Source organism: Sphingomonas sp. NFR15, assembly GCF_900103265.1.
GTDB lineage: Bacteria > Pseudomonadota > Alphaproteobacteria > Sphingomonadales > Sphingomonadaceae > Sphingomonas > Sphingomonas pollutisoli.
In genome coordinates, this window is sequence record NZ_FMWX01000002.1 from 285,311 (window position 1) to 395,197 (window position 109,887).

The window sequence follows — 109,887 nt, forward strand, 5'->3', positions numbered from 1 at the left end:
GAAACGCGCCGAACACGGTGCCGGGCGCGACCTTGCGGTGGTCGATCGCGAAGCCCGTCACCTGGACGTCGGGCGCGCCGGGGATCAACGCCGCGAGTCTCATTGCTCTTCTTCTCCGGTTGGCGCCTGAGCCCCCGCGACAAGAGTCAGCATCGGGCGAAGGTCGGCGAGGTCGATCTCACGCCGGGCGTCCGGCATCACGCCGAGCATCGCGCCGGTGCGGGCGATGACGCGGCCCACGACCGGCGCCGCGTTCCAGGCCGCGGTCTTCCAGCCGAACGTCTCCTTGGTGCCCAAGGGTGAATCGAGCATTGCGAGCACAACGTAGCGCGGTGCGTCCATCGGGAATGCGGCAACGAAGGTCGCGACGTTGCGATGATGATCGTAGCCGCCGTTGGAGGCGGCCTCGGCGGTGCCGGTCTTGCCGCCGACGCGGTAGCCGGGCGCGTCGCCCTTGCGGCCCGTGCCGTACAGACAGACGAGGCGCAGGAGCTGCCGCATCCGCGCGCTGGTTTCCTCGGACAGCACGCGCCGCCCCGCCACCGCATGGCCCGGCGCGACCTTCAGCAGTGTCGATGGCCGCCAGATGCCGCCGTTCACCAGCGCGGCGTACGCGCTGGCGAGCTGCAGCGGGGTGATGGCGATGCCGTGCCCATATGCCGTCGTCATCGTGGTGGTTCGCGCCCAATAGCGCGGCCAGAGCGGATGCGCTTTCTCGCGCACCTCGATCTGCGGCTTGGAATCGAAGCCGAGCAGGCGGAACATCGCCTGCATCCGCTCCGCGCCGACCTCATCGGCGATCCGCGCGGTGGCGACATTGGACGAATAGATCAGCGTCTCAGGGATGTTGAGCCAGCGCTTCGGATCGCCGCGCTCGTCATGGATGGTGAAGCCGCCGACCTTGAGCGGCGCGGTCGCGTCGAACCGGCGCGCCATCGAGGTGACGGTGCCGCTCTGGATCGCGGTCGCCATCGTGATCGGCTTGAAGGTCGAGCCAAGCTCGTACACGCTCTGCGTGACGTTGTTGCGCAGCGCGTCGCCGGGGGTGCCGCCGATTTTGTTGGGGTTGTACACCGGCAGCGAGGCCATCGCGATCACCTCGCCGGTATGCACGTCGAGCACGATGCCGGTCGCGTTGCGGGCGCTGAACGTCGCCATCGCGCGGCCGAGTTCGCTCTCCATCGCCGCCTGCACGCGCGCGTCGAGCGACAGCGACATGGGCACCCCGCGCTCGGCCGGGCTGCTCAGCCGATCGTCGAAAGCGCGTTCGATGCCGGCGCGGCCGGCGATGTTGGGATCGTCACCGCTCGGCCCGATATAGCCGAGCGCGTGCGCGGCGAGCGTCGATTGCGGGTAGAGCCGCTCGGGCTCCTGCGCAAAGACGATGCCGGGCTCGCCGAGATCGTGAATCGCGTTGACCAGCGCCGGCGTTGCGCGCCGCTCCAGATAGGTGAAATTCACGTTCATGCCGAGCTTGGCGTAATACCAGTCCGCATCATGCCCCGGCATGATCTTGACCAGCGCCTCGGCGAGCGCGCGCTTGTCGCCGAGGATCTCGTGCGGACGAACGCCCACCGTCCAGGCGTCGATCGTGCGGGCGAGCGGCTCGCCATTACGATCGAGGATATCGCTCCGCACAACGGGGTTGACCGCGACGCCGCGCGCGTCCGCCGCCGATCCAAGCAGGCCGAGCAGCGCGATCTTGCCGATCACCACCAGAAATCCCGCGCCGAGGAACAGCATCAGGATCATCAGCCGAACATGCGCGGTCGCGATCAGCGCATGGCGCTGACCGCTCGACCGGCGCTGCGGCAGGGGGCGGGCAAGAAAGGTGCTCATCGCGCCGAGCGCGATTCCGCGCGGGCGGACGAGAGCAGATCGCCGACCGTTGAGTCGCTCAGCAGCTTGCGGTCGAGCATCGCCACCGCCTGCGCCTTGGCGCGTTTCACGGCGGGTTGCTTGACCGCCGCGACCGCTACGACCGGCGCCGGCTTCGCCGGCGCGGCCGCAGGCGCCGCCACCGGTTTCGGCGCGACGGTTTCCGCCTGCGCCGGCGCGGCGGCGGCAAGCGATTCACTCACCGGCGGCGAGGGCACGAACGAGGCGGTCTGGATGCCCGCCGTACCCGGCTGACGGACGTCGATCGCGGCGAGCGCGGCCTCGTCGGCGACGAACTGCCCGGCCCCCGGGGCGACCAGCCGCAGCGTGTCGTTATTCCACTGATCGAGCTGGGCGAGGTTGGCGCGCGTCTCGAACTCGGTCTCCAGCGCACGGATGTCGCGGCGCGCCTGGGCGATGTCGGCAACCGTTCGGTCGAGCTTCTTGCGCTCGGCCGCGACCTGAAGCGGAACGAGCAGAAAGCCGAGCGCCACCGCGACGCCGGCCAGAAACCAGCCAAGGGTCTTCCACGCAAGCCCAAGCATTACAACGCTCCCTCATTCACCCAAGCCGCAGCCGCCGTCCGCTGCGCGACCCGTAACGTCGCCGAACGCGCGCGCGGATTGCGCGCGAGCTCGGCCTCACCCGCGCGCACCGCGCGCGCGACATTTTCGAAACTCGGCGCCGCCTTGGCCGCGACTTGCGGCAAGTGGCGCGATCCGCCGGGCAGACCGCCGCTGCGTTCGCGGAAGAACCGCTTCACCAACCGGTCCTCGAGGCTGTGAAAGGTCACCACCGCGAGCGTGCCGCCGGGGCGGAGCGCGCGCTCCGCCGCCGCGAGGCCATCGGCGAGTTCGCCGAGTTCGCGGTTGATGTGAATCCGAACGGCCTGGAAGGTCCGTGTCGATGGATCCTTCTTGTCGTGCGGCTTGTACCCCAACGCCTTTCTGACCACGTTCGCGAGATCGGTGGTGCGCGTGAGCGGGCGCGCCGCGACGATCGCGCGCGCGACACGCCGCGCGCGCGGTTCCTCGCCATATTCGTACAACACGTCGGCGATGACCGCCTCGTCGGCGGTGTTGAGGAAATCGGCGGCGCTCTCGCCTTCCTGGCTCATCCGCATGTCGAGCGGGCCGTCCTGCTGGAAACTGAAGCCGCGTTCGGGCTGGTCGAGCATCATCGAGCTGACGCCGATATCCATGACGATGCCATCGACCGGGAGCGCGCCGCGCGCCGCGAGTTCGGCCTCGAGCGCGGAGAAGGTCGCCGCGATCAGCGTCAGCGCGCCGTCCGACGCGGCGACCAGCGCCTGGCCGGCGGCGATCGCATCGGGATCGCGATCGAAGGCGAACACCCGCCCGCCCGCGGCGAGCATGGCGCGCGTGTAGCCGCCGGCACCGAAGGTCGCATCGACCTGCACCGAACCCGGACGGATCGCGAGCGCTTCGAGTACCTCGTCCAGCAGCACGGGAATGTGCGGAGCATCGCTCACAGCGCGATCCCCTTCTCGGCGCATTGAAATTCGACCGCTTCCTTGAGGAACGGGTCGATCCCGTCGGTCTCGATCATCACGCGCGGCGACCAGATGGTGATCCACTTGAAGGTGCCGTGAAAGAACGCGACATCCTCGATCCGCGCATAGCGGCGCTCGAACGCGGGCATGATGAAGCGGCCGCTGCCATCGAACGGCAAAGTTTCGGCGGCGCCGGCGCGGGCGAGGATGTTGTAGTCCGACGCGCCGGTCGCCGCGACATGCGCCTCGTCGCGCGCCTCACACTCACGCTTCAGCGTTTCGATGAAACCGGGATCGTACGCGATCAGGCAGCGATAGGTCGGGTGCGGCGCGATGATGACAGTGCCGCCATCCTTGCCGTCGTCACGTGGGGCGTTCTTGGCGAGGGTGGTGCGGAGTGCGCTGGGAATAGCGACGCGACCCTTGTCATCGACAAGGCCAAGCCCCTTTCCCTGATACTCCTGCCGGTCCCCCACTTGCCACGCTCCACAAAGCGACAGGCACGCCGGCCCCGGCCCGAAAAGCGGCTGTTTTCAACCGCTCCGGTGAGGATCGCGCAGGCGAGATAAAGCTACCCCTGTCGAAGACGGAGGTATCATAGGGCTGTTCGGGGATTCAAGGGGAAATCCGGGGATTTGGCGGGATAGAAGCTATCCGCTTCGAGATTCCTGCAAATTCTTCGGCACCTTTCCGTTATGTTCCTGTGATGTTCGCGCGCGCAGCCATAGGCACCCGGATATTCCCGGCGCCGAGGCTGATCGTGGTGTGATTTCCCGGCTTCTCCCCGGGACAGGCAGACGGTGCGCGGTCACTGCCCGCGCGCTGCATCCGACGCGTTATCGGCGCTCGATGAACTCGGCGCGACACCGAGTTCGGCGAGCGGCTCGTTGGTGGCCTTGTCGCTGGGCGTGGCGGCCTGGTCCGACGCGCGCTGCGCCACATGCGTCCGCGCGTTCGCGGCGAGCAGCACGGGCCGCTCCTTGGTCGCGGTCGCGAAGACGGCGGCAGCGAGGCCGATTAGCAGCAATACCGCCGCGAGGCCGATCATGCCGACCTTGGCGCGGTGGCTCGCATGGCCCGGATCTGGTACGATCATTTTCATACTGTGGCAGAAATGTAACGCAAAAATATCCTGTTGTCGATGCCCTGCCTCAGTTCGTCGCAAGCCAAGGAAAAACCGGCAGGCGTTTGGCCTCCAGCCAGTCCTTATTGTAGAGCGATGACAGATACCTGAACCCGGTGTCGCACAGCATCGTCACCACCCGGCTGCCCGGCCCGAGCTGCCGCGCCAGCCGCACCGCGCCGGCGACGTTAATGCCCGAGGACAGGCCGAGGCATAGCCCTTCCTCGGACAAAAGCCGGCTGACCCATTCGAGCCCCTCTTCGTCCGAGATGCGGAACTGCGTGTCGATCGGCGCGCCTTCGAGGTTGCCGGTGATCCGCCCCTGCCCGATCCCCTCGGCGACCGACGACCCTTCCGAGCGCAGTTCGCCGTGCGCATAATATTCGTAGAGCGCGGCGCCGTGCGGATCGCTGAGCGCGATGCAGACGCGCTCATCCTTGGCTTTCAGCCCCATGCCCACGCCGGCGATCGTCCCGCCCGTTCCGGCCGCACAGGTGAAGCCGTCGATCCGCCCCTCCATCTGCGCCCATATTTCCTCGGCGGTGCCGGTGATGTGCGCCCGGCGGTTGGCGATATTGTCGAACTGGTTGGCCCAGACCGCGTTGGGCGTCTCCTCGGCGATCCGCCGCGAGGTGTGGACGAAATGGCCGGGGTTCGAATAGGGCGCGGCCGGCACCAGCACGAGCTCGGCGCCGAGCGCGCGCAGCGTGTCCATCTTTTCGCGGCTCTGCGTCTCGGGCATGACGATGATCGTCTTGTAGCCCTTGGCGTTGGCGACCAGCGCGAGACCGATGCCGGTGTTGCCCGCCGTGCCCTCGACGAAGGTGCCGCCGGGCTCGATCACGCCGCGCGCTTCGGCATCCTCGACGATGCCGAGCGCGGCACGATCCTTCACCGAGGCGCCGGGATTGGCGAACTCGCACTTGCCGTAGATCTCCGCTCCCGCAGCCTCGCTCGGACCTTTCAACAGGACGAGCGGCGTGTTGCCGATCAGGGCGAGCGTGTCGGGAGCGGTGTGCATGGCTCTCAAATAGCGACGACCGCGACGCCCGCAATCCATGCTTGCCTCGCTGGCACCAATATCTGCTTGTGGTATGAGAACCGTCAACAGAGGTATAGCATGCACGCGCGGTTCAACATCGAGGACGCCGAAGCCGTCAGGCTGGCGCGCGGCGCCATCGTAACCGCAGCGATTCGCGCGGCCCCACAGCGTCAGGCGTGCGAGCGGGACGCGATGATCCAGGGCGACGATTTCGCGCATAGCGATCCCGTCGCGGCGACCTGACCTGACGTTCAAACATTCCTTTCCGCCGGTCGTGGATGCGCACGTGCGCGTGCTGGTGCTGGGCAGCCTGCCGGGTGAGCAATCGCTGGCGGCACGGCGCTATTATGCCCATCCGCAGAACCAGTTCTGGCGGCTGATGTCGGGGGTGGTGGACGAGGATCTGGTCGCGCTCGACTATGAGGCGCGGCTGGCCCGCCTGCTCGCCAGCCGGGTCGGGCTGTGGGACGTGGTGGCGAGCGCACGACGAACCGGCAGCACCGATGCCGCCATGCGCGACATCAGCGCCAACGATCTCGCCGCCCTTGTCGCCACCCTGCCCGCACTGCGCGCGATCGGCTTCAACGGCGGCGCGTCCTACAAACACGGGCTGCGCCAGCTCGGGCCGGCGGCGGCGCGCTATGCGATTCACGCCCTCCCCTCCAGCAGCGGGATGCACACGATCGGACTCGGGGCGAAGCTGCCGGTGTGGCGCGAACTAACGGCCTATCTGACACCGTGATTCGCCGAAAATGCCGCGCCGCCGCATTCTGAACGAACGCCGTTCGGGCCGACGTCCTGCGACCGCACGAGACTTTTATCGGACAAATTCCATTGGTTACATGGTAGCTTTACAAAAACATTTTGTTGCGCATGCAAGAGAGTTGACGCGATGTTTCGCATAGGCGAAGCAACCGCACCATGAAGAAACTGCTCCTCCCCGCCGCCGCCCTCGCGCTGGTTTCGCTTGCCGCCTGCGAGAACAAACCCACCGAAGTCACCTCGACCTCGCCCGATCCCAACGCCGCCGAACTCGCCAAGCGCAAGCCGGTCGAGCTGCCGCCGATGATGACGTCGGAAGTGACGTTTCGCTGCAAGGACCAGAGCGTCGTGATCGTCGACTTCTTCCAGGGCGAGAAGCAGGTGCTCATCAAGCCGGAGAAGGAAGGCAGCATCACGAAGCTGACCGCCGAAAAGGCCGGCGACCCCTACAAGCTCGAAGGCTATGAGCTGAAGGGCGACAAGAGCGGCATCACGCTGACCCAGCCGGGCAAGCCCGCCCAGGCCTGCAAGGCGTAAAAACCCGCCGGTGGCGCGGTGCCGACGCCTAGCGTTCGGCACCGCCACGATATAGCGTCCCGCGCCAGGGAGGTTCTTTCGTGTCGACCATCGCAATCTACAGTCTCAAGGGGGGCGTCGGCAAAACCACGCTCACCGTCAATCTCGCCTGGTGCGCGGCGATGCTTTCGGCCCGGCGCACCTTGCTGTGGGATCTCGACGCGCAGGCGGCGAGTACCTTCATGCTCGCGACCGGCACGGCGCGCGAGGCCGCGCAATCGGTGTTCCTCAAGGATGCCGATGCCGGCGATCTGATCCGAAAGACCGCTGTTCCCCGCCTCGACATCATCGGCGCCGACGCATCGTTGCGCGGGCTGGACGTGCTTTTCCACGAACTCGACCGCAAGAAGCGGCTCCAGAAACTGCTGGGCGGCTTGCGCAAACAGTATGACCGCATCCTGCTCGATTGCCCGCCCGGCCTGACCGAGACGAGCGACCAGGTGATGCGCGCCGCCGACCTGATCGTGGTGCCGGTGATCCCCTCGCCGCTGTCCGAACGCGCCTTCGCCGAAGTCGTCAGGCATCTCGGCGCCAAGGCCAACGTGCTGCCGGTGCATTCGATGGTCGATCGTCGGCGCAAACTTCACGCCGCCGCACTCGAAGCGCACCCGGACTGGCCGGTGATCCCAATGGCGAGCGTGATCGAATCGATGACGACCCGGCGTGAGCCGGTCGGCGCGTTCGCGGGGAAATCGGCGAGCGGGCGGGCGTTCGCGCAACTCTGGCAGGCGATCGAGCGCCGTCTGGCCGGATGAGGGCGCCGCGGAGCGACATGTCGACCGGCACACCGCAGCTTGATCCGCAACTCGTGCTCGGCGCCTATTCGGTCGGCGTGTTTCCGATGGCCGATTCGCGCGACGCCGACAGCGTCTATTGGGTCGAGCCGCGCCAGCGCGCGATCCTGCCGCTCGACGGCTTCCACCTCTCGCATTCGCTGCGGAAGACGGTCGCAAGCGACCGCTACCGCGTCACCGCCGACCTCGCCTTCCCGCAGATGATCGCCTTGTGCGCGCAGAGCGTCGCCAACCGGCCCGACACCTGGATCAACGGACAGATCGAGCGCGTGTTCTGCGAGCTGCACGCGATGGGTTTCGCGCACTCGATCGAGGTGTGGGACGGGCCGACGCTGGTCGGCGGCCTCTACGGCCTCGCGCTCGGCCGCGCGTTCTTCGGCGAGAGCATGGTCAGCCGCGCGCGCGATGCCTCCAAAGTGGCGATCGCATGGCTGGTGGCGCGGCTGCGCCTCGGCGGCTTCACGTTGCTCGACTGCCAGTTCATGACCGAACACCTCGCCTCGCTCGGCGCGATCGAGGTGCCGCGCGCGCGTTACCTCGCGTTGCTGTCGTCCGCGTTGGACGGCTCGGTCGGCGCGGGGGGCGGAGCGCTGTCGCCTTCGGCCGGCGCCGATTTCTTCGCGCTCGACCGTGCCTCGCCCGAGTCATTGCCGATCGCGACCGTATCGGGGCCACCGGCCGGGAAGGTCATCGCGCAGCTCTTGGGCCAGACGTCGTAGATCGGGTTGAGGACGACGTTGAGCGACGGGCGTTCCTTGTAGAGCCAGCCCGAAAAGACGCGGTGCCACTTCGCGTCGTACTGCTTCACGTCGAGCTGCACGAACGCGCCGGTATAATGATCCGGCTCCCACGGCGCGGTCTGCTCACACGCGCGCAGGTGGATCACCGCATCGCCGACGCGCGCCGCCTGGCCGGGCTTGAGCGTGACCTCGCGGGTCGCGCCGTTGCGCTTGTTGAGCACGCCGAGCACGGCGACGCGCTGCGCCATCGGCGTCGCGCCGGCGGACGGATCGCTGTCGCGATCGACATCGACCGTGACGATATCGGACGGACCGCTTTGCTCATCGAGCGCGGTGCGTGGGGCGGTCTTCCCGGTGGTGGCCGTCTCCGAAGGCTGGTCCTTATCGCAGCCGCCGCAGGCGAGCAGCGCGACGAGCGCCACCCCGCCCAGCAGCCGCACGGTCACGCGTCCGGCGTCCAGGCTTCGTAATCGCCGGTCGCCGCCGCGCGATGGCCACCCTTTTCGAGCGCGCCGGGCGGACGATAGGCGAGCGCGGTGCCGGTCATGTTGGCGACGGCCGACTTCTGCCACGCGCGCGGCGCGGGCAGAGCACGTTCGGGAACGTCATCGACCTGATGGTGGAGCCAACTGAACCATTCGGGCGCGATGCGGCTCGCGTCGTTCGAGCCGTTGTAGATCACCCAGCGGCGCGGATTGCCCGCGGTATCCTTGCCGCCCTCGTAATAAACGTTGCCTAGCGCATCCTCGCCGACCCGCGCCTTGCCGCGCAGTCCGATGATGGTGCCGAGGGTGGCGCCGGTCCACCACGTAAACGGATTGAGGTTCAGTCCCATATGCGCCGCTTAGCCTGTGGCGCGGCCGCCTTCAACCGCGATTCAGCGCTTGGTGACGCCGTCCGGCCCACCATTCCAGCGCACCGTGTCGCCCGCGCTGATATCGAGATCGAGCGATCGGCCGCCGCGAAGCTCCAGCACCGCCGCGACCGGCTCGCCCGAGGGGATCGGCGCCTGCGAAAACGGCGGCGACTGTTCGGCGATGCGCGCGATCGTGCCGTCCGCCCGGATGAAGACGATGTCGAGCGGACTTGGCGTGTTCTTCATCCAGAAGGTGGCGGTGCGCGGCGCGGCGCCGTCGGGCGGATACGGATAGAAGAGCATTCCGCCGTCCGCCGGAATGTCGGTGCGGAACATCAGCCCCTGTTCCTGCGCCGCTGCGGTCTTGGCCTGTTCGACCGTGAAGACGTGGCGTCCGCCCGCGCCCGAGATGGTGACCTTCACCTTGGCCGGCGCGGCGCCATCGGCCGCGGGATCACCGCGCGCGCAGCTCGCCAACGGCAAGCCCGCCGCCACCAGCAAGCCGGCGATCATGCGGGGCCATGACGTCACGCGCGGGCTATTCGGCCGCCTGGACCAGCACCGCGAGCGGCCCCTTGGCGCCATCGACGATGCGCGCGCTGAGCGCCTGTTCGGGTTCGACCTCGGCCAGCCCGGCTCGGCGCAGCGTCTCCATATGGACGAACACGTCGGCGCTGTCGCTCGCCCGTACGAGGAAACCATAGCCCTTCAGCCGGTTGAACCATTTCACCGTCACCGGCTCGAACGGACCCGCCGAAGCGACCAGGGCGATCGGATCGACCCGGTCGCCGCTCGCCCGCACGCGCGCCGGCGGCTCGACCGCGTTGGTGAGGTCGATCGTCAGGATTTCGGTGGCTTGCAGCCCCCGGTCACGCGGCGCCGCCAGACACTCGATCCGCGCACCTTCCGGCAGGCTGCGTCGGCCGTGCAGCCGCAGCACCGAAAAGTGGATCAGGATATCGCCAGCGGCGGGATCATCCGCGACCATGAAGCCGAAGCCGCGCGTCACGTCGAACCATTTCACCACGCCGGAATAGGGCCGCCCCTGCGGGTCTCCCGTACCTCGGTCCGCATCCGACCAGCCGCTTTCGTCAGCGGCAGAAACAATTTCGTTACGCATGACTAACAATCCCCCGGAGAATGAGAATAGCATGCGAATTCAGGTTAAAAAAGATCAGTCCGCTGCCTCTAGACCTTCTCCGGGCGCCATTTTTGCGATTTTTCGCGCAATATCGATGTCGTGGCCGGCGCGAATCATCGCCGCGATCTGCTTTTCGCGCACCGCCCGGTCGGCGGGCTCGGCCGCGAACGGACCGATCCGGCGCCGCCGGGCGAAGGCGAACGCCGCCGCTGTCGCCCCGGCCGCAACCTTCGGCGCGATCGCGTCGGCATCCTCTCCGTCGATCCCCGCCGCGCGCAGCGCCCCCGCGACGCGGCGACGCCCGAGGCCACGGCGCAACATCGCCGCCGCCCGCGCCTCGCCGAACGCTCGATCGTCGATATAGCCAAGCCCGGCGAGATGCTCGGCCAGCCCCGCCGGATCGGCCGGATCGCCCACCCACCCGCGCTCGCGGATCTTGCGCGTCAGATAGGCGGAGAGGCGCCCTCGCGTGGTCGCGAAGCGCTCGACATAGCGCAACGCGAGCCGTTCCAGCCCGGCGGCATCGAGCGGCGGCGCGCCGCGGCGACGCTCCTCGGGGGTGGCACGAGACATTGCGCCATCATTGTGCCACAGTCGAACCCGATTTTGAACGCTTGGCGTAAGCAGGGGTGCTCGCTTAAATCCCGGCGGAGATGGATTAAATCCGCAACCAAGGGCGCAGACGATAATGACGACGACACTTGCGGGATCAGGCGACGCGCTGGAAAACCCGGCGCCGGCCGCCACCCCGACCGAAGATGCGCTGACGCGGCGCTTCGCCGATTTCGACACGCTGGGCGATGCACTCGACTATGCGGCGAGCGGCGTGCGCGGGCTGAACTTCCACGATGCGCGCGGCAATCTGGTGCTTCCTTATACTTTCGCCGAACTGCGCGCCGACGCGCTGGCGACCGCGCGGCGGCTGATCGCGGCAGGGGTGTCGCCACAGGACCGGATCGCGCTGGTCGCGGAAACCGGGCCTGAATTCGCCGCCTTGTTCTTCGGCGTGGTCTATGCCGGCGCGTGGCCGGTGCCGCTGCCGCTGCCGACCTCGTTCGGCGGACGCGAATCCTATATCGAGCAGCTCCGTGTCCAGCTTGCGAGCTGCGACCCCAAGATGCTGGTCTATCCGCCCGAACTCGCGCAGATGGCGGGCGAAGCCGCCCGGCTCGTGGATGTGGACGGCGTCGACTGGAGCGAGTTCGCCGCGCGTCCCGCCCCCGACGCGCCGCTGCCGCCGGCCGCGTCCGACGACATCGCCTATCTGCAATATTCGAGCGGCTCGACGCGCTTCCCGCACGGCGTCGCCATCACCCACCGCGCGCTGCTCAACAACCTTGCCGCGCATGCGCACGGCATGCAGCTCGAAATGCAGGACCGCTGCATTTCGTGGCTGCCCTGGTACCACGACATGGGGCTGGTCGGCTGCTTCCTGTCGCCGATCGCCAATCAGGTCTCGTGCGATTATCTCAAGACCGAGGATTTCGCACGGCGGCCGCTCGCCTGGCTCGACATGATCTCGCGCAATCCCGGCACCTCGATCAGCTATTCGCCGACGTTCGGCTATGACATCTGCGCGCGGCGCATCTCCAGCCAGACCCGCGCCGGCGAGCGATTCGATCTGTCGCGCTGGCGGCTGGCGGGCAACGGCGCCGACATGATCCGCCCTGACGTGATGCAGGGCTTCGTCGACGCCTTCACCGACGCCGGCTTCAAGGCGAGCGCGTTCCTGCCGAGCTACGGCCTCGCCGAAGCCACGCTCGCGGTGTCGATCATGCCGCCGGGCGAGGGCATCCGCGTCGAACTCGTCGAGGAGACTCAGCTCTCCGGCGTCGCCGCCGGACAGGACCGGCCGCAGCGCTACCGCGCGATCGTCAATTGCGGCAAGCCGGTGCGCGACATGAAGGTCGAGATCCGCGAGGAAGACGGTACCCCCCTGCCCGAACGCGCGATCGGCAAGGTGTGGTGTTCCGGCCCGTCGGTGATGGTCGGCTATTTCCGCGACGCCGAGGCGACCGACGCCTGCCTGATCGACGGCTGGCTCGACACCGGCGACATGGGCTATCTGTCGGACGGCTACATCTACATCGTCGGCCGCGCTAAGGACATGATCATCGTCAACGGTCGCAACCACTGGCCGCAGGATATCGAATGGGCGGTCGAGCAACTGCCCGGCTTCAAGGCCGGCGACATCGCCGCCTTCGCGATCACGACGCCCGGCGGCGAGGAGACCCCCGCCGTGCTCGTCCAGTGCCGCAGTTCGGACGATGCCGAGCGCGTGCGCCTGCGCGACGAGATTCGCGAGCGCGTCCGCTCGGTCACCGGCATGAACTGCGTGATCGAGCTGATCCCGCCGCGCACGCTGCCGCGCACCTCCTCGGGCAAGCTCAGCCGCGCCAAGGCGCGCAACCTGTATCTCAACGGCGAGATCAAGCCTTACGATATCGCCGCTTGAAGTACCGTGGAGGCGGCGCTAAAGACCGCCTCCGCACAGGGGTGTAGCTCAGTTGGTTAGAGCGTCGGTCTCCAAAACCGAAGGCCCTCGGTTCGAGTCCGAGCTCCCCTGCCACTTCCTTATCGCCACGCTTGATTTTCCGGATCGCCGGCGGTAACGTTTTTCCATTCCGAAATCGGGAACATTCGTCGTCGGCCCCTTGGCGGGACCGGGCGGCGGACCCATGTCCCCGGTTCCGGCGCCAACCAAAGCGAGTACAGACAGTGGCGAAGACGACCCCGATCGAATTCTACCGGCAGGTGCGCGCGGAAACCGCCAAGGTGGTTTGGCCGACCCGGCGCGAAACGATCATGACCGGCGTGATGGTGATGATCATGACGACGCTGCTGGCGGTGTTCTTCTTCGGGGTGGACACGATCTTCGAACTGATCGTCAAATATCTGCTCACCCTCGCGAACTGATTACGGGACGACACATGGCACGCTGGTACATCATTCACGCCTATTCGGGTTTCGAGGGCAAGGTTCGCGATTCGATCATGGCCGAGGCGACCCGCATGGGCCTCGACCAGCTCGTCGAGCAGATCGAAGTGCCGACCGAGACCGTTACCGAGGCGCGGCGTGGCAAGAAGATCGCGGTCGAGCGCAAGTTCATGCCCGGCTATGTGCTCGCCAAGCTCAACATGAACGATGACGTGTACCACCTCGTCAAGAACACCCCCAAGGTGACCGGCTTCCTCGGCTCGATGGGCAAACCCCAGCCGATCAGCGAGGCCGAGGCCGCGCGCATGCTCAATTCGAAGGAAGAAGCCGCCGCCGCGCCCAAGGCGAAGGTCAAGGTCGATTTCGAGATCGGCGATTCGGTCAAGGTGCTCGACGGCCCGTTCGCGAGCTTCAACGGTCTGGTCGAGGAACTCGATTTCGACCGCAGCCGCGTCAAGGTGTCGGTGTCGATCTTCGGCCGCGCCACGCCGGTGGAACTGGAGTTCGATCAGGTCGAGCGCAGCAAGTAAGGCGAAGCCTTACGCGCGACCGCACGCGAGCAGCGAAGCTGCTCGCGAGACGGCGCTCGACCGGCCGGCGGGTCGGCGCAGCCGAACCCGTCCGACGACGCGGCTTTGCCGCGGCGGGGTTTTATGCCCTGCTGGCCGGAGTGCGGGACAGGCCCCTAAGCGTGGCGTATTCGTACAGGCGAACGACGCTTATCGCCTGATCCCCCCAAACGGCGCCGACAGTTTGCTGAAATCGACTGTTTCTTTGAGCGCTGGGAAGGATGGCAATCCCACTTCCCCCCCAGCCGCCCCGGCGCACACTCCTCCCCCTCACGCGGCGCAATATTGCTCCAGAAACTCGTGATGGGTCGGCATGCGCGCCACGGTGCCCGCGATGCCATCGCGCACGTCGGCAAAGGCACGGCGCAGATGCTCTACGCTCAGCATATGCCCCATGCGGTGATAGCCGGTCGGCTCCAGCCGCTGGCCGAGCATCACCTGGAGCCAGCTATCGGCCTGGAACAGATCGTCGGCCGTCTGCGGGGTCATGGCGGACTCGCGGAACAGGGCAATGCGCTGCGCGAGCGTGTCGGGGATCGCCATCGTGCGGCACCGTTCCCAGAAGGGATCATCGCCGCGTTGGTTCAAGTGATAATGCAGGATGATGAAATCGCGGACGCGTTCGAGTTCGGCTTGGGCGAGATCGTTGTAATGTTTGACCAGCGACGGCTTGATCCCGCCGAACGGGAAGCTCTGGATCAACCGCGTCACGCCGATCATGATGAGGTGGATGCTGGTCGATTCGAGCGGCTCGACGAAGCCGCTGGCGAGGCCGAGCGCGACGCAATTATGGTCCCACACGCGCTTGCGGCGCCCGGTGACGAAGCGGATCAGGCGCGGCTCGGTGATCGGCTCGCCCTGGATTTGCGCGCGCAGCGTCGTCTCCGCCGCGTCGTCAGAAAGATACTCGCTGCAATAGACCAGCCCGTTGCCGACACGATGCTGCAAGGGAATCTGCCATTGCCAGCCCGCATCATGCGCGATCGCGCGGGTATAGGGCACCGCCGGCGCGACCGACGTGGTCTGCACCGCGAGCGCGCGGTTGGTGGGCAGCCAGTGGCTCCAATCCTCATAGCCGGCCTTGAGCGTCTGCTCGATCAGCATGCCGCGAAAGCCGGTGCAATCGACGAACAGATCGCCCGCCACCTCGCGGCCGTCGGCGAGATAGAGCGCTTCGATATCGCCGGTATCGGCGTTGCGCCGCACCCCGCCGATACGGCCTTCGAGGCGGGTGACGCCCCGCGCCTCGCTGAAGCGGCGCAGGAAGCCCGCGTAGAGCGAGGCGTCGAAATGATAGGCGTAGTTGATCCTACCCGTGTCCGAGGTCGCGAACTTGCCGGCTTCGGCGGCGGCGAGTTCGAGGCAATAGGCGCCGAGATCGTCGGCGATGCCGGCCTCGCGGCCGCGCAGCCACATATGCTGGAAGTCGCCCATCCAGATCGACTGGCCGACCCGGCCGAAGCCGTGAACATAGCGGTCGCCGCGCCGTGCCCAATTCTCGAAGGCGATGCCGAGTTTGAACGTCGCCTGCGTCGCGCGCATGAAGTCGCGCTCGTCGAGCTCGAGAAAACGATGAAAGGTGCGGATCGTCGGGATCGTCGCCTCGCCGACGCCGACCGTGCCGATCTCGTCGGATTCGACCAGCACAATATCGAGCAGCGCGCCGAGATGCTTGGAGAGCGCCGCCGCCGCGACCCAGCCGGCGGTGCCCCCGCCGGCGATCACGACGCGCCGGATCGTCTGTGCGTGGTTCATCGCTTTCCCTCGTTCACCGGTTGAGCCGTTGGAGCAGTTGCGCGCGCAACCGGCGCGCGCCGAGCGCGTCCAGCGGCGCGAGCGGCCCGCGTGCCGCTTCGGGCAGATGCGCGCCCGCGCGGTCGGCGGGGCCGAACACGTAATAATCGAACAGCGCGCGCCACGCCTGCTTCTCGCTGTCCGGTCGGTCGCGCAGGCTGAGCAAGCCGTGGAGCAATGTGTTCATCGGGGAGTCGAGGAACGGCGCCGCCGCGTTCCACCAATAGTTGATGAGGATGTTGAAGGCGTCGAGCGCCTCGACATTGTGCCACCACAGGGCCGGATAGACGAGCACGTCGCCGGGCTCCAGATCGAACACCTGCGCCACGCGCAACGCCTCGGCGAAGCGTGGATAGCGTGCGAGATCGGGCGCGCGTAGATCGACCATGCTGACCGCCTGCCCGCCCGGCGTCGGTTCGAGGGGACCGGGATACAGGTTGTCGATCTGTTCGGGCGGGAACAATGTGAACCGCCGCCGCCCGGCGATGCAGCAGGCGGCGTTGTTGGACATGTCGTAATGCGTCGCGGCGGTGGTGCGATTTCCGATCCAGATGCTCGCGCGCGGGGTCGCCCCGGCGAACGCGTCCTGGGGAAGATCGTTCTCGTCGCGCAGCCCCGGAAGATAAGTGTCGAGATCGGTCGAGCCGACATAGAGCGCATCGTCGTCCGCGTCGCTCAGCAGCCGATCGAGCCAGGCGTCGAGCTTCACCCGCGTCGCGGTGAAGTTCATCGCGGTCATGCCGTCATCGTAGAAAAATCGGCCACCGATCCGCGCTGGCCCGGCATAGCCGACCACCGGCGCACCCTGGTAGAAACGCTTGAGATAGTCCGCGGCGGCCTGCGCGCCGGTGCGGCCGGCGCGCACCAGCGGCCAATCGCAAACGAGGCCGCGCAGCACCACCGGCTGCTGGCGCGCGACCAGCGCCGCGGCGTCGAAATCGCGCACGGCGTCCGAGAGATCGGCGACCGTCACGCGGCGACCGGGGTGACGGGCACCGCTTCACCCGCCTCGGCGCGACGACGCCGGTTCTTGAGGTCGATCAGCCGGCCGACGTTCCCGAGCGAGGATGCGACGAGAAAGGCCTGGCGCAGAAAGCCGCTCCGGTTGAGCGCGGATAGCGCGGCGCCGTCGAGCCGCGCGAGTTGCTCGGTCGCGATCGTGAAACAGTCGGGTATCGTGTAGCGCGTCGACTCGTCGAGCGCGATGTCGAGCGCGATCGGCGCGATCAGGCCGGCTTGCGCGAACGCGGCGAACATGGTGCCCCGCTGGCGCTCGCCATCGTGGATGACCTGCAGCACCCGCACGATATGGTCGAGATACGGCGCCCGCCCGCCATGCGGCAAGAACACCGCCTGCCCGTCCGCCGCGCCTATGCGCGGGGATTCGAGATCGACATAGATCATCGGTTCCGGCTGCTGGTCGCGCTGTCCCATGCCGATCAGGAACGGCCCGCGCTGGCGCAGCGCCGGCACATGCCGCGCCTGCCAGCCGGACTCGTCGAGGAACAGATTCTCGTCGCGATCGAACCCGAGCAGTGCCACCGCCTGGAAGGCGCCGTCCGCATCCTTGCGGAACAGGATCGGATACTCGCGCTGGAGATCGTCGAATTCGTTCGGAAAGATCGCGCATTCGTTGACCGCGTCGCCGAACCGCGCCGCATACCCGATCGCGACACGCAGATCGGCATGCGCGATGGTGTCGAGAAGAACCGGTCCCGTCATGGAATACTCATATGCCTTTGCCGAGGCACCCGGCAATGCGGCGCTTCGTCCGGGGTGCGGGCACCCCGGACGTCGCCCCCTTATTCAGAACCGGTAGCGTGCGCCGAACAGGAAGCGCCGCTTGAGTTCCTGCGCGAACCACAGGTTGGTCTCCGATCGACCGTAGGTGCGCAGGCTCGAATTGGTCAGGTTGATGCCTTCGACCGACAGCGCGATATGCTGGTTGAGATCATAGCTGATGTTCGCGTCGAGCTGCCCGTACGGCTTGGTGTAGACAGGGTTCTTGTAGCTGTCGCGGTTGAGCGCCGACAGGAAGCTGTCGCGCCAATTGTAGCTCAGCCGTGCCGAGATGCCGTGCTTGTCGTAGATCAGCGTGGCGTTGGCGGTGTTGCTGAGACCGGTCAGCGCGAACTGGTCGATGCTCGGGTCGCCACCGTTGTTGAAGCCGACGTCGCCCTTCACATAGGTGAAGCTGCCCGACACGCCGAAGCCGGTCTCGCCAAGGAAATATTGCCCGGCGATTTCGAAGCCGTAGATCTCGGCATCCTTGTTGTTGATCGGCTTGGACAGCGTGAAGACGTAATAGGGGTCCGCAGCGTTGCCGTTGAGATCGACCGCCGACAGCACGGTGTTGATGAACGCCTGGTCGACCGACTTCTTTGTGGGATCGTAATGCGCCCCGAACTCGGTCGCCGCCGCTGCCGCACCGTCGCGCTGGATCAGCGCCGCATAGGTGAACAGGTTGACGTCGCTGATGTCCGCGCCGAGATTGGTGAGCGCGGTCTTGGCCTGGCCCGAGATCGTGCCCGCCGCGCCCGAACTCGGATCGCGCACGCTGAACAATGGCGCCTGCGACTGGCCGGTGCCGATGAAGTTATGCACGCGCTTGTCGAAAAAGCCGACCGAGAAATAGGTGTCGGGCTTGAAGTAATATTCGAACGACAGATCGATGTTGTCGGAGATCAGCGGCGCGAGATTGGGGTCGCCGGTCGATGCGGTGGCGACGCCGCCAAGCGCAGTCGGACGGGGTGGCGCGGAGATCGCATAAGACGTGAACAGATTGTCGTAGTTCGGCCGCGCGATCGTACGGCTCGCCGAGAAGCGACCGATCAGGTTTCGCTTCAACTCTATCTGGAAGTCGAATGAGGGCAGGATGTTGTCGTACGATCCGTGACCCGTGAGCGTCGATGGCGAGTTCGAGAGGTTGATCGTGAAGTCGTTATCCGAAACCCAGCTTATCGAGGTCGGCAGGTACTGGATGCCGACCGCCTCTTCCTTGGTATGTTCGTAGCGCGCGCCGGCGACGAGGCTGGTTTCGTGGCCGGCGAGCTGCCCCTTCCACGTAACCTGCGCATAGCCGGAGAAGATCGTTTCCTTGACCGTGTTGTTCTGGCGGGCGGTGAAGCCGACTGTATTACCCTGCCCGCCATAATAGCTGGAGAGCTTGTCATAGAGCGTGATCGGATTGCCGCGGAACGCGATGAGATTAACGCCGGTCGCCTTGGGATCATAGGCGCTGAACTTGCACAGCAGGCAGAACTGCTGGAGCACGCCGGGCGCGACCTGATCGACGTCGCCAGGGTGATCGACGCTCCAGTTGCCGAGCGTCTGCTGGGTCGAGATGAGCTGCTGGTTGGTCTTGGTATCGCGGTACAAGCCGCCGAAATCGAACCGGCTGCCTTCACCGAGATCCCAGCCGAAATCGATCCGCCCTTCCTTCACCGTCTGCCGCTGGCTGGTGGTGTAGGTGCGGCCAATCGATGAGCCGACGTCGCCCGAGTCGAGCACGCCGTTGCCGTTGCCCTTCAGCGCATCGTTGATGACCTCGTCCTGCACCGGGATCGACCCGCTGTAATCGACCGAATGCGCGGTGATGACGTTGGCGCCGAGACCGACGAGAGTGGAACTGGTGCCATTGGGGGCATCCGGCAGCACCGACGACTTGCCGTAATGGCCATCGATCGCGACGGTGAAGTTGCTGGCGGCGTCCCATTTCAGGTTGAGGCCGTAATCCTCGAGCGTGTTCTTCTGGGCGCGATATTGCTGCTCCCAGTCCTCGTCCTTCACGCCGGAAATCGTCTCATGGAGATAGGTGGTCGTGGCGACGGCCGGGTTGTTGTCGAAGGTCACGACGTCGAACGGACGGTTGAACCAGTTCGCTTCGTCGGAACGCACCTCCTTCTGCTTGGTGCGCGCGTACAGCGCGTCGGCGGTGACGGTGAGTGCGTCGGTCGGCTTGAACTGGATGATCGCCTGCCCGTTCAGCCGCTGATATTTGTCATCGGCGAAGTGGTAGCGGCTGTCGTTCGGCACCGAGACGAGATGGTTCGGATCGGTCGGCGCGTTGTTGATCTTGGTCGCCGCGTTGACGAAGCCGTTGGCGGGATCGAGGAAGTCCTTGAACGTCCGGATGTTCCAGTCGTTCGACGTGGCGGACACGGTCGAGAAGTGCCGCTCCTGATAGCTGCCGAACAGCGACACGCCGAAGGTCTGATCGGGATTGGACCAGCTTGCGAGGCCGGTGAATTCGGGCGTGACGACCGAGCCGCAATCGACGCAGTCGCTCGCGCTGGTGTCATAGTTGAGCTTGGCACCCACACTCCCGTTGAAGCCGGCTTCGCGCGAATCGAGCGGGCGGCGGGTCACGACGTTGATCGTCGCGCCGATGCCGCCTGACGGGACGGCGGCGCGGCCGGTCTTGTAGACTTCGAGCGTCTTGACGCCTTCCGACGCGAGGTTGGAGAAGTCGAACGACCGCGTCACGCCGACGGTGCCGTCGGCGCTCTCGTCGCCGCCGACGGTTTGCGCATAGGACGAGGCGAGCGTGCGGCCATTGAGGGTGACGAGGTTGAAGCTCGGCCCGAAGCCACGCACCGTCACCTGCGCACCCTGCCCGTTGACACGGTCGATCGACACGCCGGTGATGCGCTGGAGCGATTCCGCGAGGTTGGTGTCGGGGAACTTGCCGATGTCTTCCGCCGAGATCGCATCGACGATGCCGGTGGAGTTGCGCTTGATCGCGATCGAGCGTTCGAGGCTGGCGCGCACGCCGGTCACGACGATGTCGTCGGCAGCGGCGGTGTCGGGCACGCCGTTGGTGGCGGCGGCGCCGGTCTCACGCGCCGGTGTGGCGGCGGCGGTATCGGCCTGCGGCGTCCCCTGCTGCGCCGAAACGGATGAATCTTGTGCGGCCGCCGCTTGCGGCAGCGCCAGTCCCGTGGCGATCGCGACGACCGAGGCCGACCAGGCGAGTGCCGACGCGTGACTCAGGCTTTTCATAAATCCCCTCTCCCAAGGCGCGGCCCTGCCGGCCGCCTTTCACTTGCGATTCCCCCTGTTCGGGATCGACGCCGCCAGAGCTACTCTATTGTCCGACGTTGTCAACTGCCGATTGTTGCTCGGCTGTGTCCACCGCGCAGGTACGGGTAGCGTCGAAAAACCGGCAGGCGACCCGATGGCGGCGCAAATGCGCGCAATACTCGGACTTTTCCCGCGGCGTATGCGGCCCCGCCGCGATAGTGGGCAAACCGGCGCGGGATGCGAAACGGCGAAGTTGCGCTGCCGCGAAACTGTCAACGTTATCAGCATATCTGGCGTAAGCGAGACATTACCGCTACGTCACGTCCTCAACCAAACAGGACAGCAGCATGAAGCGAACGACGATCGTCGATGTTGGGCGCCTCGCCGGGGTTTCCGCAAAGACCGTCTCGCGCGTGCTCAACGGCGAACCGCACGTCAGCCAGGCCGTCAAGCAGCGCGTTCGCGAGGCGGCCGACGCGCTCGATTATCATCCCAACGTGTTCGCGCAGGCGCTCGTGCGGCGCAAATCGAACATGATCGGGCTGATCTACGAAAACCCCAGCCCCAGCTATGTCGTCGAGCTGCAGCGCGGCGTGCTCGATCGGTTGACGGGCGAACGCTATCAGCTCGTGGTGATCCCGATCCGGTCGGTGCAGGAACACGCCGGCGAGGTCGTCGGGATGCTGCGCTCGGCCGCGCTCGACGGCGTGGTGCTCGCCCCGCCCGCCTCGGATAATCCGATCATCCTCAACCAGTTGAAGGACGCGCGCATCCTGTGCGCGCGGATCGCGCCGACCCGGATGATCGACGCGGCGCCGAGCAACCTGATCGACGACGTCGCCGCCGCGCGCGAGATCGCCGAGCATATCATCGGGCTCGGCCACCGTGAGATCGCCATCATCCGCGGCGATCCCACCCACGCATCGACCGAGGCGCGGATGCTCGGCTACATGCAAGCCTTCTACAAGGCCGGAATCGAGCTGCGGCTCGAGCGGATCGAACCCGGACTGTTCACCTTCGACAGCGGCCTCTCCGCCGCGCGCGACATCTTCGGCCGCGGTGACCGGCCGACCGCGATCCTCGCGCAAAACGACGACATGGCGGTCGGCGCGATGATGGCCGCGCGCGAATTCGGCCTGTCGATACCCGACGATCTCTCGGTCGTCGGCTTCGACGATTCGGAAGTGTCGCGCATCACCTGGCCGCGCCTGACGACGGTGCGGCAGCCGGTGTTCGAAATGGCGATCGCGGCGACCGAGATGCTGATCGCCCAGCTCGAGGACCGCGCCGTCACGGCACGGATCACGCATCCGCACGAACTGCTGATCCGCGAATCCGCCGCCCCGCCCCGATCGCTCGAGTGATGCTTCGCCGGCGCGAAGTCTGGTCCTACGCTGCTGGAGATTTCGGTTTCAACACCGTCTGGCAATCGATCGAACTCTACCTGCTGTTCTATTACGTCCGCCAGCTCGGCATCGCGCCCGAGGTCGCGTCGCTGATTTTCCTGGCCGGCGCGGCGGCGGACTGGCTGATGGACGTGTTCGTCGGCGTCACCGCCGACCGGCTCGCGCCGCGCGTGCGGCTGGGCGCGTGGGTCGCGATCGGAGGCCCGCTATCGGTGCTGATCCTGTGCGCCGCCTTGGTGCCGCCGCCGGTGAACGGCGGCTATGTGCCCTATTATGCGCTCGCCACCTATCTCGCGCTGCGCTGCGCCTATGGCATCGGCAACATCCCTTATGGGGCACTGACGGCGCGGATTTCCGCCGATCCCCAGGATCACCTGCGGCTGACCGGCGCGCGGATGCAGGCTGCCGCGCTCGGCGGTCTCGTCGCGGCGCTGGTCTATGCCGTGCTGCCCGCGGGCGATGCGGGCGGCGGTTTCTCACTCGGGGCGCCGGTCCTCGCGGGGATCGCGGCACCGACCTTCTTCCTCACCGCGTTCGGCACGCGCGAACGGATCAAGCCTGCCGCCGCCGCGCTTCGCTCTGATCGGGCACTCCTGGCGATGTTCGGATTGCTGGCACGGTCATCGGCGTTGCGGCGCCTGATCGCAACGATCCTGGCGGTCGGGCTGGCGGTGTCACTGCTCAACGTTTCGCTGCTGTTCGTGTTCGATCGGCTCGGCGCGCGGCGCTGGGGCTATTATGCCGCGCTGCTGCCGGCATTGTCGCTGCTGGTGACCACACCGCTTTGGACCCATCTCGCCACGCGAATCGGCCAGGGCGCGACGTTGCGCTACGCCGCCATGCTGATGCTGGGCGCGGCGTTGTTTGGATGCTTCGGTGGCGGAGTCGTGATGGCGCTGGTCAGCGTGACCGGTGCGATCGTCGCCGGGCAAGGACTGTCGGTGATGTTCTGGTCGCTGGTTCCCGCGACCGTCAGCGCGTGCGAACAGGACGCGGCGGTCGTCGGCTATGCGGGGCGGGTCTATGCGGCGGCCACGATCGCGCGCAAGCTGGCACAGGCGCTTTCCACCCAAGCGCTTGCACTGGCACTGGTATTTCCGGCCCTACCGAGTCTCGGCGGCATCGCTATCGCGGCGCTGCTCGCGGTGCTGTGCGCGTTTTTCTACCGCCCGATCGAAGAGATGCGGCGTTCGCTTGCCCCTTGACACGGCCATGTCAACGTTGTCAGGAACGTGCCGTCGATAATGGGGATGCCGGTGGCCGCCTGAGCGCCGGCGATGGGAGCGGACATGATCTCGAAAACGGTGCTGGCGGGCCTTGCCTGCGCGACTGCGGCTGCCCTTCCCGCGCAAACCCGCCCCTCCGCCCCCGTAGGCCCCGTGCCGACGATCCACCCGGAAATCTGGCCGAGCGCGACGTGGCCAGTGGCCGCCAAGCCGGCGGACGAGGCGCGCATCGCCGCCTTGCTCAAACGGATGACGCTGGAGGAGAAGGTCGGGCAGATCCTGCAGGCCAACATCACCAACATCACGCCCGACGAAGTGCGGCAATATCATATCGGCTCGGTGCTCAACGGCGGGAACGCCGGACCCGGCGGTGACGATTTCGCGCCGGCGCCTAAGTGGCTCGAACTGGCCGACCAACTCTGGGCGGCCTCGGTCGATACCACAAAGGGCGGCGTCGGCATCCCGATGCTGTGGGGCACCGACGCGGTGCACGGCCACAGCAACATCGTCGGCGCGACGCTGTTCCCGCAGAACATCGGGCTCGGCGCGACGCGTGATCCCGGGCTGATCGAGCGGATCGGCGCCGCCACCGCCGCCGAAATCCGCACCACCGGGCAGGAATGGACCTTCGCGCCGACCATCACCGTGCCGCAGGATTATCGCTGGGGCCGCGCGTACGAGGGCTATTCGTCCGATCCCGATCTGGTCGCGAGCTATGTCCAGCACATGATCCTGGGGTTGCAGGGGCCGCCCGACGGCAGCCGCATCCTTGCCGGGCCGCATGTGCTGGCGAGCACCAAGCATTTCATCGGCGATGGCGGCACCTTCGAAGGCCATGACCAGGGCGACGCCAAGATCAGCGAGACGGTGCTGCGCGACATTCATGGCAAGCCCTATGTTCCGGCGGTCGAAGCCGGTGTCGGCACCGTCATGACGAGCTTCTCGAGCTGGCAGGGCCGCAAGATCGCCGGTGAGAAAGGGTTGGTCACCGGCGTCCTCAAGGACCGCATGCATTTCGGCGGGTTCGTCGTCACCGACTGGAACGCCCACGGCCAGATCGCCGGCTGCACCAACGAAAGCTGCCCGCAGGCGATCAATGCCGGCATCGACATGTATATGGCGCCCGATAGCTGGAAGCCGCTGTATGCCTCGCTGATCGCGCAGGTGAAGGACGGGACGGTGCCGATGGCGCGGCTCGATGACGCGGTGGCGCGAGTGCTGCGGGTCAAGCTGCGGCTCGGGCTGTTCGAGATGGGCAAACCCTCGTCGCGCCCGCTGGCGGGCGACTGGCGCCTGCTGGGCGCCCCAGCGCATCGCGCGATCGCACGCGAGGCGGTCGCCAAGTCGCTGGTGCTGCTCAAGAACACCGGCGTCCTGCCGCTGCGCGCCTCCGCCAGCATCCTGGTCGCGGGAGACGGCGCCGACGATGTCGGCCGGCAATCGGGCGGCTGGACGCTGAGCTGGCAAGGCACGGGGCTGGACGCCAGCATGTTCCCCGGCGCGACCAGCCTGTGGGGCGGCATAAAGGCGGCCGTCGGCGCGGCGGGCGGCCATGCCGAATATGCGCCCGACGGGCGTTTCACGAAGCGTCCCGACGCTGCGATCGTGGTGTTCGGCGAGACGCCCTATGCCGAATTCCAGGGCGATCTGCGCACGCTGCAATTGCGCCCCGAATTGCGCAAGCCGGTGGAGACGATGCGACGGCTGAAGGCCGCGGGCATCCCCGTCGTCGCGGTGATGCTGACCGGGCGCCCCCTGTTCGTCAGCCCCGAATTGAACGCGGCAGACGCCTTCGTGGTGGCGTGGCTGCCGGGCACCGAGGGTGAAGGTGTCGCCGACCGGCTGTTCGGGGCGGGTGGCACGCCGTTCACCGGCAAGCTGCCCGCCGCCTGGCCGCTTACCGCCAAGCCCGGCGGGCCGGTACTCTATCCGTTCGGCTACGGCCTGAGCGGGCGCGAGCCCAAGGTGGCGTGGAAGCCTTTGTCGGAAGACCCCGGCATCGTCGATGACGGTGACACCGGCGTGTATATGGGCGCCGGCGTGGCGACGCCCGGCTGGTCGCTTCAAGTCAGCGACGGCGTGGTCGGCGTGACGCGGATCACGACGGTGCCCGCCCAGGCGCTCGGCGGTCGCATCAAGATCACCGCGATCGACCATGAGGTGCAGGAAGGCGCGCGGCACTTCGCGCTCGCGGGCGGCGGGCCGCAGGTGATCGACCTCCACACCCAGACGCCGGTCGATCTCACCCGCGAGACCAACGGCGACGTGCTGCTGCTGGCGACGATGCGGTTCGACACCGCACCACCCGCCGATCTGACGATCGGCGTCGTCTGCGGCCCGACCTGCACCGCTTCGGTGCCGATCGCGCCGGCCAAGCTGCGTGTCGGCGCATGGCGGACGATCGGCATTCCGCTCAAATGCTTCGCCAGGACCGCTGACATGGCACGGATCGAGACGCCCTTCCAGTTGCGCACCGCGCAACCGTTCGAGACAAGCATCGCGCGCGTCGCGGTCGGCACCGTCGCCGACGACGTGGTGGCGTGCCCGCGCTGACGCGGGTTTGATCCAGATCGCAACAATCCACTGGCCGCACCGTTACGGATGGGCGACAGGGGTCGATTGACGATCAGGAGAGAGATGCGTGAGCGTGGCATTCCGGCGCGAAAGCGACGAGGAGCATAAGGAACCGCGGTTCGAACTGCCGATCCCGCCCGGCCCCAATTTCGTCACCCCGCGCGGGCTGACGCAGATCGCCGCGCGGATCGAGGATTTGCGCGCCGCCGTCGCCGCCGCCACCGACGAAGATGCGCGCGCGCTCGCCGAGCGTGACCTGCGCTATTGGTCGACGCGCGAAACCACCGCCGAACTCGCCCCGCCCGCCAGCGGCGAAGCCGTCGCGATCGGCACGCGCGTGACGTTCAGACTGAACGGGGCGGAACGCGAGATCGAGATCGTCGGCTTCGACGAGAGCGATCCGGCGGCCGGCCGCATCGCGTTCTCCGCTCCGCTCGCCCGCGCGATGATCGGCGCGGAGGAAGGCGAGACGGTGGAGTTCGGCGGGAAGGCGGACGCGATCGAGATTGTGGCGATCACCAGCGTGTGAGTTCGTCCCGTGGGTCTGGGCCGTAGCGGTTCGCCCCCTTCGTGCCTGGTCGACACAAGAAGAACAGCAGGATCAACGGCCCAAGATAGGGAATGAGACCAAGAAGGAGGAACCAGCCCGACATCGCCTGATCGTGAAAACGTCGGACTTGCATCGCGACAAGCGGTATGAGCGTGCCAATAACGAAGGCCACGAGGAGCGCCATCAGCATTTGAAAGGCGAGAACCGGCGTGCCCGTCCCCGCTCCCCATTCGAAACCAACGATCACGGCGAACAGCACATACACCGCTGCCACGACCATCAACTGGCCAAGCTGAAAGCTCCATATTTCCGCCGCGCGCGATCGGCCGGCGAAGTCTGCATAATGTCTGAGCGCGCGCAGGATCAGAGCCATTGCCTGTCCTTCAATTGCTCGGCGCCCGCCGCCGGTAGCTGAGCGCCTCGGCGACGTGCAGCCGCCCTACTCCCGCGCTTCCGGCCAGATCGGCGATGGTGCGCGCGACGCGTAGGACGCGGGTGTAGCCGCGCGCGGACAGCCGCATCGCTTCGGAGGCCTGTGCGAGCAACGTGCGCCCCGCGTCATCCGGCGTGGCGACGGCGTCGAGCAGCACGCCATCGACTTCGGCGTTGGTGCGGATCGCGTGATCGGCGTAGCGCTCCGTTTGCACGGCGCGCGCTGCCGCAACGCGCGCGCGCACCTCCGCCGAGCCTTCGGCCGGCGGCGGCAGGACGAGATCGGCGGCGGAGAGCGCCTGTACCTCGACATGCAGATCGATCCGGTCGAGCAGCGGCCCGGACACCTTGGCCTGATAGTCCGCCGCGCATTTCGGCGCGCGCGCGCAGGCGAGCGCCGCGTCGCCGAGATGGCCGCAGCGGCACGGGTTCATCGCCGCAACCAGTTGCACGCGCGCCGGAAAGGTGACGTGCGCGTTGGCGCGCGCGACGCTGACCGTGCCGGTTTCGAGCGGCTGGCGCAGCGAATCGAGCACCGCGCGCTGGAACTCGGGCAACTCATCGAGGAACAGCACGCCGAGATGCGCGAGGCTGACCTCGCCCGGCTTCACCTTCATCCCGCCGCCGGTAAGCGCCGCCATCGACGCGGAATGGTGGGGCGCGCGGTATGGCCGGGTTCGCGTCAGCCGCCCGCCGGTGAGCGTGCCCGCGACGCTCGCCACCATCGACACCTCCAGCGCCTCGGCGGCGTCGAGCGGTGGCAGGATGCCGGGCAGGCACGACGCCATCAGCGACTTGCCCGCGCCGGGCGGGCCGACCATCAGCAGATTGTGCCCGCCCGCCGCCGCGATTTCGAGCGCGCGCTTGGCGGTCTCCTGCCCCTTCACCTGGCGCAGATCGGGTCCGTGGACCGCGTCGATCGCTTCGCCCGGCGCGGGCGCGGCGATCAGCCCGTGCCCCTTGAAGTGGTTGACGAGCGTAAGGATGTCGGGGGCGGCGAGCACCCCGACAGAACCCGCCCAGGCCGCTTCGGCGCCCTGCGACGCCGGGCAAATCAGCCCCTTCCCCTCCGCCGCGGCGTGCAGCGCGGCGAGCAGCACGCCGGGCGACGGCGCGATCCGTGCGTCGAGCCCGAGTTCGCCGACGACGACGAAATCGCCGAGTTGCTCGGCATCGATCACCCCCATCGCGGCGAGCAGCGCGAGCGCGATCGGCAGATCGAAGTGCGAGCCTTCCTTGGGCAGATCGGCGGGGGACATGTTGACGACGATGCGCTTGGGCGGCAGCGCCAGCCCGATCGAGGCGATCGCACCGCGCACGCGCTCGCGGCTTTCCGCCACCGCCTTGTCGGCGAGGCCGACCACGTTGAACGCGGGCAGCCCGGGGATGAGCTGCACCTGCACCTCGACCGCGCGCGCCTCGAGCCCGAGATACGCCACCGTCGATACGCTCGCGACCATCTGTTAACCCCCCGGTTGGGCAAAGGCTTAGCGGCGGCGTGCTGTTTGGGAAAGCCCGCGTGAGGCCCGTCGCCAAGGTGTCTTGTATTTACAACACACCGCCGCCATCTTCGCGGCAGATGCTGCGCCTTCCGCCATCCCCGCGATTGACTTCGCACCGTCATCCGCTTAAGGGCACGCGCTAAGAGGCCGTCCCTGTGGCGGCCCTTTTCTATTCAGACGATCAGGGAATGACTCATGAAGCGGACCTTTCAGCCGAGCAATCTGGTGCGGGCGCGTCGTCACGGCTTCCGCGCGCGGATGGAGACTCCGGGCGGTCGCAACGTGATTCGCGCGCGCCGGGCGCGCGGTCGCAAGAAGCTGTCGGCGTAATTCACGTTCTGGCGCGCCGCGCGGATTTCCTCGCGGCGAACGCCGGCAAACGCGCGCCGATGCCGGGCTTCGTGCTGCTGGTTCGGCCGCGCGATGATGGCGATCCGGCGATGCGGATCGGCTATACCGTTACCAAGAAGATCGGCAACGCGGTGGTGCGCAACCGGATGAAACGCCGGCTGCGCGCCCTCGCGCGTGATGTGCTGCCCGAATCGGGCGTGCGCGGCGCCGATCACGTGCTGATCGGCCGCGCCGGCGGCGTGGAGCGCGATTTCGCGCAGCTCCGCGGCGAACTGGCCAAGGCGCTGGCGAAGGTGGCGCGGTGAGACCTGCTCTCCGCCGTTCTGCCGCGAAAGCGGGAGCCCAGAGCCGCACCCGCGGCGTTTGCTGCCCTGAACTCCCGCTTTCGCGGGAGAACAGTTCAGGCGAAGATCGATGCTGACCCGCCTCCTCATCCTGCTGGTGCGCGCGTGGCAGATCGGGCCATCGGTCGTGCTGCCCTCCTCCTGTCGCTACCAGCCCTCCTGTTCCGCCTATGCAATCACTGCGCTTCGCCGCTATGGCGCGGTGAAGGGCGGCTGGCTGGCAGCGAAGCGGATCGGGCGGTGCCATCCTTTCGGCGGCTACGGCCCCGATCCGGTGCCATAAGCGCCACGAAACTACGAACGGGATTTCCAGGTGAAAGACGAAGGCAGAAATTTCCTCCTGTTCGCGGTGTTCGCGGCGCTGATCCTGTTCGGCTGGCAGTTCTTCGCCTCCAAATACCTGCCTGCGGCCAACCCGCCCGCAACCAAGATCGAAGCCGGCAAGACCGTCGCGGTCGCCTCCTCGACCGGCCCGGCCGGGCCCGGCGCCGCCTCGCCCGAGAAGGTTCGCGATCGCGCGCAGGTGCTGCGCGAAGCCCCGCGCGTGCGCATCGAGACGCGCAGCCTGCAAGGCTCGATCAACCTCAAGGGCGGCCGCATCGACGATCTGGTGCTGAGCAAGTACAAGGAAACCGTCGCAAAGGATTCGCCGTCGATCCGGCTGTTCTCGCCGTCGGGCACCGAACACGCCTATTTCGCCGGTTTCGGCTGGTCCGGTGACGGCGTGACGACGCCGGGCGCCGACACGGTGTTCACCGCCAGCGCGCCGGTGCTCACCCCTGCGCAGCCGGTCACGCTCGCCTGGACCAATCCGCAGGGCCAGCGCTTCTCGATCCGCATCGCGGTCGACGATCGGTACATGTTCACCGTTCGGCAGACCGTCACCAACCCAACGGGCGCGCCGATCACCGTGCGGCCCTACGGCCTCGTCAGCCGCGCGGGCGTCTCGCCCGATCCCGATACCTGGACCGATCACGTCGGCCCGATCGGCGTGTTCGATCACGGCGCGACCTATGACATCACCTTCGCCAATCTGCAGGGCAAGGAAGCCAGCTTCATCGGCAAGAACCTGCTCGGCAACATCGGCAAGCCCGGCGACAATTATTTCGATTCGACCGGCGGCTGGTTCGGCTTCGGCGACAAATATTGGCTGGCCGCGCTGATCCCCGATTCGGGCGCGCAGATGCACGGCGGCTTCCGCGCGGCGGTCGGCGACAATTTCCAGGCCGATTTCGCGCTCCAGCCCAAGGTCGTGCCGGCCGGCAAGGCGCTGGTGACCACCGCCAAGCTGTTCGCGGGTGCCAAGGAGACCAACACGCTCGACGGCTATGAGGACAAGCTCAACGTCCGCCACTTCGGCAAGGCGATCGACTGGGGCTGGTTCGAGGTCGTCGAGAAGCCGATCTTCAAATATCTCGACTTCCTGTTCCGCGTGATCGGCAATTTCGGAGTGGCGATCATCGCGCTGACGTTGACGATCCGCGGCCTGCTGTTCCCGATCGCGCAGCGCCAGTTCGCCTCAATGGCGAAGATGCGCGCGATCCAGCCCAAGATGAAGGCGCTTCAGGAACGCTACAAGGACGACAAGGTCCGCGCGCAGCAGGAGGTGATGGCGCTCTACAAGTCGGAAGGCGTCAACCCGCTCGCGGGCTGTTTGCCGACCTTCCTCCAGATCCCGATCCTCTACGCGCTCTACAAGGTGCTGCTGCTGACGATCGAAATGCGCCACCAGCCGTTCGTGCTGTGGATTCGCGATCTGTCCGCGCCGGACCCCGCGACGATCCTCAACGCGTTCGGCTATCTGCCGTGGCATCTGCCCCCGATGCTCGCGATCGGCATCGTGCCGGTGCTGCTCGGCATCTCGATGTACTTCCAGTTCAAGCTCAACCCCGCGCCGATGGACGAGGCGCAGAAGCAGGTCTTCGCGATCATGCCGTGGGTGCTGATGTTCGTGATGGCGCCGTTCGCGGTCGGCCTGCAGATCTACTGGATCACCTCGAACACGCTGACCATCCTCCAGCAGCGGCTGCTGTACGCGCGGCACCCCGAATTGAAGGTCGCGGCGGCGAAATGAGCGAGGACGCCGCCTTCGGCCCCGAAGCGATCGAGGCCGCGCGAAAGGCTTTCGCCGGCCCGGTCAGCTTCCTGAAATCCGCGCCCGCGCTGGATTTCATCCCCGACGCGATCGCGCCGGAGGTGGCGTTCGCGGGGCGTTCGAACGTCGGCAAATCGTCGTTGCTCAACGCGCTCGCCGGGCGCAACGCGCTGGCGCGCACCTCGAACACGCCGGGGCGGACGCAGGAGCTCAACTTCTTCGACGTGGGCGATCCGGTCGCGTTCCGGCTGGTCGACATGCCCGGCTACGGCTTCGCCAAGGCGCCCAAGGATGTCGTCAAGAAGTGGCGGTTCCTGGTCAACGATTTCCTGCGCGGGCGCGACGTGCTCAAACGCGCGCTGGTGCTGATCGACGCGCGCCACGGCATCAAGGAGGTCGATCGCGAGATCCTCGACATGCTCGACAAGGCGGCGGTGAGCTACCGGCTCGTCATGACCAAGATCGACAAGATCAAGCCGACCGAACTCGCCGAGGTGATGGCCGCGACCGCGGCCGAAGCCCGCAAGCGCCCGGCCGCGCACCCCGAAATCCTGCCGACCTCGTCCGAGACCGGCCTCGGCATCCCCGAATTGCGCGCGGCGGTGATCGAGGCGATCGGCTGAATAAGCGTTTGCTCCTCCCCCGCCAAGGGGAGGTGGCGCCGCAGGCGACGGAGGGGGAGGACGCGAACTGCCGCGAGCTTCCCGCATCCTCCCCCTCCGTCACGCTATGCGTGACACCTCGCCCTGGCGGGGGAGGATTGGAAGGCGATCGGCTAGACCCCGCCGCCGCCGCCCGCTAAGCCGACCGCATGAAGCTCATCATCGGCAACAAAGCCTATTCCTCGTGGAGCCTGCGCGGCTGGCTCGCCGCCCGGCAATCAGGCCTCGTGTTCGAGGAGGTCGTCGTGCCGCTCTACGATGCCGAATGGGACAAGCGCCGCGAGGGGGACGAGTTCGCGCCGTCCTCGGGCAAGGTGCCGATCCTGTGGGATGGCGACGCGGTGGTTTGGGACAGTCTCGCCATCATCGAATATCTCGCCGAGCAGACCAGCCGCGACCTGTTCTGGCCGGCCGATCCCGCCGCGCGCGCGATGGCGCGATCGATGTCGGCGGAGATGCATTCGAGCTTCACCGCGCTGCGCAAGAAGCATAGCATGAACATCCGCCAGGTCTTCCCGCCCAAGCGGCCCGACGACGATGTGCTCGCCGATCTCGCGCGGATCATGGAACTATGGGCGCAGGCGCGCGCGCGCTTCGGCGGCGACGGCCAGTTCCTGTTCGGCGCGTTCGGCGCGGCCGACATCATGTACGCGCCGGTGGTGACTCGGATCGTCACCTACAGCCTGCCGATCGCGCGCTTCGCGGCGAGCTATATGGACGCGATCATCAACCATCCCTTCATGCAGGACTGGATCGCCGCCGCGCAGGAAGAGGAATGGGTGATCGAGAAGTTCGAACAGCCGGTGGGCTAGCCCACGCCGTTCGTCCCGAGCGAAGTCGAGGGACTGGACCGAAGCGCAAGTGCCTCGACTTCGCTCGGCACGAACGGTTGGGGCTGGGGATTATCGTGCCCGCACCGACGGATATTCCACCCCGTCCTTCGTCGTGTACCGCCCGTCGGCGGTGAACAGCATGTCGATATCCGAATAGCCGCCGCCGAGATCCGGCCCGGCGCCGATCGCGATGAACACGCAGTCGGCGTCGCTGCGGTTGACGAGCACATGCCCGTTGCGCTCGCCGCCGGGAAACGCCGCGCAGTCGCCGGCGCGCATCGGATATTCGCCGGTGTCGTCGATCAGCACCGCCTCGCCGGACAGCATCACGACGAACTCGTCTTCCCCGTCATGCCAGTGGCGCTGCGAGGATTGCGCGCCGGGCTTCAGCACGACGTGGCTCGCGCCCATGTGGGTGAGGCCACCAGCCGGCGCGAGCCGCCGATACCAGCGGCCGGCGACGACATCGGCGAACTGCGCGGGTAACCGGTTCTGTTGGTCTGCGGGATTGTATCGAGATCGAGCTTGGGCAATGTCCGCTCCCCATGACTGACACGCCCCATCTGCCCGATCCGATCGCGCTCACCAAGACCCTGCTCGCCTGCGAGAGCGTCACCCCCGCGCGCGGTGCGGTGTTCGACGTGATCGAGGCCGCACTGCTGCCGCTCGGCTTCACGGTGGCGCGGTTCGTCGAGGGCGACGCACCGGACGGGCCGGTCGAGAATCTGCTCGCCACGCGCGCCGGCACCGGCCCGCATTTCGCGTTCGCCGGGCACCTCGACGTGGTACCGCCCGGCGCCGGCTGGACCGGCGACGCGTTCGTGCCGGAGGAGCGTGGTGGTTTGCTCTACGGGCGCGGCGCGGTAGACATGAAGGGCGCGATCGCCGCGTTCATCGCCGCCATCCCGGTGGCGCCGGACATCCCGCTCACGCTCATCCTCACCGGCGACGAGGAAGGCCCCGCCACCTTTGGCACGCAGGCGCTGATGGCGCGGATGGCGGAGCGCGGCATCAAGCCCGATCTGTGCCTCGTCGGCGAGCCGACCTCGGCGGCGCGGCTCGGCGACACGATCAAGATCGGGCGGCGCGGCTCGGTCAATTTGTGGATCGACGTGCCCGGCCGGCAAGGCCATGTCGCCTATCCGCACCTCGCCGACAATCCGGTTCCCAAGCTGGTCGCGATCCTCGCCGAGATCGACGGCATCGTGCTCGATGAGGGCAACGCCTGGTTCCAGCCCTCGAACATCGAGCCGACCGATATTACCGTCGGCAACCCGGCGACCAACATCATCCCCGGCCATGCCTCGGCGCGGCTGTCGATCCGCTTCAACGACGGCCATCGCGGCGCCGAACTCGTCGAGCGGCTGCGTGCCATCGTCACCCGCCACGCGCCCGAGGCGACGCTGACCGCACGGATTTCGGGCGAGGCGTTCCTGACGCAGCCGGGCGCGTTCTCGACGCTGATCGGGGACGCGATCGAGGGGCGACTGGGCTTGCGGCCCGGACTGTCCACGACGGGCGGCACCTCGGACGCGCGCTTCCTGTCGGCGCTGTGTCCGGTCGTCGAGTTCGGGCTGTGCAATGCGACGATGCACAAGCTCGACGAGGCGGTCGCGGTGGACGACCTCGTCGCGCTGGCGGGGGTTTATGGGGATATCATCGCGCGGGTCGGGGCGATGACGATCTAAACTCCGTTCGTCCTGAGCTTGCGGTGGGGCTGCCCGCCTACCCCAACGTCCGCTTGAACAGCGCCAGCATCTCGCGCCAGCCACGCTCGGCTGCCGCCTCGTTGTAAACGGGGAAATCCGGCTTCATCCAGCCGTGGTGCGCGCCGGGGTAGATCTCGGCCTTGTAGGTCACACCGGCATCGTCGAACGCCTTGGTCAGCCGCTCGGCCATTTCGGGCGGGTAGCTATTGTCCTCGTCGGCGCCCGCCACATAGACTTCGGCCGTGATCTTGGGCGCGAGCCGATGCGGACTGGTCTCGGCATCGGTGGCGAGGTTGCCGCCGTGGAAGCTCACCGCCGCCGCGACCCGATCGGGGAAGGTGCCGGCCGCCGTGATCGCCATGCCGCCGCCCATGCAGAAGCCGACCGTGCCGATCTTCGTGCCCGCGACGTCCGTGCGCGTATCGAGATAGGCCAGGAACGCCTCGGTGTCGGCCGCGGCCTTGTCGTTGCCGGTGGTCGCCATCAGCGGGCCGATGATCTCGCGGAAGCCCTTGGCGAAGACCTCCTCGGGGTCGAACGGATCGTAGGGGCCGTAGCGATAGAGCAGATCGGGCACGAGCACGACATAGCCGTTAGCGGCGAGCCGCCGCGCCATTTCGACGACCGTAGGGCGCATCCCCAACGCGTCCATGTAGAAGATCACCGCCGGCCATGTGCCCTCACCCGCAGGCGTCAGCACGTGCGCCGGACAGGTACCGTCACGCGTCTGGATCGTGATCTGTTCGTCGCTCATCGAGATACCTCTCACCCAAATCGAATCGTTCCATCGCGCATCTGCCGGATTCCGGCGGGTGCCACCAGCATCCGCGCGATGAGATCAGCATATCACGCCAGCGTTTCGACCGGCGCGTCGGCGAAATCCTCCGCCAGTACCGTCTCGATCTGGCGCGCGATGCCGCGCGTCAGCGCGGCCGGCACGACCACCTCGAAGCCGCGATCGACCAGCCCCGCTACCGCCCAGCGTACGCAATAATCGGCGGCGACGCCGATCACCGTGACACGCCGCACGCCCGCATCCTTGAGCCGATCAAAGAAGCTGTCGCGCGGCACCGGCGGCATCGCGTCGCCGCGCGCATCCTCGATCAGCAAGCCGTCCTCGGCCCACATATCGAACACCCCCTTCTCGATCCGCCACGCCGGGATCGCGCGATCGACCAGCGCGGAATCGAGCATGTTGACCCAACCCGGCGTGCCCTTGATGCAATGCGCGGGGAATTCGCGCGCCTCTTCGGAGGCCGCGTAGATATCGGGCACGTGCGTGTCGAAGGTGAACAACACCCCGGCGTTGCGTTCGGATTCCAGCCCGGACAGCCACGCGCGCATCGGCGCGACCAGGGCGTCGGCGCCTGCGACGCTCAGCGCGCCATCGGTGGCCATGAAATCATACTGCGTATCAACGACGATCACGAAATCCTGCATCGGTCGATCTCCTTATGGGTGTTGACATATATCTGTTGTGATAATAAGTAAAGCGCGTATTGCATATTAGGTGCTGCGTGACCGAAGTTCGTGACTATGATCCCAACGCCTATCAGCGGCCTTCGGTCGCGGTCGATCTGGTGCTGCTCGGGATTCGCGACGGGCGGCTGGCGGTGCTGCTGGTGGAGCGTGACGCGCCGCCCTTCGCCGGCCGCCGTGCGCTACCCGGCGGGTTCGTCGGCATCGACGAGACGCTCGACGCCGCCGCGGCGCGTGTTCTGCGCGACAAGGCGGGGATCGCCACAGCGCATCTCGAACAACTCTACACGTTCGGCGCGGTCGCGCGCGATCCACGCATGCGGATCATCTCGGTCGCCTATCTCGCGTTGCTTGACGAAACCGCCTTCGCCGCCGCCCTCGATGCCATGCCGGGGCTGATCGCCGCGACGATCACCGTGCCGTGGGCGGGGGAAGCCGGCGGCGCGGTCGACATCGCCACGTCGAAGGGGCCGGTCCAGCTCGCCTTCGACCATGCCGACATCGTCGCGCTCGCGGTGCTGCGGTTGCGCGGCAAGCTCGATTATTCCGATGTCGGCTTCGCGTTTCTGCCCGAGCGCTTCACGCTGCGGCAGTTGCAGGACGTGCACGAAGCGGTTCTCGGCGTCGCGCTCAACAAGCCCGCCTTCCGCCGCCGCATGCTCGATCGCGGCTGGCTCACCGCCACCGGCGAGCGCGAGGGCGGCACCTCGTTCCGCCCCGCCGAACTCTATCGATTTCGCAGACCATAAGGAGAGTAACATGGCCACGATCCGCAACCTCCTGTTCTTCGCGCAGCTTCGCAGCGAGGCGAGCAGCCACATCATCCGCTATCGCAACGGCAAGGTCCGCCAGAGCGGGCGCGGTCTGGTCTTCTGGTTCCGCCCGGAAACCGCGAGCATCGCCGAAGTGCCGATGGACGACCGCGAGATGACCCTGTTCGTGCAGGGCCGCAGCCAGGACTTCCAGACGGTCTCGGTTCAGGGCACGGTCGGCTGGCACGTCGTCGATCCGGCATTGCTCGCCGACCGCGTCGATTTCACGATCAGCCCGTACAGCGGCAAGCCGCAAGGCGAGCCCGTGCCGAGCATCGAGGCGCGGATCACCGGCATCGCCAACCAGGCGGTGCTGCAATATCTCGGCACCGCGCCGGTGCGCGCCTTGCTCGACGCCGGGCCGGGGCCGCTGCGTGCGCAACTCGAGGCGGCGCTCGCCGCCGATCCGGCGCTGGCGGAGATCGGCGTCGCGGCGGTGTCGGTGCGGCTCACCAATCTCGCGCCGTCGAGCGAGCTCGAACGCGCGCTCCAGACCCCGACGTTCGAGGCGCTCCAGCAGAAGGCCGACGAGGCGACGTTCGAACGCCGCGCGCTCGCGGTCGAGAAGGAACGAGCGATCGCAGAGAACGAGCTGGCGACGCGGATCGAGCTGGCCCGGCGCGAGAAGTTGCTGATCGCGGAGGAGGCCGACAACGCCCGCAACCGCGCCGCCGGCAAGGCGGACGCGCAACAGGTGGAAGCCAAGGCCGAGGCCGACCGCATCCGCGTCGTCGAAGGCGCCAAGGCCGAGGCGGAACAGGCGCATATCGCGGTCTATCGCGATCTGCCGCCGGCGGTGCTGTTTGGCCTAGCCGCGCAGCAATTGGCGGGCAAGCTCGACACGATCGAGCATGTCAACATCACCCCCGATCTGCTCGCGACGGTGATGGGCGAATTCCGCAAGAGCCCGGTTCTGGCCGGCTGAAGCCCCGCGTTCGTGTCGAGTGACGTCGAGGCGCCTGCGCTGCGGGCTGCCGCTCGACTTCGCTCGAGGCGAACGGAGTGAAAGGACGCTTTGCATGTCCAGTATTCCACCCCGCGCGGTGTTCGTCATCCGCGAGACCGATCTCGAGCGGCTCATCGCGCGCCATGCGACACGCGATCAGGCGCGGTTCTTTCTCGAAACGCGCGGGCAGCGGATCGAGACGGTCGAGCAGCATCATCATCAGTTCCACGCCGCGCTGGCGGCGGCGCGCGCCGCGGTGCCGGCCGAGTGGCGGCAGGCGCTGGTACGCCGCGCCGAACTCGACCGCTTCCTGTTCGCGCGCGAGGATATCGTCATCGCGGTCGGGCAAGACGGCCTTGTCGCCAACGTCGCCAAATACGTCGCCGAGCAGCCCGTGATCGGGGTCAATCCCGCGCCCGATCTGTATGATGGCGTGCTCGCGCGGGTGCGGGTCGAGCGGCTGGCGCGATTGCTGCCGGGCGCGATACGATCCGATGCGCCGGTCGAGCGGCGCACGATGGTACAGGCGACGCTCGATGGCGGGGACGCGCTGGTCGCGCTCAACGAGATCTTCGTCGGGCACCGTAGCCACCAGTCGGCGCGGTACCGGATCGAACTGACCGGCGACGGCGAGGAACATTCGTCGTCGGGGCTGATCGTCGCCTCGGGCACCGGCGCGACCGGCTGGGCGCGCTCGATCGCCGAGGCGACGCACCTGCCGCTGCCGCTCGGCACCGAGGAACGCGCGGCCGGCTATTGGGTGCGCGAGCCGTTCCCGAGCGTCGCGACCGGAACACGGATGCGCGCCGGCAAACTCACCTCCGATCCGCTGGTCGTCACCTCGCGGATGAACGACGGCGGGGTGATCTTCGCCGACGGAATCGAACAGGATTTCCTCGCGTTCGACTGGGGCCGGCGCGCGACGATCGCGCCCGCGCCAAATTCCCTTCATCTCGTGATCGGGTAAGGATCGCACCCATGGCCGTTACCGACATCGCAACCCGCACCTACAACCACAATTTCCGGCTCGATCCGATCGTCCGGAGCCTGCTCGACACCGATTTCTACAAGCTGCTGATGTTGCAGATGATCCGCCACATCCACCCGGACGTGACCGCGACCTTCTCGGTCATCAACCGCAGCAAGAGCGTGCGGCTGGCCGAGATCATCGACGAGAGCGAGCTTCGCGCGCAGCTCGATCATGCCCGCACCGTGCGGTTCAGCCGCAAGGAGCTGATCTGGCTCGCCGGCAACAGCTTCTACGGCAAGCGCCAGATGTTCGCGCCAGACTTCATCGCGTGGCTCGCCGACTTCCAACTGCCCGAATATGAATTGCGCAAGGTCGATGGCCAGTATGAGCTACGGTTCGATGGGCCGTGGACCGGCACGACGATGTGGGAGATCCCGGCGCTCGCGATCCTCAACGAGCTGAAATCGCGCGCGGCGACCCGCGACATGGGCAAGTTCGCGCTCGACGTGCTGTACGCGCGCGCCAAGGCGCGGCTGTGGGAGAAGGTCGAGCGGCTGCGCGACCTGCCCGACCTCGTGCTGAGCGATTTTGGCACGCGGCGGCGGCACGGCTTCCTGTGGCAGCGCTGGTGCGTCGAGGCGCTCAAGGAAGGGCTCGGGGGCCGCTTCATCGGCACCTCGAACGTGCTGCTGGCGATGGACGCCGATCTCGAGGCGATCGGCACCAACGCGCACGAATTGCCGATGGTCGAAGCGGCGCTGTCGAACAGCGATGCCGAACTCGCCGGCGCGCCGTACCGCGTGCTCGAACAATGGCGCGCGCATTATGGCGGCAATCTGTTGATCGCCTTGCCCGACGCGTTCGGCACCACCGCCTTCCTCAAACAGGCACCGGCGTGGCTCGCCGACTGGACCGGCTTCCGCCCCGACAGCGCGCCGCCGATCGAAGGCGGCGAGCAGATCATCCGCTGGTGGCAGGACCAGGGCGTCGATCCGGCGAGCAAGCTGCTGATCTTCTCGGACGGCATGGACATCGACACGATCGAGCAGACCTACCGCCATTTCCGCGGCCGCGTGCGAATGAGCTACGGCTGGGGCACCAACCTCACCAACGATTTCCGCGGCTGCGATCCCCGCGGCGGCCATGCGCTTGAGCCGATTTCGCTGGTCTGCAAGGTGACGCGCGCCAACGGCCGGCCGGCGGTGAAACTGTCCGACAATCCGGCCAAGGCGACCGGCGAACCGGACGAGATCGCGCGCTATCTGCGCGTGTTCGGCGGCGATGGGCGCGCGGAGAGCGCGGTGAGCGTGTAGGAGGCGCTCGGTATGCTCAGGTTCAAAGGTGACGACTTTGATCCATACGCTGATGCAGGACGCGGATGATCGCGATCCCATAACGCGTCTGCTTGAAGTAGATCACATGCTGAGCCACGACCCGTCTGCGGAAACCCGGCCGGATTGCCGCACAGTCCTGCGACCTCTCAGGAGCGTTGGCTAGACTGGCGCACGCCGCTTCCAGCAGATCGGTGTAGTGGAGCGCTTGGGCCAAGCTCCATTGCTTGACCGTATACTCAAAAATGTCGTCTATATCCCTTTGAGCCTTTGGAGTGAGCCGAAACTCAGCCATGCTGCGCGGCTTTTCGTGTCTTAAAGGCCATGAAGTCGAAACGCTCCGGCTCTCCGCTCTGTTCGCCCTCGATAAGAGCCTGACGGATCGTCTCGATCTCCAAACCGCGTGCCTGCTCGCGCCGAATGAGATCGCGAATCGCTTCGCTGTCATTGGTGTAATGACCGGCAGCGATCTGAGACGCGATCCAGGCGTCTTGCTGCTCGGTAAGGGTGATGGTCTTGCGAACCGTTGCCATAGCCGGCTCCTCGACATTCATACTATTGGTGCAGTTTAGCGCCGCCGATACTCGAGCGCAAGACGCGGTGCCTACCTCACCGCACCCCCGCCTCAAACACGGTCAGCGCTCGCTCGACCTGCTCTTCCTTCGAAGCCTTGGGGTTCGCCGCAAGATACGCCTCGCACGCCGGCCCCGCCACCGCGCACACCGCCACCTTCGCCCTACCCGCGCGCCCGCGCCACAGGCTCGCGCCGGGCAGGAAGCTGTGGTGAATGCTGTCACGCACGATCTGCTTGAGGTCGGCATAGCGCAGCCCCTGCTCGATCACGGCGCGGACATATTCGTTGGTCATGTCGCTGCGCGAGACGCCCTCGTCGTCGGTCGAGAGCGTCACCGGCACGCCCGCCTCGCGGTACAGCGACAGCGGATGCGCCTTGCCCTTCACGCCGAGGATCACCGCGTTGCTGGTCAGGTTGATCTCGACGTCGATCTGCTTCGCCGCCATTTCCCTCAGCAACCCGGCGGCATCGTCCTCGTAGGAGATGTCGATGCCGTGGCCGATCCGCCGCGCGCCCGCCACCTCGACCGCCTCGCGGATATGGAAGGCGAGGTCGCGCGGCGGCACCAGCCCGAGCGTCAGTTCGCCCGCGTGGAGCGACAGCGCGACTTTGGGGTGGCGGGCCTTGAGATAGGCGATCATCCGCATGTGCAGATCATAATCGCGCACCGCGATCGGATCATGCTCGGGCGCGGCGATGTTGACCCCGACGAAGCGCGGGTCGGCCTCGGCCAGCGCGAAGCCGAGCGCGAGTTGCGCGAACGTGCCCGCCGGCGCGATCGTGCGGATCGCGGTGTAGAGATAGCGCATCTCGACCGCGCAGGCAGGCTTGGGCTTGGGCGTGCCACAGCCGTCGATCTGCGCCGACTCGGCTTCGAAGCGATCATATTCGGCGCGCGCGCGTGCCACCGCATCGGGCAGCAGCGGCGCGAGCTTCGCGGAGAGCGCGGCGAAGTCGGTCGGGTCGGTGTCCTTTACCGCCTCGATCAGCGCGCGGGCCTGGTGCGATCCGCTGCCGAGTTCGACATAGGAGACACGGTCCGCCGCCGCCTGCTCGCGAGTCAGCGCGAGTTCCTTGGCCTCGTTGCCGCGTGACGCGGTGCCGAACGCATCGAAGGTGGCGAAGAACCGGTCATAGCCCGACACGGTCGGCGCGTTGACGCCGGTCTCGAACCCACGCGTCGAGAGCGCGTCGAGCATCCGGCTATACAGCGCATAATTCTGCTCGAGCCCCGCCGCCGGCACACGGTTCGCGCGGTCGCACGGCGGCGGCACGATGCTGGCGGTGTCGGTGGCGATGCACAGTCCGCCCGCCGCTGCCCAGCGCAGCCAGTCCTCGGCGTAGATCGAGCCGCCGCCATGATTGTGGAGATCGCCGCCCTTGGGCATGGTCTGGAGGAACACGCGCAGCCGCGGCGGGCTGTCGGCGATCGCGTCGAGCCGGGCGGCGGCGCGCGCTTCGCTGGACAGCGGTTTCGTCTCGCGCGCACCGGCGGCGCCGCTCGCCAGTAACAGCGCGATGATGAGTGCGGCCGAACGCATGCTTCCCCCCGGATGACCTTGGGGGGCGCTAAGCGATTGGCGGTGTCTCGCCAATTGCAATGAAAAGCACGATCCGTTGCGGAAATGCGCGCGCAGGGTGCACGCATTTTTCGAACCCATCGTGCCGTTAACGGCGATGGACGCTCGCACGCACGCGCTTACTAGCTCCGCAATCGCCAAAAACCGGGTTGCGCCTTGAAAGTTCCCTGTCTTCGAAAGCGTGCGTGGTGACGCTGGCGCGGCCCTCGACCGGCGGGGCGCTGTTGCTGCTCAGCACCGCCGTCGCGGCGCTCGCGGCAGCGACGCATTCGGACGGCGTGCGCGCGCAGATCGCGCAACCGGCGGTCGCGCACGTCCAAAACGGTCCGCCCGAGTTGCTCGAACACTATTGCGCGCGCTGCCACAACGACGACGACAAGGTCGCGAACCTCTCGATCGCCGACCTGCGCGACAATGATCTGCTGATCGGCAAGCACGCCGACGAGTGGGAGAAGATCCTCCGGCGCACCAGCCTCGGCGAGATGCCGCCGCGGAACAAGCCGCAGCCCGATCCGGCGATGCGCGCCGCGTTCATCCAGTGGCTCAAGGGATCGCTCGATGCCTATGCCGCCGCGCATCCCGATCCCGGCCGCGCGACGCTCCGCCGCCTCAACCGGGTCGAATATGCCAACGCCGTGCGCGATCTGCTCGCGCTCGACGTCGATGTCAGCCGCGATCTGCCGCAGGACAATTCGGGCTATGGCTTCGACAATATCGCCGATGTGCTGACCGTCTCGCCGACGCTGATAGACCGGTACGTCAGCGTCGCCGGCAAGATCGCGCGGATCGCGACGGGAACGAGCTCGCCGCGCGCGTTCGTCACCAGCTACGAGGTGCCCAAGGACGGGTCGGTGCTCAACTCGGGCCGGCCTGCCTATAACGAGCGCGCCAGCGACATGCTGCCGCTCGGCTCGCGCGGCGGCGGCGCGTTCCGCTATTATGCGCGTCACGACGGCGTGTACGAGGTGAGCGGCTGGCTCAACGCCAACACCAACAATGAGACCGACCGGCTCAAGGAGGACAAGGTCAGCGTGCGCGTGCCGCTCACGGCGGGCGCGCACACCATCGGCATGGCCTTCCACCGCACGCTCGCGCCCGACGAGAGCGTGCAGACACTGCGCAACGATCTCGACAAGGTGCCGTTGCCGGTCGATGCGCCCAAGCCGCTGCCGCTCGACGTTCTCGTCGATGGCGTCCGGGTACAGCAGATCAGCGTGCCGTCGTACCGACTGTCACCGCGCTATTCGCAACGGAATTTCCCGCGCGACGTGCTCCAGATCGACGTCGCCGGGCCGTATGACGCGCGCGGCAAGGTCGATACACCGAGCCGCAAGCGCATCTTCCTGTGCCGCCCGCGCGCCGCCTCGGCGGAGACAGCCTGCGCGCAGAAGATCATCATCGCGCTCGCGCATCGCGCCTATCGCCGCCCGGTCGGCGAGGCCGATGTCGCGCCGCTGATGAAGCTCTATGCGAGCGAGCGCGCCGCATCCGATTTCGATCACGGCATCGCGGCTGCGGTGGAGGGCGTGCTGGTCGCGCCGCACTTCCTGTTCCTTGTCGAGAGCGATCCGGCGGGCAGCGTGCCGGGCAGCGTCCACCGCGTCACCGATCTGGAACTCGCCTCGCGGCTGTCGTTCTTCCTGTGGAGCAGTCTGCCCGACGACACGCTGTTGAAGGTGGCGGAGCAGGGCAAACTTGGCATGCCCGGCGCCATCGAGGCGCAGGTGACGCGGATGCTGGCCGATCCGCGCGCCGACGCGCTGACGAAAAACTTCGCCGGGCAATGGCTCTATCTGCGCAACCTCGACCAGCAGCGGCCCGACATCCGCGTCTATCCCGAGTTCGACACGCGGCTGCGCGCGGCGATGGCGCGCGAGACCGAGATGTTCTTCGGCTATGTGTTGCACACCAACCGCAGCCTGCTCGATTTCCTTGCGGCGGACTACACCTTCCTCAACCAGCGGCTCGCCGCGCATTACGGCATCGCCGGGGTCAGCGGCACCGCGTTCCGCAAGGTCGCGCTCGATCCGGCGTGGCATCGTGGCGGGCTGCTCGGGCAGGCGAGCATCCTTACCGTCACCTCCTACGGCAACCACACGTCGGTAGTGAAGCGCGGCAAATGGGTGCTGGAAAACATCCTCGCCGCCGCGCCGCCGCCACCCCCGCCCGACGTGCCGGCGCTTCAGGAAACGCATGACGGCCGCAAGCTCACCGCGCGCGAGCAACTCGAGCTGCACCGCGCGAACCCGGCCTGCGCCTCGTGCCACGTCAAGATGGACCCGATCGGCTTCGCGCTGGAGAATTTCGACGCGGTCGGCGGCTGGCGCACGCAGGACGCCGGGCAGATCATCGATGCGGCGGCGGTGCTGCCCGACGGCACCAAGTTCGCCGGCTTCGACGGGCTTCAGACAATCCTGCTCGCCCGCAAGGACGAATTCGCCGACGCTTTCACCCGCCGCCTGCTCACCTATGCGCTCGCGCGCGGGCTGGTCGCGCAGGACATGCCGACCGTGCGGAAGATCGCCGCGAGCGCGGCGGCGGATGATTACCGCATCCAGACGATCCTCAAGGGCATCGCCACCAGCGCACCGTTCACGCTCCGCAAGACGCCGGCAAAATGACACGCCGCCCCGCCCCGACCACCCGTTCCCCCGCGAAAGCGGGGGTCCAGAGCCACGAGCGCGGCGCTGCTTGGCTCTGGGCTCCCGCGTTCGCGGGAGAACAGCAAGGACCAACGCCATGATCCTCCCGCGCCCCGCGATCAGCCGCCGCACGATGCTGCGCGGCGCCGGCACGATGCTGGCGCTGCCCCTCCTCGAAGCGATGATGCCGAGCGCGCGCGCCGCCGATCTCGCGTCGCGACCCAAACGGTTGCAGGTGTTCTACTCGCCCAACGGCATGATGATGGACGCCTTCCGTCCGGCCACGCAAGGCAAGGGCTTCGCGCTGCCATCGACGCTGGAGCCGCTCGCGCCGCACCGCGCGCAGATCAGCGTGTTCAGCGGGCTCGGCCATCCGCAGGCGGCGGCGATGGGCGATATCGCCGCCGGGCATGGCCGCTCCTGCCCTGCCTTCCTTACCGGCACGCATGTCAAACAGACCGAGGGCACCGATATCCGCTGCGCGGTGTCGATCGATCAGGTCTATGCGCAGCATCTCGGCGACGCGACGATGCTCAGTTCGCTCGAACTCGGCATCGATCCGGCGAGCCTGCTCGGCAGTTGCGATATCGGCTATAGCTGCGCCTATACCAACGGCATTTCGTGGATGAACCCGAGCGTGCCGCTCCCCGTCAGCGCCAATCCGCGCGATGTGTTCGAGCGGCTGTTCGGCGACGGCGACGCGCTCGACGCGCAAAGCCGGCTCGCGCAGGCGCGCCGCCAGACCAGCATCCTCGATTTCGTCCGCGACGATACGCAGCGGCTGTCGGGGCGGCTCGGCAGCGAGGATCGCCGCAAGCTCGACGAATATCTGGCGGCGACGCGCGACATCGAAAAGCGCATCCAGCGCGCCGCAGCCTCGGGCGCGACCAGCCAGGCGACCGACATGGAGCGGCCGGCGGGCATCCCGGATTCGTTCGACGAGCATGTCCGCATGATGATCGATCTGCAGGTGCTGGCGATGCAGGCCGACATCACCCGCGTCGGCAGCTTCATGATCGGGCGCGAGCTGAGCAACCGCACCTATCCCGAGATCGGCGTACCCGATTCGCACCACATGCTCAGCCACCACGGCAACAGCCCCGAGAAGATGGCGAAGCTGGCCAAGATCAACCGGCACCACATGGAATATTTCGCCTACTATCTCGACCGGATGAAGGCGGTTAAGGACGGCGAGGGCACGTTGCTCGACCGCACGATGGTGATCCGCGGCTCTGCATTTGGGGACTCGAACCAGCACGACCACATGGACCTGCCGGTGATCGTCGCGGGCGGGCTGGTGCCGGGCGACCGCAGCATCGCGGTCCCCAAGGGCACGACCATGTCGAACCTGCTGCTTGCCGCGCTCAACGTGCTCGACGTGCCGACCAAATCCTTTGGTGACAGCACCGCGCCGCTCGCGGAGCTGGTGCATGCCTGATCGCGCGCGGATCGCGTTAGCGCTGGCAGCAGCGCTCGCACTGGCGAGCGGCACCGCGGAGGCACGCAAGCCTGCCGACGCGAGCGCGCTGGTCCGCGCGATCACGGCCGACGATCTCGCCGCGACGCAAGCCGCGCTCGCGGCGCATGCTGATCCCAACGTACCGCTCGATTACGGCGCGACCCCGCTCGCGCTCGCGGTCAACACGCAAGATCCCGCCCTGGTCGCGACGGTGCTTGCCGCGCATGCCAAGCCGAACACCGCCGACGCGGAGGGCGTCACGCCGCTCGCGCTCGCCTGCGAACTCGGCAACGCCGCGATCATCTCGCACCTGCTCGACGCGCACGCCGACCTCCGCATCGCCGCACCCGACGGGACCACGCCTCTGGCGATCTGCGCGCGCTTCGGGCCGGCGGAGGCGATAACACGGATCCTTGCTGAGGGCGCGGCACCCGATACGCCCGACGCGCGCGGCCAGACCCCGTTGATGTGGGCGGCCTCGGCCGGCCGCACCGAGGCGATCGCTGCGCTGCTCAAGGCCGGCGCGGACGTGAACCGGGTTTCGAAGGGCGGGTTTACCCCGCTGTTCTTCGCGATCAAAAGCAACGGGCCGGCCGCGACCGCCGCGCTGCTCGCCGCGGGCGCGAAGGCCGACTTTCGCGGTCCGGAGAATACCAGCGCGTTGCAACTCGCCCTGTACCAGCACAATTATTCCGCCGCCGCATTGCTCGTGCCCTATGGCTTCGATCTCGCCGCGCGCGATCGCGAGGGCAAGACCCCGCTCGATGCCGCCGCTGAAGGCGGTGATGCTACTCTGGTAAAGCTGCTGCTCGCGCGCGGCGCCGACGCCAATGCGCTGAGCGGCCCGTCCACGATCAAATGGGTGACAGAAGCCAATTTCGGCGTTGCGCCGCCACCCGTCCCGCCGACCCCGCCGCTGCTGTGGGCGGCGCAGGGCGGCCATGCCGAGGCGATGGCGGCGCTGCTCGCGGGCGGCGCCGACCCGCATTTCGTAGCAGCCGATGGCACTAACGTCGTGCTCGCGGCCGCGAGGGGCGGCAGTGACGCGGCGCTCCAGGTCGCTTTGCAGGCCGCGCCCGATGTCAATATCGCCAATGCGAACGGATTCACCGCGCTCCACATCCTGGTCAGCGGCCGCCCCTTCCCCGAGCTCGCGGCGATGCTGCGCACGCTCGCCGCGCATCACGCACGGACCGATCTCAAGAGCAAATACGGCACCGCCGCCGACATCGCGGACAAGGGGCTGAGCGACGTGAAGACGATTTTCCGCGAAACCTTCCCCGATGGGGCTGGCGCTATGCCGCCAAATCGGGGAGGACAGCACGTGGCCGCGCGGCCATGATCCACGTTACTTCAGGGCGAGACCGTTGATGATCGTACCAGCTTTCAAGACCCTCCGCGTTGCGGCGCTCGCCGCGATCCTGTCTGCGCCGGTGATGGCGGCGGCGCCTGCGCCGCAGGACGTCGTCAACGCGCGTGTCGCCGGCTTCAAGAAGATGGGCGGCGCGATGAAGGCGATCGGCGATCAGGTGAAGAGCGGTACGCCCGACAAGGCTGCCACGCTCGCCGCCGCGCAGACGCTCGCCACCACCGCCAAGGGCCAGGGCAAGCTGTTCCCCGCCGGCACCGGCCCCGCCGCCGGCGTCAAGACCGATGCTCTACCCGCCATCTGGACCAACCGCGCCACGTTCGACGCGGCGATGGCCAAGCTCGTGGGCGAATCGAACAAGCTGGTGGCGGTCGCCGGCAGCGGTGACGCTGCCGCGATCGGCGCGCAGATGAAGGCGGTCGGCGCGGCCTGCGGCGCCTGTCATCGCCAGTTCCGCTCGGACGATTGATCGCGCGGCATGACGCCTGACACCAGCACCGCGCGCGTGTGGGATCTGCCGGTTCGGCTGTTCCACTGGCTGCTCGTCGCGCTGCTCGGCTTCTCGTGGTGGAGCGGCGAGCATCATGACATGGATTGGCATCGGCTCTCGGGCTGCACGATCCTCGCGCTGCTGGTGTTCCGCATCTATTGGGGTTTCGCCGGCAGCCGCACCGCGCGCTTCAGTCAGTTCGTGCGCGGCCCACGCGCTGCTCTTGCCTATCTGCGCACGCTCGGCAAACGCCCCTATCAGGCGGCCGACGGGCATAATCCGGTCGGCGGGTGGAGCGTCATCGCGATGCTCGCCATGCTGGTGGTGATGGTGACGGCCGGGCTGTTCGCGGTCGACGTCGACGGGCTCGAATCGGGGCCGCTCGCAGATTACGTCAGCTTCGACACCGGTCGCGCCGCAGCGGAGGTACATCATCTCGTCTTCAACGTGCTGCTCGCGCTGGTCGTGCTGCATGTGCTGGCGGTGCTGTTCTATCTGGTCGGGCTGCGCCACAACCTCGTCGCGCCGATGATCCACGGCCGCCGCAAGACCGGCGCGGCCGCTGTTGCGGCGCGGCTCGGCGCGTCGCCGTGGAAGGCGGCGATCGGCGTGGCGATCGCGGCCGGCTTTGCGTATGCCGTGTCGAAGGGCTTCCGCTTCTAGGCGCACGGCATGGCGGGGGATGCTGTCACGCTGCACGGCGCGTTGCCGTTGTACGAGCGTATCGCGATCCTCGATGCGCGACGCCACGGGGACCGGGCGTTGCTGCCGGGCGAAGCCCGCTACCGCTTCGCTGGCGCCGCGCCGCTGATCGCAGTGACCACCGACGAGTTCGAACGCGCCGCGCTCGACTACCCGATCCTGTTCTTCGCGGCCGAGCGCGAGGCGGTGGTCGTCACCGGGCTGAGCGCTGGCCGCAACCTGTTCGTCGCCCCGGACGGACGCTATGCGCCCGGCGCCTATGTGCCGGCCTATCTGCGCCGCCACCCGTTCACGCTCGCGCGCCGCGAGCACGCAGATACCAACGTGATCTGCATCGACGAAGCCTCGGATCGCATCGTCCCGATCGGCACGCCGGGCGCTACGGCCTTGTTCGAGCGCGGGCGACCCACCGCGCTGGTCCAAACGGCGATCGGCATGTGCAACGCGGTCGATGCCGCAGAAGGCCGCACCCGCGCCTTCGTCGCGATGCTCGACGAGCTCGGGCTGCTGGAACCGCGCCGCGCCTATCACACGCCGCCCGGCGGCGAGCGGACGTTGGTGATCGAATATGACGCGGTCTCGCGCGCCAAGCTCGACGCGCTGGCGCCAGCCGCCTTCGTGAAGTTGCGCGACCAAGGCGCGCTCGCCTGGATCTATGCGCATATGCTCTCGGCCGGGAACTGGGACGTGCTGCCGCTATGGGCGGCCGGCTGAAGCGCCTTCCCCGGTTCATCCTGAACGCAGCCGAAAGCCGCGCCCCGCTGCCGTGCTTGTCGCAAGCGCTTCGACTTCGTTCAGCGCGAAGGGTTGGAAGCGGTTCGAGCAGTTCCAGCGGTTCGAGCAGTTCGCGTGGACCTTACCCCGTCGGCCACCCACCCCGTTCGTCCTGAGCGCAGTCGAAGGACGTACCACGCACGCCGCTTGACGCACGCGCGTCGATTTCGTCCAGCGTGGATGGGCAGGCACCCGATCAGCCGGTGTACGCCTTGACCAACCGGTACAGGAACACGCGCCCGTCCATCAACGACCTGACGCGGATGCGCTCGTTGAGGCCATGCACCCCCTGCCCGTCCGGGTCCGAGAACAGCCCCGACACACCGTAGGTCGGAATGCCCGCCGCGTTGGTGAAGCGGCCGTCGGTGGCGCCGGTCGACAGACGCGGGATCACCGGGACGCCCGGCCACATCTCCTTGGTCAGCGCTTCGATCGGCGCCATGATCTGTGGGGTCAGCGGCGGCGCCGACGATTTCGGCTGGGGCGGATCGGCGAGCGCGACGCTCACCTTCGGGTTGGCCGCCACTTTCGTCAGCGTGGCGAGGATCGCGTCGACGCTCTCGCCCGGAATGATCCGGCAATTGACGTTGGCGCTCACCGCCTGCGGCTGCGCGTTGGCGGCGTGCCCGCCCGAGATCAGCGTCGGGATGCAGGTGGTGCGGAGCGTCGCATTCCAGCTCGGGTTTTCGGCGGAGACGGCCGCATAATCGGCAGCGGTCGCCGTGCCCGCGCCGATCGCCGCCATCGCGGCGCGCGTCTTGGGATAGAGCGCCGCCGACGCGCCGAAATACGCCTTGGCGGCAGGCGTCAGATCGACCGGAAAGTCATAGGCGTTGATCCGCGCCAGCGCCTCGGCCATCCAGCCGATCGCGTTGACGTGCGGCGCCTGGCGCGAGCTGTGCCCGCCGGGCGCGGTCGCCGTCAGCGTGAAATCCTGATAGACCTTCTCTCCCGCCTGAACGCCCTGGCTGACCGGCTTGCCCGCGTCGTCGAGCGACCCGCCACCGCCCTCGTTGAGCGCCCAGCCCGCCCGCAGCGTCTCGGGCCGGGTCTTGAGCAGCCATTCGACGCCGTTGAGCGCCTTCTCGGTCTCCTCGCCACAGGTCAGCGCGAGCTTGATCGTGCGCTTGGGTTTGTAGCCCTCCTGCCGGAAGCGGATCATCGCATCGGTGAACGCCGCCGCCATCGCCTTGTCGTCCGAGGTGCCGCGCCCGTAGAGATAGCCGTTCTCCTCGATCAGCGTGAACGGATCGCGAGTCCAGTCGCTGCGCTTGGCGGCAACCACGTCGATATGCGCAAGCAGCAGCAGCGCCGGCAGCTTGGCATCGCTGCCGCGCAGGATCGCGGCGAGATTGCCCTCCTTGGGGTGCGCGGGATCGACGAGCACCTGCACGTCGGCGACCGGATAGCCGGCCGCGGTGAGGCGGGCGCCCATCCGCTCGGCAGCAAGCGTGCAACTGCCGTCGGGCCAGCTCGAATCGGTTTCGACCAGTTGCTTGTAGAGCGCGCGGAACGCCGGCTCACCGCCGCGCGGATCGACCGCGGCGGCGTGGAGCGGCGCGGCGCTGGCCAACACGGCCGCAAGCGCGACGAAACTGGAGCGACGAGCGGCCTTCATGACGATCCCCCTGTGACCCGAACCGGCCCAGCTTGGCCGAGCACGATCGCTTCGACAAGCCGCTTCGTTTTGCTACTGCCTCGCAATGGCTTTGCCGCTATGCAGGGGGCATGCTGGTCCACATCCCCGCCCTGTTCTCGCCCGACGAGGTTCGTGAGGCACGCGGGCTGCTCGAAGCCGCCGATTGGCACGACGGCCGGGCCACCGCCGGCCACCGCGCTGCGCTGGTCAAGCGCAACCTGCAACTGCCGCTAGACCATGCCATCAGTCGCCAGCTCGGCGCGCGCATCCTCGATCGGCTCGGGACCACGCCGCTGTTCATCGCCGCCACGCTGCCGCTGCGCGTACTGCCGCCGCGCTTCAACCGGTACGAAGGCGGGGGCGACTATGGCGCGCATGTCGATAGCGCGATCTTCCCGCTGCCCGGCTCGGCCGAGCGGGTCCGCAGCGACGTGTCGAGCACGCTCTTCTTCAGCGATCCGCAGGACTATGACGGCGGCGAACTCGTCATATCCGACACGTTCGGCGAGCGCCGCGTCAAGCTCGCCGCCGGGGACATGATCGTCTATCCCGGCACCAGCCTCCACCACGTCACCCCTGTGACGCGCGGCACACGCTATGCCGCGTTCTTCTGGACGCAGAGCCTGGTCCGCGCAGACGAGCGGCGCCGACTGCTGTTCGATCTCGACACCGCGATCCAGGTGCTCGGTAGCGATCATCCCGATCATGCGTCGCTCGACACGCTGACCGGGGTCTATCACAATTTGATGCGGCAATGGTCGGAGACGTGAGTCCGCTGCCGCCGCTGACGGCGATCCCGCCCGATCTCCAGACGCTCGCCGATTACGAGCGCCGCGCCGAGCACCACGTGCCCGCCGCGACCTGGGCGCACATCCAGGCGGGCAGCGCCCAGACGCTGGCGCGCAACCGCGCCGCGTTCGAGCGCCTCGCCCTGCTGCCGCGCATGCTGACCGATCTGCGCGGCGGGCATACGCGGCTGACGCTGTTCGGGCTTGAGCATCAGGCGCCGATCCTGTTCGCGCCGGTCGCCTATCACCGTCTCGTCCATCCCGAGGGCGAACTCGCCTGCGTGCGCGCGAGCGTCGCCATGGGTGTCGGCATGGTCGCCAGCACCTTGTCGAGCGTGCCGCTCGAGGCGATCGCCGCGGCCGCGCGCGACGCGGCGCGCGCGCTCGGCGTCGCGCTGCCGCCGCTCTGGTTCCAGCTTTATCTTCAGGAGGATCGCGCGGTCTCCGCCGAGTTGGTCGCGCGTGCGCAGGCTGCCGGATATGAGGCGATCGTGCTCACGGTCGATGCGTCGGTGAAGACCTCGGGCTTCGCGCTGCCGCCCGGCGTCACCGCGGCCAACCTGCGGGCCGGCGCCGATCGGCGTCAGACCAGCGTGCCCGGTTCGCGCATCCTGTTCGGCACGCCGCTCGCCGATGGCGCGCCGACGTGGGCCGATGTCGCGTGGCTGCGCGCGCAAACACGGCTGCCGGTGATCCTCAAGGGTCTGCTCGCCGCCGACGACGCGCGGATCGCGGTATCGCATGGCGCCGATGCGATCATCGTTTCGAACCACGGCGGGCGCACGCTCGACGGTGCGCCGTCGGCGCTCGACGTACTGCCGGCGATGCTCGCGGCCGCCGGCGCGGTGCCGCTGCTGGTCGACGGCGGCGTCCGCACCGGGCCCGATATCGTCAAGGCGCTCGCGCTCGGGGCGACGGCGGTGCTGGTCGGCCGGCCGCAACTGCACGGCCTCGCCGTCGCGGGCATGGCGGGCGCGGCGCACGTCGCCCATATTCTGCGCGCGGAGTTGGAACTGGCGATGGCGCAGCTCGGCTGCCCGACGCTGGACCGCATTGGCCCCGCCTGCCTGCTCCCCCGGTCTTCATAACGGTTCCGTCATATCTGTTGCGCCGCAGCAACAGCTTGCGACTTTCCGCACCGGGGGCGGATCGTCCGCGCCGGATGATGGTTAGGCACCCGCTGAATACAAAACACCAAAGGAACTTAGTATGCGTAAAGCCCTCCTCTCCGCCGTCGCCTTCGGCCTCGTCGCGTTTGGTGCGAACGCCGCGTCCGCGCAGGACACGACCGTGACGGACACCAGCGTCGCCGACAGCAACCCCACGTTCCGGGGCATCCGCATCGAAGGCGATATCGGCGGTGACCGCTTCCAGTCGCAGGGCCGCCACCGTGACAAGTTCGGTTACGGCGCGACCGTCGGCTTCGACGGCGTGATCGCAGACCGGATCGTCGTCGGCCCGGAAGCATCGTACTGGCGCGCCAATGACTGGAGCGAGAATTGCTCGCGCGGCGGCGGCAACAGCCAGATCTGCCAGAAGTCGTTCGAGGAATATGGCGCGGCCGTGCGCGCGGGCTACCTCGTCACCCCGAACTTCCTCGTCTATGGCAAGGGCGGCTATGTGAACAACCAGCAGCGCAAGCGCATCGACGCACCGACCGGCCAGAACATCGTGTATGATCGCTTCAGCACCGACGGCTATCAGGTCGGCGGCGGCGTGGAATATTCGGTCGGCCGCGACGTGATGCGGATGCCGCTCTTCGTCGGCGCGCAGTACGTTTATTCGCAGTATAACGACCACACCTCGCGTCAGCGCGTGATGGGCACCATCGGCTTCCACTTCAAGTAAGCGACGCTTCTTTCGGAAGCTCGGAAAAGGGCGGCTCGCGAGGGCCGCCCTTTTTTGCGTCTCGGCTCTGGGAGGGCCGCGCCCGCGCGTGGCGGCGCACACGCCTGCCGGACATACGGAAGCGCGCGGCGGAACAACGATATTACAAGTGAAAGACGGTAAGAGAGCGCCAGTAGGGCAGGCTTCTCGAGCCGGTATCGAAACCCCGAGATGAAGGGGTGGTGGACAGGGCTGGATTCGAACCAGCGTACGCTTGCACGGGCAGATTTACAGTCTGCTGCCTTTAACCACTCGGCCACCTGTCCAGATTGGGCCGCCAAAAAGCGAGGCGTGCCAATGCCGACCTCGAAGCCCGCTGTCAACGCCCAACAGCGGCAAATCGCGGGCGAGACTTGCATGCGAGCAGCGCGGCGCATACCGAACGGCAAGATTCATCGCGGCGGATGTCGATCCCCCGCTTACCGGACGCCCTTCATGATGACCCGTGTCGATCTCCCCCCCGTTCCCCGCGCGGCCGTGACCCGCCGAGTGCCGAACTGATGGCGCGGCGCGGACACCGCCCGTCGCAGGCGCCCGCCGGCCGGCCGCGCTTCTGGGGCCGCCACGCGGTGATCGCCGCGCTCGCCAACCCGGACCGCGTCGTCCGCAAGATCTGGGCGACGCGCGAAGCGCTCGCGAGCCTCGACATCCCGCCCGTGGTCCCGATCACCTATGCCGATGTCGCCGATCTGGCGCGGCTGGTGCCGTCCGACGCGCCGCATCAGGGGCTGGTCGCGGAAGTCGATCCGCTCGAGGATATCTGGCTCGGCGATCTGCTCGAACAGGGCGCCGACGATCGCCGTCCGCTGCTGGTGCTCGATCAGGTGACCGACCCGCACAATGTCGGCGCGATCCTGCGTTCGGCCGCCGCGTTCGATGCGCTCGGGATCATCACGCCCGATCGTCACGCGCCGCCCGAATCGGGCACGATCGCCCGCGCCGCCTCGGGCGCGCTCGAAATCGTGCCGTGGGTGCGGGTGGTGAACCTCGCGCGTGCATTGGAAGAAATCGCGGAAGCCGGCTTCTGGCGGGTCGGATTGACCGGCGAGGCGCCGCAGACGCTCGAGCAGGCGATGGGGCAGCAGCGCGTCGCGCTGGTGCTCGGCGCCGAAGGTGAAGGCATGCGGCAGAACACCGCCGCGCATTGCGACGAACTGGGCCGGCTGCCGATCTCGCCGCGGATGGAGAGCCTCAACGTCTCCAACGCCGCCGCGATCGCGCTTTACGCGGCCACGACCCGGGCTATGGCTTAACAACGACCGTTCGTGCCGGGCGAACGGCTGGCGTGGCCTCCGATGGGAGCGGCACCAGCCCGCCCCCTCACCCCTCCAGCGTGTGCAGCAGCGTCCTGACGGCGGTGTCCACATCGCGATCCTTGTCGCGCAGTTCCTCGATGCGGCGCACCGCGTGGATCACGGTCGAATGGTCACGGCCGCCGAACTTGCGCCCGATCTCGGGCAGCGACCGCGTGGTCAGCCGCTTGGCGAGATACATCGCGATCTGGCGTGGGCGCGCGATCACCACCGCGCGGCGCGCGGAGACCAGTTCCAGCGGCTTGAGATCGAAATGGGCCGACACCACCTTCTGAATCTCGTCGATCGTCACGCGCCGCTCGGCGCCGCGCAGCACCTCGCCCAACGTCGCCACCGCGAATTCGAGATCGATCGCGTCGCCGGTCAGTTGCGAATAGGCGACGACGCGGTTGAGCGCCCCCTCCAGATCGCGGATGCTCGCGGTGATCCGCGTCGCGAGCAGATCGAGCACCTCCTGCGGCACCGTCACGTTCGGCAGATCGGCGAGCTTGCGCGCGAGCACCGCGCGGCGCAGCGTGAGATCGGGCGCCTTGATGTCGGCGACGAGGCCGCACGACAGCCGCGAGGTGATCCGCGCCTCGACTCCATCGAGATCCTGCGGGCAGCGATCGGCGCTGATGACGAGCCGCTTGCCCGCGCCCATCACCTCGTTGATCGTGTGGAAGAACTCCTCCTGCGTCGAATCCTTGCCGGCGATGAACTGGAGGTCGTCGATCAGCAGCACGTCGGCCGAGCGCAGCCGCGCCTTGAAGCTGTGCGTGTCCCGCGCGCGCAGCGCCTGCACGAACTCGAACATGAACCGCTCGGCCGACATCAGGATCACATGCGCGCCGGGCACCGCGTCGAGATAAGCGGCGCCGATCGCGTGCATCAGGTGCGTCTTGCCCTGCCCGGTGCCGCTGTGGAGGAACAACGGGCTGAAGCGCGGCACGCCCGGCTCGGCGAGCGCACGCGCGGCGTTGAACGCGACGCGGTTCGAGGCGTCGACGACGAACCGGTCGAAGGTGAAGCGTGCGTCGAGCGGCGGACGCTCGGCGGTGGCGGCAGGCGCCGGCGCGGCCGGCACCGGGCGCAACACGGCGATCTCCGCCGATTCGGCCCGGAGCGTCGCGGGCTGCGGCGTCGTGGACCGGGTCTCGATCGACACGGTGCGCACGCTCGGCACCAGCGCGCGGAATTCCTGGAGCAGCCGGTCGGCATAATGGTTGCTGACCCAGTTGCTCATGAACGCGGAGGGCAGCGCCAGCCGCACCGCTTCCACGCCATCGTCCTCGATCAGCTCGATCGGCTTCAGCCACTGGTCGAACAGCCGCACTCCGGCGGACTCGCGCAGATGTGCGCGCACCACGCTCCAAGCCTTGGCGATCTCGCCGCGTCCGTCCCGAACGTCCGAACGTAACGCTCCCCTGGCCCCGATCCCGCTCACGCAACACCTTTCCGCCGGCCGCGCGCATGTCGCGGCCGCAAATTCAGACACACCCTCCCCCAGCCGGAATCACGGTCCCGCTGTTGGTGACGATCAATCAATTGAATAGCGCGGACGACCGTCTGCGCTTCGGAGGTCGATTATGAAGATCGCGACGAGTCGATCAAGAGCCGCAGCCGTCAGATATTTGAAATAATCCGGTTGACTCGTCTCGGGCCAAGGATTCCCGTCAAAAATCTTATAAGCTGCTGAAATACATATGTTTTCTGGATGCCCTCGGTTCAACACACATCGCGAATCGCGGGGAATCCTATGTTTGTTACTTGGCCCGACATTTGCGCGCGCCTATCGGTGCAGCGCGGAAATTCGCACCGCATCTATCGCGGACGCAGCAAAAGCCCGCTTGGGAAACCCCAAGCGGGCATCAGCATTCCGGTAGAGGGAAAAGCGTCAGGCGAGCGCGGCGAGGCGCTTGGTCAGCCGCGAGAATTTCCGGGAGGCGGTGTTCTTGTGCATCACGCCCTTGGCGACGCCACGTGCCAGCTCGGGCTGCACCTGCGCCATCGCCTCGGTCGCGGCGGTCTTGTCGCCCGATGCGAGCGCGGCTTCCGCACGCTTCACGAAGGTACGGATGCGACCGACCCGATTGCCGTTCACAATGGCGCGGTTCGCGTTGCGCCGGATTCGCTTTTTCGCCTGTGGCGTATTGGCCATGAAGCCCTCTGAGTCTGAAATCGGGTGACGCGCCGGGATCGCTCCCCGCGCTGGAAGGCAGGCCCCTTAGCCAGTCGGCCCGTGCAGGTCAACCTTTTAGCGTTGGCAGCGCGGACACCAGAAGGTCGATCGCCCACCATCGGCATAGCGCGAAACCGTCCCGCCACAGCCACACGCCTCACCCTCACGCCGATAGACAGCGAACTGCTTGGAAAAATAGCCGAGTTCGCCATCGGGCCGGGCGTAATCGCGCAACGTCGAGCCTCCCGCCGCGATCGCGGCGAGCAGCACCTCGCGAATCGCCGCGACCAACCGGGTGAGCTTCGCGCGAGACACCTGTCCGGCGGCGCGCCTGGGGCTGATGCCAGCGAGGAACAGCGCTTCGCACACATAGATGTTGCCGAGCCCCGCGACGATGCGCTGATCGAGCAGCATCGCTTTGATCGGCGCGATTCGCCCTTCGAGCATCCGCGCCAGATAGGCGGGGGTAAGATCGTCACCGAGCGGCTCCGGCCCCGTAGCGGTGAAAGCCGGATAGACGTCAAGCGACTCGGTCGGCACCAGATCGACCGAGCCGAACCGGCGCGCGTCGTTGAGCGCCAACCGCCGGCCCGTATCGGTTTCGAGGATCAGGTGGTCGTGCGGCAAGAGCTCGCCCGGATCGACTCGCCACCTCCCCGACATGCCGAGGTGGAAGATCATCGTGTCACCGCGATCGGTGCCGATCAGCCCGTATTTGGCGCGCCGGCCGAGCGCGGTCACGCGCGCACCGGTCAGCCGCTGGCGCAGATCCGCGGGGAACGGCCGGCGCAGATCGGGGCGACGCGTCTCGACCAAGGTCAGGCGCGCGCCCTCCAGCACGGGCGTGAGACCGCGCACGGTGGTTTCGACTTCGGGGAGTTCAGGCATCGCCATCCGATTCCGCCGTTCGTCCCGACGAACGGATGTGGGTTGAACCAAAGAGCTAGGTTGCGTTTGCCCGCGCCACAAGCGCCCGCTAGAGCGGCCCGATGACCGATACCGTATCCTTTGGCTATGAAGACATTCCCGCAGCCGAGAAGACCGCACGCGTCGGCGGCGTCTTCTCGAACGTCGCGGCGAAATACGACCTGATGAACGATGCCATGTCGGGCGGCATGCACCGGATCTGGAAAGATCGGTTCGTGCGCCGCGTCAAACCGCGCGCGGGCGAGCAGATCCTCGACATGGCCGGCGGCACCGGCGACATCGCGTTCCGGCTGGAGACGTCGGGCGCGTCGATCACCGTCGCCGACATCAACCCGGACATGCTCGCGGTCGGCATGGAGCGCGCCGCCAAGCGCGGCATCGACGGCCTCGTCTGGACCGAAGCCAACGCCGAGACGCTGCAATTCCCCGACCGGTTCTTCGACGCCTATACGATCGCCTTCGGCATCCGCAACGTGACCGACATCCCCAAGGCGCTGCGCGAGGCGCACCGCGTGTTGCGGCGGGGCGGACGTTTTTTCTGTCTCGAATTCTCGACCACGGTGTGGCCCGGTTTCGCCGAGGTCTATGATGCCTATTCGCACCGTATGGTGCCGCAGCTCGGCAAGCTGCTCGCGGGTGACGCCGACAGCTATCGCTATCTGATCGAATCGATCCGCCGCTTCCCCGACATGCCAACGTTCGAGGCGATGATCGGCGAAGCGGGATTCGTGAACACGAAGGTCGAGCCGATGCTCGGCGGGCTGGTGGCGATTCACAGCGGCTGGAAGATTTGATGTCGGCAAAGACTCTCCCCTCCCGCTTGCGGGAGGGGTCGGGGGAGGGCCTGTCGAGGACGCGTCGCCTGACACACGCCCTCCCCCAACCCCTCCCGCAAGCGGGAGGGGAGCTGTGACCACCCCCACCGTCCACCTCTGGCGACTGCTCAAATGGGGCCGCATCCTCGCGCGGCACGGCGCGCTCCAGGGGATCGAGCGCGATCCCAACACGCCCACCCCGATCCGCCGGCTGGTGCGGATCGCACGGTTCGGCGCGCGCGTGCCCGCCACGCCGCGCTATGCCGACGCCTTCCACGCGATCGGCCCGGCCGCGGTCAAGCTCGGGCAGACGCTCGCGACCCGGCCCGATATCGTCGGAGATGCCGCCGCGCACGATCTGCTGCGCTTGCAGGATGCGCTGCCGCCCCTCCCCTATGAGACCATCCACGCCGCGATGGCGAAGGCTTTCCAGCGCGATCCGGCGACGCTGTTCGCCTCGATCGATCCGGTGCCCGTCGGCGCCGCCTCGATCGCGCAGGTCCACCGCGCCGTCACCACCGACGGGCGCCGGGTCGCCGTGAAAGTGCTGCGTCCGGGCGTCGAGGAGGATTTCGCCCAGGCGATCGACACTTATGAATGGGCCGCCGCACAGATCGAGGCGATGGGCGGCGAGCTCGCCCGGCTGCGCCCGCGTCTCGTCATCGCCACGTTCAAGCGCTGGACCGCGCGCGAGCTCGATTTCCGCCGCGAAGCCGCCTCCGCCTCCGAACTCGCCGATGCGATGACGGCGGAACCCGATTTCGTCGTCCCCAAGATCGACTGGCAGCGCACCACGGGCAAGGTGCTGACGCTCGAATGGATCGACGGCATCAAGCTGTCCAACCGCGCCGCGCTGGTCGAGGCGGGGTATGATCTGCCCAAGCTCGCCAACACGCTCGTCCACGCCTTTCTCCGCCAGGCGATCGCGGAAGGCTTCTTCCATGCCGACATGCATCAGGGCAATCTGTTCGCGCTGCCGGGGGACCGGATCGCCGCGATCGACTTCGGCATCATGGGCCGGATCGACCGGCGCGCGCGCGTCTGGCTCGCCGAGATCCTCTACGGGCTGATCACCGGCAACTACAAACGCGTCGCCGAAATCCATTTCGAGGCGGGCTACGTGCCGCCGCACCACAATGTCGCCGAATTCGCGACCGCGCTGCGCGCGGTCGGCGAGCCGATGCGTGGCCTCGCGGTCAAGGACATGTCGATCGGGATGATGCTCGACAGCCTGTTCAACATCACCCGCGATTTCGACATGCGCACACAACCCCATCTGCTGTTGCTGCAAAAGACGATGGTGATGGTCGAAGGCGTCGCGACCAGCCTCGATCCCGACATCAACCTGTGGGATACGGCCGCCCCCTTCGTGCGCGAATGGATCCGCACCGAGCTCGGGCCGGAGGCCGCCGTCGCGGACCGGCTCATCACCGATCTGCGCACGCTGGCGCGCATCCCCGAGCTCGTGCGCAATATCGAGCGCCAATTCCCCAGCCCCGGCGGCGCGCCGCCGGAACCGCCGATGCGGCCGATCGCGGTGCTCGGGTCGGGGCGGCACATCGCGATGCGCTATGTTCTGGTCGCGGTGGTGAGCGCAAGCGCCAGCTTCGCCGCCGCCTGGCTGGCGCTGCACTGACGCGGTGCCGCGCGCGGTCGCCCCGCTCTGGCTCGCCGCGCCCAGCCGCTTCGCACGGCTGAGCCGGACGCAGGCGCGGCTGGTGCTGATCGGCCTCGCGCTGCTCATCGTGGCGAGCCTGTTCGCGCTGCCCGTGCCTGCGACGGACGCGCCCGCCGATGCCGCGCGAACCGATCTCAACCTCTATCAGACGATCATCGAGGGCGTGCGCGCCGGCGGCGATTATTACGGCGTCGCCGCGCGATCGCTGCGTGCGGGCGATTTCCCGCTCAAACCGTTCGTCACCTTCCGCCTGCCGACATTGGCGGTGATCGAGGCGGCGCTGCCGGACGGCGCGCTCGTGGCGTTGCTCGACGCGCTGGCGCTCGGCGTCTTCGTCGCGTGGTTCTTCCGGCTGCGAAACGCCTTCACGCGGCGCCTCCCGCTGGCGGTCGCGCTGCTGCTGCTCGCCGGCGGAATGCTCGGCTTCGTTCAGAGCGACCTGGCCGCGTTCCATGAGGTTTGGGCCGGCCTGCTGATCGCGCTGTCGCTCGCGCTGCGCCGTCCCGGTCATTGGGTCGAGGCGGTGGCGTTCGGGATGATGGCGATGCTGATCCGCGAGACGGCGGCGCTCTACGTCGCGATCATGGCGGTGCTCGCGCTGGTGCAGGGCCAACGGCGTGAGGGGCTGGTCTGGTGCGCCACACTCGGCGTGTTTGCGGTGGTGATCGCGCTGCACGCGCACGCCGTCTCGCAAGTCGTGCATGCGACCGATCCCGCGTCGCCAGGCTGGGCCGGGATGCTCGGCTTCGGCTTCTTCGCCGAGGCGATCGCGGTTTCGACCGTGCTCACGCTGTTTCCGTTGGCGGTGGCGGCGCCGTTAGTTGCGCTCGCGCTGGCGGGTTGGGCGGCCTGGGAGAGCGATCTCGGCCTGCGCGTGACGGTGACCTTGGCCGCTTATGCCGTGCTGATCGCGCTGTTCGGGCGCGCCGACACCTTCTATTGGGGGTTGATGATCGCGCCCACGCTCCTCGTCGGCCTCGCCTTCGCGCCCGATGGCGTGCGCGACCTGGTCCGCGCCGCTGCCGAACGGCGGCGAATCACGGTAACGCGGGTGGTGCGGTGAAGATTTTGCTCGTCATCGGCGGCGGGATCGCCGCCTATAAGGCGTGCGAGCTGATCCGGCTGTGCCGCAAGGCCGGCATTTCGGTGCGCTGCGTGCCCACCGCCGCCGCGCAGCAATTCGTCACCCCGATGACGCTGGCGGCGCTGAGCGAGAACCAAGTGTTTACCTCGCTCTGGGATCTCAAGGACGAGGCCGAGATGGGGCATATCCAGCTCAGCCGCGAGGCCGACCTGATCGTGGTCGCGCCGGCCACGGCCGATCTGATGGCGAAAATGGCCGCCGGCATGGCGGACGACCTCGCGACGACCGTGCTCCTCGCGACCGACAAGCCCGTGCTGGCCGCGCCGGCGATGAACGTGCGGATGTGGCACCATCCCGCGACCCGCCGCAACGTCGCGACGCTGCGCGGCGACGGTGTGACCGTGCTCGAGCCCGACGAAGGCCCGATGGCCTGCGGCGAGTTCGGCGCGGGGCGCTTGCCGGAACCGGAGGCGATCCTGGCGGCGATACGGACGGCGCTCGGCGCGTGATAGTCACCCTCACCCTTCCCGCCCGGCTGCGCCGGGCGGGCCCCTTCCCTCTCCCATTGGGAGAGGGAAGGAGGAGCGAAGCGACGGAAGGGTGAAGGTGACGAAAACGCCATACATCCTCGTCACCGCCGGCCCAACCCACGAGCCGATCGATCCGGTGCGCTACATCGCCAACCGCTCCTCGGGCAAACAGGGCTTCGCGATCGCCGGGGCGTTGGCGGCGCTCGGTGCGCGCGTGACCCTCGTCGCCGGGCCGGTGACGCTCGCCACACCGCCAGGCGTAGATCGCATCGATGTCGAGACCGCGCGCGAGATGGCCGACGCGGTCGAGGCGGCACTTCCGGCCGACGCCGCCGTGCTGGTCGCCGCCGTCGCCGACTGGCGGGTCGAGAGCATGCCGCAAAAGATCAAGAAAGGCGCGGGCACGCCCGTGCTTCACCTCGTCGAAAACCCCGACATCCTCGCCGGACTTGCCCGCAGCCCCCGTCGCCCGCGCCTGCTGATCGGCTTCGCCGCCGAGACCGAGCGCGTCATCGAACACGCCACCGCCAAGCGCGCGCGCAAGGCGGTCGACTGGATCGTCGCCAACGACGTATCGGGCGACGTGATGGGCGGCGCGGACAATGCGGTCCATATCGTCACCGGATCCGGTGTCGAAAGCTGGGCGCGCATGCCCAAGGACGAGGTCGCGAAGGCGCTCGCCGAGCGGATCCTGGCGACGCTCGCCGGGCGCGGATGAGCGCGCGCCCTTAGACAAATGCGTCAAAACCGCTAAGATGCGCGCCATGACTCCCCCGCCGATCACCATCAGCATCAAGCGCCTCGATCACGGCAAGGGCCTGCCCCTGCCCGCCTATGCGACCGATGGCGCCGCCGGCATGGACGTGGTCGCCGCCGAGGCGCTGACGCTCGCGCCCGGCGCGCGCGCGGCGGTGGCGACCGGCTTCGCGACCGCGATTCCGCATGGGTTCGAGGTTCAGGTCCGGCCCCGCTCGGGCCTCGCGCTCAAACATGGCGTCACCTGCCTCAACACGCCCGGCACGATCGACAGCGATTATCGCGGCGAGGTGAAGGTGATCCTCGCCAATCTCGGTCAGGAACCGTTCGAGATCGCGCGCGGCGACCGGATCGCGCAGCTCGTGCCCGCGCCCGTCCAGCGCGCGGTGCTCGACGAGGTCGATGATCTCGACGAGACCGTGCGCGGCGTCGGCGGGTTCGGATCGACCGGGCGGTGATGCTCGGGCTCGCCTTGTTGCTTCAGGCGACCGGTGACCTGCCGCCGCTGCCGACCGACTGGTCGACGCTCGCGCCGATCCCCTATGTCGATGCGCCGACGCTCACCGCGCCGCTCGTGAAGTTCGTCGCCGGCGAGATCGCCGCCGGGCGCTGCGCGGTGCCGAAGCCGGCCGATGGCCATTATGTCATCAAGGTCGATGTCGCGACGCTCATCGACCAGGACGGCACGCTGCGCCGCGCGGTGCCGCGCGCGATCGATTGCCCGACGGTCGAACAATATAGCGCGGGGCTTGTCAGCAGCTTCGCGCGCGCCAATCTCAACGCGGGCACGGTGACGATGTGGTATCGCGCCACCCTGGTCTATGATTGGCATGGATGACGCTGAGCGACGCTGAACTCGAACGCTACGCCCGGCACATCGTCCTGCGCGAAGTCGGTGGCGCCGGGCAGATGAAGCTGCGCGCCGCGCGCGTGGCGGTGGTCGGCGCGGGCGGGATAGGATCGCCCGCCATCCAGTATCTCGCGGCCGCCGGAGTCGGCGAGCTGATCCTGATCGACGACGATCGCGTCGATCTTTCCAACCTCCAGCGGCAGACGATCTTCGGCGGCGACGATGTCGGCACCCCCAAGGTCGCGGCGGCGGCGGCGGCGGTCATGCGGCTCAACCCGGCGGTGCGCGTAACGCGGCGCTCCGCGCGGCTCGATGCCGGCAATGCCGCCGATCTGATCGCGGGTGCGGACGTCGTGCTCGACGGGACGGACAGTTTCACCGTGCGGCTGGCGGTGGCCGATGCGGCGCTGACGGCGCGCGTACCGCTCGTCTCGGCGGCGGTCGCGCAATTCGAAGGGCAACTCGCGGTGTTCCGTGGCTGGGAGCCGGGCAAGCCCTGCTACCGCTGCTTCGTCGGCGACGATCCCGACCGCCCCGAGACGAGCTGCGCCGAGGCCGGGGTGCTCGGCGCGATGGCGGGGGTGATGGGCACCCTCGCCGCGCTCGAAGTCCTGCGCGCGATCACCGGTTTTGGAGAGGACAGCGCGGGCAAGCTGCTGCTGGTCGATGCGCTCGCCTTTCGCTTCCGCACGATCGGCCTGCCCAAAGACCCCGGCTGCCCCGAGTGCGGCGGCGCGGCGGATTAGGAGCCCGGCTTCGTCGCCGGCCGCTCCTCCTCGCCCAGTACGTGCCAGCCATGGAAATCCCGTACCATCGGCACACGACACCCCTTGCAAACGCTGCGGAACGCGGTGCCGTCATGCCAGACCGAGTGACGACTGCGGTGATGTCTTCCGAAGATGCAGGAAATCCGCTGCACGATATCCATTCAATTAAGCTCCGTCAGTAACGCCCCGGGCCGTGCGACCCAAGCTCCGGTGGCGATTTCAAAAACGAATGGCGGCCGCATACTCCCGGCCGCCTTGCCTTGGTCATGAATTCTTCGTCACGATGATCCGGTTAGTCGGACTTTAACGCTCCGACGGCAAAGGCTCCGACATGACAACCTCAGCCCCGCGCACCGTCCTCCTCATCTTCGGCACGCGCCCGGAGGCGATCAAGCTCTTCCCCGTCGTGGCGGCGCTGAAACGGGTGCCCGGCCTCGCCGTGCGAACCTGCGTCACCGCCCAGCATCGCGGCTTGCTCGACCAGGTTCTCGCGATCGCCGGCCTCACGCCGGACATCGACCTCGACCTGATGGAGCCGGGCCAGTCGCTCGACCGGCTCACCGCGCGCCTGTTGACCGGACTGGGCGGCGTTATGGACGCCGAAAAGCCCGATCGTGTCATCGTGCAGGGCGATACCGCGACCGCGATGGTCGGCGGGCTCGCCGCATATTACAGGAAAGTGCCCGTCAGCCATGTCGAGGCGGGCCTACGCTCGGGGGATATATACCAACCGTGGCCCGAGGAAGTAAACCGCCGCATCGTCGCACCGATCGCGGACCAGCATTTCGCGCCGACCCACACCGCCGCCGAGGCGCTGCGCCGCGAGAATATCGCGCCCGCGACGATCCACGTCACCGGCAACACCGTGATCGACGCGCTCCACGCCACCCGCGCGAAGCTCGATGCCGATCCGGCGCTCGCCGCCGGGCTCGACGAGATCGCCGAGCGTTTCCAGGGCAAGCGGCTGATCCTCGTCACCACGCATCGGCGCGAGAATTTCGGCGGCGGTATGGAGAACATCGCGCGCGCGATCGGCCGCATCGCCGACCGGCCCGACACGGCGGTGCTGTTCCCGGTCCACCCCAACCCCAACGTCGTCTCGGTGATGGACGCGGTGCTCGGCGAGCGCGCCAACGTCGCCCGAATCGCTCCGCTCGATTATCCGCATTTCATCCGAGCGCTGGGCATGTGCGAGATCGCGCTGACCGATTCGGGCGGCGTGCAGGAGGAGGCTCCCGCGCTCGCCAAGCCCGTTCTCGTCATGCGCGAGACGACCGAGCGCCCGGAAGGCGTGATCGCGGGCACGGCCAAGCTGATCGGCACGGATTCCGACCGCATCGTTTCCGAAATATCAACCCTCCTCGACGACAAGCACGCCTATTCGGTCATGGCCCGCGCCCACAACCCGTTCGGCGACGGTCATGCATCCGAGCGGATTGCAAGGATCGTCGCTGATGGTTTCGAACGCTGAACTCAAGGTCGTCGTCGTCGGCCTCGGCTATATCGGGCTGCCCACCGCCGCGGTGATCGCGCGCACCGGCGCCAAGGTGCTCGGCATCGACGTCAGCGAACACGTCGTCGAAACGGTCAATTCGGGCAAGGTCCATATCGAGGAAGTCGATCTCGACGGCCTGGTCTCGGGCGTGGTCGCGCGCGGCACGCTGCGCGCCGCCACCGAGGTCGAGCCAGCCGACGTGTTCGTCATCGCGGTGCCGACTCCCTTCGCGGACGATCATGCCCCCAACATCGGCTACGTCCTGCGCGCCGCCACCACGATCGCGACGGTGCTGAAAGCCGGTGACGTGGTGATCCTCGAATCGACCTCACCGGTCGGCACCACTGAGAAGGTGCGCGATCTGCTCGCGAAGGTCCGCCCCGATCTCAAGGTGCCGGGCAAGACCGGCGAGGCCGCCGACATCGCGATCGCATATTGCCCGGAGCGCGTGCTGCCCGGCCGCATCCTCGTCGAGCTGATCGACAACGACCGCGTGATCGGCGGCATCACGCCCCGCTGCGCGCGAAAGGCGCTCACTTTCTACCGCCGCTTCGTGCGCGGCGCGTGCGTGACGACGACGAGCCGCGCCGCCGAAATGACCAAACTCACCGAGAACGCGTTCCGCGACGTCAACATCGCCTTCGCCAACGAGCTGAGCCGGCTCGCCGACACGATGGACGTGGACGTATGGGAGGTGATCCGCCTCGCGAACCGCCACCCGCGCGTCAACATCCTGTCGCCCGGCCCCGGCGTCGGCGGGCATTGCATCGCGGTCGATCCCTGGTTCCTCGTCCATGCCGATCCCGCCAATTCGCCGCTGATCCGCACCGCGCGCGAAGTCAACGACGCCAAGATCGACTATGTCGTGGCGCGCGCCGCCGCGCTGATCGCGGCGCAGCCGGGCGTGCCGGTCGCGTGCCTGGGCCTCGCGTTCAAGGCGAACATCGACGACTTCCGCGAAAGTCCCGCCCTCAAGGTCGCGACCGAGCTGGCGCGCCGCTTCGGAAACCGCATCGCGGTGGTCGAACCCTATACCAACACGCTGCCCGACGCCTTCGCGGGCACCGGCGCAGGCCTGATCGATATCGACTCCGCGATCGAGCGGTGCGGTATCATGATCGTGCTGGTCGATCATGACATGTTCAAATCGGTCCCGCTCGACGAACGTATCGACAAGCAGGTCTATGACACGCGCGGCATCTGGCCGGACCAACCCGCGCCAAGGGCGTGGGGGGAGACGGAACCGCTCCGCCTCGCCGGCTGACCGCCCTGACCCGTCGCCGGACCGAGGCGGCGGAAATTCAACAGAAACATATCGCGTTCGCCGTGGATGATCGTCATTGCGTGATCGTGCCGCAATGTGCCATTGCGCGCACGTTTCCGATCGCTTGCGACCAGGGACCGATGCTGGCCGTTGCTGCAAGAAGGGGAGCGCGATGGAAAGTGCGTTGGGGAACGCAACGGACCGCGTCGGCTATCACGCCTTGCGCGCGCCATCACGTCGATCAGCACGGTGGCTGCGGGGAGCGGGCGATCGTGCTTCGATGCGGTCCTACCCCGCACATTGCTCGCTGCGATCGGGCGTTCGTCCCGGCGCGGTGAATGCGGATATCGCGAGCGTACAGCGCCGAGGTCCGCCTATTTCTTCGCGGTCTTTTCAGATCATCCTTCCGGTCCTTGCGTCACAGCGGTGCGGTAGTAAGGTCACGGTGCCGTCATTTTATGCTGCACTGCAAAAATACGCTTTATAACCAAGATGAATTCCTCTACTTTTATGGGTACGCAACGGTTGAATCACTGCGCGGGAAACCATCATGAACCTGGAATTCGGACGATCCGACTGGGCGCAAGAGCCTGGGTCTCGTGATTCGATGACCTCGGTCGGCAAACCTTCGTGGCGCCCCCGCGCCTCCGCGCTGCGCAGCCGCGCCTTTACCGGGCTCGTCGTGCTCGATCTTTCGTGCATCACGATCTCGTTCGTGGTCGCCGCGCTGCTCCAGGCGCGGTTCGGCAGCGACAAGAACTGGCTGGTCCTGCTCGCCGTGCTGCTCCCGATGTATCTGGTGATCGCGCTCAACGCGCACGCTTATGCCTCGACCAACCTTCAGGATCCGATCCGCTCCGTCGCCAAGGGCGCGCAGGCGCTCGTCATCGCGATCAGCGCGGTGATCTTCGTGGCCTTCTTCGTGCGCGCGTCCGAAGGCTTCCCGCGCATGCTGGTGACGATCGGGGCGATCTTCTCGCTCGGGTCGCTGATCGCGGCGCGTTATGGGTTCGTGAAGCACATGCCGGCGATCATCGGCGGCAACCCGTTCAGCGTGATCCTGATCTGCGAAGGGGGGCAGAGCGTTCCGCCGGGCAATTTCTCGGTGGTGATTTCGCCGGAAGCGTTTTTCGATCCCGAACAGCACGATCCGGTGATGTACGACCGGCTCGCCAAGTCGCTCGAAAGCGCCGATCGCGTCGTGGTTGCGTGCAGTCCCGAGCGCCGCACCGCCTGGGCGCACGCGCTGAAGGGCGCCAACATCCAGAGCGAGATCGTCGCGCCCGAATTGCGGGATCTGGCGCCGCTCGGCATGGGCAATCACGGTAGCGAGCCCACGATCGTGATCGCCAACGGCCCGCTCGGCCTGTTCGACCGGTTCATGAAGCGCGCCTTCGATTTCACGCTCGCGCTCGGCGCGCTGCTCGCGCTGCTGCCGATCCTCGCGGTCATCGCGGTGCTCGTAAAGCTCGACAGCGCCGGCCCGGTCTTCTTCAAACAGACCCGCATCGGGCGCGGCAACCAGATGTTCCAGATGCTCAAGTTCCGCAGCATGCGCGTACTCGAATCGGATGCCGCCGGCCATCGCTCGGCCTCGCGCGACGACGACCGGATCACGCGGGTCGGCAAGTTCATCCGCCGCACCAGTATGGACGAACTTCCTCAACTTATTAACGTGCTCAAAGGCGACATGAGCATCGTCGGCCCGCGCCCGCACGCGCTCGGTTCACGCGCCGCCGACAAATTGTTCTGGGAGGTCGATACCCGCTATTGGCATCGCCACGCCGCCAAGCCCGGTCTGACCGGACTGGCGCAGGTGCGCGGCTATCGCGGTGCGACCGTCTATGAATCGGATCTGCGCAACCGGCTCCAGGCCGATCTCGAATATCTCGATACCTGGTCGATCTGGCGCGACCTGCTCATCATCGCGATGACGTTCCGCGTATTGCTGCACCGGAACGCCTTCTGATCGCGTGGTGGCGCGCCGCCGCTGATGGGCGTATCGAAGGCTGATCATGTTCCGCTTACCGTTCCAGAAGCGCGTGCCGCCGCCACCACCGCCGATGATCCCGCCGGGCGTGCGCGCCTATGCGATCGGCGACGTGCATGGCCGCGCCGATCTCCTGGACGCGTTGCTCGACGATGTCTTCGCCGATCACGCCCGCCGCGCCCCCGCAAGGTTGCGGCTGGTTTTCCTCGGCGACCTGATCGATCGCGGCCCTGGTTCGCGCGACGTGGTGGAGCGCGTGCGCGGCCTCGTCCTGTCGGACGATCGCGTGTCCTGCATCATCGGCAACCATGAGGAAGTGTTTCTGCTCGCGCTCGACGGCGATGCCGATGCGCTCGGCATGTTCCTGCGGATCGGCGGCGATGCGACGCTCGCCAGCTACGGCATCGTCGACGAGATCTATGCCTCGGGCAGCGATGCCGAACTGATCGACGTGATGCGCGCGCGTGTCCCCGCCGAGCACGTCGCGTTTCTCTCCGGCCTCGACGACCGGGTCGAGATCGGCGGCTATCTCTGCGTCCATGCCGGCGTCCGTCCCGGCATTCCGCTCGACGCGCAGCAGCCCACCGATCTGCGCTGGATACGCCAGCCATTCCTCGATCATCGCGGCGATTTCGGCAAATTCATCATCCACGGCCACACGCCGATGGGCGAGGTCGATGTCCAGCCCAACCGCATCGGCATCGATACCGGCGCGGCCTATGGCGGCAAGCTCACCGCGATCGGGCTGGAGAGCATGCAGCGCTGGTTCCTCAGCGTCGGCTGAGCGAACCGCGTTTGCGCGATTGCCTTGCCGGGCGATATGCGCCAGATCGGCGCCGCATTCGTAAGGGAAGACAGCATGAACCGCGAAGAGATCACCGGCATCGTTACCGAGATCATGTGCGACGTGTTCGATCTCGATGACCTCGAATATTCCGACGATCTCTCCGCCGAGGTGATCGACGAGTGGGACAGCCTCAGCCACATCCGCTTCATCGTCGCGGTCGAGAAGCGTTTCGGCTTCCGCTTCTCCAGCGCCGAAATCGAAGGCTTCTCCAAGGTCGGCGATCTTGTCGACAGCATCGCCGCGCATATCGCGTAAGATCCGGCTGAGCGCGCGACCGTGAGCGATCCGTTCGCCCTCCCCTGGCTGCTGCCGCCCCCGGCCGATTTCCGCGCCCGCCTCAAGGCGATCCGCACCGCGGACGGCGTCGATGCGGCTGGTTTGCGGGCGCTCGTGCAGTTCGCGCTGGACGCGACCCAGCTCGAACAGGCTGGCCGCGTCGTTTCCGCGCGTGCCGCCGATTTGGCAGACGCGGGGCTGAGGCCGCTCAAGCTCGGCATCGTCGCGTCGCACACGGCCAAGACGATCGCCTACGCGCTTCCCGCCGCCGCCTTGCGCCACGGGCTGCTGCTGAGCGTCGATCTCGCCGATTACGGGCAAGCGGCGCAGGCGCTGCTCGATCCCAGATCGAGCCTCGTCCAGGCCGCGCCAGATGTCATCCTGCTCGCGCTCGACGCCCAGGCGCTCGGCCTCGCTCGCCCTTGCCTCGATGCGAGCGAAGCCGAAGCGACCGTGACCCGCGCGCTGGACTATGTCGCCGCATTACGCGCCGGCGGACGCGATCATGCCGGCGCGCCGGTGATCGTGCAGACGCTCGTCCCCCCGGTCGAAAGTCTGTTCGGCAGTTTCGACGGCCAGCTCGCCGGCACGGTGCGGTGGCTGGTCGCCGAGTTCAACGCGCGGCTGTTGCGGGACGTCACCGGAAGCGGCGATCTGGTGCTCGACGTCGCGTTTCTCGCCAGCACGGTCGGCTTGGCGCAATGGCATGACGCGCGGCTGTGGCACGACGCCAAACTGCCTTTCGCGGTCGAGGCGCTGCCGCTCTACGCCGACAAGCTCGGCGGGCTGCTCGCGGCGTTCCGCGGGCTGTCGCGCAAATGTCTGGTGCTCGATCTCGACAATACCTTGTGGGGCGGCATCATCGGCGACGACGGGGTCGACGGCATCCTGCTCGGCCAGGGTTCCGGCACCGGCGAGGCGCATCTGGCGGTGCAGGCGTTCGCGCTCGATCTTCGCGCGCGCGGCATCGTGCTGGCGGTCTGTTCGAAGAACGAGGATGCGGCGGCACGCCTGCCCTTCACCGGACATAGCGAGATGCTGCTGCGCGAGGAGCATATCGCGGTGTTCCTCGCCAACTGGACTGACAAGGCGACGAACCTGCGCACGATCGCCGCGACGCTCAACATCGGCACCGATGCGCTCGTCTTTCTCGACGACAATCCCGCCGAGCGCGCGCAGGTCCGCCAGGAACTGCCCGAGGTGGCGGTGCCCGAGGTCGGCGCCAATCCCGCCGACTTCGTCCGCATTCTCGGGCAGGCGGGCTATTTCGAAGCCATTTCGTTCGGCGACGAGGATCGCGGCCGCGCCGCGATGTACAGCGCCAATGCCGAGCGCGCGGCGGCGCTGACCAACATCAGCAACCTCGCCGACTATCACGCGTCGCTGGAGATGGTCTGCACGATCGCGCCGTTCGACGACGCCGGCCGCGCCCGCATCGCGCAGCTCGCCAACAAATCGAACCAGTTCAACCTGACGACGCGCCGCTACACCGAGGCCGATATCGCCGCGATCGCCGCCGATCCCGCGCGCTTCACGATGCAGGTGCGCCTCGCCGACCGTTTCGGCGACAACGGCATGATCTCGGTGCTGATCTTCGCGCGTGGCGCGGAGGAGTGGCGCTGCGAGACCTGGCTGATGAGCTGCCGCGTCCTCGGCCGCCGGGTCGAGGAAGCCGTGCTCGCGCATGTCGCCACGGCGGCGCGCGCGGCCGGCGCGGCGCGGCTCGTCGGCGAGTATATCCCGACCGCCAAGAACGCGATGGTGCGCGATCATTTCGCCAAGCTCGGCTTCGTCAAGACGGCGGAATGTGCGGATGGCGGCACCGAATGGGCGCTCGATCTGGCGACCTACGTCGCGCCAGCGTTGCCGATGAAACTGGAGTAAGCGGCGACATGGCCTCCCAATACAACCCCCTCGCCCGCATGTTCCCCGGCCGCCACCGCCAGGCGCTCGACCCCGAGGAGCGCAACGTCCTCGACAAGATCGAGTCGCGGCTGCCGATCGCGCGCGACGCCGCCGATGTCGCCGACGAACGTTCGACCTACGGCGAGCGGCTCGCCGACAAGGTCGCGGCGATCGGCGGTTCGTGGTCGTTCATCATCATCTTCACGATCATCCTGCTCGCCTGGATGCTGCTCAACAGCGACGTGCTGACGCGCTGGGGCCTCGCGTTCGATCCGTATCCGTTCATCTTCCTCAACCTGATGCTGTCGACCGTCGCCGCGATCCAGGCGCCGGTCATCATGATGAGCCAGAACCGACAGTCGCAAAAGGACCGGCTCGCCGCGAGCCTCGATTACGAGGTGAACCTGCGCACCGAACTGGAGATCCTGCGGCTGCACGAGAAGATCGACATGGCGATCGCCGAGCGGCTCGACCGGATCGAGGCGCGGCTCGGCCTCGTCGCGCAAAGCGGGGAATAGCCGCCGTAACGGGTTTTTAGCATCGCCTGCGATACACCGCCCGCGATGATACCGGCCCCCGCCCCGACGATCAGCGTGCTGATGGCGATCCACAATGGCGCGGCGCTGGTGCGCGAGACGATCGCGGCGCTACAGGCGCAGACGTTCGGCGATTTCGAACTGATCGCGGTCGATGATCGCTCGACCGACGACAGCGTCGCGGTGCTGAGGGCGATCGGCGATCCGCGCATCCGCGTGATCGAATCGGCCGCCAACCAGGGCGTCGTGCTGGCGCGCAACACCGCGTTTGCGCACGCGCGCGGGCGCTATCTCGCCGCGCTCGACCATGACGATCTCTGCCACCCCGAAAGGTTCGCCAGACAGGTCGCCTATCTCGACGCGCATCCCGACACGGTGCTGCTCGGCACCGCCGCCAACATCCTCGAAGACGGCGCGATCCTGCCCGCGACGCTCGCCGCCGCGACGACGCCCAGCGTGATCGAATGGCTGCTCAGGATCGAGAACCCGCTGGTCTGGTCGTCGGTGATGATACGCGCCGAGGCCGCGCGCAAGCTCGACATCTTCATGCGGCCCGAGCTGATCTGCGCCGAGGATTATGATCTCTATCATCGCATCGCGCGGCTCGGCACGATCGCGCGGCTCGACGCGGAACTGGTGACCTATCGCCGGCATGGCGGCGGCCTGTCGCAGCGCCGTGTCGAGGAACTGCGCGCCTGTTCGGTGTCGATCCTCGCCGACGCCCACCGCGACCACCTTGGCGACGAGGCGGAGGCGGTCGCGGCGCTGTTGGTGCGTCATGTGATGGGGCAAATTCCCGTACCCGACCGCGCGACGTTGCGGCGGCTGGGCGACGCGCTGGTGCGGTTGCAAACCCATTTCATCGAGACGCGGCGCCCCGATGCCGCCAGCCGCCGGCTGTTGCGCTGGGAGACGGCGCGGCGCTGGGCGCGGGTCGGGCGTATCGGCCTGCGCACGGGCGCGCTCGGCCTGATCGCGACCGCGAGCGTGCGGCCCGATCATCTCGGGCTGGGCTATGCCGGGTTCGACGAGTTGATCCTCTCGAGAATCGTCGGCGGCGCGCGCAATGTCGCGCGGCAGAGGCGGCGCCCAGCCTGATCGTCGCCTCGGCGCGGGCCGGGGCCGCTAGGTTGCTTGGCTAGGCGGTTGCCCCAAACTCAACGGCCCCGGCCTGCGCCGGGGCGACGATCTTGGCGGGCGAAGTGAGATGGTTGCGTTTGACACCATCTGCCTTCACGCATATCTAGTATCACATGATACAAGATGCCGCCCCCGCTTCGCCGCACAACCCGCTCGGCCTCAACGGCTTCGAGTTCGTCGAGTTCACCTCGCCCGATCCGGAGGGGATGGGCCGGCTGTTCGAACAACTCGGCTTCACGCCGACCCACCGCCACCCGAGCAAGAACGTCACCCGCTACAAGCAGGGGCGCATTAACCTGATGATAAACCGCGATGAGGCCGGCCGCGTCGCCGCGTTCCGCGGCGAGCATGGTCCCTCGGCCAGCGCGATGGCGTTCCGCGTCGCCGATCCGGCCAAGGCGATGGAATGGGCGCTCGCCAATGGCGCCAAGCCGACCGAGGAAGACGACACCGTCATCCAGGGGATCGGCGGCTCGTATCTGTATTTCATCCAGGACGGGATCGACCTCTACGCCGACTGGGCCGAGTTCCCCGGCTGGCGCGAGGCGGAAGCCGCGAACAGCGTCGGCCTCGACCTGCTCGATCACCTCACCCACAATGTCCGGCGCGGGCAGATGCGGGTGTGGAGCGAATTCTACCGCACGCTGTTCGGGTTCGAGGAACAGAAATTCTTCGACATCAAGGGTCAGGCGACCGGGCTGTTCAGCCAGGCGATGATCGCGCCCGATCACGCGATCCGCATCCCGCTCAACGAGAGCCAGGACGACAAGAGCCAGATCGAGGAGTTCATCCGCGAGTATAACGGCGAAGGCATCCAGCATCTCGCGCTGACCACCGACGACATTTACGCCACCGTCGAGGCGCTGCGCGCGCGCGGCGTGCGGTTGCAGGACACGATCGAGACCTATTACGAACTGGTCGATAAGCGCGTCCCCGGCCACGGCGAGGATCTCGAACGGCTGAAGAGGAATCGCATCCTGATCGACGGCGATGTCGAGACGGACGGGCTGCTGCTCCAGATCTTTACCGAGAACATGTTCGGCCCGATCTTCTTCGAGATCATCCAGCGCAAGGGCAATGAAGGGTTCGGCAACGGTAACTTCCAGGCGCTGTACGAGTCGATCGAACTCGATCAGATCCGGCGCGGCGTGGTGACGGTGGAGGGGTAAGTCCAACTCCCTCTGCGTCCACAGCCGTTCGTGTCGAGCGCAGTCGAGACACATGGCGTGGCGCGCGGGGCCGTCCCTCGACTTCGCTCGGGACGAACGGGGCGTTTGAAGGAGTCGCGAATTGACCGACTATCTCACCGGCTTCGGCAACCATTTCTCCACCGAAGCGGTGCCCGGCGCGCTGCCGATCGGGCGAAACTCGCCGCAGCGCCCCGCCTTCGGCCTCTATGCCGAGCAGCTCTCGGGCACCGCCTTCACCGCGCCGCGCCACGAGAACCGGCGGAGCTGGCTCTATCGGCTGCGCCCATCGGCCGAGCATCCGCCCTATACGCGTTACGCGGGCGCGCCCCGCTTCGCGCCGGGCACCAGCGACACGCCGCTGGCGCCCAACCGGCTCCGCTGGTCGCCGATCGCCGCGCCGGCCGAGCCGACCGACCTGATCGACGGCATCACCACGATGCTCGCCAACCGCGACCCCGCCGATCTGGAGGGCGTGGCGGTCCATCTCTACGCCGCCAACCGCGACATGACGCGCCGCGCGTTCGTGAATGCTGATGGCGAGCTGCTGTTCCTGCCGCAAGCCGGCCGCCTCACGTTGCTGACGGAACTCGGCCAAATCGACGTCGCGCCCGGCCAGATCGCGCTCGTGCCGCGCGGCGTGCGCTTCCGCGCATTGCTGCCGGATGGGGCTGCGCGCGGCTATATCGCCGAGAACCACGGCGCGCTGTTCCGCTTGCCCGATCTCGGCCCGATCGGCGCCAACGGCCTCGCCAATCCGCGCGATTTCGAGACGCCGGTGGCGTGGTTCGAGGATGTCGATGCACCGTGCGAGCTTGTGCAAAAGGCGTTGGGAACTCTGTGGATAACCGCGCTCGATCACAGCCCGCTCGACGTGGTGGCGTGGCATGGCAATCTCGCGCCGTGGCGTTATGACCTCGCTCGGTTCAACACGATCGGCAGCGTCAGCTTCGATCATCCCGATCCCTCGATCTTCACCCTGCTCACGTCGCCTTCGGATGTACCGGGCCGCGCCAACGCCGATATCGTGATCTTCCCGCCGCGCTGGATGGTCGCGGAGGATACGTTCCGGCCGCCCTGGTTCCACCGCAACGTGATGTCCGAAGCCATGGGCCTCATCACCGGCGCCTATGATGCCAAGGCCGAGGGCTTCGCGCCCGGCGGCTTGTCGCTGCACAATCTGATGGCCGGGCACGGCCCGGACGTGGCGAGCTGGCGCGCGGCGAGCGAGGCCGAACTGCAACCACGCAAGATCACCGACACGATGGCGTTCATGGTCGAAAGCTGCTGGCCCTATCGCCCGACGCGCTTCGCGCTCGAACATGCCCAGCCCGATTACGATGCGGCGTGGGCGGGCTTCCCCAAGGCGAGTTTGCCCGCCGGTTGAACCCGGCGGCGCGGCCGCTTAGGCTGATGCGATGCCTAACGCCGCCTTGAAGCTCGACGATTTCCTCCCGTTCCGGCTCTCCTTCACCTCCAACCTGGTGAGCGACCGGATCGCGCGCGCCTATCAGGCGCTGTTCGGGCTCACGATTCCCGAATGGCGACTGGTCGCGGTGATCGCGGAAAGCGACGGCATCACCCAGCAGGCGATCGGCGCGAATACCCGCATGGACAAGGTGACGGTGAGCCGCGCTGCCATTGCCTTGGTCGAACGCGGGCTTGTCGAGCGTGTCCCCAACGCCGGGGACCGCCGCTCGCATCTGCTGCGGCTGACCTCGGCCGGGCAGGCGCTCTACGAACAGGTCGCGCCCAAAGCCTTGGAGCTGGAGCGCCGCATTTTCGGCGGCTTCGATGCGGCACGGGTGGCGGACTTCGTCGCGATGCTGCGGGAGATCGATGCGGTGGCTTTGGGCGTGGACGCGGAAGGTAGCGATTAGGCGGGGATGAATGCCAGCGGGTGTGCAACCAACTGGCGGTCGCGCGTCAGCAGCCTGGCACCAACCCTTCGCGCATGCACAAGCAGCATCTCGTCGAAGGGATCGTTGTGTTCCAAGCCGGGATCGAGCGGTATCACGCAATCCGCGCCCGATAGCGGAACGAGCTCTAGGCCATGCCGCGCTACGTAAGCAAGTGCGTCATCCGGAGAAAGCACACCCTTTCGGACACCATTGCGATCGAACTTCTGCCACTTGATCCGGATTTCCCAGATAGAAATAACCGAAACGAGCAGCGAAACACCCTCATTGGCAAGGACGTCTCGCTCGCGTCGGTTCAGCCGCTCGGGGAATCGCGCCATCCAAAGCAGAATGTGGGTATCCAGCAACAGCCTCATTTACGACCAGGTTGCCAATCATCGCCAAGCCCGAACAACTCCCGACCCCAAGCCGCGTCGTTGAACTCTTCCAGCCACGCATCGTCGAGTGGCGGCCCGTCATATTTGTCGAGGCCAAGTTCCTTGCGGACGCGTTCGTTGAGCTCGAAGTCGAACCCGCCCTTCTTCTTGCGCGGCGGGCCGAGTTCGGCGATCGGTTCGCCGTTCTTGGTGATGATGACCTGCTCGCCCTTCGCCGCAGCGTCCAGCGCCGCGGCGAAATTCGCGCGAGCTTCCCGTACCGACATTTCCATCGCCAAACTCCTTGTGTACGCAGTGTACACCAAACGGACGGCCGGCGCAATCGAGTCGGCGTAACAGCGCCTGCGCTATTCGCGTGCGCCCTGCGCGCGACAGCGGTCAGAGCAGAACTTGACGTTGTCCCAATCGCGCTGCCACTTCTTGCGCCACGCGAACGACCGCGCGCACGCAGCGCAGATCTCGGTCGGGAGGTTGAGCTTTTTGTGCGCCATTCCACCTGAACGCACGGGACGCGCGTGCGTCTACAGCAATCCGAAGCCGGTGAGATCGGCGCGCAGCGTCGCGGCATCCTTGAACAGCACGCCGTGGATGCCGACCGCATTGGCCGCCGCGACATTGTCGGCACGGTCGTCGATGAACACGGCATCAGCCGCCGCGACTCCGAACCGGTCGAGCGCGAGATGATAGATGGCGGGATCAGGCTTGGTCAGCAGTTCGTCGCCTGAGACGACGATGTCGCGAAAACGATCGAAGATGTCCGCCTCACGATCGCGGAATGGGGGCCAGAACTCACCCGAGAAATTGGTGATCGCGTAAAGCGGCACGCCACGCGCATCGAGCTGCTCGACGATCTCGCGCATGCCCGGCAGCATATCGCCGAGTTGCTCGATGAAGCGCGGCCCCCAGGCGGCGATCAGAGCGCTATGCTGCGGATGCGCGGCGGCGAGCTCCGCCGAGGTCTCGGCGAAGGGACGGCCAGCGTCATGCTGGAAATGCCATTCCTTGGTCGCGACATCGCGCAGGAACGCATCGAGCGCCCGATCGTCGTCGATCAGGCGCTCGTAGAGGAACCGTGGGTTCCAGTCGAACAGGACATTGCCGACGTCGAAAATGACGACAGACGGCATCGCCGCCACGATCAGCCCTGGCGGGCCTTGAAGCGGCGGTTGGTCTTGTTGATGATATAGGTGCGGCCACGGCGACGGATCACGCGGTTGTCGCGATGCCGGTCCTTGAGCGACTTCAGGGAATTGCGGATCTTCATGATCGATTCGCTTCTTGGTTCAGGGGTTCGTGAAAAGAGGCGCTCGCCTATAGTCGCGCCCCCGCCAAGTCAAGGCGGCGCGCCCGGTAAAAATCTCATGCCGCCGACACATTGCTGACAAATCCTTGCGGCTCAAGCGGGATACGATAACGCCGCGTGAGCGTTCCACCAGGGTAACGAGCGCGTTCGTAAGGGTAAGGAATCACGATAATGAAAGCCTTGATTGCAGCGGCGATGGCCTTCCCCGCGCTGGCGCTCGCGGGTTGCGCGACGACGGGCGGAAGCCCCGTGCAGGTGACCCGCTTCAACATCGGCGAGCCGCTCGAGACCGGCACGCTCGCCGTCCAACCCATGCCGGGAGGCTCGCCCGCCAGCCTCGAATTCAAGACCTACGCCGCCGCGGTGCAGACCGAGGCGCTGAAATATGGCTATGGCGTGCCGGCGGCGGGCGAACCCGGCCAGTTCCTCGCCATCGTGGGCTTCGCCCGCACCACCGAGGAGGACGGCCCGGCGCAGCGCTCCGGCGTATCGCTGGGTCTCGGCGGCGGCGGCTTCACCGGCGGGCGGCGCAGCGGCGGCGGGGTCGGCCTCGGCGGCGGCATCTCGTTCCCGATCGGCAAGCCCAAACAGCGCTACGTGATCCTCACCGAACTGTCGGTGCAGATCAAACGCCGCAGCGATTCGACCGTGGTGTGGGAAGGCCGCGCGCGCACCGCCACCCCCGAGACGGCGGCGGCCGCGCAAGCGGACGTCACCGCGCACAAACTCGCCGATGCCCTGTTCCGGGGCTTCCCCGGCAAATCGGGCAGCACTATCACGGTACGATGAGCATCAGCATCAACGCCGCCTTCGACAGCGGCAACATTCGCGTGGTCGGGATCGACGGCGATGTCGTCACGCTGGAAATCGTCACCGACAAGGACAGCGATTTCTACCAGTGGTTCCACTTCCGGGTGGCGGGTGCGCGCGGCCGCGCGCTCACCTACCGGATCGTCAACGCCGCCGGATCGGCCTATCCGCCGGGCTGGCCGGGCTACAAGGTGCGGATGAGCACCGATCGCGAGACGTGGCGGCTCGCGCCGACCCGCTATGCCGATGGCGCGCTGGAGTTCGGCTCGGACGGGAGCAACGATCTCGTGTGGTTCGCCTATTTCGCGCCGTACACGATGGACCGGCATGACGCCCTGATCGCGCGGATGGCGCGGCAACCCGGCGTCACCCACCGCGAGCTCGGCCAGACGCTCGACGGGCGCGCGATCGACTGCCTGACGCTCGGCGACGGGCCGAAGCCGGTGTGGCTCTACGCGCGCCAGCACCCCGGCGAGACGATGGCCGAGTGGTGGATCGAGGGCGCGCTCGAACGCCTCACCGACGCCGCCGACCCGGTGACGGCGGCGTTGCGTGCCAAGGCGACCTTCCACATCGTCGCCAACATGAACCCCGACGGCAGCTTCCGCGGCCATCTGCGCACCAACGCGGCGGGCGTGAACCTCAACCGCGAATGGCATGCGCCGACCTTGAAGAGGAGCCCCGAGGTGCTGTGCGTGCGCGACGCGATGGACGCGACCGGCGTCGCCTTCGCGATGGACGTTCACGGCGACGAATCGATCCCGGCCAATTTCATCGCCGGGTTCGAAGGCATTCCCAACTGGACCGACGCGCAGGGCGAAAAGTTCTACGATTTCCAGCGCCGCCTCACCGCGCATACGCCCGATTTCCAGATGGAGCAGGGCTATGGCAAATCGGCGCCCGGCAAGGCCAATCTCACCATGTCGACCAACCAGCTCGCCAACCGCTTCGGCGCGGTGGCGATGACGCTGGAGATGCCCTTCAAGGACCATGACGCCAATGCCGATCCCGACTTCGGCTGGTCGCCCGAGCGGTGCAAACGGCTTGCGGGATCGTGCCTGGAAGTGCTGGCGGACATGATCGACGGGATCTGAGCGCCGCCGACTGCCCGACCATCCGTTCGTGTCGAGCGCAGTCGAGACACCGTGCGTATTGCATGAGGCATGTCTCTCGAGTTCGCTCGGGACGAACGGGTGGTCGGCTCACCCCAGCGGCCACCGCGCGACCGTGTCGTAGCGCGCCCCCTCGCTGCCGAGCGTGCTTTCGAACAGGATCAGATGCTCCATCGCGAACGGCGCGCTCGCCAGCCCCGCCTGCGCCGCGCGCCAGCGCTCGATCTCCTGAGGATCGGCGATGCGCGGCACGCGCGCGAGCGTGATGTGCGGCAGATAGGCGCGGCCCTCGGGCGCCAGGCCGAGCCGCACCAGCGCGTGATCGACCTTGCGGTGGAGCGCCGCGAGCGCATCATGCGGCGTCAGCCCCGCCCACACGGCATCGACGCGCCCGCGCCGCTCGAACGCACCCACCCCCGCCACCGCCGCCGTGATCGCGCCGGCATGGACATGGCCGAGCGCGGCCGCGACATCCTCGGCCATGCGCCGGTCCACCTCGCCGATATAGCGGATCGTCAGGTGTAACTGGTCGTCGTCCTGCCACCGCGCGTCGGCGATGCCGTGCATCGCTTCGGCGAGGTGCTCGCGAATCGCGCGCGGCGGGCGGAGAGCAACAAAAAGTCGATGCATGGCAACACACCATTAACAGAAGACAACGACATCCTCCTTAGGCGGATTTGCTTGAAAACCCCCTCGCAAACGCCGATATTCGCGAAGAACCGGCACATGGCCGGTCCAAGGAGATGTACTACAATGGCCAATTGGTCTGATCCCCGTCCCGGCGCAGCCCCCTTCGGGGCGGACTCCGCGGCGCGCGCAGGCGCGTTCGACGCGGGTCTGCGCCGCTATATGGTGTCGGTCTACAACTACATGCTCTCGGGCGTGCTGCTGAGCGGCATCGTCGCCTTGGGCTTCGTCGCCAGCGGCATGGCCGCGCAGGTGTTCGGCGGCCCCGGCCTGCTCAAGTGGGTCATCAGCTTCGCGCCGCTCGGCTTCGTGTTCGGCATGAGCTTCGGCGGTGGCCGCATGTCCGCCGGCGCGCTTCAGGCGATGTTCTGGGGCTTCGCGGTGGCGATGGGCCTCTCGCTATCGACGATCTTCCTGGTCTACTCGCCGGTCGCGATCGCGCAGGCGTTCTTCGCGGCGGCGGCGGCGTTCGGTGGCCTCAGCCTCTACGGCTACACCACCAATCGCAACCTGTCGGCGATGGGCACCTTCCTGATCATGGGCCTGGTCGGCCTGATCGTCGCGAGCCTGCTCAACCTGTTCTTCCGCTCGGGTCCGCTCGAGCTGGTCATCAGCTTCGTCGGCGTGCTGATCTTCGCGGGCCTCACCGCCTACGATACGCAGCGGACCAAGAGCCTGTATGCGCAGGTGGCGGGCACCGGTGCCGAGCAGCACACGATCATCATGTCGGCGCTGAGCCTCTACCTCGACTTCATCAACATGTTCCTGTTCATCCTGCGTCTGTTCGGCAACCGCAACTAAGCGGCGTCACGAACGGCTGATATCGCGAGGGCCCGGCGGAGCGATCCGCCGGGCCTTTCGCTTGCCCCGAAGGATCACGATGCGCCTCAAGATCGACGTCGAACTGGACTATGATATCGACGGCGCGACCGACATGCTGCTGCTGGTTCAGGCGGCGGCGATGGCGGACCAGCACCTGGACTATGACGATCTGCGGGTTTCCAGCAACGAGCCGCTGCGCGGGATGCCGGGCGCGGATGGCGTCGGCGTCCGCTGCTGGGCGCTTGCCGAAAACCGCTTCCACGCCACCTATCAGGCGGTCGTGACCATCGAGCGCGACGATGTCGCGCTCGCGTCGCTCGGTGAGACCGCGCCGCGGCTGCTGCCGCCCGAGGCGGTGCCATACCTGATGCCGAGCCGCTATTGCGAGTCGGACCAGTTCCACGGTTTCCTCGAACAGACGTTCGCGGGCCTGCGCGGGGGTGCGCTCGCCGCGGCGCTCGCCGAATGGGTGGGCGATCACCTCACCTACGCCACGGGCAGCAGCACCGGCGCCACCACGGCGCTGATGACCTTCGCCAATCGCCAGGGCGTGTGCCGGGACTATGCCCATCTGCTCGTCGCGCTCGCCCGCGCCGGCGGCATCCCCGCGCGCTGTGTCTCGGCCTATGGGCCAGGCGTCGAGCCGTCCGATTTCCACGCGGTCGCCGAGCTATGGCTGGATGGGGCGTGGCGGCTGGTGGACGCGACCGGCATGGGCAGCGCGCGCGATCTGGTGCGGATCGCGGTCGGGCGCGACGCCACCGACATCGCCTTCATGACCACCTTCGGCGCCGCGATGCTCAACCAGCAGCAGATCGTCGTCACTTGCCTCGACGAATGAGCCGCTGGAACGCGGCCTGTGTTTCGGTCGTTCTACCCACGTAACCGCTAGGAGAACGGCAATGAGTGAGGACGACGATTCCCGCAAGGATGCGGGCCGGGACGAGTCGATCACCGCGCGACTCGAGCGCGACCCGGCCAATGCCGAGGCCAAGCTCGATCGCGGCCTGGATGAATCGATGGACGCGAGCGATCCGCCCTCGACCAGCCAGCCCAAGAGCAACGACGCGCCGCCAGCCTCCTCCGGCTATGACGAGGACGCGGAACGCAAGCTGCAGCAAGAAAAATCCGCCTGATGCGCTCCGCCCCCGCCGCCTGTCGGCGGGGGCGGCAACGTGATGCAAGTCGCCTGCCCAGACACAAATGTCGCCCGCGTTACCGTAACGTTGCAGTTCGATCTCCGTTCGTCGCAACCTTTGTTGCATCGCAACACGTAATATGATGCGATGTGAATATCGGGCGACGGTGCGTTCAGCATGGCCTCAACCATCTCGGCGCATTCTCGCCCGGTTCAACGGTCGAGCGGGGTGGATTTATGGGTGCGCGCATGAAGCCGGCAAATGGTGCGGTCACGCTGGCGGAGATGAAGGAATTCGCGGGGTTTTCGTCGGCGACTCAGCGCTATGTGCGCCGGTCGCTCGATATCGGTCTGGACCGCGACGATGCGATGAGCCGCTGGTCGCGCGACGTTGTCGAGGCGGCGAGCATCCGCGCGCAGGCGCGGCTCTACAGCCGGCTTCCGGACATCCGGCTGATGATCCCTGACGATAGCGGCCTCGATGCGATCGAACCGTTCCTCGGCCCCTTGATGACGGTGACGGCGTTCGATCTCGGCCAAGGGCGGCTCACCACCTTTTCGGCCTATCGCTTCCTGTACGAGCGCCTGATCGGTGCCGAGGTGCGGCCGTGGCTACCCGCCGCCTTCTGCGCGGCGGCGGCGCTGCCGCAACTGCACCCCGATCTCCGGCGCAAGCTGCTCCAGTCGATCAGCGAAGCCGCGGCGACCGCATCGGGCTGGTCGAACCGGCAGCCGGCCTTCTATCCGAAATGGGTCGAGAAGGTCGAACCCAACGCGGTGCGGAACTGAACGACAATTCCTGATCTCCTCCCCTCCCGCTTTCGGGAGGGGTCGGGGGAGGGCCTGTCCAATAGCGTACCGGCGGTTGACAGCCCTTCCCCTAACCCTCCCGCGAGCGGGAGGGGGAAATATGGTAACTCACCTCACCGGCACGCGCGCCAGCCCATCGCGCCGCGCGGCGCCTGGTCGAGATGGAGATGATTGCGGTGGGCGGCGTTGTATTCGGGTGACAGCACGGTCGCGAACAGTTTGCAGGCGCCGTTACGGACGGTGTGGAGGAAGGTCGCGCGCGGGCCGTCGCCCTTCCAATCGCCGCTCAGCGTGATCCGCGTGCCGTCGGCCAGCCGGAACGCCGAGACGTCGATCGCGTCGGCGGTGCCATGTTCGCTGAGCGTCGTGCTGCTGCCGCGAACCGGCCGGCAATTGTAGGCGCCGAGGTGCTCGATCGCGACCACGGGCGCGCCGAGATAGCGCTGCGCGGCGGGCTGGACGATATTCCACTCCCACATCGCCAGCCCGGCCGCGACGGGGCACGCCATCACCGGCCCCGCCGGCGCGAGCGCGATGCGACGCGCACCGCCGGCCGCGAGGCGCAGGCCATCGGCATAGCCGCATATCCCGTCCGTGATCGGCGGCGCCGCCTCGAACCGTACCCCGGCCTCGGTGAGCAGCTTCTCGCATTTCGGGCCCTTGCCGTGCAGCCCGGCGAGCTTGCGGCCGGTGAACAGGCCGACCGGCTGGCTCAGGTGCAGCGGTGTCCAAGGCAGATCCTCCGGATTGGCACGCAAGCCGGCGATCGCGGCGAGGATCAGCACCAGCAGCAGCGCCGCGACCAGCACCGCCAGCGCGGCGCGTCGAAGTGCCGCCATCACCCGCGCTTCGCGTCCGCCAGCGGCTCGGCCGTCACCGGATAGCCGAGATCGTCGGGGATGCAGAGATGCGGCACCCCGCCCCGCTCCTCGGTCCACGGAGACACGGTGCGAACCGGATAGGCCAGCGCGTCGGCGTGCGCATGCGCGAAGCTGGCATAGCGCGCGAGCCGTTCGAGATTCCGGCGGGTCGGGAAGATGACATGCCGCCGCCCCGACGCGGCGTCATCGAGCACGCGCCCGGCACCCGCCCAAAAGACGTGGGTGTTCTCGGTCGCATCGACCGTCGGCTCGGGCGCGCCGCCGGGAAGCGCGGCGAGATAGAAGCGCGTGTCGAACACCCGCCGCGCGGGATGCGTCGGCACCCAGCGCGCGAACGGCACCAGCGGCGCGGGATCGATCGTGAAGCCATGCGCGTCCAGCGCCGCGCCGAAGGTCGCGCCAGCGTGTAGAGCCGCCCGCAGGCGCGTCACGGCGTCGGCGTCGGGCATCGGCGTGAGGCCGATCGGCACCCCCGCTTCCTCGATCGTTTCGCGGATCGCGGCGATACGCGCGGCGATGTCCTCGGGCTCGCCGCCGAACCGCGCCGCCAGCGCATGGTCGCCCGGATCGACGCGGCCGCCGGGGAACACGGTCGCGCCGCCCGCGAACGCCATCGCCTTGGCGCGCTCGACCATCAGCAGATCCGGCGCGGCACCATCCCGATCGCGAAAGATCACCAGCGTCGCGGCGGGGATCGGTGTGTGCGCATCATCCATCGCCAGCCGGTCTAGGGCGGCGCACGGCGCGCGGCAATCCGGCTACTCGACCTCCGCCGTTCCGGCGCGCGTCTCGCCCAGCCCCCAGATCGTCACCAGCAACGCCATCGCCACCACCGCCATCGTGTACCACAGCCCCGAATAGGGATTGCCCGTGCGCGCGATGATATATTGGCTGATGAAGGGCAGGAATCCGCCGAAATAGCCGGTGCCGATATGATACGGGATCGACATGGAACTGTAGCGGATGCGCGGCGGGAACATTTCCGACAGGAGCGCCGCCACCGGGCCGAAAGTCAGCCCCGACAGCGCCCCCAGCATCAGGATCGCGATCAGCATCACGACGATATTGCCCGCCGACGGCACGACCTTGTCGAGCTGGTAGCCGGCGCGTGTCAGCGCGGCGTCGAGCCCCGCCGGGCTGGTGTCGCGCACCGCCTCGCCGCCGATCAGCACCAGCGTCACCGGGGTGCGCGCCTTGCGGTACGGCACCCCCCGCTTCGAGACGTAATCGAGCAGCTTGCCGCACGCGTCGCGCTGCTTCGCAGCGAACGGATCATATTTGCAGTGCGGACCTGAAACCACCACCGGCGCACGCCGCGACGCCTCGGCGAGTGCCGGGTTAGCGGCGCTGCCCATCATCCAGTAGATCGGGAACAGCAGCAACAGCGTCGCGGCATAGCCGACCACGATCGGCGTCTTGCGCCCGATCCGGTCGGACAGCCAGCCGAACAGCACGAAGAACCCCACCCCGCTCGCCGCGCCGACACCGATGATGATCTGCGCGGCGGTATCATCGACGCGCATCGTGCCGAGGAACACCAGCACGCTGAACATCGCGGTGTACCAGATCACCGTCAGCCCGGCCGAGATGCCGAACAGGGCGACGAAGATGCGCTTGAGGTTGCCCGGAAAGGTGAAGCTCTCCACGAAGGGGTTCGCCGCGGTCTCGCCGCTGTCCTTCATCGCGCGGAACACCGGGCTTTCGGAGAGCTTGAGTCGCATCCACAGCGAAATCGACAGCAGCACCAGCGAGAAGATGAAGGGAAAGCGCCAGCCCCACGCCGCCCATGTCGCCGCCGGCATCAGCGCCTTGGCCGACAGCACGACGATCAGGCTGAGCAGGAAGCCGCCGACCACGCTCGCCTGGATGAAGCTGGTGTAGAAGCCGCTCTTGCCCGGCGGCGAATGCTCCGCGACGTAGATCGCCGCGCCGCCATATTCGCCGCCCAGCGCCAGCCCCTGCAATATGCGCAAGCCGATCACGATCAGCGGCGCGACCAGCCCGATCGATGCGCTCGACGGCACCAGCCCGACCCCGGCGGTCGCTAGCCCCATCAGCGCGATCGTGACGAGGAACGTATATTTGCGCCCGAGCCGATCGCCGAGGAAGCCGAACAGGATCGCCCCGAGCGGCCGGAAGCCGAACCCGACCGCAAACCCCGCCCAGGTCAGCAGCGTCTGCACCGTAACGTTATCGGTCGGGAAATACGCCTGCCCGATATATTTGGCGAGCGTGCCGTAGATGAAGAAGTCATACCATTCGAACATGGTGCCGAGCGACGACGCCGCGATGACACGCTGAATGTCGCGCCGGGTGGGCTCGATCACCCCCGCCTCTGCTGCCATCGTCGCCACGTCCGCGTCTCCCCTGCCCCGCGCGGATGTTTAGCGGCGCACGCGACGGCGGCAAGCCGGGCGCAGCAAAAAGGGCCGCGGATCCGGCGGATCAGCGGCCCTTTAATGGTGGGCGTGGCAAGGATTGAACTTGCGACCCCTGCGATGTCAACAAACGCAATGTCACGAAAATCAGCCAGTTTTCGAATAGTGCGACCATCGTAGCCGGTCTGTCAAACCCGCGAAAAAGCGTGCCCTTCCCCGGCTAACGCCGAAGGTGCGCCGAAGCTCTCTGCCCGCCCCGATCGCGTGCCCTGCTGGGCGCGCAATCCCCTCGATGCGATCTGCGCGGCTGTCCAAATGCCGGACAGCCGACGGTTTCGTGCGTCCATCGACTTCGAGCCTGGGGCCGAGCGATGTCTGTTACCGACACGTATATACTCTTCATCGTCAACGAGACCCGCCGGTGAGCGCGGGACCGATCGGCGCGCTCGCAGCAGCACTGGCTCGGGGCGCTCGTACGGCGCCGCGCACACGCCAGCCCGTTCGTCGCAACAGCCGCCACGCTGGCGAGCGCGAACAGCGGCTCTGGAAGATGCACAACATGTTCGATCGCTCGGAGAACAACGCCCGCATGGCGTCGGCCGAAAAGCTCGAGCACGACACCAAGGCGCCTGGCAAACGCAACGGCGCCCTTGGTCATATCGGTCTCAAGGTGTTGCGCTTCCTGCTGCGTCTGCGCGGCCGGGCCGATGGACGGCTCGATCCTTCGATCCAATGGCTGGCCGATCAAATTCACCATTCACGTAGCGCGGTCGCAGCGGCGCTACAGCGGCTGAAGGAGCAAGGTTTCCTCGATTGGGTTCGACGTACCCAGATCGTCGAGGATCCTGAGCGCCCGGACCAATATGTCGAGCAGATCAGCAACGCCTACTTCCTGACACTGCCGGGCCGCGCGCGCGACATCATCCGCAAGGTCATGCGGCGCCCGACCTCACCGGAGGAACGTGCGACAAACGATCGCCGCCGCCAAAAGTGTCAGTCGGCCGAGGAGGTCGAAGCGTCGGTTGCCCGCATTAAGGATCCCGAGCTCCGCGATCTGCTACACGGCATGCGCGCAGATCTAGAGAGTGCAAATCCTCCGGGCGGCCTCAAATAGGCCCTGTAGAGATTAAGAATGAAAGGAGTGCCTGCGGCACGCGCTAATTTGATCACCCCCACCCTGGAGATGGATCGCCCTCCCCAGCCCGACCGCCAAGCCCAGGCGGTCGGACGGGTCGGCTGCGCCGCCCCTCATGCTTGGCGTGGGGGTGGAGCAGGAAGTGTGCCATTGCACCGCCAGCCGATAGCCCGTTGCAAGGGGGTCGCCGCGGCTAAAATCGATGCAGTAGGTGCATCAATCCGCATCGCACTCGTCGTCCAATTCCCGGCCTCTCGAAGCGGGATGACGGCCGGCGCCAGGGGCAACCATCGTCTGCATCATTAGCGACACGAAAAGTGCGCGGGCGAGGCGGGGGTCGCAGCGCGCGAAATGGGGTGGCGCCGGGGGTCGCGCCGAAAAATCGTGATCGTCGATTTTTGAAATTTTATTGCGCGTAATTTCATTGCGCGATGAAGCGACCTTGCGCTGTTGGAAATGTACCGCTTTTGTTCTCTACCTAATTCGGGAGAACGATATGCGCCAAGTACGGCATGACGAGCTGCTCTATCACCTCTTCGACTCGACGCGTGGATGGACGCCATCCTTACGCAACGGCCTGGCGCTCGACGCTGAGCGACGCGCGCGCTGGGTCGAGATCGGCGCGGCCGTGGTTGCCGAGAGGCTGTGCCGCTTTCACTTCTTTCCAGATGGAGAGCCTGCCCCGCTCAACGGCAAAGAGCTGGCGGCCGTGCTGGCCAAGTCCATTGATGGCTGGCGGCATACGCTTCGCGTGGACCTCACCTCGCGCGAGGAAAAGGTGCGGCACCGCGCGCGATGGACTGCCGCATATCTGCTGGCCGATCACTTCGCCGGCTACCAAATCCTGAGCGAGCTGCCCGACCCGCCGCCCTTCCGCCTTTACGGCGATACTGGTTCGGGCGTTCCCGATCGGGACGAACTGCCAACGCCCATTGGTCCGCTGTTCGGCGAGGCCGGCATCGACGCGGGCGTGACGTCGCCGCCCCGCCCGCGTCGGGACTTACGAACCGGGTTCGAAGTTGCCGATCAGCAGCTCGGCCGCTTTCGTGCTCGCGCCAGCCGTGATGGTGTACGTCGTTTCGAACTCACGCATGCGGAAGCCCGCGAATGTCGCCCGGACGCCAGGCGTGTCGTTGATCGACAGCAGGAACTTGCCCTTGATGCCGGCAAGCTGCGCGGCCAGGCGCTCGAAATCGCTGCGGCCGAACACGTCCTGCCCATAGTCGCGCTCGCATCCCCAATACGGCGGGTCGAGGTAGAACAGCGTTCCCGGCGTGTCGTAGCGGCGAATGAAGTCGCCATAGTCGAGCTGCTCGATCACGACGCCGGCAAGCCGATCGTGGATCTCCGCGAGCAGCGGCTCGAGTCGATTGACGTTGAACCGCGCGCCCTGCCGGGGATCTACGCCAAAAATCCGGCCCTCGACCTTACCGCCGAACGCCAGGCGCTGCAGATAGAGGAACCTAACCGCCCGCTGCAGATCGGTGAGCCGCTCGGGCGGCAGTGCCTTCAATCGTTCGAACTCGGCGCGGCTCGCGACCCGGAACCGCAGCATGTCGATGACATAGGCATAGTGCTCCTGGAGCACGCGGAAGAAGGTCGCGACATCGCCCGACACGTCATTGATGTACTCGGCGCGCGGACGGCGCCGGCGTTTCAGGAAAATGCCGCCCATGCCCACGAAGGGTTCGGCGTAGCTGTCGTGCGGCGTGCCGTCGATCAGCGGGACAAGCCGCTTCACCAGATTGCGCTTGCCACCGATATATCCGGCAGCGGGCATCACGGGATCGACGTCGGTCATAGTGTACATGTTGGATTTCTCGCTCTTTAGGATCCCCGCCCGGCGCGCCGGGTGCGGGACGGCCGATGGCCGATCGTGTCGTGGCGAGATCATCCCTCGTCGGTTTGGCCGGACTGCCATCCGGCCTCCCCCGCCCGGTCATTCGACCGGACGCGAAATCTATGCGGCTGAAGGGGTGCTGCGCACCCGTTCCTTGAACCGAATCACTTCGAAGCCGACCTGGTCGTTGACGTCGAGCAGGCTCGCCTGGATCGGCTCGATCTCCAGCTCGAAGAACATGTCGGTTGCCTGCAGCGGGTTGCCGAACCCGCTCGACCCTTGCGCCGGCACGATGCCGAGCAGCGCGGGCGGCGTGCGGTGCGCGGCGAGCACGTCGTCGCGCGTCGCGTTCTTGATGCCGAGGAACTCGTCCTTCGCGCCCACCTCGGCGATCGGCAGGATCTTGAGGCTGCCGTCCTTCCCGCCTGGCGCATGCACGAACAGGTTCTTGAAGTTGCCCGGCCCCTTCGACGCCTTCAGCGCGTCGCGAAGCATGGTGGTGTCGTTCTCGTCGATGTCGCCGGTGGCATAGAGGATATACCCGGCGTGGCTGCCGTTGAGGTAGTAGCGACGCCGGAACAGCGTCGCCGCCTCGTTGAGCAGCGCCGACTGGAGCGCGCTCAGATATTCGGGCACGCCGTAGATCTCCTGGTTTACGTCGGCTTGCATGACCTGGACGATGCTGCCGGGCGCGAACTCGGTCTCCTGGTTGTACGCCGGCAGGAAGAAGAATTGGCCGGGCTGCAGCCCGCGCCGGGTGTATTTCGAGAGGACGTGGTCGAGCCGCATCGTGCCGCCCAGCAGGTTGCGGATCTGCTCGAGGTAGGCGGTGCCGAACACCAAATAATCCTGCACGAACGCCGCGAAGGCCTTGCGCGACAGGAACGGCGTCGGATCGAACGACGATGCGAGCAGGTTGCGCTTGAGCATGATCGCCGAGCTGTGATGCGGCGAGACGCGGTAGGCGCGCGCCAGCCCATCGAGCGGGATCGGCGGTTCATACCAGCGCCCGTTATGCACGCATTCGATCATGTCCATGATCTCGCGGCGGTTGAGCACTGGCTCCGGGTCTCCGAAGGTAAAGGCCTGCATCGCGGTCGAGCCGCTGGCCTTCGCACTGCCCGCCTCGATCGCGCCGTTCGCTGCCGCTGCCGTCTCGGCGCGCGACATCGCCTGCGCCTTGTTCCGCCTGCTCATCAGAAGATCTCCATGCGCGTTTTCGGCCGCGCCTTGCCGTCGAGGGGTTCGTTGATGAAAATGTGCATCGCCGCCCAGGCGAGGTCGGCATGGCCGACCGCCTCGGTGCGGCTCGCCTTGAAGGTGACGGCGCGACCGCTGGTGGTGAGCGTCTTCTTGATCGACAGGAACGCCGACTGCAGATCGATCCAGCCAGCGTCATATTCGATGCGCTGACGGCTGAAGGTGTGCTGCGCCTTCATCACCATCTGCGCCTTCGCCTCGAGCGAATATTCGATCTTCACGACGCCGCGCATGCGATCCTTGAGCAACTGGTAGACGGCCGCGCCCACGCCGTTCGCATCGATGCCGAGATAGGTGCAGTTGTAGCGGGCGAGCAGCGCGAGGATCGCACTCGCCTGGGCTTCGAAATCGAGACCGCGGAACTGGTGGCGCTCGAGCAGCCGGAACTTGCCGCCCGGCCCGTCTGGCGGGAGCGCGATGACCAGCGCGGCGTTGTCGCCGTCCTCGCTTTCCTGCGGATCATAGCCCGCCCACACCTCGCGGCTGCCCACGGGTCGCTTGGCGATCGGGTTGAAATCGACCCAATCGACCATCGTATCGACGGTGCAGCGCTGCAGCTCGTTAAACTTGAACGCCGACAGGCTGTCGTCGACGAACTGGCACATGAGCAGGTTGGCGAATTCGTCGGGCGCGTACTCGATGCGCAGCTCGTCGATGTTGAAGAGGTCGCAGCCCTTCTCGGCCGCGTCCTCGATCGTGACGATCTGGCGCCAGACATTGTCCTCGCACAACCGGCCAGCCTTCAGCGCGGCGTGGCTGACATCGATCTCGATGCGGTCGGCCTTCTTGACGCGCCGGTTGCGTCGCTCGCCGGTCCAATAGCCGTGCGCCTGGTGCGCGACGCTCGACGGCGTCGAGAAATAGGTGCGTCGCCAGCGCTTGTGCATCGCCATCGCGCTGGCGACCTTGTTCAGCTCCTCAAAGCCGTAGGTCCAGAAGAACTCGTCGAAATAGAAATTGCCGTGATAGCCCTGCGCGGTGCGCGCGTTGGTGCCGAGGAAGATCAGCTCGGCCGCAGGCTCGCCCTCGGGGATCAGGTCCGAGGTGAGGACGATCGGATCGCCCTGCAGCTTGACGCCGACCCGCGCCGCGAACTGGACGATGTAGTTGCGAAAGATGTGCGCCTGCGCCTTCGACGCCGACAGGAATATCTGGTTGCCGCCACCCCGCAGCGCGTCGAGCAGCGCCTCGCGAGCGAAGTAATAGGTCGCGCCGATCTGGCGTGACTTGAGGATCATGCGGGTGCGCTGATCCTTCGCCTCCCACCAGTCGCGCTGATAGCCGAACATCTCGGCCTCGAGGATTTCCTCGAGCTTCTCGACCTGCTCGGCGGTGAAGTGGTTCTTCTTCGCCTTCTTGCGCCCGCCGACGTTGCGGTTGGCGACCTTCTCGTTGAGATCGCCTTCGTGCCCGCCAGGCGCTTCGTATCGGCGCACGCGCGCGCCCGACACGACGGCGCGCATCAACAGGTCGATTTCCTTGAAGTCGCTGCCCGTCTTACTCTCTTTGGCAATCAGCAGGTTGAGGCGGCACTCGAGCGCATCCTCGATCTTCGAGAGCGATGGCGCACCGTCCCACTTCTCGCGATCCTTCCACGCCTGGACGGTCGGCCGCTTCAGCCCGAGCTCGTCCGCGATCTGCGTCACGCCCCAGCCGCGCCAGTACAGGCTACGCGCCTGGCGCCGCGCATCGACCGGAATCGGCATCGTCGATGCGGGCAGCGGCATGCCGGTGTCGGGTGGAAGCTTGCTCATGGCGCGCAAACCTAGCCACGCGCCAGCGCCGAGCCGGATAGGCGGCTCTTGTGGAACCGGTCTCCACAAGCCCGCACGCTTGAGAAGTCAGACGGTTCCGATGCCTTTTAGCGCCTCAGAAGCCCGTGCGGCTCAGATTTTCCGAGGGACCGACCCAGATGGCCAAGAGCAAATTCTTCCGCGCTTTCGTCGAGGGCCAGACGATCAGCGATGGCCGTAAGATCGACGGCGCCTGGATCGACCAGATCGCCCAGACCTTCAACACCGAAACCTACACGCCGCGAATCAACATCGAGCACATCTCGGGCTACAGCCCGGAGCCTCCGTTCAACGGCTATGGCAACGTCGTCGCGGTCAAGGTGCAGACCGACGACTTCTCGATCGCCGGCAAGACCGAGCAGCGTAAGGCGCTGTATTGCCAGGTCGAGGACAACGGCCAGCTCGCCGGCCTGGTCGAAAAGGGCCAGAAGCCCTTCCCGTCGGTCGAGCTGACCGACAGTTATGCCGGCACGGGCAAGGTCGGCCTGATCGGCCTCGCCTTCACCGACAAGCCGGCGTCGATCGGCACCCAGGCGCTGCAGTTCTCGCGCTCGGCGCCGGGCAGCCTGTTCAGCGACAGCCTCGAGGCGGTGACGCTCGAATTCGAAGCCGCCCTGCCCGACGCCACCAAGGTCGAAAGCTCGATCGCCGGCTTCTTCTCCGCGCTCACCGCCAAATTCGCCAAGACGGCCGAACCCGAAAAACCCAAGGATCCACCCGCGCCCGCGAACGACAATGCCGCCTTTGCGGCATTCGCGACGGAAATGGGCGCCACGATGTCGGCTGCGATGACGGCCGCGCTCAAGCCCCTGATCGAAACCCAGACGCAGCAGGCGGCGGACTTCGCCGAGCTGAAGGGCAAGCTCACCAACACCGAGCAGCAGCAGTTCAGCCAGCGTCAGCCCGCGACCGGTTCGCCCGTGGCCGGCAACGTCACCGACTGCTGATCCCCACCCGCCCCCGATCGCCCGCCTCTCTCACGCCCGGAGCACCCGATGCAGACCGCCACTCGCCTCCTGTTCAACGCCTATGTCGGCCAGCTCGCCCAGCTAAACGGCCTCGATGCCAGCCTCACCGCCATCCCCGGCGAGCTGAAGCAATTCAACGTCGCGCCGGTGATCGAGCAGCGCCTGCAGGCCAAGCTGCAGGTGACGAGCGACTTCCTAAGCCGAATCAACGTCGTGCCGGTGGTGCCGCAGCAGGGCGACCGCGTCGGTGTTGGCGTGACGCGCTCGCTCGCCAGCCGCACCGATCGCAGCCAAGGCCATCGCCGCACGCCGACTGATCCGACCGGCAGCGATCAGATCGACACCTATTTCTGCAAAAAGACCGATTACGATTACGCCTGGTCGTATTCGATGCTCGACGCCTGGGCGCACCGGCCGGAGTTTCAGCAGCTCTGCCGCGATGCCGTGATCGTCCAGAAAGCCTCGGACATCATCACCATCGGCTTCAACGGCGTGAACGCCGCAGCCGAGACCAACCGCAACACCTATCCGCTGCTCCAGGACGTCAACTGGGGTTGGCTCTACAAGATGCGCACCTATGCGCCGTCGCGCGTCATGGCGCACGGCGGACTCGACAACCTGAAGGTGTATGTTTCCGACACCGGCAACGCCGATTACGCCAACCTCGACGCGCTGGTGTTCGACGCCAAGCACAACCTGCTCGCCGAGCAGTTCCGCACCGCGACCGACCTGGTCGTGATCGTCGGCAGCGATCTCGTTCACGACAAGTATTTCAAGATCGTGAGCGATGCCGGCGACAATGCCATGCAGCAGGTCGCCCGCGACGTGATCCTGTCGAGCCGCCAGCTTGGCGGCCTTCCGACCATGCAGGTGCCGTTCTTCCCGCCTAACGCGCTGATGATCACCAGCCTCAAAAACCTGTCCTACTATTGGCAGATCGGCAGCGCGCGCCGCGCGGTGAAGGACGAAGCCGCCCTCGACCAGATCGAGAACTACGAAAGCATCAACGACGCTTTCATGGTCGAGGAATACGGCAAGGCCTGCCTCATCGAAAATATCCAGCTCGGGCCGAAGGCGTAAGCGCCTCCGCACCCCCCGCCCTGCCCGCCTCTCTTCGATCAGGAACGACCATGAGCCCAGCTCGCCAACATCGGGACCGTCTCGCCGCACTGGCACTCGACGCCGACCCGTCCGCACCGGTCGCTTCGTCAGAGGGAGGCGGGCAACCGGGCGAAACCATCATCGCCGTGATCGACGCGCCGATGACGCCCGCGCGCCAACATCGTCTTCGGCTCGCGGGTATCGCCGCAGCGGCAGCAGATGCTGAAACCGCGATCGGCTCCGATGCGCCGGCCGCCCCCGGCACCGTAGCCTCGCTCGGTACCGTTGCTGCCTTCGCCGCCAAGCAGGCGCACGGCCAGATCGTGCTGCGCCTCACTCATGACTTGCGCCGGCTGAAGGAAATCCAGTCGATCGAGCGCAAGGTGGACGCCAAACGCGAGATGCTGCCGGAATACCGCCCGTGGATCTCCGGCCTGCTGCGCGCGGCCGAGGAAACCGGCATGGGGGTGCAGGACGAAGTTCTGCCCACCATCATGGTATGGGCGATCGACACCGGCGAGTGGGTCTATGGCCTCGATCTCGCGCGCTATGTGCTCGAGCATGATCTCGCGCTGCCCGCGCGCTACGAGCGCCAGCCCGCCACGCTGATCGTCGAGGAATTCGCCGACGCCGCCATCGCCGTGCTCGAGCGCGATGAGTTGTTTCCGCACGACGTGCTGTCCGAGCTGTACGAGCTGACGCGCGGCGAGGACATGCCCGACGAAGTTCGCGCCAAACTGCACAAGGCGATCGGCCTGGACTATCTCGCCGTGCTCAACCCCGCCCTCTACCCCGAGGCGACCGACGAGCACCGCGATGACAGCCGCGCCGAGGCGATCAAGCACTTTGCCCGCGCAATCCAGCTCAACTCCCGCATCGGTCTGAAACAGAAGCTCGACAAGCTGAAGAAGGACGCGCCGTCCTCGCCGCCAGCTCTCGATACGCCACCCACGCCATAACCGCGCCCAGGCGCGGCTGACCAGCTCGCCCCCGGCGCTCGGGGGCGGATCGCACACGACGGGAGGGCCGCAAGGCTGAGGGCCGTCGCTGATCCGATCCCCACCCCCGAAAACCGGAGGGCGGGCACGAAGGAACCATCATGTCGCTGCTCTTGATCTTCTGGCTCGTCCTCGCGTTCGCCGCCTGCGGCGTCGGCGCCTGGCTCACGATGGCCGGCGCGATCTCCGGTGACAGGGCGCAGGATTTCGTCGGGAATGTCCATGCTCGGATCGTCCATGTGATTTCGTGCGCGATTCGGGCGGGGATTGGCTTGCTGCTGTTCAACGTTGGCGCCGCCATGATTGGGCGCGTGCTCGGATGAGCGGCTTCAACTGCACGCCCTCGATCGTCCCGCCCGCATCGACGGTGATTGAGGCGCCGATCGCCAATGACGGCTGGTTTCCCGATATCGATCTTGCCTCGCTGCGTGAGGCCATGCGCTTGCGCGATTCGGTGACGCCCGCGCGGCTGCGCACCTCCGCGCTCGACGCGATCATCACCGTCGGCAACCAGCTCGTCGCGTGGCAGGCGCGCCAGGTCGCGGCCGGTTACGCCAGCCTAGGCGCGGTTCCAGCGCCAATCCTCGACGGCAAGAGCCGCCTGGTGCTGCTCTACGCGCGCGCGATCGGCGCTTACACCAAGGCCGAGCTGGTCGAACGCTACCGCGACGTCGATCAGACCGCAGCCGGCCAGCGCAGCGTCGGCGAGCTGGACAGCTCGATCGAGGAGTTGCGCCGCGACGGGCTGCACGCGGTGCGCGACATGCTCGGTACCACCCGCGTGTTCGTCGAGCTGATCTGATGGCCGACGTGATCCGCGCGCAGCAAGGCGACACGCTCGACGCGCTGCTCTGGCGCGAGCGCGGCCTGACCGCGAGCGACGCCGTGCGCGTGCTCGAGGCCAATCCGGGGCTTGCCGACCAGGGCGTCATCCTGCCGCTCGGCACGCCGGTCACGGTTCCAGCCAGCGCCAGCCCAACGCCGCGCGCGCTCCCCCTCGTACAGCTCTGGGATTGACGATGGACAAGCAGATTCACCAGCTCATCGAAACCCTGCTCGAGCTGCTCGTCGGGCTGTGCCCGGCCGCGCTCGGCGCGGCGGTCAGCCTCGTCTACGAGAAGGGCCTCACCTGGCGCGAGCGCTTCGTCCAGTGGGTGGTCGGAATCATTGTGAGCTGGTTCGCCGGCCGCGCGATCGGCGCACTGTTCGCGCTCAGCCCGTTCGTGCTGCAGGCGGTGTCCTTCACCCTCGGCATGATCGCCTTCAAGGCCGTGCCCAAATTCATCGCGAGCTGCACCGATGCGGTTGCCGGCCTGCCATCGGATCTCCGCGATCGCTTCCTCCCCCGCAAAAAGGATGGCGAATGAGCTACGATCGCAAGAAGCTCGAGCGCGAACTCGCGCGTGATGAAGGCCGCAAGCTCCGGGTCTATCTCGACACGGTCAAGAAGCGCTCGATCGGCGTCGGCCGCAACCTCGATGACGTCGGGATCCGCGCATCCGAACGTCTGGCGCTCAGCATCACGCTCGCGAGCGTTCTGGCCAAGGGCATCACCGATCACCAGTGCGACGTGCTGCTCGACAACGATATCGCGCAAGCGGAGCAGGATCTCGACGCCAAGCTGCCGTGGTGGCGCACGCTCGTGGATGCCCGCCAGCGCGTGCTGCTCAACATGTGCTTCAACATGGGCATCGGCACGCCACCCAGCGGCGGCAAGCCCGGCAAGGGTCTGCGCGGCTTCGCCAGCACGCTCGAGGCGATCCGCACCGGCCGCTACGCCGACGCGGTCGCCGGCATGAAGGCATCGAAATGGCACGGCCAGGTCGGCGCGCGCGCGGTTCGCCTCGAGGCGATGATGAGCACCGGAAAGGACGCGGCATGATCAAGACGGCTCTGGGGGCTACGGCCAAATGGATCGCCGGCGAGAGCGGATGGCTGGTGTTGCTCGCCGTCGCCGGCGTCGGTGCCTGGCTCTACGTCCAGTTCGCCCAGGTCCGCGCCGATCGCGACAACGCGATCCACGTCGCGGAGATTATCTGCGCAGGCATCGGCACCGGGTTCGCGCCCTCGGTTTCGCAGGAGCCGGATGCCAAGGGCAAGCTGGTGACGGTCGCCCACGCGCGCGGCGCGCTGTGCCAGCGCCGCGCCAGCGACCTCGCCGACTTCAAGGCCCGCACCGACGAAGCGACGGCCGCCACGCTCGCCAAGGCGCTGCAGGACCACGACGCCCGCCAGAATTCCGATAGCGCAGCCGCGCGCGCATCAGCCGATGCGGCGCGCGCGGCTGCCGAACGCATGGAGACAGCCGATGCCAAAGCCGCACGCACGAACATTGTCGATCATGAGTGGTTTGCTGCTGTCAACGGCGTTGCCGGGCTGCGCGCACCGGATCGTTGAAGTCCCGGTGGAGAAGCCGGTGCCCGTCGCGGTCCCCGTCAAGGATCCCGCGCCGGCCGAGCTGATCCGTTGCGCCGATCGCCCGCAGGGTTTGCCCGAGAGCAAGGATATGCTCGCGCAGATCCCGACGCCGGTGCGCGCCGCCATCATCCGTATCGCGCGCGCGTTCGCGGCCAACGCGGCGCAGCTCGATCGCCTCATCAACTGGGAAGCGCCGGGCACCTGCCCGGTCGGAAAGGTGCCGTCGAAGTGAAGAAGCCCGAGGGCCTCAAGCGCTTGCTGCTCGCCGCGGTTCCTGGCCTCGCGGCCGACCCGACGCGCCTGGCGATGTTCATCGACAAGGGCAAGCTCACCGCGCGCGGCACGGGCACGCTGTCCTTCGAATATAGCTACACGCTCAACATCGTCGTGCAGGATTATTCGGGCGAGATCGACGATCTCATGGTACCGATCGTCGCCTGGGTGGCGGAGATGCAGCCCGATCTGCTCGATCGCGCGCCCAACGAACCGTTCACCTTCGAATCCGAGATCCTCGACGGCGATGCCGCTGACGTCTCGATCGACCTCGAGCTGACCGAGGCCGTGCGCGTCGTGCGCAAGCCCGAGGGCGGCTTTACCGCGACGCACCTCGACGAACCGAGCCGCGAGGACGCTTTCGCCGGCGTATGCGGCGTGAACCTGTGGCAGCTTCTGCTCCGCGAAGACATGAACCCGGCGTCGGTGATCGCCGTTCCCGATCGTGGATGACCTCACGCATATCGAGTCGCTCGCCGGCGCGCTGATCCGCTCGCTCGCATCCGGCGAGCGCCGCAAGCTGTTGCGACAGATCGCGCGCGGGATCCGGGCAAGCCAGTCGGCCCGCATCGCGCGCCAACAGGCGCCCGATGGCGAAGCCTTCGCCGCGCGCCGGCCGAAGAAGGATCCACGCCCCGGCAACCACACCGCGAAATTCCTCTACCCGAAGGGCGCGGCCGAGCCGCGCCTGGTCCTCATGAAGAGCTGGGTCCACGATGGCCCGCTGCTGACCGGCTTCGACATCGAGGTTGGCGGCATCCGCAGCTTCTTCTGGGACAAGATCGACCGCTGGGTGCCGGTGACGCCCGAGGAACAGAACAAGGGGGCCGGCAAGTTCCGACGCCAGGGCCGTATTCGGCAGAAAGCCATGTTTCGAAAGCTGCGCAATGGCCGCAACCTTCGCGCCGACGCGACCGACCGCGAAGCGTGGATCGGCTTCACCGGCCGCGCGGCCGAGATCGCGCGGGTCCATCAGGACGGCTTGAGCGACCGGCCCGCTGCCAAGGCAAAGCCTGTCCGTTACGCGCGGCGTGTCTTGCTGGGCCTCACTGTCGCAGAGCGGAGCACCGTGCTGGATCAATTGCTTATTCAGCTATCCAGTTCTCTGGCAAGAAAAAACGAGTGATGGAAGTACCGCAATCTTCCGACACACTCCAGTCAATGCTAAGTACGCTGCGCATTGGCCGTTGGGAGTAGTTATTTGAGCGACGAATCAGAGCACTCCGGCGGTTCGCTTGTTGGTGATCTTGCCGGTTTTGGTAAGATCGGTACCGAAATTGTGAAGATGTTTGGGAAAGCGACCGGCGTGATGTACCGGCCCAAAGCCATTCGGGACGAGGCAGACGCGAAAGCGCATGAGATCATGGTACTTGCTCAAGCTCAATCCCGAGCCGATGCGCTTACCAAGTTGCGAGCTGACGATGTAAATTTCGAGTTGCAACGGCGGGCAGCTCACCGCATCGTCGCAACGGCTGTACAAGAGCAGACTAACCTTGAGAATATAGTGGAGGCGAGCCTCACGATAACTAGTCAGGCGCCCAACGATGAATCGCAGCCGTTGGACGAAGGCTGGTTTGCTCGGTTCGTGGATGACGCGAAAAAAGTCACGCAGCTTGAGCTTCAGCAAGTGTGGGCTACTTTGCTATCCCGACAGGCGGGCGGAAGCAAATTTAGCCTACGCCTTCTCGACAACCTTAAAAACATGTCACCGGAAGATATAGCGGCGTTCGAAAAATTCGTGTGGATAAAGCGCGCTTGGACAACGCTCCTTACCTGGCAGGATTATCTGGGGCCGGATCGCCACGACAACTGCCAGCTTTTGAAGGATAGTGAGCGAGAACTGCTTTTCGACGCGGGGCTTGTAAGTGATACGATGCACTTAGCAGCAAAGAATGCCGACGCGATACCGATTACTGTTATAGTTTTTATCGCTGGAACAAAATATAAGATAAGTTCCGATAAAGACCACATCTCGCTATTTAGCCTCGATTTTACTCGGATGGGAAAAGAGTTGGAACGTGCAATCGGTCCGACCCCTGACGAATTTGCTGCCGAGCTAGAAGATGGCTTGCCGGCTTTCCTACAAGGCGTCAGGAGTTCCGCTCATCACCAAAATTTTGTAATGGAGCGGGTCGAGGAAAATCCGGGTTAATCGGTCTTGACCGTGCATGGCGCTACAGGTCTTGCGGTCTTGTAGAGACCCGTTCCACAAGACCGCGCGATAGCCATAGGCTGCGCCTCCCGGCGACATGCCGGCGATGGCCGATCTCTCCAGCCCCACATCCAGCGTCGATCTGTCGCGCCTCCCCGCGCCGACCATCGTCGAGCAGCTCGATTACGAGACGGTGTACGCCGAGCTGCTCGCCTATGTGCAATCGCCGGGCGTGCTGCCGAGCTTCGATGCGACGGTGGATTCCGATCCTGCCGTCAAGCTGCTCCAGGTTTTCGCCTGGCGCGAGCTGATCATTCGCCAGCGCTTCAACGACCGTGCCCGGCAAACGATGGTCGCCTACGCCGAAAAATCGAACCTGGACAACCTCGGCGCGCTGTTCGGTGTCACCCGGCTGGTCATCGACGCCGGCGATCCGGCCAACGGCGTCGATCCCGTCATGGAGGGCGATGACGATCTGCGCGAGCGCATCGTTCTCTCCCCGGAAAGCCAGTCGGTGGCCGGGCCGGAGAGCGCCTACATCTTCCACGCACGCTCGGCGGATGGCACGATTCGAGACGCGAGCGCATCGAGCCCCGCGCCCGGCGAAGTCGTTGTCTCGATCCTGTCGCGCGTTGGCGATGGCACCGCCAGCCCCTCGCAGATCGCCGCGGTTCAAGCAGCGCTCGGCATCGTCGAGGGAAACAAGCTCCGCCCGCTCACTGACTACGTTACCGTCGCGAGCGCAGAAATCGTCACTTATTACATCGACGCGGATCTGACGTTGCTCTCCGGTCCCGATCAGACCGTCGTGCTGGCCTCGGCCCAGGCGAGCATCGCCGCGTTGGTCGGTGCCGGGGGAAAGCTCGGCGTGGACGCAAACCGGGCGGCGATCACCGCCGCGTTGATGGTCGCCGGCGTCCAGAATTTGCGGCTCAACCAGCCCCCGGCCGACGTCGTGGTGGACAAGACCCAGACGGCGCATTGCGCCGGCATCGCCGTGAGGGTGTCCGGTGTCGGCGCCTGATCTCCTCCCGCCCAACGCGACGCCGCTCGAGCGCGCCCTTGCCGGCGCGACGGCGCGCATCGATGATGTGCCGATCGACCTGGCCGCGCTCTGGAACCCGGCGACGTGTCCACCGGACCTGCTGCCGTGGCTCGCCTGGGCACTCTCGACCGACAATTGGGACACCGGCTGGAGCGACGCGCAGCGCCGCGCGGCGGTCGCCTCCGCGATCGACGATCAGCGACATAAGGGCACGCGCTACACTGTCGAGCGCGTGCTCGCATCGTTCGACGGGTTGCTGCGCCTGGTCGAATGGTTCGAGATGTCGCCGCGCGGCGCGCCTTACACCTTCGAGGTGCGTCTACCGGTGATCGACGCCGACGGCGTCGCCGGCGGTCGGCGCATTTCAGCGGCGTTCGCCCGGGCGATCGTCGATGCGGTCACCGCCGCCAAGCCGGTGCGCGCGCATTTCCAGCTCGTCCAGCAGCTCGCACAGATCGCCCGGCCGGGCGTGGTCGCGGCGGTACAGGCGACCGCCTATCGCCGCATTGATGCCGACATGCGCCACCCCGACGACGGGACGATCTGGGCCGCGCTGCTCCAGACCGAATATGGCGAGCCGCTCGCCGACGATTTCGCCACCTTCATCGACGGGACCGCCGCATGAGCGCCTTGGTTTGCACGCTCACCACCGCCGGTCTCGCCGCGCTGCTCGACGCGGCGGCGGGCGGAACGAACGCGGTTCGGATCGCCTCGGCCGGCGTCACCGCGACCGCCGTCGTCGTCGCGCCGACGCTCACGGGCCTGCCGGACGAAATCCGCCTCGGCGCGGTCGCCGGCACGCCGATCGACGCGACCACGATCCATCTCACCGTCCGCGATGAGAGCGCGGCCGCGTACACCGTCCGCAGCATCGGCCTCTATCTCGACACCGGCACGCTGTTCGCGGTCTACAGCCAGCCCGACCCGATCGTCGAAAAGGCGAGCGTCTCGACGATGTTCGCCGCGCTCGACGTCAAGCTGCTCGAAGGCCAGGCCGGCCTCGTCCAGTTCGGCGCGACCAGCTTCCTCAACCCGCCCGCCAGCGAAACGGTGAAGGGCGTCGCCTATTTCGCGACCATCGCCGAGGCGCTGGCGGGCGCGGTCGCCGACAAGCTGATCTCGCCGGCGACGATGAAGCGCTGCCTCGACAATTACGTGCTGGCCGATCGGCTCGGCGCGCCGGGCGGTGTCGCCACGCTCGGGCCGGATGGCAAGCTGCAAATCTCCCAGCGCCCGCCCATCGACCTGATCGATGTCTGGCCGGTCGCCAACGAAGCCGAGATGCTCGCGATCGACGGCACGGTCGGCGATTTCGCGGTGCGGACGGACAACGGCCTGGTCTACGTGCTCCAGTCGGTGCCGGCGTCGGTGCTCGGCAACTGGCTGGAGATCTCCACGCCCGCGCCGGTGTCGAGCGTCAACGGCAAGACCGGTGCCGTGTGGCTCAGCGCCGGCGATGTCGGCGCCGTGCCGACCGGGCGCCAGATCTACGTGATCGATGGGCCGCTCTATGGCGGCGGCAATCTCGGCGGAGACGTCGGAATCGGTCTGCGCGTCGCGTCGCAGGACGATGTGATGGGCGGCCAGCGCTGGGACCAGGTGGTCACGCCCGGCGGGCTGCTGCCGCTGATCCAGCGCACCGATGGCAAGGTCGATCGCGGCCGCAGGATCGACACTGGCGGGCTGCTCACCGGCGGCGGTGCGCTCGATGGCGACCGCTTTCTGAGCGTCGTCGCCGCTGGCACCGACGACATCATCGCCGGCCTGCGGTGGGATTTGGCGATCACGCCGGCGGGCCTCGCCAGCCTGCCGAAAAGCCTGACTCCAAACGGCTATTACATGTGGCCCGGCGGCTTCATGGTGCAGTGGGTGCAGTATCGCGGCGTTTTCACGGGCGACGCCTCGGTCTACGTGACCTTCCCGGTGTCCTTCCGCGAGATCGTGCTGCCACAGGCCGGCACCGCCTTCATCGCCGCGCCCAACAACTATCGCGACCTTTGGGCGCAGGCCACCCAGCCATCGCTCGGCGGAACCTACGTGCAGCTCCAGGCGGCAACGTCGAACGACAAGCGCGCGGATGGCTTCGATCTGATCGTGTTCGGGAAATGACCATGCTGCACTGGAGCCCCTCGACCGGACATTTCTATCACGCCGCCATTCACGGCGAGAACGTGCCCGACGATGCGGTCACGATCACCGAGGCACGGCACCGCGTCCTTCTGGATGGACAACGCGTCGGGCGGAAAATCATCGCCGGCGCCGACGGCAAGCCCACGCTCACCGCCCCGGTGCGCGCCACCACGACGATGCTGCGCCAGGACGCGGTCATCGACATCCGCGTCGAGGCGCGCCGGCGCATCCTCGCGGTCGCCTCGATCGAGCGGCAGTCGAACGACAATGCGGTGTTCGCGCTTCGCGCGCTCGGCCTCGACGCGCCCGGCACCTTCGACGCGGCTTTGGCGCGGCGCCAGCGCATCGACGCGATCCGCGCCGCCAGCAACGCGCTCGAGGCGAAGATTTCGACATGGGCGGCGGCGGCGCTCGGCAGGCTCGACGTGACCGACCCCGCCTATTGGCCGGCGGAGGCATAAGCGATGGCGAAGATCTCCGATCTCGAACTGGTCGCGCAGCCGGGTGGTGATGAAACCGTCGTCATCCTCAAGGACGGTGTCGCCAAGCGGAGCCTGTTCTCATGGCTGGTCGAGGCGGCAGCCAGGCCGTTCGTCACGGCGGCTCAACAAGCCCGCGACGACGCGCGCACCGCCCAGGCGGGGGCAGTCGACAGCGTCACCACGCGCCTCAAGGATCTGGGCTTCGATCCCGAGATCGGCTACGAAGCCGATCTCGCCGGCGTGGTTTCGGCCGCGCGCACCGCGCTCGGGACGCTGCTCGACTTCATCGATCCGGCCGGCAATCGCTATATCGAAAACCCGCTGATCCTGTCGCAGCTCCTGGCGGTGCCCGCACTCACGCTCGGCGGAGTGAGCGAAACGAACCTCGGGGGCTACGAGGCCGATCTCGCCGGCGGCGGGCGCCTCTATGTCGATGCCAACGGCTTCCTGCTCAATTCCGATGACGGGATGGGAAATTTTCCGGTCACGGGTCCGATCGCCTCGGCCTTCGGAGGCGCCTTTGGCGGGGGCCTCGCCGCGCCGTTCGTATCGCTGAACGGGATGGCCGAAACGAACCTGGCCGGGTTCGAGGCCGATCTCGCCGGCGGCAGCAGGCTCTATGTCGATGGCAACGGCCTCCTGCTCGATGCCGACGACGGGCTCGGCAATTTCCCGGTCAGCGGCCCGATCGCTTCGGCCTTTAGCGGTGCCTTCGCCGGCGGCGTGAGCGCGCCGTCGCTGACGATGAACGGCGTCACCGAAACCAATGCGCTCGGTTTCGAGGCCGATCTCGTCGGTGGCCAGTATTTCGTGGTCGATGGCAACGGCGACCTGTTGACCGGCACGAGCAGCGGCGCGTCGGATCTCACGACCTACGCGACCGCGACCCATGCCGATGGCAGCATCACCACCGTCGAGCTGGTCAACGGCAAGCCGCAGATCGTCACCTATGACGGGCCGAGCGGCGCGCGTACCGTGCTTACCAGCGACGGCAACGCCAATGTCGCGCCCGCGATCACCGCCACGAAACAGGTGATCTACACGAACGACGCCGATGGGGCAGCGAAGCGGATGTGGCGCCCGCTGCTCGGCGGAGCGGCGTGGCCGGTCGCGCCCTCCGCGCTGATCGTCGTCGATGGCGATTCCATCGGGGAGAACGGCAACAGCGGCTTCACACCCGCACTCATCGCCCAGGTGCAGGGTCGCACCATCCAAACCGAATCCATCGGCGGCCAGAAGTCCGATCAGATCGCAAGGCGAAACGGCGCCGTCGCGATCACCACAGCCGTGTTCGCGGGCGGCCAAGTGCCGGCGGCGGGTGCAGTCGCGGTGACCGGTATCGATTTTCTGCAATCGTCGAGCAATCGCTCGGTCCTGGTCGATGCCCTTGGTTCGGACGGATCGGTCGTTCAGGGCATCCTCGCGTTCACCGCCAACGGTTCGACCTACGCGTTCACACGCTCGGTTGGCGGCGCCGCGATGAACGTTCCCGCAGGCGGAGCGACCCTGGTGGTTCGCTCCGGTCTGTCTCAGGTCTATCCGATCGAGGAGCTGAAGATCGCCACCCACGTCTATCAGGCGGGGCGGAACGACGTCGGGAAACCGGGCTACAGCGAGGACGCGACCTTCGCCAACATCGCGGCGATGGTGGATAACAACATGCCGATCGCCAAGCGCTGGCTGGCGAACGGCATCATCCCCGGCTTGGTCGATCTGCCAATAAGCCAGGGCGGCACCCGCACCGACGACGCCGCTTCGCTGGTGGTGCTGCAGCAGATCCAGAGCCTCAATATCCGGCTCGCCGCCTTTGCAGGATCGCGGTTCGTGGACATGCTCGCCGCGATCAAGCTCGCCGGGCTCACCTCTCAGTACACGGTGGGCGGGCAGGTCTTCGACATCCCCAACACGGATTTCAGCGGCGCGGACGGGCTGCACCCGGTCCTTCCCGCCGCCAAAGCGGCGATGGCGGCGGCGGTGGTGGCGAAAATGAACCAGAAAGGATGGCTTGTATGAGTTCGGTTGCCTACGTGAAGAAGTTGCTGGGCGTAACCGGCGGCTCCAAGAAGCTCTACCGCGACAATGGCATCGCGATGGCGCCGATCATGGACGATGGCTGGGTCGGCCACTTCGACTTCCGATCCGATTATGTCCGCAATGGGGGCGGCGTCGGCGTCGGCGCAACCTTCCGCAATCTCGTCGATGGCGGTGGCGTGGCAACGGTGCTCGCTCCGTTCACCGGCCTGAGCAATCGCGGCCTGCTGCTGGCGGGCGCGAGCTATTTCCAGCTCCCCGACGCGTTCAAGGTCGCCGCCAACGCCACGCACTTCACGGTCGGCCTCGCCTTCTGGAACGATCCCGCACAGGCTTATGCCGCTTCGTCCGCGATCTATCTGGCCGGCTACGGCTACCAGAACGGCGCGCAATGCACATGGGCCTTCACCGGCGCCACCGACGCGAACGGCAAGATCTCGGCGATCACCTTCCGCACGATGTCGATCGGCCTGGTGTGGCCGAACGCGGCCGCGATCAATGACGGCAACGCCCACTTCCTGGTGGCCGAGGTCATCGTCAACAGCGCCACCTCGCTGACCGTCAACCTGTTCGTGGATGGCGTGAAGGTCGCGACCACCACCGCGCAGGGTGGATATAGCGGCGCATTCAGTGTTCCGGCCGGTCAGATCGCGATCGTGGGATGCCCCACCGCGAACGCCAGCCTCACAGGCTATCAGGCGGCGTTGCGCGGTGCCGTGTGCCGCGCGTGGGTCAAGCAGCATGCGCTCGATGCCGCCAATATCGCCATCGCGACCACCGCCGCCAACGAAGCCGCCAAATACGGCGTCGCCGGCGTCAACCGCTTTGCCGCCTGAAGGAGAAAATCATGCCGCTCGAAATGAACGAACCCGTCAGGGTGCATACCGCGGATCAAGGCATCATCGCCGCCAAGTTCGTGATGGCGTGGACGGATTGGTCCGAGGACGAAGCTAAGCCCCTCATCGACGCGATGGTCGGGGAGAATGTGCTCTACGGATCGATCCCGCATGTCGATCACGCGTGGGGCAGATTGCCGTCGTGGTCACCAGCCTAGACGCGGAGGTACCTGAAGCAGCCCGCGACGCGCCGGAAGGCAACGATCATGCTACCCAGGGAGAGCAAATAGGGCGAATTTGCGCACCACGGGCGCGACAACAATCGCCGCAAACATCCACAATATTCCCACGCCTTATGTTCACAGACAGCGACTCAATTCGACGGCCGCCCCATGAATGCCGAGTTTCCAACAGGCTCATTCGAATTCATCATCCTCCGATACTCATCAATTGTCGCCTGAAGCTCGAACATATCTTCCGGATTAAACCCACACTCCACTATAACACTGCAAAACCTTGAATCAGTTTTCCATAAATTTGTGTGAGCTATGATGAAACCGTCATACCGCGATTTTTTTATATCCGCATAAATCTCCATCGCCGAAGAAATTAAAACCTTGAGATCACGAACATCATCGGCTCGATAATTATAACGCTCGTGCAGGGCGATCGGGCGGCACCTATCATGCGATATTCTAAGAACTAGAGCCTCCGCATTCCAGTTAGCACCGCCCCCGCTAAAATGAGCAAGGGCCAAATTTCTGATGTCTTTTATCCGACTATGCGCTGCCTGCAAGCTGGGGTTAATTCTCTCACCGATCCCACTTTTGAACCGCTTTTCCGAGGTAGTAAACGTCGCGCGACCGTAAAGCATAGTAGCTTGCCAAAAGAGCGCAGAAGATACGACACCTTCCCCGATCGATTGAGATTCCTCTGCATAGCTGGATTTTGGTAGGTAATTCTCCAACAAATCACAGGCGCGTCTCGCCTGAAGTAAATCCCATCCCGCAGATACGATAGCGTAGTATCTGCGGACCACGCTGCCATACGGGCGATATTTGCTACTCTTTCTCTCAAGAACCTCTATCGCTTTGAAAAGGTCGGTGCCGACAACCTGATTCATACCTGCATTTTTCCAGCCGTTAATCGACATTCTAGCCCCAGCGCCTGACATCGATGCAGCATACGAGGGGTAAAGTGAAGGTCGCCTTGTAGAAACCCTTTCCACAAGACCTGGCCCGCGCATCTCTCCGGCAGGCTCGCCATGCTCCGCGCATGAGCGATCCTGCCGACAACCAGCGCCTGATCGGCGACATCGTGCGCGAAGGCACCGTCGAGTCCGTCGATCTCGCCAAGCGCACATGCCGCTTCAAGACTGGCGATCTCGTCACCGGCGACGTGCCGTGGCTCGCCGCGCGCTCGGGCGCGACCAAGCGCTGGTCACCCCCCAGCAAAGGCGAGCAGGGCCTGCTCATCTGCCCCGAGGGTGACACAGAACGCGGCATCGTGCTGCCCGGCCTGTTCAGCAACGCGCACCCCGCGCCCTCGGCCGAGGATGTCGATCTGACCGTTTATGCCGATGGCGCGCGCATCGGCTACGATCCAGGCGCCCATACGCTCACCGCGATCCTGCCGAGCGGCGCGACCGCGCGCATCGAGGCGGACGGCGGCCTGTCGATCAAAGGCCCGGTGTCGATCGAGGGCAAGCTCACCATCACCGAGACGATCGAGGCCGAAGGCGAGATCACCGGCAGCGGCATCAAGCTCTCCAAGCACCATCACGGCCAGGTGAAG

Annotated in this window: 118 protein-coding genes, 2 tRNA genes and 3 pseudogenes (2 of these 123 only partly in view); 80 read left to right on the forward strand and 43 right to left on the reverse strand. The window is 66.9% G+C overall.

All coding sequences use genetic code 11. The features are described 5' to 3' along the window. The 7 genes from BLS81_RS06720 to BLS81_RS06750 form a co-directional block, all read right to left on the reverse strand. A protein-coding gene (locus tag BLS81_RS06720) for a UDP-N-acetylmuramoyl-L-alanyl-D-glutamate--2,6-diaminopimelate ligase (RefSeq protein ID WP_093222455.1) crosses the window boundary here: on the reverse strand, positions 1–103 show its start. 1,313 nt of this gene lie to the left of the window's left edge; the window shows 103 of its 1,416 coding nt (coding positions 1–103); its start codon is at positions 101–103; the stop codon falls past the left edge of the window. Next, positions 100–1,839, reverse strand: coding sequence for a peptidoglycan D,D-transpeptidase FtsI family protein (locus BLS81_RS06725; RefSeq protein ID WP_093222458.1), 1,740 nt, complete (start codon positions 1,837–1,839; stop codon positions 100–102). The genes BLS81_RS06720 and BLS81_RS06725 overlap by 4 nt, the downstream gene beginning before the upstream one ends. Then, the gene (locus BLS81_RS06730; protein WP_093222461.1) at positions 1,836–2,423 is read right to left on the reverse strand and encodes a hypothetical protein; all 588 of its coding nucleotides are present in this window, start codon (positions 2,421–2,423) and stop codon (positions 1,836–1,838) included. Before BLS81_RS06730 ends, BLS81_RS06725 begins: the two co-directional genes overlap by 4 nt. Next, complete coding sequence (rsmH, locus tag BLS81_RS06735) at positions 2,423–3,394, reverse strand: 16S rRNA (cytosine(1402)-N(4))-methyltransferase RsmH (protein WP_176787062.1); 972 nt, start codon at positions 3,392–3,394, stop codon at positions 2,423–2,425. Before rsmH ends, BLS81_RS06730 begins: the two co-directional genes overlap by 1 nt. Next, a complete protein-coding gene (locus BLS81_RS06740; protein WP_093222466.1) occupies positions 3,367–3,867 on the reverse strand; it encodes a division/cell wall cluster transcriptional repressor MraZ in 501 nt (166 codons plus the stop codon). Before BLS81_RS06740 ends, rsmH begins: the two co-directional genes overlap by 28 nt. A gap of 332 nt (positions 3,868–4,199) precedes the next feature. Beyond that, the gene (locus BLS81_RS06745) at positions 4,200–4,493 is read right to left on the reverse strand and encodes a hypothetical protein (protein WP_093222469.1); all 294 of its coding nucleotides are present in this window, start codon (positions 4,491–4,493) and stop codon (positions 4,200–4,202) included. A 49-nt stretch (positions 4,494–4,542) separates the two neighbouring features. Further along, positions 4,543–5,535 carry a cysteine synthase A gene (locus BLS81_RS06750; RefSeq protein ID WP_093222471.1) on the reverse strand — a complete coding sequence of 331 codons (993 nt, stop codon included), beginning with the start codon at positions 5,533–5,535 and terminating at the stop codon, positions 4,543–4,545. A gap of 99 nt (positions 5,536–5,634) precedes the next feature. Between BLS81_RS06750 and BLS81_RS20705 the strand changes: the two genes are divergently transcribed. From BLS81_RS20705 to aat, 5 genes are all read left to right on the forward strand, one after another. Continuing rightward, a complete protein-coding gene (locus BLS81_RS20705) occupies positions 5,635–5,799 on the forward strand; it encodes a hypothetical protein (protein ID WP_176787063.1) in 165 nt (54 codons plus the stop codon). 1 nt (position 5,800) lies between these two features. Continuing rightward, on the forward strand, positions 5,801–6,298 hold the full coding sequence (locus BLS81_RS06755) for a DNA-deoxyinosine glycosylase (RefSeq protein ID WP_093222474.1): 498 nt from the start codon (positions 5,801–5,803) through the stop codon (positions 6,296–6,298). A 179-nt stretch (positions 6,299–6,477) separates the two neighbouring features. Next, entirely contained in the window at positions 6,478–6,855 is a 378-nt protein-coding gene (locus BLS81_RS06760) for a hypothetical protein (RefSeq protein WP_093222476.1), read from the forward strand. Between the two features lie 80 nt (positions 6,856–6,935). After that, positions 6,936–7,649 carry a ParA family protein gene (locus BLS81_RS06765; protein WP_093222479.1) on the forward strand — a complete coding sequence of 238 codons (714 nt, stop codon included), beginning with the start codon at positions 6,936–6,938 and terminating at the stop codon, positions 7,647–7,649. 17 nt (positions 7,650–7,666) lie between these two features. Beyond that, entirely contained in the window at positions 7,667–8,407 is a 741-nt protein-coding gene (aat, locus tag BLS81_RS06770) for a leucyl/phenylalanyl-tRNA--protein transferase (protein WP_093222955.1), read from the forward strand. A 35-nt stretch (positions 8,408–8,442) separates the two neighbouring features. On the opposite strand, the pseudogene BLS81_RS21270 reads toward aat, so the two are convergent. The 5 genes and pseudogenes from BLS81_RS21270 to BLS81_RS06795 form a co-directional block, all read right to left on the reverse strand. Continuing rightward, positions 8,443–8,676 (reverse strand): annotated as a pseudogene (locus BLS81_RS21270) (DUF2155 domain-containing protein); the annotation flags it as partial. A 194-nt stretch (positions 8,677–8,870) separates the two neighbouring features. Next, positions 8,871–9,263, reverse strand: coding sequence for an NADH:ubiquinone oxidoreductase subunit NDUFA12 (locus BLS81_RS06780; protein ID WP_093222481.1), 393 nt, complete (start codon positions 9,261–9,263; stop codon positions 8,871–8,873). Between the two features lie 42 nt (positions 9,264–9,305). After that, positions 9,306–9,815: a DUF192 domain-containing protein gene (locus tag BLS81_RS06785; protein ID WP_256326107.1), complete on the reverse strand. Its 510-nt coding sequence runs from the start codon at positions 9,813–9,815 to the stop codon at positions 9,306–9,308. A 7-nt stretch (positions 9,816–9,822) separates the two neighbouring features. Then, positions 9,823–10,404 carry a cold-shock protein gene (locus BLS81_RS06790; protein ID WP_093222486.1) on the reverse strand — a complete coding sequence of 194 codons (582 nt, stop codon included), beginning with the start codon at positions 10,402–10,404 and terminating at the stop codon, positions 9,823–9,825. Positions 10,405–10,458: 54 nt separating this feature from the next. Beyond that, on the reverse strand, positions 10,459–10,998 hold the full coding sequence (locus BLS81_RS06795) for a RecX family transcriptional regulator (RefSeq protein WP_093222489.1): 540 nt from the start codon (positions 10,996–10,998) through the stop codon (positions 10,459–10,461). A gap of 115 nt (positions 10,999–11,113) precedes the next feature. Between BLS81_RS06795 and BLS81_RS06800 the strand changes: the two genes are divergently transcribed. The 4 genes from BLS81_RS06800 (at position 11,114) to nusG (ending at position 13,892) form a co-directional block, all read left to right on the forward strand. After that, positions 11,114–12,880, forward strand: a complete 1,767-nt coding sequence (locus BLS81_RS06800; RefSeq protein ID WP_093222493.1) for a fatty acyl-AMP ligase — start codon at positions 11,114–11,116, stop codon at positions 12,878–12,880. Between the two features lie 37 nt (positions 12,881–12,917). Beyond that, positions 12,918–12,994, forward strand: a tRNA-Trp gene (locus tag BLS81_RS06805). Positions 12,995–13,143: 149 nt separating this feature from the next. Next, the gene (gene secE, locus BLS81_RS06810; protein WP_069205091.1) at positions 13,144–13,341 is read left to right on the forward strand and encodes a preprotein translocase subunit SecE; all 198 of its coding nucleotides are present in this window, start codon (positions 13,144–13,146) and stop codon (positions 13,339–13,341) included. Positions 13,342–13,355: 14 nt separating this feature from the next. After that, positions 13,356–13,892 (forward strand): transcription termination/antitermination protein NusG, encoded by a 537-nt coding sequence (gene nusG, locus BLS81_RS06815; protein WP_093222495.1) that lies wholly within the window; start codon positions 13,356–13,358, stop codon positions 13,890–13,892. Between the two features lie 309 nt (positions 13,893–14,201). On the opposite strand, the gene BLS81_RS06820 is transcribed toward nusG, so the two are convergent. From BLS81_RS06820 to BLS81_RS06835, 4 genes are all read right to left on the reverse strand, one after another. Continuing rightward, entirely contained in the window at positions 14,202–15,686 is a 1,485-nt protein-coding gene (locus BLS81_RS06820; protein ID WP_093222497.1) for a tryptophan halogenase family protein, read from the reverse strand. Positions 15,687–15,699: 13 nt separating this feature from the next. Then, a complete protein-coding gene (locus BLS81_RS06825) occupies positions 15,700–16,698 on the reverse strand; it encodes a cupin-like domain-containing protein (protein WP_093222499.1) in 999 nt (332 codons plus the stop codon). Continuing rightward, complete coding sequence (locus BLS81_RS06830) at positions 16,695–17,447, reverse strand: SapC family protein (RefSeq protein WP_093222502.1); 753 nt, start codon at positions 17,445–17,447, stop codon at positions 16,695–16,697. Before BLS81_RS06830 ends, BLS81_RS06825 begins: the two co-directional genes overlap by 4 nt. An 84-nt stretch (positions 17,448–17,531) precedes the next feature. After that, entirely contained in the window at positions 17,532–20,726 is a 3,195-nt protein-coding gene (locus tag BLS81_RS06835) for a TonB-dependent receptor (protein ID WP_093222505.1), read from the reverse strand. A gap of 368 nt (positions 20,727–21,094) precedes the next feature. On the opposite strand from BLS81_RS06835, the gene BLS81_RS06840 reads away from it, so the two are divergent. The 4 genes from BLS81_RS06840 (at position 21,095) to BLS81_RS06855 (ending at position 26,482) form a co-directional block, all read left to right on the forward strand. Next, positions 21,095–22,111 carry a LacI family DNA-binding transcriptional regulator gene (locus BLS81_RS06840; protein WP_093222507.1) on the forward strand — a complete coding sequence of 339 codons (1,017 nt, stop codon included), beginning with the start codon at positions 21,095–21,097 and terminating at the stop codon, positions 22,109–22,111. Next, the gene (locus BLS81_RS06845; protein ID WP_093222510.1) at positions 22,111–23,358 is read left to right on the forward strand and encodes an MFS transporter; all 1,248 of its coding nucleotides are present in this window, start codon (positions 22,111–22,113) and stop codon (positions 23,356–23,358) included. The genes BLS81_RS06840 and BLS81_RS06845 overlap by 1 nt, the downstream gene beginning before the upstream one ends. A gap of 84 nt (positions 23,359–23,442) precedes the next feature. After that, positions 23,443–25,932 carry a glycoside hydrolase family 3 protein gene (locus tag BLS81_RS06850; protein ID WP_093222512.1) on the forward strand — a complete coding sequence of 830 codons (2,490 nt, stop codon included), beginning with the start codon at positions 23,443–23,445 and terminating at the stop codon, positions 25,930–25,932. Between the two features lie 88 nt (positions 25,933–26,020). After that, on the forward strand, positions 26,021–26,482 hold the full coding sequence (locus tag BLS81_RS06855) for a GreA/GreB family elongation factor (RefSeq protein WP_093222515.1): 462 nt from the start codon (positions 26,021–26,023) through the stop codon (positions 26,480–26,482). Here the strand turns inward: BLS81_RS06855 and BLS81_RS06860 are convergent. Then, positions 26,469–26,876 (reverse strand): DUF805 domain-containing protein, encoded by a 408-nt coding sequence (locus tag BLS81_RS06860; RefSeq protein ID WP_093222518.1) that lies wholly within the window; start codon positions 26,874–26,876, stop codon positions 26,469–26,471. The two genes, BLS81_RS06855 and BLS81_RS06860, sit on opposite strands and share 14 nt — an antisense overlap. Before the next feature lie 10 nt (positions 26,877–26,886). Then, positions 26,887–28,395, reverse strand: a complete 1,509-nt coding sequence (locus BLS81_RS06865) for a YifB family Mg chelatase-like AAA ATPase (protein WP_093222521.1) — start codon at positions 28,393–28,395, stop codon at positions 26,887–26,889. Positions 28,396–28,632: 237 nt separating this feature from the next. Between BLS81_RS06865 and rpmH the strand changes: the two genes are divergently transcribed. From rpmH to BLS81_RS06895, 6 genes are all read left to right on the forward strand, one after another. Then, complete coding sequence (rpmH, locus tag BLS81_RS06870) at positions 28,633–28,767, forward strand: 50S ribosomal protein L34 (protein WP_083224946.1); 135 nt, start codon at positions 28,633–28,635, stop codon at positions 28,765–28,767. Positions 28,768–28,775: 8 nt separating this feature from the next. Further along, positions 28,776–29,093, forward strand: a complete 318-nt coding sequence (rnpA, locus tag BLS81_RS06875; protein WP_093222957.1) for a ribonuclease P protein component — start codon at positions 28,776–28,778, stop codon at positions 29,091–29,093. Between the two features lie 109 nt (positions 29,094–29,202). Further along, positions 29,203–29,415, forward strand: coding sequence for a membrane protein insertion efficiency factor YidD (gene yidD / locus BLS81_RS06880; RefSeq protein WP_093222524.1), 213 nt, complete (start codon positions 29,203–29,205; stop codon positions 29,413–29,415). A gap of 30 nt (positions 29,416–29,445) precedes the next feature. Then, positions 29,446–31,206 carry a membrane protein insertase YidC gene (gene yidC, locus BLS81_RS06885; RefSeq protein ID WP_093222526.1) on the forward strand — a complete coding sequence of 587 codons (1,761 nt, stop codon included), beginning with the start codon at positions 29,446–29,448 and terminating at the stop codon, positions 31,204–31,206. Beyond that, complete coding sequence (gene yihA, locus BLS81_RS06890; RefSeq protein ID WP_093222529.1) at positions 31,203–31,850, forward strand: ribosome biogenesis GTP-binding protein YihA/YsxC; 648 nt, start codon at positions 31,203–31,205, stop codon at positions 31,848–31,850. Before yidC ends, yihA begins: the two co-directional genes overlap by 4 nt. Positions 31,851–32,038: 188 nt before the next feature. Next, complete coding sequence (locus BLS81_RS06895) at positions 32,039–32,701, forward strand: glutathione S-transferase family protein (protein WP_093222532.1); 663 nt, start codon at positions 32,039–32,041, stop codon at positions 32,699–32,701. Between the two features lie 90 nt (positions 32,702–32,791). Here the strand turns inward: BLS81_RS06895 and BLS81_RS06900 are convergent. Beyond that, a pseudogene (locus tag BLS81_RS06900) lies at positions 32,792–33,255 on the reverse strand (cupin domain-containing protein). Positions 33,256–33,267: 12 nt separating this feature from the next. Between BLS81_RS06900 and dapE the strand changes: the two are divergent. Further along, complete coding sequence (gene dapE / locus BLS81_RS06905; RefSeq protein WP_093222958.1) at positions 33,268–34,410, forward strand: succinyl-diaminopimelate desuccinylase; 1,143 nt, start codon at positions 33,268–33,270, stop codon at positions 34,408–34,410. Positions 34,411–34,447: 37 nt separating this feature from the next. Here dapE and BLS81_RS06910 read toward each other — a convergent pair whose 3' ends face one another. Both BLS81_RS06910 and BLS81_RS06915 read right to left on the reverse strand, forming a co-directional pair. Further along, a complete protein-coding gene (locus BLS81_RS06910; protein ID WP_093222534.1) occupies positions 34,448–35,185 on the reverse strand; it encodes a dienelactone hydrolase family protein in 738 nt (245 codons plus the stop codon). Between the two features lie 92 nt (positions 35,186–35,277). Then, on the reverse strand, positions 35,278–35,871 hold the full coding sequence (locus tag BLS81_RS06915) for a cysteine hydrolase family protein (RefSeq protein ID WP_093222537.1): 594 nt from the start codon (positions 35,869–35,871) through the stop codon (positions 35,278–35,280). Between the two features lie 77 nt (positions 35,872–35,948). Between BLS81_RS06915 and BLS81_RS06920 the strand changes: the two genes are divergently transcribed. The 4 genes from BLS81_RS06920 (at position 35,949) to pncB (ending at position 39,951) form a co-directional block, all read left to right on the forward strand. After that, positions 35,949–36,659 (forward strand): NUDIX hydrolase, encoded by a 711-nt coding sequence (locus tag BLS81_RS06920; RefSeq protein WP_093222539.1) that lies wholly within the window; start codon positions 35,949–35,951, stop codon positions 36,657–36,659. A gap of 10 nt (positions 36,660–36,669) precedes the next feature. After that, complete coding sequence (locus tag BLS81_RS06925; protein WP_093222542.1) at positions 36,670–37,647, forward strand: SPFH domain-containing protein; 978 nt, start codon at positions 36,670–36,672, stop codon at positions 37,645–37,647. A 94-nt stretch (positions 37,648–37,741) separates the two neighbouring features. After that, the gene (locus BLS81_RS06930; RefSeq protein WP_093222545.1) at positions 37,742–38,635 is read left to right on the forward strand and encodes an NAD(+)/NADH kinase; all 894 of its coding nucleotides are present in this window, start codon (positions 37,742–37,744) and stop codon (positions 38,633–38,635) included. An 11-nt stretch (positions 38,636–38,646) separates the two neighbouring features. Beyond that, positions 38,647–39,951: a nicotinate phosphoribosyltransferase gene (pncB, locus tag BLS81_RS06935; RefSeq protein ID WP_093222547.1), complete on the forward strand. Its 1,305-nt coding sequence runs from the start codon at positions 38,647–38,649 to the stop codon at positions 39,949–39,951. A 22-nt stretch (positions 39,952–39,973) separates the two neighbouring features. Here the strand turns inward: pncB and BLS81_RS06940 are convergent, their stop codons facing one another. The 3 genes from BLS81_RS06940 to BLS81_RS06950 all read right to left on the reverse strand — a co-directional run bounded on the left by BLS81_RS06940 (position 39,974) and on the right by BLS81_RS06950 (position 42,084). Beyond that, positions 39,974–40,264 carry a type II toxin-antitoxin system RelE/ParE family toxin gene (locus BLS81_RS06940; RefSeq protein ID WP_093222550.1) on the reverse strand — a complete coding sequence of 97 codons (291 nt, stop codon included), beginning with the start codon at positions 40,262–40,264 and terminating at the stop codon, positions 39,974–39,976. Then, complete coding sequence (locus BLS81_RS06945; RefSeq protein WP_093222960.1) at positions 40,257–40,502, reverse strand: type II toxin-antitoxin system ParD family antitoxin; 246 nt, start codon at positions 40,500–40,502, stop codon at positions 40,257–40,259. Before BLS81_RS06945 ends, BLS81_RS06940 begins: the two co-directional genes overlap by 8 nt. 76 nt (positions 40,503–40,578) lie before the next feature. Further along, entirely contained in the window at positions 40,579–42,084 is a 1,506-nt protein-coding gene (locus tag BLS81_RS06950; RefSeq protein WP_093222554.1) for an adenosine deaminase family protein, read from the reverse strand. 227 nt (positions 42,085–42,311) lie between these two features. Between BLS81_RS06950 and BLS81_RS06955 the strand changes: the two genes are divergently transcribed. The 6 genes from BLS81_RS06955 (at position 42,312) to BLS81_RS06980 (ending at position 49,499) form a co-directional block, all read left to right on the forward strand. Then, a complete protein-coding gene (locus tag BLS81_RS06955; RefSeq protein ID WP_093222961.1) occupies positions 42,312–44,744 on the forward strand; it encodes a DUF1592 domain-containing protein in 2,433 nt (810 codons plus the stop codon). A gap of 118 nt (positions 44,745–44,862) precedes the next feature. Beyond that, positions 44,863–46,203, forward strand: coding sequence for a DUF1552 domain-containing protein (locus tag BLS81_RS06960; protein WP_093222556.1), 1,341 nt, complete (start codon positions 44,863–44,865; stop codon positions 46,201–46,203). Next, complete coding sequence (locus BLS81_RS06965; RefSeq protein ID WP_093222559.1) at positions 46,196–47,566, forward strand: ankyrin repeat domain-containing protein; 1,371 nt, start codon at positions 46,196–46,198, stop codon at positions 47,564–47,566. Before BLS81_RS06960 ends, BLS81_RS06965 begins: the two co-directional genes overlap by 8 nt. 28 nt (positions 47,567–47,594) lie before the next feature. Beyond that, complete coding sequence (locus BLS81_RS06970) at positions 47,595–48,062, forward strand: c-type cytochrome (protein WP_093222561.1); 468 nt, start codon at positions 47,595–47,597, stop codon at positions 48,060–48,062. A 9-nt stretch (positions 48,063–48,071) separates the two neighbouring features. After that, complete coding sequence (locus BLS81_RS06975) at positions 48,072–48,746, forward strand: cytochrome b/b6 domain-containing protein (protein WP_176787064.1); 675 nt, start codon at positions 48,072–48,074, stop codon at positions 48,744–48,746. 9 nt (positions 48,747–48,755) lie between these two features. Then, the gene (locus BLS81_RS06980; RefSeq protein WP_093222564.1) at positions 48,756–49,499 is read left to right on the forward strand and encodes a SapC family protein; all 744 of its coding nucleotides are present in this window, start codon (positions 48,756–48,758) and stop codon (positions 49,497–49,499) included. 256 nt (positions 49,500–49,755) lie between these two features. On the opposite strand, the gene BLS81_RS06985 is transcribed toward BLS81_RS06980, so the two are convergent. Continuing rightward, complete coding sequence (locus BLS81_RS06985; protein WP_093222566.1) at positions 49,756–51,177, reverse strand: M20/M25/M40 family metallo-hydrolase; 1,422 nt, start codon at positions 51,175–51,177, stop codon at positions 49,756–49,758. Between the two features lie 110 nt (positions 51,178–51,287). Between BLS81_RS06985 and BLS81_RS06990 the strand changes: the two genes are divergently transcribed. From BLS81_RS06990 to BLS81_RS07000, 3 genes are all read left to right on the forward strand, one after another. Next, positions 51,288–51,968 (forward strand): Fe2+-dependent dioxygenase, encoded by a 681-nt coding sequence (locus BLS81_RS06990; protein ID WP_093222569.1) that lies wholly within the window; start codon positions 51,288–51,290, stop codon positions 51,966–51,968. Further along, the gene (locus tag BLS81_RS06995; protein ID WP_256326108.1) at positions 51,965–53,074 is read left to right on the forward strand and encodes an alpha-hydroxy acid oxidase; all 1,110 of its coding nucleotides are present in this window, start codon (positions 51,965–51,967) and stop codon (positions 53,072–53,074) included. Before BLS81_RS06990 ends, BLS81_RS06995 begins: the two co-directional genes overlap by 4 nt. A gap of 121 nt (positions 53,075–53,195) precedes the next feature. Then, positions 53,196–53,834, forward strand: coding sequence for an outer membrane protein (locus BLS81_RS07000; protein ID WP_093222575.1), 639 nt, complete (start codon positions 53,196–53,198; stop codon positions 53,832–53,834). Positions 53,835–54,053: 219 nt separating this feature from the next. On the opposite strand, the gene BLS81_RS07005 is transcribed toward BLS81_RS07000, so the two are convergent. Beyond that, positions 54,054–54,139: transfer RNA gene (locus BLS81_RS07005), tRNA-Tyr, on the reverse strand. 234 nt (positions 54,140–54,373) lie between these two features. Here BLS81_RS07005 and rlmB point away from each other — a divergent pair. Continuing rightward, positions 54,374–55,126, forward strand: coding sequence for a 23S rRNA (guanosine(2251)-2'-O)-methyltransferase RlmB (rlmB, locus tag BLS81_RS07010; protein WP_093222577.1), 753 nt, complete (start codon positions 54,374–54,376; stop codon positions 55,124–55,126). A gap of 67 nt (positions 55,127–55,193) precedes the next feature. Here rlmB and dnaA read toward each other — a convergent pair whose 3' ends face one another. The 3 genes from dnaA to mutM all read right to left on the reverse strand — a co-directional run bounded on the left by dnaA (position 55,194) and on the right by mutM (position 58,235). Then, entirely contained in the window at positions 55,194–56,603 is a 1,410-nt protein-coding gene (dnaA, locus tag BLS81_RS07015) for a chromosomal replication initiator protein DnaA (RefSeq protein WP_093222964.1), read from the reverse strand. A 459-nt stretch (positions 56,604–57,062) separates the two neighbouring features. Further along, positions 57,063–57,326, reverse strand: coding sequence for a 30S ribosomal protein S20 (rpsT, locus tag BLS81_RS07020; protein ID WP_093222580.1), 264 nt, complete (start codon positions 57,324–57,326; stop codon positions 57,063–57,065). A 96-nt stretch (positions 57,327–57,422) separates the two neighbouring features. Beyond that, positions 57,423–58,235 carry a bifunctional DNA-formamidopyrimidine glycosylase/DNA-(apurinic or apyrimidinic site) lyase gene (gene mutM, locus BLS81_RS07025; RefSeq protein WP_093222966.1) on the reverse strand — a complete coding sequence of 271 codons (813 nt, stop codon included), beginning with the start codon at positions 58,233–58,235 and terminating at the stop codon, positions 57,423–57,425. Between the two features lie 101 nt (positions 58,236–58,336). Here mutM and BLS81_RS07030 point away from each other — a divergent pair, with 101 nt between their 5' ends. The 18 genes and pseudogenes from BLS81_RS07030 to BLS81_RS07115 all read left to right on the forward strand — a co-directional run bounded on the left by BLS81_RS07030 (position 58,337) and on the right by BLS81_RS07115 (position 77,274). After that, entirely contained in the window at positions 58,337–59,068 is a 732-nt protein-coding gene (locus BLS81_RS07030) for a class I SAM-dependent methyltransferase (RefSeq protein ID WP_093222583.1), read from the forward strand. A gap of 115 nt (positions 59,069–59,183) precedes the next feature. Continuing rightward, on the forward strand, positions 59,184–60,725 hold the full coding sequence (ubiB, locus tag BLS81_RS07035) for a 2-polyprenylphenol 6-hydroxylase (protein ID WP_093222585.1): 1,542 nt from the start codon (positions 59,184–59,186) through the stop codon (positions 60,723–60,725). Positions 60,726–60,729: 4 nt separating this feature from the next. After that, positions 60,730–61,830 (forward strand): hypothetical protein, encoded by a 1,101-nt coding sequence (locus tag BLS81_RS07040; protein ID WP_093222588.1) that lies wholly within the window; start codon positions 60,730–60,732, stop codon positions 61,828–61,830. After that, positions 61,827–63,099, forward strand: a pseudogene (locus BLS81_RS07045) (bifunctional phosphopantothenoylcysteine decarboxylase/phosphopantothenate synthase). Before BLS81_RS07040 ends, BLS81_RS07045 begins: the two are co-directional and overlap by 4 nt. A gap of 46 nt (positions 63,100–63,145) precedes the next feature. Continuing rightward, positions 63,146–63,595 carry a dUTP diphosphatase gene (dut, locus tag BLS81_RS07050; RefSeq protein WP_093222591.1) on the forward strand — a complete coding sequence of 150 codons (450 nt, stop codon included), beginning with the start codon at positions 63,146–63,148 and terminating at the stop codon, positions 63,593–63,595. Next, positions 63,595–63,975, forward strand: coding sequence for a hypothetical protein (locus tag BLS81_RS07055; protein WP_093222593.1), 381 nt, complete (start codon positions 63,595–63,597; stop codon positions 63,973–63,975). The genes dut and BLS81_RS07055 overlap by 1 nt, the downstream gene beginning before the upstream one ends. Then, the gene (locus BLS81_RS07060; protein ID WP_093222596.1) at positions 63,972–64,733 is read left to right on the forward strand and encodes a HesA/MoeB/ThiF family protein; all 762 of its coding nucleotides are present in this window, start codon (positions 63,972–63,974) and stop codon (positions 64,731–64,733) included. Before BLS81_RS07055 ends, BLS81_RS07060 begins: the two co-directional genes overlap by 4 nt. Before the next feature lie 352 nt (positions 64,734–65,085). After that, positions 65,086–66,225, forward strand: coding sequence for a non-hydrolyzing UDP-N-acetylglucosamine 2-epimerase (gene wecB / locus BLS81_RS07065; RefSeq protein ID WP_093222600.1), 1,140 nt, complete (start codon positions 65,086–65,088; stop codon positions 66,223–66,225). Beyond that, positions 66,209–67,513 carry a UDP-N-acetyl-D-mannosamine dehydrogenase gene (wecC, locus tag BLS81_RS07070; RefSeq protein WP_093222603.1) on the forward strand — a complete coding sequence of 435 codons (1,305 nt, stop codon included), beginning with the start codon at positions 66,209–66,211 and terminating at the stop codon, positions 67,511–67,513. The genes wecB and wecC overlap by 17 nt, the downstream gene beginning before the upstream one ends. A gap of 550 nt (positions 67,514–68,063) precedes the next feature. Beyond that, the gene (locus BLS81_RS07075; RefSeq protein ID WP_093222605.1) at positions 68,064–69,482 is read left to right on the forward strand and encodes an exopolysaccharide biosynthesis polyprenyl glycosylphosphotransferase; all 1,419 of its coding nucleotides are present in this window, start codon (positions 68,064–68,066) and stop codon (positions 69,480–69,482) included. 46 nt (positions 69,483–69,528) lie between these two features. Next, positions 69,529–70,287, forward strand: a complete 759-nt coding sequence (locus BLS81_RS07080) for a metallophosphoesterase (protein WP_093222608.1) — start codon at positions 69,529–69,531, stop codon at positions 70,285–70,287. Positions 70,288–70,362: 75 nt separating this feature from the next. Beyond that, positions 70,363–70,605 (forward strand): acyl carrier protein, encoded by a 243-nt coding sequence (locus BLS81_RS07085; protein ID WP_256326109.1) that lies wholly within the window; start codon positions 70,363–70,365, stop codon positions 70,603–70,605. Positions 70,606–70,626: 21 nt separating this feature from the next. Continuing rightward, a complete protein-coding gene (locus BLS81_RS07090; protein WP_093222610.1) occupies positions 70,627–72,510 on the forward strand; it encodes an HAD-IIIC family phosphatase in 1,884 nt (627 codons plus the stop codon). Positions 72,511–72,518: 8 nt separating this feature from the next. After that, positions 72,519–73,049: a DUF1003 domain-containing protein gene (locus tag BLS81_RS07095; protein ID WP_093222613.1), complete on the forward strand. Its 531-nt coding sequence runs from the start codon at positions 72,519–72,521 to the stop codon at positions 73,047–73,049. A gap of 45 nt (positions 73,050–73,094) precedes the next feature. Then, positions 73,095–74,165, forward strand: a complete 1,071-nt coding sequence (locus BLS81_RS07100) for a glycosyltransferase family 2 protein (RefSeq protein WP_093222617.1) — start codon at positions 73,095–73,097, stop codon at positions 74,163–74,165. Between the two features lie 155 nt (positions 74,166–74,320). Beyond that, complete coding sequence (gene hppD / locus BLS81_RS07105) at positions 74,321–75,376, forward strand: 4-hydroxyphenylpyruvate dioxygenase (RefSeq protein ID WP_093222619.1); 1,056 nt, start codon at positions 74,321–74,323, stop codon at positions 75,374–75,376. A 121-nt stretch (positions 75,377–75,497) separates the two neighbouring features. After that, on the forward strand, positions 75,498–76,781 hold the full coding sequence (hmgA, locus tag BLS81_RS07110; RefSeq protein WP_093222622.1) for a homogentisate 1,2-dioxygenase: 1,284 nt from the start codon (positions 75,498–75,500) through the stop codon (positions 76,779–76,781). 31 nt (positions 76,782–76,812) lie between these two features. Then, the gene (locus tag BLS81_RS07115; protein WP_093222623.1) at positions 76,813–77,274 is read left to right on the forward strand and encodes a MarR family winged helix-turn-helix transcriptional regulator; all 462 of its coding nucleotides are present in this window, start codon (positions 76,813–76,815) and stop codon (positions 77,272–77,274) included. Here the strand turns inward: BLS81_RS07115 and BLS81_RS07120 are convergent. The 5 genes from BLS81_RS07120 to ykgO all read right to left on the reverse strand — a co-directional run bounded on the left by BLS81_RS07120 (position 77,271) and on the right by ykgO (position 78,954). Beyond that, the gene (locus tag BLS81_RS07120) at positions 77,271–77,669 is read right to left on the reverse strand and encodes a type II toxin-antitoxin system VapC family toxin (protein ID WP_093222625.1); all 399 of its coding nucleotides are present in this window, start codon (positions 77,667–77,669) and stop codon (positions 77,271–77,273) included. The genes BLS81_RS07115 and BLS81_RS07120 overlap by 4 nt on opposite strands. Then, positions 77,666–77,962: a type II toxin-antitoxin system Phd/YefM family antitoxin gene (locus tag BLS81_RS07125; protein WP_093222626.1), complete on the reverse strand. Its 297-nt coding sequence runs from the start codon at positions 77,960–77,962 to the stop codon at positions 77,666–77,668. The genes BLS81_RS07120 and BLS81_RS07125 overlap by 4 nt, the downstream gene beginning before the upstream one ends. Positions 77,963–78,037: 75 nt before the next feature. Then, positions 78,038–78,181: a DUF2256 domain-containing protein gene (locus BLS81_RS07130; RefSeq protein ID WP_093222628.1), complete on the reverse strand. Its 144-nt coding sequence runs from the start codon at positions 78,179–78,181 to the stop codon at positions 78,038–78,040. 30 nt (positions 78,182–78,211) lie between these two features. Next, positions 78,212–78,817 (reverse strand): HAD family hydrolase, encoded by a 606-nt coding sequence (locus BLS81_RS07135; RefSeq protein ID WP_093222969.1) that lies wholly within the window; start codon positions 78,815–78,817, stop codon positions 78,212–78,214. An 11-nt stretch (positions 78,818–78,828) separates the two neighbouring features. Further along, positions 78,829–78,954 carry a type B 50S ribosomal protein L36 gene (gene ykgO / locus BLS81_RS07140; RefSeq protein ID WP_069205031.1) on the reverse strand — a complete coding sequence of 42 codons (126 nt, stop codon included), beginning with the start codon at positions 78,952–78,954 and terminating at the stop codon, positions 78,829–78,831. Between the two features lie 210 nt (positions 78,955–79,164). Between ykgO and BLS81_RS07145 the strand changes: the two genes are divergently transcribed. Both BLS81_RS07145 and BLS81_RS07150 read left to right on the forward strand, forming a co-directional pair. Next, entirely contained in the window at positions 79,165–79,782 is a 618-nt protein-coding gene (locus BLS81_RS07145) for a hypothetical protein (protein WP_093222629.1), read from the forward strand. Further along, positions 79,779–80,897, forward strand: a complete 1,119-nt coding sequence (locus BLS81_RS07150; protein ID WP_093222631.1) for a M14 family metallopeptidase — start codon at positions 79,779–79,781, stop codon at positions 80,895–80,897. The genes BLS81_RS07145 and BLS81_RS07150 overlap by 4 nt, the downstream gene beginning before the upstream one ends. 108 nt (positions 80,898–81,005) lie before the next feature. On the opposite strand, the gene thpR is transcribed toward BLS81_RS07150, so the two are convergent. After that, positions 81,006–81,545 carry an RNA 2',3'-cyclic phosphodiesterase gene (gene thpR / locus BLS81_RS07155; RefSeq protein ID WP_093222632.1) on the reverse strand — a complete coding sequence of 180 codons (540 nt, stop codon included), beginning with the start codon at positions 81,543–81,545 and terminating at the stop codon, positions 81,006–81,008. Between the two features lie 123 nt (positions 81,546–81,668). Between thpR and BLS81_RS07160 the strand changes: the two genes are divergently transcribed. The 4 genes from BLS81_RS07160 to BLS81_RS07175 all read left to right on the forward strand — a co-directional run bounded on the left by BLS81_RS07160 (position 81,669) and on the right by BLS81_RS07175 (position 84,351). Beyond that, a complete protein-coding gene (locus BLS81_RS07160) occupies positions 81,669–82,403 on the forward strand; it encodes a Bax inhibitor-1/YccA family protein (protein WP_093222634.1) in 735 nt (244 codons plus the stop codon). 79 nt (positions 82,404–82,482) lie between these two features. Continuing rightward, on the forward strand, positions 82,483–83,265 hold the full coding sequence (locus tag BLS81_RS07165; RefSeq protein ID WP_093222635.1) for a transglutaminase-like domain-containing protein: 783 nt from the start codon (positions 82,483–82,485) through the stop codon (positions 83,263–83,265). Between the two features lie 61 nt (positions 83,266–83,326). After that, positions 83,327–83,560, forward strand: a complete 234-nt coding sequence (locus BLS81_RS07170) for a hypothetical protein (RefSeq protein WP_093222637.1) — start codon at positions 83,327–83,329, stop codon at positions 83,558–83,560. Positions 83,561–83,799: 239 nt separating this feature from the next. After that, positions 83,800–84,351, forward strand: coding sequence for a hypothetical protein (locus BLS81_RS07175; RefSeq protein WP_093222638.1), 552 nt, complete (start codon positions 83,800–83,802; stop codon positions 84,349–84,351). Positions 84,352–84,485: 134 nt separating this feature from the next. Here BLS81_RS07175 and BLS81_RS07180 read toward each other — a convergent pair whose 3' ends face one another. From BLS81_RS07180 to BLS81_RS07190, 3 genes are read right to left on the reverse strand one after another with little or no spacing between them, the layout of a single operon-like run. Next, positions 84,486–85,211, reverse strand: a complete 726-nt coding sequence (locus BLS81_RS07180) for an extensin-like domain-containing protein (RefSeq protein WP_093222640.1) — start codon at positions 85,209–85,211, stop codon at positions 84,486–84,488. Continuing rightward, positions 85,211–85,969, reverse strand: coding sequence for an NUDIX hydrolase (locus BLS81_RS07185; RefSeq protein ID WP_093222641.1), 759 nt, complete (start codon positions 85,967–85,969; stop codon positions 85,211–85,213). Before BLS81_RS07185 ends, BLS81_RS07180 begins: the two co-directional genes overlap by 1 nt. A 42-nt stretch (positions 85,970–86,011) precedes the next feature. After that, positions 86,012–87,598, reverse strand: coding sequence for an MFS transporter (locus tag BLS81_RS07190; protein ID WP_093222643.1), 1,587 nt, complete (start codon positions 87,596–87,598; stop codon positions 86,012–86,014). 454 nt (positions 87,599–88,052) lie between these two features. On the opposite strand from BLS81_RS07190, the gene BLS81_RS07195 reads away from it, so the two are divergent. Further along, a complete protein-coding gene (locus tag BLS81_RS07195; protein WP_143023310.1) occupies positions 88,053–88,745 on the forward strand; it encodes a helix-turn-helix domain-containing protein in 693 nt (230 codons plus the stop codon). Positions 88,746–89,331: 586 nt separating this feature from the next. On the opposite strand, the gene BLS81_RS07200 is transcribed toward BLS81_RS07195, so the two are convergent. The 4 genes from BLS81_RS07200 to BLS81_RS07215 all read right to left on the reverse strand — a co-directional run bounded on the left by BLS81_RS07200 (position 89,332) and on the right by BLS81_RS07215 (position 93,587). Next, the gene (locus BLS81_RS07200; RefSeq protein ID WP_143023311.1) at positions 89,332–89,592 is read right to left on the reverse strand and encodes a hypothetical protein; all 261 of its coding nucleotides are present in this window, start codon (positions 89,590–89,592) and stop codon (positions 89,332–89,334) included. A gap of 174 nt (positions 89,593–89,766) precedes the next feature. Next, complete coding sequence (locus BLS81_RS07205) at positions 89,767–90,576, reverse strand: DNA adenine methylase (RefSeq protein WP_093222647.1); 810 nt, start codon at positions 90,574–90,576, stop codon at positions 89,767–89,769. Between the two features lie 150 nt (positions 90,577–90,726). Further along, positions 90,727–91,803 (reverse strand): phage portal protein, encoded by a 1,077-nt coding sequence (locus BLS81_RS07210; protein WP_218123099.1) that lies wholly within the window; start codon positions 91,801–91,803, stop codon positions 90,727–90,729. Further along, on the reverse strand, positions 91,803–93,587 hold the full coding sequence (locus BLS81_RS07215; RefSeq protein WP_371128257.1) for a terminase large subunit domain-containing protein: 1,785 nt from the start codon (positions 93,585–93,587) through the stop codon (positions 91,803–91,805). Before BLS81_RS07215 ends, BLS81_RS07210 begins: the two co-directional genes overlap by 1 nt. 191 nt (positions 93,588–93,778) lie before the next feature. On the opposite strand from BLS81_RS07215, the gene BLS81_RS07220 reads away from it, so the two are divergent. The 20 genes from BLS81_RS07220 to BLS81_RS07315 all read left to right on the forward strand — a co-directional run bounded on the left by BLS81_RS07220 (position 93,779) and on the right by BLS81_RS07315 (position 108,311). Further along, entirely contained in the window at positions 93,779–94,606 is an 828-nt protein-coding gene (locus BLS81_RS07220) for a GPO family capsid scaffolding protein (protein WP_093222650.1), read from the forward strand. A 48-nt stretch (positions 94,607–94,654) separates the two neighbouring features. Next, a complete protein-coding gene (locus BLS81_RS07225) occupies positions 94,655–95,707 on the forward strand; it encodes a phage major capsid protein, P2 family (protein WP_093222652.1) in 1,053 nt (350 codons plus the stop codon). A 50-nt stretch (positions 95,708–95,757) separates the two neighbouring features. Beyond that, positions 95,758–96,687, forward strand: coding sequence for a phage terminase small subunit (gene gpM, locus BLS81_RS07230; RefSeq protein ID WP_093222654.1), 930 nt, complete (start codon positions 95,758–95,760; stop codon positions 96,685–96,687). 140 nt (positions 96,688–96,827) lie between these two features. After that, positions 96,828–97,049, forward strand: a complete 222-nt coding sequence (locus BLS81_RS07235) for a hypothetical protein (protein WP_093222655.1) — start codon at positions 96,828–96,830, stop codon at positions 97,047–97,049. Continuing rightward, positions 97,046–97,528, forward strand: coding sequence for a head completion/stabilization protein (locus BLS81_RS07240; RefSeq protein ID WP_093222657.1), 483 nt, complete (start codon positions 97,046–97,048; stop codon positions 97,526–97,528). The genes BLS81_RS07235 and BLS81_RS07240 overlap by 4 nt, the downstream gene beginning before the upstream one ends. After that, positions 97,528–97,743, forward strand: a complete 216-nt coding sequence (locus BLS81_RS07245; protein ID WP_093222658.1) for a tail protein X — start codon at positions 97,528–97,530, stop codon at positions 97,741–97,743. The genes BLS81_RS07240 and BLS81_RS07245 overlap by 1 nt, the downstream gene beginning before the upstream one ends. A 2-nt stretch (positions 97,744–97,745) precedes the next feature. After that, positions 97,746–98,093 (forward strand): hypothetical protein, encoded by a 348-nt coding sequence (locus BLS81_RS07250; RefSeq protein ID WP_093222660.1) that lies wholly within the window; start codon positions 97,746–97,748, stop codon positions 98,091–98,093. After that, positions 98,090–98,608: a glycoside hydrolase family protein gene (locus BLS81_RS07255; RefSeq protein ID WP_093222662.1), complete on the forward strand. Its 519-nt coding sequence runs from the start codon at positions 98,090–98,092 to the stop codon at positions 98,606–98,608. Before BLS81_RS07250 ends, BLS81_RS07255 begins: the two co-directional genes overlap by 4 nt. After that, positions 98,605–99,123: a hypothetical protein gene (locus BLS81_RS07260; RefSeq protein WP_093222663.1), complete on the forward strand. Its 519-nt coding sequence runs from the start codon at positions 98,605–98,607 to the stop codon at positions 99,121–99,123. Before BLS81_RS07255 ends, BLS81_RS07260 begins: the two co-directional genes overlap by 4 nt. Before the next feature lie 19 nt (positions 99,124–99,142). Then, positions 99,143–99,376, forward strand: coding sequence for a hypothetical protein (locus tag BLS81_RS07265; protein ID WP_256326110.1), 234 nt, complete (start codon positions 99,143–99,145; stop codon positions 99,374–99,376). Beyond that, positions 99,373–99,870, forward strand: coding sequence for a phage tail protein (locus BLS81_RS07270; protein ID WP_093222666.1), 498 nt, complete (start codon positions 99,373–99,375; stop codon positions 99,868–99,870). The genes BLS81_RS07265 and BLS81_RS07270 overlap by 4 nt, the downstream gene beginning before the upstream one ends. Continuing rightward, a complete protein-coding gene (locus BLS81_RS07275) occupies positions 99,863–100,543 on the forward strand; it encodes a phage virion morphogenesis protein (protein ID WP_256326111.1) in 681 nt (226 codons plus the stop codon). The genes BLS81_RS07270 and BLS81_RS07275 overlap by 8 nt, the downstream gene beginning before the upstream one ends. Before the next feature lie 75 nt (positions 100,544–100,618). Beyond that, complete coding sequence (locus BLS81_RS07280) at positions 100,619–101,569, forward strand: DUF2806 domain-containing protein (RefSeq protein ID WP_143023312.1); 951 nt, start codon at positions 100,619–100,621, stop codon at positions 101,567–101,569. 106 nt (positions 101,570–101,675) lie between these two features. Then, the gene (locus BLS81_RS07285) at positions 101,676–102,593 is read left to right on the forward strand and encodes a baseplate assembly protein (protein ID WP_093222972.1); all 918 of its coding nucleotides are present in this window, start codon (positions 101,676–101,678) and stop codon (positions 102,591–102,593) included. Beyond that, entirely contained in the window at positions 102,580–103,239 is a 660-nt protein-coding gene (locus tag BLS81_RS07290) for a phage tail protein I (protein ID WP_093222671.1), read from the forward strand. Before BLS81_RS07285 ends, BLS81_RS07290 begins: the two co-directional genes overlap by 14 nt. After that, positions 103,236–104,723 (forward strand): hypothetical protein, encoded by a 1,488-nt coding sequence (locus tag BLS81_RS20710; RefSeq protein WP_093222673.1) that lies wholly within the window; start codon positions 103,236–103,238, stop codon positions 104,721–104,723. The genes BLS81_RS07290 and BLS81_RS20710 overlap by 4 nt, the downstream gene beginning before the upstream one ends. Beyond that, complete coding sequence (locus tag BLS81_RS07300) at positions 104,720–105,205, forward strand: hypothetical protein (protein WP_093222674.1); 486 nt, start codon at positions 104,720–104,722, stop codon at positions 105,203–105,205. Before BLS81_RS20710 ends, BLS81_RS07300 begins: the two co-directional genes overlap by 4 nt. A 3-nt stretch (positions 105,206–105,208) precedes the next feature. Beyond that, positions 105,209–107,239, forward strand: a complete 2,031-nt coding sequence (locus BLS81_RS07305; RefSeq protein WP_093222676.1) for a hypothetical protein — start codon at positions 105,209–105,211, stop codon at positions 107,237–107,239. Further along, a complete protein-coding gene (locus tag BLS81_RS07310; RefSeq protein ID WP_093222678.1) occupies positions 107,236–108,093 on the forward strand; it encodes a hypothetical protein in 858 nt (285 codons plus the stop codon). Before BLS81_RS07305 ends, BLS81_RS07310 begins: the two co-directional genes overlap by 4 nt. Positions 108,094–108,104: 11 nt before the next feature. Then, positions 108,105–108,311, forward strand: coding sequence for a hypothetical protein (locus BLS81_RS07315; protein ID WP_093222679.1), 207 nt, complete (start codon positions 108,105–108,107; stop codon positions 108,309–108,311). Between the two features lie 155 nt (positions 108,312–108,466). On the opposite strand, the gene BLS81_RS20355 is transcribed toward BLS81_RS07315, so the two are convergent. Further along, entirely contained in the window at positions 108,467–109,246 is a 780-nt protein-coding gene (locus tag BLS81_RS20355; protein ID WP_143023313.1) for a hypothetical protein, read from the reverse strand. Positions 109,247–109,368: 122 nt separating this feature from the next. On the opposite strand from BLS81_RS20355, the gene BLS81_RS07320 reads away from it, so the two are divergent. Beyond that, on the forward strand, positions 109,369–109,887 hold the 5' portion of the coding sequence (locus tag BLS81_RS07320; RefSeq protein ID WP_093222681.1) for a phage baseplate assembly protein V. It continues 33 nt past the right edge of the window; 519 of the gene's 552 nt are visible here — the first part of the coding sequence; its start codon is at positions 109,369–109,371; the stop codon falls past the right edge of the window.

Coding starts and splice junctions, on each gene's coding strand:
- BLS81_RS06835 (WP_093222505.1), bottom strand. CDS start 20,726: ATGAAAAGCCTGAGTCACGCGTCGGCACTCGCCTGGTCGGCCTCGGTC.
- BLS81_RS07255 (WP_093222662.1), top strand. CDS start 98,090: ATGAGCTACGATCGCAAGAAGCTCGAGCGCGAACTCGCGCGTGATGAA.
- wecC (WP_093222603.1), top strand. CDS start 66,209: ATGGTTTCGAACGCTGAACTCAAGGTCGTCGTCGTCGGCCTCGGCTAT.
- BLS81_RS07125 (WP_093222626.1), bottom strand. CDS start 77,962: ATGGAAATGTCGGTACGGGAAGCTCGCGCGAATTTCGCCGCGGCGCTG.
- hppD (WP_093222619.1), top strand. CDS start 74,321: ATGATACAAGATGCCGCCCCCGCTTCGCCGCACAACCCGCTCGGCCTC.
- BLS81_RS07080 (WP_093222608.1), top strand. CDS start 69,529: ATGTTCCGCTTACCGTTCCAGAAGCGCGTGCCGCCGCCACCACCGCCG.
- dapE (WP_093222958.1), top strand. CDS start 33,268: ATGACTGACACGCCCCATCTGCCCGATCCGATCGCGCTCACCAAGACC.
- BLS81_RS06910 (WP_093222534.1), bottom strand. CDS start 35,185: ATGAGCGACGAACAGATCACGATCCAGACGCGTGACGGTACCTGTCCG.
- BLS81_RS06745 (WP_093222469.1), bottom strand. CDS start 4,493: ATGAAAATGATCGTACCAGATCCGGGCCATGCGAGCCACCGCGCCAAG.
- pncB (WP_093222547.1), top strand. CDS start 38,647: ATGGCCGTTACCGACATCGCAACCCGCACCTACAACCACAATTTCCGG.
- BLS81_RS07000 (WP_093222575.1), top strand. CDS start 53,196: ATGCGTAAAGCCCTCCTCTCCGCCGTCGCCTTCGGCCTCGTCGCGTTT.
- BLS81_RS07120 (WP_093222625.1), bottom strand. CDS start 77,669: ATGAGGCTGTTGCTGGATACCCACATTCTGCTTTGGATGGCGCGATTC.
- BLS81_RS07190 (WP_093222643.1), bottom strand. CDS start 87,598: ATGGCAGCAGAGGCGGGGGTGATCGAGCCCACCCGGCGCGACATTCAG.
- BLS81_RS07115 (WP_093222623.1), top strand. CDS start 76,813: ATGCCTAACGCCGCCTTGAAGCTCGACGATTTCCTCCCGTTCCGGCTC.
- BLS81_RS06780 (WP_093222481.1), bottom strand. CDS start 9,263: ATGGGACTGAACCTCAATCCGTTTACGTGGTGGACCGGCGCCACCCTC.
- BLS81_RS06840 (WP_093222507.1), top strand. CDS start 21,095: ATGAAGCGAACGACGATCGTCGATGTTGGGCGCCTCGCCGGGGTTTCC.
- BLS81_RS20355 (WP_143023313.1), bottom strand. CDS start 109,246: ATGTCGATTAACGGCTGGAAAAATGCAGGTATGAATCAGGTTGTCGGC.
- BLS81_RS07205 (WP_093222647.1), bottom strand. CDS start 90,576: ATGTACACTATGACCGACGTCGATCCCGTGATGCCCGCTGCCGGATAT.
- BLS81_RS07210 (WP_218123099.1), bottom strand. CDS start 91,803: ATGAGCAGGCGGAACAAGGCGCAGGCGATGTCGCGCGCCGAGACGGCA.
- yihA (WP_093222529.1), top strand. CDS start 31,203: ATGAGCGAGGACGCCGCCTTCGGCCCCGAAGCGATCGAGGCCGCGCGA.
- BLS81_RS06895 (WP_093222532.1), top strand. CDS start 32,039: ATGAAGCTCATCATCGGCAACAAAGCCTATTCCTCGTGGAGCCTGCGC.
- BLS81_RS07225 (WP_093222652.1), top strand. CDS start 94,655: ATGCAGACCGCCACTCGCCTCCTGTTCAACGCCTATGTCGGCCAGCTC.
- mutM (WP_093222966.1), bottom strand. CDS start 58,235: ATGCCTGAACTCCCCGAAGTCGAAACCACCGTGCGCGGTCTCACGCCC.
- BLS81_RS07130 (WP_093222628.1), bottom strand. CDS start 78,181: ATGGCGCACAAAAAGCTCAACCTCCCGACCGAGATCTGCGCTGCGTGC.
- aat (WP_093222955.1), top strand. CDS start 7,667: ATGTCGACCGGCACACCGCAGCTTGATCCGCAACTCGTGCTCGGCGCC.
- rpmH (WP_083224946.1), top strand. CDS start 28,633: ATGAAGCGGACCTTTCAGCCGAGCAATCTGGTGCGGGCGCGTCGTCAC.
- BLS81_RS06960 (WP_093222556.1), top strand. CDS start 44,863: ATGATCCTCCCGCGCCCCGCGATCAGCCGCCGCACGATGCTGCGCGGC.
- BLS81_RS07170 (WP_093222637.1), top strand. CDS start 83,327: ATGAGTGAGGACGACGATTCCCGCAAGGATGCGGGCCGGGACGAGTCG.
- BLS81_RS06760 (WP_093222476.1), top strand. CDS start 6,478: ATGAAGAAACTGCTCCTCCCCGCCGCCGCCCTCGCGCTGGTTTCGCTT.
- BLS81_RS06800 (WP_093222493.1), top strand. CDS start 11,114: ATGACGACGACACTTGCGGGATCAGGCGACGCGCTGGAAAACCCGGCG.
- BLS81_RS07030 (WP_093222583.1), top strand. CDS start 58,337: ATGACCGATACCGTATCCTTTGGCTATGAAGACATTCCCGCAGCCGAG.
- BLS81_RS06945 (WP_093222960.1), bottom strand. CDS start 40,502: ATGGCAACGGTTCGCAAGACCATCACCCTTACCGAGCAGCAAGACGCC.
- BLS81_RS07310 (WP_093222678.1), top strand. CDS start 107,236: ATGAGTTCGGTTGCCTACGTGAAGAAGTTGCTGGGCGTAACCGGCGGC.
- nusG (WP_093222495.1), top strand. CDS start 13,356: ATGGCACGCTGGTACATCATTCACGCCTATTCGGGTTTCGAGGGCAAG.
- dut (WP_093222591.1), top strand. CDS start 63,146: ATGACTCCCCCGCCGATCACCATCAGCATCAAGCGCCTCGATCACGGC.
- BLS81_RS06915 (WP_093222537.1), bottom strand. CDS start 35,871: ATGCAGGATTTCGTGATCGTCGTTGATACGCAGTATGATTTCATGGCC.
- gpM (WP_093222654.1), top strand. CDS start 95,758: ATGAGCCCAGCTCGCCAACATCGGGACCGTCTCGCCGCACTGGCACTC.
- BLS81_RS07175 (WP_093222638.1), top strand. CDS start 83,800: ATGGGTGCGCGCATGAAGCCGGCAAATGGTGCGGTCACGCTGGCGGAG.
- BLS81_RS07055 (WP_093222593.1), top strand. CDS start 63,595: ATGCTCGGGCTCGCCTTGTTGCTTCAGGCGACCGGTGACCTGCCGCCG.
- BLS81_RS06925 (WP_093222542.1), top strand. CDS start 36,670: ATGGCCACGATCCGCAACCTCCTGTTCTTCGCGCAGCTTCGCAGCGAG.
- BLS81_RS07180 (WP_093222640.1), bottom strand. CDS start 85,211: ATGGCGGCACTTCGACGCGCCGCGCTGGCGGTGCTGGTCGCGGCGCTG.
- BLS81_RS07240 (WP_093222657.1), top strand. CDS start 97,046: ATGAGCGGCTTCAACTGCACGCCCTCGATCGTCCCGCCCGCATCGACG.
- BLS81_RS07060 (WP_093222596.1), top strand. CDS start 63,972: ATGACGCTGAGCGACGCTGAACTCGAACGCTACGCCCGGCACATCGTC.
- BLS81_RS07250 (WP_093222660.1), top strand. CDS start 97,746: ATGGACAAGCAGATTCACCAGCTCATCGAAACCCTGCTCGAGCTGCTC.
- BLS81_RS07260 (WP_093222663.1), top strand. CDS start 98,605: ATGATCAAGACGGCTCTGGGGGCTACGGCCAAATGGATCGCCGGCGAG.
- thpR (WP_093222632.1), bottom strand. CDS start 81,545: ATGCATCGACTTTTTGTTGCTCTCCGCCCGCCGCGCGCGATTCGCGAG.
- BLS81_RS06845 (WP_093222510.1), top strand. CDS start 22,111: ATGCTTCGCCGGCGCGAAGTCTGGTCCTACGCTGCTGGAGATTTCGGT.
- BLS81_RS06975 (WP_176787064.1), top strand. CDS start 48,072: ATGACGCCTGACACCAGCACCGCGCGCGTGTGGGATCTGCCGGTTCGG.
- yidD (WP_093222524.1), top strand. CDS start 29,203: ATGCTGACCCGCCTCCTCATCCTGCTGGTGCGCGCGTGGCAGATCGGG.
- BLS81_RS07220 (WP_093222650.1), top strand. CDS start 93,779: ATGGCCAAGAGCAAATTCTTCCGCGCTTTCGTCGAGGGCCAGACGATC.
- wecB (WP_093222600.1), top strand. CDS start 65,086: ATGACAACCTCAGCCCCGCGCACCGTCCTCCTCATCTTCGGCACGCGC.
- BLS81_RS06990 (WP_093222569.1), top strand. CDS start 51,288: ATGCTGGTCCACATCCCCGCCCTGTTCTCGCCCGACGAGGTTCGTGAG.
- BLS81_RS06725 (WP_093222458.1), bottom strand. CDS start 1,839: ATGAGCACCTTTCTTGCCCGCCCCCTGCCGCAGCGCCGGTCGAGCGGT.
- BLS81_RS06950 (WP_093222554.1), bottom strand. CDS start 42,084: ATGCGTTCGGCCGCACTCATCATCGCGCTGTTACTGGCGAGCGGCGCC.
- BLS81_RS06830 (WP_093222502.1), bottom strand. CDS start 17,447: ATGACGGGACCGGTTCTTCTCGACACCATCGCGCATGCCGATCTGCGT.
- BLS81_RS06730 (WP_093222461.1), bottom strand. CDS start 2,423: ATGCTTGGGCTTGCGTGGAAGACCCTTGGCTGGTTTCTGGCCGGCGTC.
- BLS81_RS06965 (WP_093222559.1), top strand. CDS start 46,196: ATGCCTGATCGCGCGCGGATCGCGTTAGCGCTGGCAGCAGCGCTCGCA.
- BLS81_RS07145 (WP_093222629.1), top strand. CDS start 79,165: ATGAAAGCCTTGATTGCAGCGGCGATGGCCTTCCCCGCGCTGGCGCTC.
- BLS81_RS07075 (WP_093222605.1), top strand. CDS start 68,064: ATGAACCTGGAATTCGGACGATCCGACTGGGCGCAAGAGCCTGGGTCT.
- rlmB (WP_093222577.1), top strand. CDS start 54,374: ATGGCGCGGCGCGGACACCGCCCGTCGCAGGCGCCCGCCGGCCGGCCG.
- BLS81_RS06790 (WP_093222486.1), bottom strand. CDS start 10,404: ATGCGTAACGAAATTGTTTCTGCCGCTGACGAAAGCGGCTGGTCGGAT.
- BLS81_RS07150 (WP_093222631.1), top strand. CDS start 79,779: ATGAGCATCAGCATCAACGCCGCCTTCGACAGCGGCAACATTCGCGTG.
- ykgO (WP_069205031.1), bottom strand. CDS start 78,954: ATGAAGATCCGCAATTCCCTGAAGTCGCTCAAGGACCGGCATCGCGAC.
- BLS81_RS06930 (WP_093222545.1), top strand. CDS start 37,742: ATGTCCAGTATTCCACCCCGCGCGGTGTTCGTCATCCGCGAGACCGAT.
- BLS81_RS07245 (WP_093222658.1), top strand. CDS start 97,528: ATGGCCGACGTGATCCGCGCGCAGCAAGGCGACACGCTCGACGCGCTG.
- BLS81_RS07095 (WP_093222613.1), top strand. CDS start 72,519: ATGGCCTCCCAATACAACCCCCTCGCCCGCATGTTCCCCGGCCGCCAC.
- BLS81_RS06820 (WP_093222497.1), bottom strand. CDS start 15,686: ATGAACCACGCACAGACGATCCGGCGCGTCGTGATCGCCGGCGGGGGC.
- BLS81_RS20710 (WP_093222673.1), top strand. CDS start 103,236: ATGAGCGCCTTGGTTTGCACGCTCACCACCGCCGGTCTCGCCGCGCTG.
- BLS81_RS07235 (WP_093222655.1), top strand. CDS start 96,828: ATGTCGCTGCTCTTGATCTTCTGGCTCGTCCTCGCGTTCGCCGCCTGC.
- BLS81_RS06795 (WP_093222489.1), bottom strand. CDS start 10,998: ATGTCTCGTGCCACCCCCGAGGAGCGTCGCCGCGGCGCGCCGCCGCTC.
- BLS81_RS07315 (WP_093222679.1), top strand. CDS start 108,105: ATGCCGCTCGAAATGAACGAACCCGTCAGGGTGCATACCGCGGATCAA.
- BLS81_RS07305 (WP_093222676.1), top strand. CDS start 105,209: ATGGCGAAGATCTCCGATCTCGAACTGGTCGCGCAGCCGGGTGGTGAT.
- BLS81_RS06980 (WP_093222564.1), top strand. CDS start 48,756: ATGGCGGGGGATGCTGTCACGCTGCACGGCGCGTTGCCGTTGTACGAG.
- BLS81_RS06750 (WP_093222471.1), bottom strand. CDS start 5,535: ATGCACACCGCTCCCGACACGCTCGCCCTGATCGGCAACACGCCGCTC.
- rsmH (WP_176787062.1), bottom strand. CDS start 3,394: ATGCGCCGAGAAGGGGATCGCGCTGTGAGCGATGCTCCGCACATTCCC.
- BLS81_RS07185 (WP_093222641.1), bottom strand. CDS start 85,969: ATGGATGATGCGCACACACCGATCCCCGCCGCGACGCTGGTGATCTTT.
- rpsT (WP_093222580.1), bottom strand. CDS start 57,326: ATGGCCAATACGCCACAGGCGAAAAAGCGAATCCGGCGCAACGCGAAC.
- BLS81_RS07300 (WP_093222674.1), top strand. CDS start 104,720: ATGACCATGCTGCACTGGAGCCCCTCGACCGGACATTTCTATCACGCC.
- BLS81_RS06860 (WP_093222518.1), bottom strand. CDS start 26,876: ATGGCTCTGATCCTGCGCGCGCTCAGACATTATGCAGACTTCGCCGGC.
- BLS81_RS06970 (WP_093222561.1), top strand. CDS start 47,595: ATGATCGTACCAGCTTTCAAGACCCTCCGCGTTGCGGCGCTCGCCGCG.
- BLS81_RS07135 (WP_093222969.1), bottom strand. CDS start 78,817: ATGCCGTCTGTCGTCATTTTCGACGTCGGCAATGTCCTGTTCGACTGG.
- BLS81_RS07100 (WP_093222617.1), top strand. CDS start 73,095: ATGATACCGGCCCCCGCCCCGACGATCAGCGTGCTGATGGCGATCCAC.
- BLS81_RS06850 (WP_093222512.1), top strand. CDS start 23,443: ATGATCTCGAAAACGGTGCTGGCGGGCCTTGCCTGCGCGACTGCGGCT.
- BLS81_RS07165 (WP_093222635.1), top strand. CDS start 82,483: ATGCGCCTCAAGATCGACGTCGAACTGGACTATGATATCGACGGCGCG.
- BLS81_RS06940 (WP_093222550.1), bottom strand. CDS start 40,264: ATGGCTGAGTTTCGGCTCACTCCAAAGGCTCAAAGGGATATAGACGAC.
- BLS81_RS07085 (WP_256326109.1), top strand. CDS start 70,363: ATGAACCGCGAAGAGATCACCGGCATCGTTACCGAGATCATGTGCGAC.
- BLS81_RS20705 (WP_176787063.1), top strand. CDS start 5,635: ATGCACGCGCGGTTCAACATCGAGGACGCCGAAGCCGTCAGGCTGGCG.
- BLS81_RS06865 (WP_093222521.1), bottom strand. CDS start 28,395: ATGGTCGCGAGCGTATCGACGGTGGCGTATCTCGGGCTCGAGGCGCGC.
- BLS81_RS07285 (WP_093222972.1), top strand. CDS start 101,676: ATGGCCGATCTCTCCAGCCCCACATCCAGCGTCGATCTGTCGCGCCTC.
- BLS81_RS07160 (WP_093222634.1), top strand. CDS start 81,669: ATGGCCAATTGGTCTGATCCCCGTCCCGGCGCAGCCCCCTTCGGGGCG.
- BLS81_RS06985 (WP_093222566.1), bottom strand. CDS start 51,177: ATGAAGGCCGCTCGTCGCTCCAGTTTCGTCGCGCTTGCGGCCGTGTTG.